92 protein-coding genes, 2 tRNA genes, 3 rRNA genes, 5 pseudogenes and 3 riboswitches (1 of these 105 cut by a window edge) are annotated in these 115,343 nt (G+C 65.9%); of the genes and pseudogenes, 65 read left to right on the top strand and 37 right to left on the bottom strand.

Annotated features, from left to right (window positions below; genetic code table 11):
* Window positions 1–464 precede the first annotated feature (464 nt).
* From B1A87_RS14795 to B1A87_RS14785, 3 genes are all read left to right on the top strand, one after another.
* The gene (locus B1A87_RS14795; protein WP_078029951.1) at window positions 465–728 is read left to right on the top strand and encodes a GlsB/YeaQ/YmgE family stress response membrane protein; all 264 of its coding nucleotides are present in this window, start codon (window positions 465–467) and stop codon (window positions 726–728) included.
* Window positions 729–897: 169 nt separating this feature from the next.
* Window positions 898–1,143, top strand: a complete 246-nt coding sequence (locus B1A87_RS14790; RefSeq protein ID WP_139362943.1) for a hypothetical protein — start codon at window positions 898–900, stop codon at window positions 1,141–1,143.
* Between the two features lie 312 nt (window positions 1,144–1,455).
* Window positions 1,456–1,839 carry a hypothetical protein gene (locus B1A87_RS14785; protein WP_078029953.1) on the top strand — a complete coding sequence of 128 codons (384 nt, stop codon included), beginning with the start codon at window positions 1,456–1,458 and terminating at the stop codon, window positions 1,837–1,839.
* Window positions 1,840–1,856: 17 nt separating this feature from the next.
* Here the strand turns inward: B1A87_RS14785 and B1A87_RS14780 are convergent, their stop codons facing one another.
* Window positions 1,857–2,501: a PAS and ANTAR domain-containing protein gene (locus B1A87_RS14780; protein ID WP_078029954.1), complete on the bottom strand. Its 645-nt coding sequence runs from the start codon at window positions 2,499–2,501 to the stop codon at window positions 1,857–1,859.
* A 181-nt stretch (window positions 2,502–2,682) separates the two neighbouring features.
* Here B1A87_RS14780 and B1A87_RS14775 point away from each other — a divergent pair, with 181 nt between their 5' ends.
* Window positions 2,683–3,237, top strand: coding sequence for a cysteine hydrolase family protein (locus B1A87_RS14775; RefSeq protein WP_078029955.1), 555 nt, complete (start codon window positions 2,683–2,685; stop codon window positions 3,235–3,237).
* A gap of 41 nt (window positions 3,238–3,278) precedes the next feature.
* Here B1A87_RS14775 and ftsW read toward each other — a convergent pair whose 3' ends face one another.
* Entirely contained in the window at window positions 3,279–4,502 is a 1,224-nt protein-coding gene (ftsW, locus tag B1A87_RS14770) for a putative lipid II flippase FtsW (RefSeq protein WP_078029956.1), read from the bottom strand.
* Window positions 4,503–4,749: 247 nt separating this feature from the next.
* Between ftsW and B1A87_RS14765 the strand changes: the two genes are divergently transcribed.
* From B1A87_RS14765 to B1A87_RS14750, 4 genes are all read left to right on the top strand, one after another.
* Window positions 4,750–4,941: a hypothetical protein gene (locus B1A87_RS14765; protein ID WP_078029957.1), complete on the top strand. Its 192-nt coding sequence runs from the start codon at window positions 4,750–4,752 to the stop codon at window positions 4,939–4,941.
* Entirely contained in the window at window positions 4,899–5,117 is a 219-nt protein-coding gene (locus B1A87_RS14760) for a hypothetical protein (RefSeq protein WP_139362944.1), read from the top strand. The genes B1A87_RS14765 and B1A87_RS14760 overlap by 43 nt, the downstream gene beginning before the upstream one ends.
* A gap of 137 nt (window positions 5,118–5,254) precedes the next feature.
* Complete coding sequence (locus B1A87_RS14755) at window positions 5,255–6,013, top strand: VOC family protein (RefSeq protein ID WP_078029959.1); 759 nt, start codon at window positions 5,255–5,257, stop codon at window positions 6,011–6,013.
* Between the two features lie 310 nt (window positions 6,014–6,323).
* Complete coding sequence (locus B1A87_RS14750) at window positions 6,324–7,343, top strand: EAL domain-containing protein (RefSeq protein WP_260680858.1); 1,020 nt, start codon at window positions 6,324–6,326, stop codon at window positions 7,341–7,343.
* A 498-nt stretch (window positions 7,344–7,841) separates the two neighbouring features.
* On the opposite strand, the gene B1A87_RS14745 is transcribed toward B1A87_RS14750, so the two are convergent.
* A tRNA-Thr gene (locus tag B1A87_RS14745) sits at window positions 7,842–7,914 on the bottom strand.
* A gap of 286 nt (window positions 7,915–8,200) precedes the next feature.
* On the opposite strand from B1A87_RS14745, the gene B1A87_RS14740 reads away from it, so the two are divergent.
* Window positions 8,201–8,938 (top strand): HAD family hydrolase, encoded by a 738-nt coding sequence (locus B1A87_RS14740; protein ID WP_078030002.1) that lies wholly within the window; start codon window positions 8,201–8,203, stop codon window positions 8,936–8,938.
* A gap of 12 nt (window positions 8,939–8,950) precedes the next feature.
* On the opposite strand, the gene B1A87_RS14735 is transcribed toward B1A87_RS14740, so the two are convergent.
* The 3 genes and pseudogenes from B1A87_RS14735 to tmk all read right to left on the bottom strand — a co-directional run bounded on the left by B1A87_RS14735 (window position 8,951) and on the right by tmk (window position 12,388).
* A complete protein-coding gene (locus B1A87_RS14735) occupies window positions 8,951–10,525 on the bottom strand; it encodes an alpha/beta hydrolase (RefSeq protein WP_139362947.1) in 1,575 nt (524 codons plus the stop codon).
* 59 nt (window positions 10,526–10,584) lie between these two features.
* Window positions 10,585–11,735, bottom strand: a pseudogene (locus tag B1A87_RS14730) (DNA polymerase III subunit delta').
* Window positions 11,732–12,388: a dTMP kinase gene (tmk, locus tag B1A87_RS14725; protein ID WP_078029963.1), complete on the bottom strand. Its 657-nt coding sequence runs from the start codon at window positions 12,386–12,388 to the stop codon at window positions 11,732–11,734. Before tmk ends, B1A87_RS14730 begins: the two are co-directional and overlap by 4 nt.
* An 86-nt stretch (window positions 12,389–12,474) precedes the next feature.
* Here tmk and B1A87_RS14720 point away from each other — a divergent pair.
* Together B1A87_RS14720 and B1A87_RS14715 are read left to right on the top strand one after the other, a co-directional pair.
* A pseudogene (locus B1A87_RS14720) lies at window positions 12,475–13,647 on the top strand (trans-sulfuration enzyme family protein).
* 9 nt (window positions 13,648–13,656) lie between these two features.
* Entirely contained in the window at window positions 13,657–14,013 is a 357-nt protein-coding gene (locus tag B1A87_RS14715; protein ID WP_078029964.1) for a DUF2516 family protein, read from the top strand.
* Between the two features lie 34 nt (window positions 14,014–14,047).
* Here the strand turns inward: B1A87_RS14715 and B1A87_RS14710 are convergent, their stop codons facing one another.
* The gene (locus B1A87_RS14710) at window positions 14,048–14,869 is read right to left on the bottom strand and encodes a class I SAM-dependent methyltransferase (RefSeq protein ID WP_185982340.1); all 822 of its coding nucleotides are present in this window, start codon (window positions 14,867–14,869) and stop codon (window positions 14,048–14,050) included.
* Window positions 14,870–14,991: 122 nt separating this feature from the next.
* On the opposite strand from B1A87_RS14710, the gene B1A87_RS14705 reads away from it, so the two are divergent.
* Entirely contained in the window at window positions 14,992–15,738 is a 747-nt protein-coding gene (locus tag B1A87_RS14705; protein ID WP_078029965.1) for a phosphoglyceromutase, read from the top strand.
* Between the two features lie 125 nt (window positions 15,739–15,863).
* Here B1A87_RS14705 and phoU read toward each other — a convergent pair whose 3' ends face one another.
* On the bottom strand, window positions 15,864–16,526 hold the full coding sequence (gene phoU / locus B1A87_RS14700) for a phosphate signaling complex protein PhoU (RefSeq protein WP_078029966.1): 663 nt from the start codon (window positions 16,524–16,526) through the stop codon (window positions 15,864–15,866).
* Window positions 16,527–16,729: 203 nt separating this feature from the next.
* Between phoU and B1A87_RS14695 the strand changes: the two genes are divergently transcribed.
* Both B1A87_RS14695 and B1A87_RS14690 read left to right on the top strand, forming a co-directional pair.
* Window positions 16,730–18,019: a cell wall metabolism sensor histidine kinase WalK gene (locus B1A87_RS14695; protein WP_078029967.1), complete on the top strand. Its 1,290-nt coding sequence runs from the start codon at window positions 16,730–16,732 to the stop codon at window positions 18,017–18,019.
* Window positions 18,016–18,696, top strand: coding sequence for a response regulator transcription factor (locus B1A87_RS14690; protein ID WP_078029968.1), 681 nt, complete (start codon window positions 18,016–18,018; stop codon window positions 18,694–18,696). Before B1A87_RS14695 ends, B1A87_RS14690 begins: the two co-directional genes overlap by 4 nt.
* Window positions 18,697–18,771: 75 nt before the next feature.
* Here B1A87_RS14690 and B1A87_RS14685 read toward each other — a convergent pair whose 3' ends face one another.
* The gene (locus B1A87_RS14685; RefSeq protein WP_078029969.1) at window positions 18,772–19,329 is read right to left on the bottom strand and encodes a hypothetical protein; all 558 of its coding nucleotides are present in this window, start codon (window positions 19,327–19,329) and stop codon (window positions 18,772–18,774) included.
* 328 nt (window positions 19,330–19,657) lie between these two features.
* Here B1A87_RS14685 and B1A87_RS14680 point away from each other — a divergent pair, with 328 nt between their 5' ends.
* The 6 genes from B1A87_RS14680 to rlmB all read left to right on the top strand — a co-directional run bounded on the left by B1A87_RS14680 (window position 19,658) and on the right by rlmB (window position 24,584).
* The gene (locus B1A87_RS14680) at window positions 19,658–20,140 is read left to right on the top strand and encodes a CarD family transcriptional regulator (protein ID WP_026266570.1); all 483 of its coding nucleotides are present in this window, start codon (window positions 19,658–19,660) and stop codon (window positions 20,138–20,140) included.
* A gap of 172 nt (window positions 20,141–20,312) precedes the next feature.
* Window positions 20,313–21,095: a 2-C-methyl-D-erythritol 4-phosphate cytidylyltransferase gene (gene ispD / locus B1A87_RS14675; RefSeq protein ID WP_078029970.1), complete on the top strand. Its 783-nt coding sequence runs from the start codon at window positions 20,313–20,315 to the stop codon at window positions 21,093–21,095.
* A 52-nt stretch (window positions 21,096–21,147) separates the two neighbouring features.
* On the top strand, window positions 21,148–21,633 hold the full coding sequence (ispF, locus tag B1A87_RS14670; protein ID WP_078029971.1) for a 2-C-methyl-D-erythritol 2,4-cyclodiphosphate synthase: 486 nt from the start codon (window positions 21,148–21,150) through the stop codon (window positions 21,631–21,633).
* A gap of 54 nt (window positions 21,634–21,687) precedes the next feature.
* Window positions 21,688–22,014 carry a hypothetical protein gene (locus B1A87_RS14665; RefSeq protein ID WP_078029972.1) on the top strand — a complete coding sequence of 109 codons (327 nt, stop codon included), beginning with the start codon at window positions 21,688–21,690 and terminating at the stop codon, window positions 22,012–22,014.
* Window positions 22,015–22,044: 30 nt separating this feature from the next.
* A complete protein-coding gene (cysS, locus tag B1A87_RS14660) occupies window positions 22,045–23,499 on the top strand; it encodes a cysteine--tRNA ligase (RefSeq protein WP_078029973.1) in 1,455 nt (484 codons plus the stop codon).
* 92 nt (window positions 23,500–23,591) lie between these two features.
* Window positions 23,592–24,584 (top strand): 23S rRNA (guanosine(2251)-2'-O)-methyltransferase RlmB, encoded by a 993-nt coding sequence (rlmB, locus tag B1A87_RS14655; protein WP_078030005.1) that lies wholly within the window; start codon window positions 23,592–23,594, stop codon window positions 24,582–24,584.
* Window positions 24,585–24,741: 157 nt separating this feature from the next.
* Here rlmB and B1A87_RS14650 read toward each other — a convergent pair whose 3' ends face one another.
* The gene (locus B1A87_RS14650) at window positions 24,742–25,551 is read right to left on the bottom strand and encodes a carbon-nitrogen hydrolase family protein (RefSeq protein ID WP_078029974.1); all 810 of its coding nucleotides are present in this window, start codon (window positions 25,549–25,551) and stop codon (window positions 24,742–24,744) included.
* A gap of 116 nt (window positions 25,552–25,667) precedes the next feature.
* On the opposite strand from B1A87_RS14650, the gene glgX reads away from it, so the two are divergent.
* Genes glgX through B1A87_RS14635 form a run of 3 tightly spaced genes read left to right on the top strand, consistent with a single transcriptional unit; the run spans window position 25,668 to window position 28,602 of the window.
* Window positions 25,668–27,788, top strand: a complete 2,121-nt coding sequence (gene glgX, locus B1A87_RS14645) for a glycogen debranching protein GlgX (RefSeq protein ID WP_078029975.1) — start codon at window positions 25,668–25,670, stop codon at window positions 27,786–27,788.
* Window positions 27,789–27,820: 32 nt separating this feature from the next.
* A complete protein-coding gene (locus B1A87_RS14640) occupies window positions 27,821–28,240 on the top strand; it encodes a ribonuclease domain-containing protein (RefSeq protein ID WP_078029976.1) in 420 nt (139 codons plus the stop codon).
* Window positions 28,241–28,245: 5 nt separating this feature from the next.
* Complete coding sequence (locus B1A87_RS14635; RefSeq protein WP_078029977.1) at window positions 28,246–28,602, top strand: barstar family protein; 357 nt, start codon at window positions 28,246–28,248, stop codon at window positions 28,600–28,602.
* A gap of 31 nt (window positions 28,603–28,633) precedes the next feature.
* Here B1A87_RS14635 and glgP read toward each other — a convergent pair whose 3' ends face one another.
* Window positions 28,634–31,252, bottom strand: coding sequence for an alpha-glucan family phosphorylase (gene glgP / locus B1A87_RS14630; RefSeq protein ID WP_185982339.1), 2,619 nt, complete (start codon window positions 31,250–31,252; stop codon window positions 28,634–28,636).
* A gap of 188 nt (window positions 31,253–31,440) precedes the next feature.
* Between glgP and B1A87_RS14625 the strand changes: the two genes are divergently transcribed.
* The 7 genes from B1A87_RS14625 (at window position 31,441) to B1A87_RS14595 (ending at window position 45,646) form a co-directional block, all read left to right on the top strand.
* On the top strand, window positions 31,441–33,456 hold the full coding sequence (locus tag B1A87_RS14625) for an alpha-1,4-glucan--maltose-1-phosphate maltosyltransferase (RefSeq protein ID WP_078029978.1): 2,016 nt from the start codon (window positions 31,441–31,443) through the stop codon (window positions 33,454–33,456).
* Window positions 33,457–33,462: 6 nt separating this feature from the next.
* Window positions 33,463–35,259 carry a maltose alpha-D-glucosyltransferase gene (treS, locus tag B1A87_RS14620; protein WP_078029979.1) on the top strand — a complete coding sequence of 599 codons (1,797 nt, stop codon included), beginning with the start codon at window positions 33,463–33,465 and terminating at the stop codon, window positions 35,257–35,259.
* Between the two features lies 1 nt (window position 35,260).
* A complete protein-coding gene (locus tag B1A87_RS14615) occupies window positions 35,261–38,986 on the top strand; it encodes a 1,4-alpha-glucan branching enzyme (protein WP_078029980.1) in 3,726 nt (1,241 codons plus the stop codon).
* Window positions 38,987–39,481: 495 nt separating this feature from the next.
* A 16S ribosomal RNA gene (locus tag B1A87_RS14610) occupies window positions 39,482–41,008 on the top strand.
* Between the two features lie 552 nt (window positions 41,009–41,560).
* Window positions 41,561–44,698, top strand: a 23S ribosomal RNA gene (locus tag B1A87_RS14605).
* A 223-nt stretch (window positions 44,699–44,921) separates the two neighbouring features.
* A 5S ribosomal RNA gene (gene rrf / locus B1A87_RS14600) occupies window positions 44,922–45,038 on the top strand.
* Together the 16S, 23S and 5S rRNA genes form the textbook arrangement of a ribosomal RNA operon.
* A gap of 113 nt (window positions 45,039–45,151) precedes the next feature.
* Window positions 45,152–45,646 (top strand): SRPBCC domain-containing protein, encoded by a 495-nt coding sequence (locus B1A87_RS14595; RefSeq protein ID WP_078029706.1) that lies wholly within the window; start codon window positions 45,152–45,154, stop codon window positions 45,644–45,646.
* On the opposite strand, the gene B1A87_RS14590 is transcribed toward B1A87_RS14595, so the two are convergent.
* Together B1A87_RS14590 and B1A87_RS14585 are read right to left on the bottom strand one after the other, a co-directional pair.
* On the bottom strand, window positions 45,643–46,671 hold the full coding sequence (locus B1A87_RS14590) for a LacI family DNA-binding transcriptional regulator (RefSeq protein ID WP_078029705.1): 1,029 nt from the start codon (window positions 46,669–46,671) through the stop codon (window positions 45,643–45,645). The genes B1A87_RS14595 and B1A87_RS14590 overlap by 4 nt on opposite strands.
* 4 nt (window positions 46,672–46,675) lie before the next feature.
* Window positions 46,676–48,424: a glycoside hydrolase family 13 protein gene (locus B1A87_RS14585; RefSeq protein ID WP_078029704.1), complete on the bottom strand. Its 1,749-nt coding sequence runs from the start codon at window positions 48,422–48,424 to the stop codon at window positions 46,676–46,678.
* Window positions 48,425–48,640: 216 nt separating this feature from the next.
* On the opposite strand from B1A87_RS14585, the gene B1A87_RS14580 reads away from it, so the two are divergent.
* Complete coding sequence (locus B1A87_RS14580; RefSeq protein ID WP_078029703.1) at window positions 48,641–50,011, top strand: FAD-binding oxidoreductase; 1,371 nt, start codon at window positions 48,641–48,643, stop codon at window positions 50,009–50,011.
* A 14-nt stretch (window positions 50,012–50,025) separates the two neighbouring features.
* Here the strand turns inward: B1A87_RS14580 and B1A87_RS14575 are convergent, their stop codons facing one another.
* From B1A87_RS14575 to B1A87_RS14560, 4 genes and pseudogenes are all read right to left on the bottom strand, one after another.
* The gene (locus B1A87_RS14575; RefSeq protein ID WP_078029702.1) at window positions 50,026–51,444 is read right to left on the bottom strand and encodes a DUF4032 domain-containing protein; all 1,419 of its coding nucleotides are present in this window, start codon (window positions 51,442–51,444) and stop codon (window positions 50,026–50,028) included.
* 165 nt (window positions 51,445–51,609) lie between these two features.
* Window positions 51,610–52,692 (bottom strand): ABC transporter ATP-binding protein, encoded by a 1,083-nt coding sequence (locus tag B1A87_RS14570; protein WP_078029701.1) that lies wholly within the window; start codon window positions 52,690–52,692, stop codon window positions 51,610–51,612.
* Between the two features lie 249 nt (window positions 52,693–52,941).
* Entirely contained in the window at window positions 52,942–53,769 is an 828-nt protein-coding gene (gene otsB, locus B1A87_RS14565; RefSeq protein ID WP_078029700.1) for a trehalose-phosphatase, read from the bottom strand.
* Window positions 53,759–55,262 (bottom strand): annotated as a pseudogene (locus tag B1A87_RS14560) (trehalose-6-phosphate synthase). Before B1A87_RS14560 ends, otsB begins: the two are co-directional and overlap by 11 nt.
* Before the next feature lie 180 nt (window positions 55,263–55,442).
* Here B1A87_RS14560 and B1A87_RS14555 point away from each other — a divergent pair.
* Together B1A87_RS14555 and B1A87_RS14550 are read left to right on the top strand one after the other, a co-directional pair.
* On the top strand, window positions 55,443–56,333 hold the full coding sequence (locus B1A87_RS14555) for a DsbA family protein (RefSeq protein WP_078029698.1): 891 nt from the start codon (window positions 55,443–55,445) through the stop codon (window positions 56,331–56,333).
* Between the two features lie 137 nt (window positions 56,334–56,470).
* Window positions 56,471–56,547 (top strand) — tRNA-Thr (locus B1A87_RS14550).
* A gap of 26 nt (window positions 56,548–56,573) precedes the next feature.
* On the opposite strand, the gene B1A87_RS14545 is transcribed toward B1A87_RS14550, so the two are convergent.
* Complete coding sequence (locus tag B1A87_RS14545) at window positions 56,574–56,921, bottom strand: hypothetical protein (protein WP_078029697.1); 348 nt, start codon at window positions 56,919–56,921, stop codon at window positions 56,574–56,576.
* 100 nt (window positions 56,922–57,021) lie between these two features.
* On the opposite strand from B1A87_RS14545, the gene B1A87_RS14540 reads away from it, so the two are divergent.
* The 3 genes from B1A87_RS14540 (at window position 57,022) to B1A87_RS14530 (ending at window position 58,604) form a co-directional block, all read left to right on the top strand.
* Window positions 57,022–57,246 carry a hypothetical protein gene (locus B1A87_RS14540; protein WP_078029696.1) on the top strand — a complete coding sequence of 75 codons (225 nt, stop codon included), beginning with the start codon at window positions 57,022–57,024 and terminating at the stop codon, window positions 57,244–57,246.
* 122 nt (window positions 57,247–57,368) lie between these two features.
* Entirely contained in the window at window positions 57,369–57,671 is a 303-nt protein-coding gene (locus tag B1A87_RS14535) for a DUF4193 domain-containing protein (protein WP_056627517.1), read from the top strand.
* A gap of 384 nt (window positions 57,672–58,055) precedes the next feature.
* Window positions 58,056–58,604: a hypothetical protein gene (locus B1A87_RS14530; RefSeq protein WP_078029695.1), complete on the top strand. Its 549-nt coding sequence runs from the start codon at window positions 58,056–58,058 to the stop codon at window positions 58,602–58,604.
* Between the two features lie 139 nt (window positions 58,605–58,743).
* Here B1A87_RS14530 and B1A87_RS14525 read toward each other — a convergent pair whose 3' ends face one another.
* Genes B1A87_RS14525 through B1A87_RS14515 form a run of 3 tightly spaced genes read right to left on the bottom strand, consistent with a single transcriptional unit; the run spans window position 58,744 to window position 62,419 of the window.
* Window positions 58,744–60,318 carry an APC family permease gene (locus B1A87_RS14525; protein WP_078029694.1) on the bottom strand — a complete coding sequence of 525 codons (1,575 nt, stop codon included), beginning with the start codon at window positions 60,316–60,318 and terminating at the stop codon, window positions 58,744–58,746.
* 29 nt (window positions 60,319–60,347) lie between these two features.
* Window positions 60,348–61,373: an agmatine/peptidylarginine deiminase gene (locus B1A87_RS14520; RefSeq protein ID WP_078029693.1), complete on the bottom strand. Its 1,026-nt coding sequence runs from the start codon at window positions 61,371–61,373 to the stop codon at window positions 60,348–60,350.
* On the bottom strand, window positions 61,370–62,419 hold the full coding sequence (locus tag B1A87_RS14515; RefSeq protein WP_078029692.1) for a nitrilase-related carbon-nitrogen hydrolase: 1,050 nt from the start codon (window positions 62,417–62,419) through the stop codon (window positions 61,370–61,372). The genes B1A87_RS14520 and B1A87_RS14515 overlap by 4 nt, the downstream gene beginning before the upstream one ends.
* 207 nt (window positions 62,420–62,626) lie before the next feature.
* Here B1A87_RS14515 and B1A87_RS14510 point away from each other — a divergent pair, with 207 nt between their 5' ends.
* The gene (locus tag B1A87_RS14510) at window positions 62,627–63,106 is read left to right on the top strand and encodes a Dps family protein (protein ID WP_078029691.1); all 480 of its coding nucleotides are present in this window, start codon (window positions 62,627–62,629) and stop codon (window positions 63,104–63,106) included.
* A gap of 148 nt (window positions 63,107–63,254) precedes the next feature.
* On the opposite strand, the gene B1A87_RS14505 is transcribed toward B1A87_RS14510, so the two are convergent.
* Entirely contained in the window at window positions 63,255–64,832 is a 1,578-nt protein-coding gene (locus tag B1A87_RS14505; protein ID WP_078029690.1) for an MFS transporter, read from the bottom strand.
* A 67-nt stretch (window positions 64,833–64,899) separates the two neighbouring features.
* Here B1A87_RS14505 and B1A87_RS14500 point away from each other — a divergent pair, with 67 nt between their 5' ends.
* The 5 genes from B1A87_RS14500 (at window position 64,900) to B1A87_RS14480 (ending at window position 72,374) form a co-directional block, all read left to right on the top strand.
* Window positions 64,900–65,439 carry a TetR/AcrR family transcriptional regulator gene (locus B1A87_RS14500; RefSeq protein ID WP_078029707.1) on the top strand — a complete coding sequence of 180 codons (540 nt, stop codon included), beginning with the start codon at window positions 64,900–64,902 and terminating at the stop codon, window positions 65,437–65,439.
* Window positions 65,440–65,542: 103 nt separating this feature from the next.
* A riboswitch (glycine riboswitch) is annotated at window positions 65,543–65,641 on the top strand.
* 191 nt (window positions 65,642–65,832) lie between these two features.
* Entirely contained in the window at window positions 65,833–68,694 is a 2,862-nt protein-coding gene (gene gcvP / locus B1A87_RS14495) for an aminomethyl-transferring glycine dehydrogenase (protein ID WP_395940251.1), read from the top strand.
* A 12-nt stretch (window positions 68,695–68,706) separates the two neighbouring features.
* A complete protein-coding gene (gene gcvT, locus B1A87_RS14490; RefSeq protein WP_078026895.1) occupies window positions 68,707–69,855 on the top strand; it encodes a glycine cleavage system aminomethyltransferase GcvT in 1,149 nt (382 codons plus the stop codon).
* A 515-nt stretch (window positions 69,856–70,370) separates the two neighbouring features.
* Window positions 70,371–70,754 carry a glycine cleavage system protein GcvH gene (gcvH, locus tag B1A87_RS14485; RefSeq protein WP_078026894.1) on the top strand — a complete coding sequence of 128 codons (384 nt, stop codon included), beginning with the start codon at window positions 70,371–70,373 and terminating at the stop codon, window positions 70,752–70,754.
* A 207-nt stretch (window positions 70,755–70,961) separates the two neighbouring features.
* A complete protein-coding gene (locus B1A87_RS14480) occupies window positions 70,962–72,374 on the top strand; it encodes an L-serine ammonia-lyase (protein ID WP_144275826.1) in 1,413 nt (470 codons plus the stop codon).
* Between the two features lie 30 nt (window positions 72,375–72,404).
* Here the strand turns inward: B1A87_RS14480 and B1A87_RS14475 are convergent, their stop codons facing one another.
* Window positions 72,405–72,920: a TspO/MBR family protein gene (locus B1A87_RS14475; protein ID WP_078028502.1), complete on the bottom strand. Its 516-nt coding sequence runs from the start codon at window positions 72,918–72,920 to the stop codon at window positions 72,405–72,407.
* Window positions 72,921–72,975: 55 nt separating this feature from the next.
* Between B1A87_RS14475 and B1A87_RS14470 the strand changes: the two genes are divergently transcribed.
* The 3 genes from B1A87_RS14470 to B1A87_RS14460 are packed head-to-tail and all read left to right on the top strand — an operon-like array spanning window position 72,976 to window position 76,284.
* On the top strand, window positions 72,976–73,650 hold the full coding sequence (locus B1A87_RS14470) for a DNA/RNA non-specific endonuclease (protein ID WP_078028503.1): 675 nt from the start codon (window positions 72,976–72,978) through the stop codon (window positions 73,648–73,650).
* 32 nt (window positions 73,651–73,682) lie between these two features.
* Entirely contained in the window at window positions 73,683–74,756 is a 1,074-nt protein-coding gene (locus B1A87_RS14465; RefSeq protein ID WP_078028504.1) for a peptidoglycan bridge formation glycyltransferase FemA/FemB family protein, read from the top strand.
* A 31-nt stretch (window positions 74,757–74,787) separates the two neighbouring features.
* The gene (locus tag B1A87_RS14460; protein ID WP_078028505.1) at window positions 74,788–76,284 is read left to right on the top strand and encodes a threonine/serine exporter ThrE family protein; all 1,497 of its coding nucleotides are present in this window, start codon (window positions 74,788–74,790) and stop codon (window positions 76,282–76,284) included.
* On the opposite strand, the gene B1A87_RS14455 is transcribed toward B1A87_RS14460, so the two are convergent.
* On the bottom strand, window positions 76,281–77,120 hold the full coding sequence (locus tag B1A87_RS14455; protein ID WP_078028506.1) for a siderophore-interacting protein: 840 nt from the start codon (window positions 77,118–77,120) through the stop codon (window positions 76,281–76,283). The two genes, B1A87_RS14460 and B1A87_RS14455, sit on opposite strands and share 4 nt — an antisense overlap.
* Before the next feature lie 160 nt (window positions 77,121–77,280).
* Between B1A87_RS14455 and B1A87_RS14450 the strand changes: the two genes are divergently transcribed.
* Window positions 77,281–83,286 (top strand): Ig-like domain-containing protein, encoded by a 6,006-nt coding sequence (locus B1A87_RS14450; protein WP_078028507.1) that lies wholly within the window; start codon window positions 77,281–77,283, stop codon window positions 83,284–83,286.
* Here the strand turns inward: B1A87_RS14450 and B1A87_RS14445 are convergent.
* Window positions 83,274–83,993, bottom strand: a complete 720-nt coding sequence (locus B1A87_RS14445; protein WP_078028597.1) for a uracil-DNA glycosylase — start codon at window positions 83,991–83,993, stop codon at window positions 83,274–83,276. The genes B1A87_RS14450 and B1A87_RS14445 overlap by 13 nt on opposite strands.
* 188 nt (window positions 83,994–84,181) lie before the next feature.
* On the opposite strand from B1A87_RS14445, the gene B1A87_RS14440 reads away from it, so the two are divergent.
* The 7 genes from B1A87_RS14440 to B1A87_RS14415 all read left to right on the top strand — a co-directional run bounded on the left by B1A87_RS14440 (window position 84,182) and on the right by B1A87_RS14415 (window position 90,118).
* The gene (locus B1A87_RS14440) at window positions 84,182–84,544 is read left to right on the top strand and encodes a DUF3263 domain-containing protein (RefSeq protein WP_347033923.1); all 363 of its coding nucleotides are present in this window, start codon (window positions 84,182–84,184) and stop codon (window positions 84,542–84,544) included.
* Window positions 84,545–84,595: 51 nt separating this feature from the next.
* Window positions 84,596–84,991 (top strand): hypothetical protein, encoded by a 396-nt coding sequence (locus B1A87_RS24020; protein WP_260680855.1) that lies wholly within the window; start codon window positions 84,596–84,598, stop codon window positions 84,989–84,991.
* Complete coding sequence (locus B1A87_RS24015) at window positions 84,876–85,292, top strand: LytR C-terminal domain-containing protein (protein WP_260680854.1); 417 nt, start codon at window positions 84,876–84,878, stop codon at window positions 85,290–85,292. The genes B1A87_RS24020 and B1A87_RS24015 overlap by 116 nt, the downstream gene beginning before the upstream one ends.
* A 156-nt stretch (window positions 85,293–85,448) precedes the next feature.
* Complete coding sequence (locus B1A87_RS14430) at window positions 85,449–85,652, top strand: cold-shock protein (protein ID WP_139362837.1); 204 nt, start codon at window positions 85,449–85,451, stop codon at window positions 85,650–85,652.
* A gap of 32 nt (window positions 85,653–85,684) precedes the next feature.
* A complete protein-coding gene (locus tag B1A87_RS14425) occupies window positions 85,685–86,977 on the top strand; it encodes an ABC transporter substrate-binding protein (protein WP_078028599.1) in 1,293 nt (430 codons plus the stop codon).
* 289 nt (window positions 86,978–87,266) lie between these two features.
* The gene (gene groL, locus B1A87_RS14420; protein WP_078028510.1) at window positions 87,267–88,895 is read left to right on the top strand and encodes a chaperonin GroEL; all 1,629 of its coding nucleotides are present in this window, start codon (window positions 87,267–87,269) and stop codon (window positions 88,893–88,895) included.
* Window positions 88,896–89,053: 158 nt separating this feature from the next.
* On the top strand, window positions 89,054–90,118 hold the full coding sequence (locus B1A87_RS14415; RefSeq protein ID WP_078028511.1) for a ribonuclease HI family protein: 1,065 nt from the start codon (window positions 89,054–89,056) through the stop codon (window positions 90,116–90,118).
* Between the two features lie 25 nt (window positions 90,119–90,143).
* Here B1A87_RS14415 and B1A87_RS14410 read toward each other — a convergent pair whose 3' ends face one another.
* The 6 genes and pseudogenes from B1A87_RS14410 to B1A87_RS14385 all read right to left on the bottom strand — a co-directional run bounded on the left by B1A87_RS14410 (window position 90,144) and on the right by B1A87_RS14385 (window position 97,373).
* On the bottom strand, window positions 90,144–90,431 hold the full coding sequence (locus tag B1A87_RS14410; protein ID WP_078028512.1) for a WXG100 family type VII secretion target: 288 nt from the start codon (window positions 90,429–90,431) through the stop codon (window positions 90,144–90,146).
* A 167-nt stretch (window positions 90,432–90,598) separates the two neighbouring features.
* Entirely contained in the window at window positions 90,599–92,185 is a 1,587-nt protein-coding gene (locus B1A87_RS14405) for a cell wall metabolism sensor histidine kinase WalK (protein ID WP_185982338.1), read from the bottom strand.
* A gap of 2 nt (window positions 92,186–92,187) precedes the next feature.
* The gene (locus B1A87_RS14400) at window positions 92,188–92,901 is read right to left on the bottom strand and encodes a response regulator transcription factor (RefSeq protein ID WP_078028513.1); all 714 of its coding nucleotides are present in this window, start codon (window positions 92,899–92,901) and stop codon (window positions 92,188–92,190) included.
* Between the two features lie 61 nt (window positions 92,902–92,962).
* Window positions 92,963–94,609 carry a DNA repair helicase XPB gene (locus B1A87_RS14395; protein WP_078028514.1) on the bottom strand — a complete coding sequence of 549 codons (1,647 nt, stop codon included), beginning with the start codon at window positions 94,607–94,609 and terminating at the stop codon, window positions 92,963–92,965.
* 16 nt (window positions 94,610–94,625) lie between these two features.
* A pseudogene (locus B1A87_RS14390) lies at window positions 94,626–97,129 on the bottom strand (helicase-associated domain-containing protein).
* Between the two features lie 10 nt (window positions 97,130–97,139).
* A complete protein-coding gene (locus B1A87_RS14385; RefSeq protein ID WP_078028516.1) occupies window positions 97,140–97,373 on the bottom strand; it encodes a hypothetical protein in 234 nt (77 codons plus the stop codon).
* Window positions 97,374–97,555: 182 nt separating this feature from the next.
* On the opposite strand from B1A87_RS14385, the gene B1A87_RS14380 reads away from it, so the two are divergent.
* Both B1A87_RS14380 and B1A87_RS14375 read left to right on the top strand, forming a co-directional pair.
* On the top strand, window positions 97,556–97,939 hold the full coding sequence (locus B1A87_RS14380) for a cold-shock protein (RefSeq protein WP_078028601.1): 384 nt from the start codon (window positions 97,556–97,558) through the stop codon (window positions 97,937–97,939).
* Window positions 97,940–97,946: 7 nt separating this feature from the next.
* Complete coding sequence (locus B1A87_RS14375) at window positions 97,947–98,513, top strand: DUF3027 domain-containing protein (RefSeq protein ID WP_078028517.1); 567 nt, start codon at window positions 97,947–97,949, stop codon at window positions 98,511–98,513.
* A 317-nt stretch (window positions 98,514–98,830) separates the two neighbouring features.
* Here the strand turns inward: B1A87_RS14375 and serC are convergent, their stop codons facing one another.
* Window positions 98,831–99,961, bottom strand: a complete 1,131-nt coding sequence (gene serC / locus B1A87_RS14370; protein ID WP_078028518.1) for a phosphoserine transaminase — start codon at window positions 99,959–99,961, stop codon at window positions 98,831–98,833.
* Between the two features lie 342 nt (window positions 99,962–100,303).
* Here serC and B1A87_RS14365 point away from each other — a divergent pair, with 342 nt between their 5' ends.
* The 10 genes and pseudogenes from B1A87_RS14365 (at window position 100,304) to B1A87_RS14325 (ending at window position 111,441) form a co-directional block, all read left to right on the top strand.
* Entirely contained in the window at window positions 100,304–100,999 is a 696-nt protein-coding gene (locus tag B1A87_RS14365; protein ID WP_078028519.1) for a metal-dependent transcriptional regulator, read from the top strand.
* A 135-nt stretch (window positions 101,000–101,134) separates the two neighbouring features.
* A riboswitch (cyclic di-AMP (ydaO/yuaA leader) is annotated at window positions 101,135–101,378 on the top strand.
* Window positions 101,379–101,382: 4 nt separating this feature from the next.
* A complete protein-coding gene (locus B1A87_RS14360; RefSeq protein WP_078028520.1) occupies window positions 101,383–102,204 on the top strand; it encodes a M23 family metallopeptidase in 822 nt (273 codons plus the stop codon).
* A gap of 115 nt (window positions 102,205–102,319) precedes the next feature.
* Window positions 102,320–102,513, top strand: a riboswitch (cyclic di-AMP (ydaO/yuaA leader).
* Between the two features lie 52 nt (window positions 102,514–102,565).
* Complete coding sequence (locus B1A87_RS14355; RefSeq protein ID WP_078028521.1) at window positions 102,566–103,246, top strand: C40 family peptidase; 681 nt, start codon at window positions 102,566–102,568, stop codon at window positions 103,244–103,246.
* A gap of 99 nt (window positions 103,247–103,345) precedes the next feature.
* Complete coding sequence (locus tag B1A87_RS14350) at window positions 103,346–104,113, top strand: NlpC/P60 family protein (RefSeq protein ID WP_078028522.1); 768 nt, start codon at window positions 103,346–103,348, stop codon at window positions 104,111–104,113.
* A 223-nt stretch (window positions 104,114–104,336) separates the two neighbouring features.
* Complete coding sequence (locus tag B1A87_RS14345) at window positions 104,337–104,837, top strand: HNH endonuclease (protein ID WP_078028602.1); 501 nt, start codon at window positions 104,337–104,339, stop codon at window positions 104,835–104,837.
* 24 nt (window positions 104,838–104,861) lie between these two features.
* Window positions 104,862–105,368, top strand: a complete 507-nt coding sequence (locus B1A87_RS23315) for an NTP transferase domain-containing protein (RefSeq protein WP_313902478.1) — start codon at window positions 104,862–104,864, stop codon at window positions 105,366–105,368.
* Window positions 105,369–105,514: 146 nt separating this feature from the next.
* A complete protein-coding gene (locus B1A87_RS23310) occupies window positions 105,515–105,865 on the top strand; it encodes a DUF6457 domain-containing protein (protein WP_221937585.1) in 351 nt (116 codons plus the stop codon).
* A complete protein-coding gene (locus tag B1A87_RS14335) occupies window positions 105,862–107,280 on the top strand; it encodes a molybdopterin molybdotransferase MoeA (RefSeq protein WP_078028523.1) in 1,419 nt (472 codons plus the stop codon). The genes B1A87_RS23310 and B1A87_RS14335 overlap by 4 nt, the downstream gene beginning before the upstream one ends.
* A 76-nt stretch (window positions 107,281–107,356) precedes the next feature.
* Complete coding sequence (gene fdhD, locus B1A87_RS14330; RefSeq protein ID WP_078028524.1) at window positions 107,357–108,229, top strand: formate dehydrogenase accessory sulfurtransferase FdhD; 873 nt, start codon at window positions 107,357–107,359, stop codon at window positions 108,227–108,229.
* A 177-nt stretch (window positions 108,230–108,406) separates the two neighbouring features.
* Window positions 108,407–111,441 (top strand): annotated as a pseudogene (locus tag B1A87_RS14325) (alpha-mannosidase).
* A gap of 45 nt (window positions 111,442–111,486) precedes the next feature.
* Here B1A87_RS14325 and B1A87_RS14320 read toward each other — a convergent pair.
* The 5 genes from B1A87_RS14320 to B1A87_RS14300 all read right to left on the bottom strand — a co-directional run.
* Window positions 111,487–112,311, bottom strand: coding sequence for an amino acid ABC transporter ATP-binding protein (locus B1A87_RS14320; protein WP_078028526.1), 825 nt, complete (start codon window positions 112,309–112,311; stop codon window positions 111,487–111,489).
* Window positions 112,298–112,963, bottom strand: a complete 666-nt coding sequence (locus B1A87_RS14315; RefSeq protein ID WP_078028527.1) for an amino acid ABC transporter permease — start codon at window positions 112,961–112,963, stop codon at window positions 112,298–112,300. Before B1A87_RS14315 ends, B1A87_RS14320 begins: the two co-directional genes overlap by 14 nt.
* The gene (locus B1A87_RS14310) at window positions 112,964–113,779 is read right to left on the bottom strand and encodes an amino acid ABC transporter substrate-binding protein (protein WP_078028528.1); all 816 of its coding nucleotides are present in this window, start codon (window positions 113,777–113,779) and stop codon (window positions 112,964–112,966) included. It lies immediately after the preceding gene.
* Between the two features lie 308 nt (window positions 113,780–114,087).
* Window positions 114,088–114,825, bottom strand: a complete 738-nt coding sequence (locus tag B1A87_RS14305) for a hypothetical protein (protein WP_078028529.1) — start codon at window positions 114,823–114,825, stop codon at window positions 114,088–114,090.
* A protein-coding gene (locus B1A87_RS14300; RefSeq protein WP_144275825.1) for a hypothetical protein crosses the window boundary here: on the bottom strand, window positions 114,822–115,343 show its 3' portion. Its footprint extends 228 nt past the window's final position; the window shows 522 of its 750 coding nt (coding positions 229–750); its start codon lies beyond the right edge, outside the window; it ends in the stop codon at window positions 114,822–114,824. The genes B1A87_RS14305 and B1A87_RS14300 overlap by 4 nt, the downstream gene beginning before the upstream one ends.

Raw genomic sequence — 115,343 nt, 5'->3', positions numbered from 1 at the left:
TCCGCGCACTCATGGTGCTCCACAAGCGCGACTCTGCGCTGTGGCGTTCTCTATAAGCTCTTCACCCGAAGGGTTACCACGGCGGGTTCCGGCGTCCCGTCCCGGTCCATTCGGCGCTGATCCGCTGTCACCGACCCCCTGGTCTTACGCTTGGTCCTGCATGGCTCTTACCGGCTTTTGACGGCTGATACCGAGTTTTATAGCACCGCCACACTGGTCTGACAAGAGAATTCCGGGGCTATTCCTTGACGGCGTCCTTGATGTTTTCGCCAGCCTGTTTTCGGGTCTGGTTTGTCCCTGCCCGCCGGGGCTTCGGGCCTCAGACTCCCCATCGCCCGGAGCTTCGCCGGCGGCAAGCCGCTGCATCCACACCAAATACTTGCCAGATACTAAGCATGCTGATTAACTCGTAATACGGCTGGCGCCATGCCAGCGGTACGTGTGTGTTGGGAAGGAAGTGCATCATGGGATTTCTCGGTTTTCTCCTGCTCGGCCTGATTGCAGGGGCCATAGCCAAAGCCATTCTTCCGGGACGGCAGGGCGGCGGGTGGCTGCTGACCCTTGTCCTGGGCGTTGTCGGGGCGATACTCGGCGGCTGGATCGGCTCCCTGATCTTCGGCGGGGGTCTTGGCGAATTCTTTGACCTCAGGACTTGGCTGCTTTCCATCCTTGGCGCCGTCATCGTGCTGCTGGTCTTCGGTGCAGTCACCCGCAGGAGCCGGGTCTGACCGGCGCCGCCGTCCAAACGGGCGGTTGAAACAGGTTTCACACGGTTCAAGGTGCCTTGTGTCTGACGGCTGGAACCTAGGACTTCCGTTGGGTGCTGGGGATCCGGGATCCGGGCCCGACAATGCTGGTACACGGCCGCCCGGACAAATGACCGAGGAGGAGGTCCTCATGACGCAGAGTCCGGACGATTCCATCCTCCGGCGACAGGTCCTCGACGTCATAGTCGATGTCCTGTCGGCCACCGCCACGGATCCGGATGCCCGCGTCAGCCTGCTGCAGCACCTGGCAGGCAACCCGGGCAGTCCGGAAATGGCGCTTCTTGCCCATCTCAGCGGCCGGTATGACGCGGATGACGCAGACTCCCCCCTGAATGAGTGGCGGCAACAGGAGGGCGACCAGGCAGCCGCCTTCTAGGTTGGCACGGGGATTCGCGCCCTTTTTGGCCGGGTTGCGCACCGGGAAGCGCGCCCTTCCGTGCTGCCTTTCCGGGCCGCAGTTTCCGAATTCGTTCCGGACTTCGCGCTGCCGTGTGCGCTGGCCCCCTTGATTAGGGCGCCCACATCACGAGGGGTGTCATGGTTCCTCCGGGATTTTCCCAAGGCGCACAAACGAGAGTGATGACTTCCGGGGGTGCACGTGACCGCCCACCGAATCCTGGAGTTGAACGGTCGTGAGGCGCCCGGCACGGACGCGGCTCAGGCAGTTTCACGCCAGAAAGGAGCAGCGATGGCTGGATGCCAGGTACTGCGATGCCCCAACCCCTCGGCCGCCCGGTTCGTTTCGGCCCACTCGAAGGTCACAGCGCTAGTGTGCGGGGAGCATAAGCTGGCGCTGGACGCAGGCGAACGCTGGGATTGCACGGGCCGCGACGGGAGCATTCTCATGGGACCGGACCTGGCGCCTGCCTTGGCGGACTACCTCGTCGGCGGGCGCGGCAATGGAGTTACCTTGACCATCGAGAGGATGGGCGACGACCATCCGTTCTCCGTATGGCTCTCGCATGCTGAAGCAGCCAGGCTCGGTGAGCTGCTCCTTGCCCCGGACGGCCCGCCACCTTCAGGGGACCAGACAGACCCCGGGCCGGAGCGCCGGCGGAGGGACAATCGCTGACTGCAGCCGGCCCCGGTTCAGCGGCCATATGGACGCGAACCCACGAGTTCCCCCCAGCATTGCAGTGTCTGGCGGAGCTTGCCCTGACCAGCGGCATCGACAAGCTCAGCAGCGACAGCGGCGAGTTTCTTGTTGGTGTGCTGGCTCCGGGCCGCAAGGATGCTGAAGGCCTCGTTGGCCTGGACGTCCAGGCGTCCCATGATGATTCCCTTGGCCTGCTCGATGGTCGCCTTGTTGGCGTAAGCGCCGGCCACCGCCGCCGCCGCCTCACGGCTGACTTCCGCTGCCACTGTCTGGGTAAAGTCCATCACCACGCCGCGGATCGCCGTAACCGGTCCTTGGCCTTCTACGGCCTCGGCCAGGGTCAGCACGCGATGCTTGCGCCCCTGGCTGTCGATGATGCGGTGGAAGAGTGCCCCCTGCCCGCCGCTCGAATGGATTTCATCAAGCAGCTCCAGAATGGGTCCGCGGTCCTCCGGATGCTTGTGGGCCATGATCAGTTCCGGCGTGGGGACAATTTCCCCGCGGGTATAGCCGTGGATGGCGAACAGGCCGTCGGACCAGTCACAGCGGCCCGACGCCAGGTCCAGGTGGAACGTGCCCGAGGGGCATTGCTCTCCAGCGCCGAGCGGAAACGAATAGGTCTTCAGATTGTGCAGCATGGGGTGCCCGTTTCGTCGAGATACTCAAGTTTTGCGGGACCACCCTAGGGAAAGCCGGAGGCCCTGGACCTATGGCGGGGGCGGTACCCCCACCTGCGGTGCCCACCCGGAGCCACCGTCGTCGGACCGGTTTATCATGATCGAGTGACAGGGCCCGCCCCAACCAGCAGAGGAGATCGTCATGACCACGCTGCCAGATCGACCCAACACCGCCTTGATGGTCATCGACGTCCAGAGGGGCGTCGTGTCCGATGTTCACGAGCGCGACTCGGTCATCGCCAACATCGGCATGCTCGTCGACAAGGCGCGGGAGGCAGGCGCCCCGATCGTCTGGATCCAGCACTCCGACGAGCAGTTGGAGCGGGGGAACGACGCCTGGGAATATGTCCCGGAGCTGTCACGCCAGGATCCGGAACCGTTGGTGCACAAGACGTTTGCGGACTCCTTCGAAGACACCGATCTGGAGGACGTCCTGGCCAATGCCGGAGTCGGGCGCCTGGTCGTCGCTGGCGCCCAGACGGATGAATGCATCCGGTCCACGATCCACGGGGCCTTCGTTCGCGGCTACGACGTCACGCTCGTCGGCGATGCCCACACGACCGAGGATCAGACGGCGTGGGGCGCCCCGACGCCGGACAAAGTCATTGCACACACGAACCTGTACTGGAAGTACCACACGGCTCCGGGCCGCACCGCCCAGGTCACGGACGCTAAAGACGTGACGTTCACCGCCTGAGCCGCCTTGTCGCGCCGCGCTGCCCGTTGTAGCCGCCGTGGCTACAGCGGAACCAGCCTGGGCTTCTTCGGCCGGGGGCGGCGCACGGCCACCGGCTCTTTGCGGGTGACGCCGAGGATCACGCCGATCCCTGCGAGGGAGGAGACCATGGCGGAGCCGCCATAGGAGATGAACGGCAACGGCACGCCGATGACCGGAAGCAACCCGCTGACCATGGCGATGTTCACGATGGCCTGGCCGATGATCCACGTAATCACGCTCGACGACACGATGCGGCCGAACGTGTCCTGGGTCCGGGCGATGACCTTGAAAACGGCTATGGCGAGCACTGTAAACAGCCCCAGGACCAAGAGAGTGCCGGCCAACCCGAGTTCCTCGCCGAGGATCGTGAAGATGAAGTCGTTATGGGCTTCGGGGATCCAGTTCCACTTCTGCCGGCTCTGGCCCAGGCCGACCCCGAACCAGCCGCCGGAGGCCAGCGCGTATTGGCCGTTCAGCGCCTGGTAGCCGACGCCCTGGGCGTCGTCCGCGGCGCCCATGCCGAGCCAGGAGGAAATCCGGCCGACACGGTTACCGCTGGTGGCGGCCAGGACGACGACGACCACGGCACCGATGGCCCCGGCAGCGCCGAAGACTTTCATCCGCACACCGCCGTAGAACATGGCAGCCGCGAGGATCATCATGATAATCATGGTGGTGCCCAGGTCGTGGCCGACCGCGACAAGCCCGGCGATCAGGGCCCCGCCGGGGAAGACCAACGGAACGACGGCGTGCTTCCACTGCTTGAGGAGGGGCTGCTTGCGCGTGAGGACGGCCGCAGACCAGAGGATCAGCGCGAGTTTGGCGAACTCGGACGGCTGGACGGTGAAACCGCCGAAGCTCAGCCAGTTGCGGTTGCCGTTCACGGTCATGCCCAACGGAGTGAACACCAGTCCGAGTGCCACAATCGCGGCCGCGAGCAGCGGCCAGGCAAGTTTCCGGATGTGCCGGGACCGAAGGCGCGCCAGCCCGAACATCGCCGCTACGCCGGCCACAGTCCACATACCCTGCTTCAGCGGCAGGTCGTACGGGTTCAGCCCGTTCGCAACCGACTCGACCGATGATGAGGACGCAACCTCGATCAGTCCGATGGCGGCCAGGGTCAGGACCACGGCCAGGATGACGGGCCTGGTACGGTCCCCGGATTCGTCCCCCAGCCAGCGCCCGACCCGGACGAAGACGTCCCTGCTGTCGGTTGCACGCGTCGACGGCTGCTTCGTGGTCACTTGCCTGTCACCGTTTCCTTCCTCGGGCTCCCTTGCACCGGGTTGGTCCGGGAAGGAAAAACCCACTGGGAAACCATATCGCTCGGTGGGACAGCAAGATGCGCAGGAACACTTGTCTCGGCCCAAGGAGCCGCCCGAGGTGATAAGCCGGCCCACTGATGGCACCTGCCTGTCTTCCAGACTAGGCGCCGGGACGAAGCGAGTGCCGTGCCTTGGCGGACAGGGTGGGGCGTGTCAGGATGTGCCGATGGGGCACAAGGAGGACTCAGGACTTCCTCAGGCAGGGACCTGGCTGGCCGCCCGCCAGGCTGTCTCCCGGCAGCACAGCGAGCCCCACGACATCCTGGAAACCGCGATCGAAACCAGCAGTGTTCTGTCAGTCTTCATGGAGGAGAAGTGGCCCAAACCCTTCTTCGTGGGCGTCCCGCGAAGCTGGTGACCATTGACGTCAAGGCCACATGGGAAGACGGGACCTTCACGGTCAAGTTCAAAGACCTGACCCAAATCAGCTTCGGCGGCGACTACGAAAAGGCCCTGTGGGCCACCGTCGGAGGGTTGCCCGCGGAGGCGCCCCGTGATCGGCCCCCAGGACCCCGCCAGGGAGGCCAGCCCTAGCCGAAAATCAGCGCGCAGCGCGGCTCCGTTTCGGAGCCAGGGAACGCTTCAGCCGCGCGTGAAGTAGGTTGTTTGTGACGAACAGCTTTGCCGCAGCGACGGACGAGACGTCGCACGAAGTACAGAAGGGCACCTCAATGACAACCCGAGAGACCCACTCCGTCGGCGCTCCCTGCAGGGTCGACACGTTCCAGCCGGACCCCCGGGCCGCCATGGACTTCTATGGCCCGCTCTTCGGCTGGAGCTTCGATGATCCGACCCCGATGCCGGCCGGCCTCGAGGGCGACTATTTCACTGCACGCGTCCGCGGGCGGCGGGTGGCCGGGATCGGCCAGGCGCCGCCGTTATCACTGCCGACGTGGAACACCTACGTGCGCGTCGACGACGTCGCGGAAACTCTCGCTCGTGCCGAGCAAGCGGGAGGGGCGCGCATGGCTGGACCGTTTGGTGTTGGCTCGGGTGGCGTCCTTGCGGTGGTCGCAGACGCCACCGGCGTCCCGTTCTGCCTGTGGCGCCCCGGTGAGAGCGACGGCGACGAGCTGGCCAATGAGCCGAACTCCTGGGCGATGAGCTCGCTGCACACCACAGACGTCGAACGGGCGCAGGCGTTCTACGGCTCCATCTTCGATTGGCAGCTCGAGTCGGTGCCGAATGCTCCCTTCTCAATGTGGCGACGCTCAGGCCGGGTCGTGGCCGTTGTGACGGCGACGGACGGTGTCGCCGTCCCGCCCCATTGGAGTGTCAATTTCGCCGTCCGGGACGCGGACTCCATCGCCCGGCACGCCGTCGAGCTGGGCGGCACCGTCTTGATGGCGCCGACCAACACTCCGGGATTTCGCAGCGCGGTGATCGGCGACCCCCAGGGCGGCTTCATTGCGGTCAGCGCAGCCAGCTGACCCCATCGACGCAGGTCCTGGTCGGGTGTCCGCCAGCCTTCCGGCGACACCGCCCTCAGCGGAACAATAATCCCGTGCGCGCGGAACTGGAGACAATTAGTCCCGACGCTTGTAGTCTTCAACCAGGCTCGGTCCGCGTTTCCCACAGGGATGCAGGGACCGGGTTCCGTGCCGGGCTCAGCCGGTGCGCGCACACACAAAGGAATAGCCGATGTCGGGGGACAGGTTTTCTTTTCTAGCGGAGTTCGGAGAGTCATTCAGGCCCGGTCCGGACGGACAGGCCTCGCCTCCTCCGCAAGACGAAGACGGCGTGACGCTGCGCGGGCAGGTCACACAGATTATTGCTGAAGTCCTGGCGGATTCTGATCCGCAGGGCGAATGGGCCCGGTCGCAGCTCCGCGACCTCTTGGCTTCCCATCCGGACGAACCGGAACGGGCGCTTCTGGAGCATCTGGTTGCCACCCGGGCGGCGACTGACGCCGATGAGTCTTTCGCAGAGTCCCTGCAGGACCAGCTGGCGCCGGCACAGCCGCGGTACCTGTCGGTGCTCTTTGCCCAGGAAAGCAGGGACAGGATCCGGACTGTCCTCCGCAACAGGATGCTGCTCACGGCCTTTCAGCCCATCAGGGAACTGCCGTCCGGCACCGTGACCGGGTTCGAAGCACTTACCCGGTTCGTCAGTGACGACGGTGCCAGCGCCGACGTCTGGTTCCGCGATGCCGCCGCCGTGGGGCTTGGCCCGGACCTGGAAATTGCCGCTCTGCAGTGCGCCCTCGAAGCAGCCCGTGACGTGCCGGGGCATCTGTTCGTCACGTTCAACCTCAGTTCAGCGATCTGCCGGGACACCCGCGTTCCCTGGATGCTGGAGGGTTCCGGCCTCGGCCTGGACAGGATCATCATCGACCTCGCCGGGCGTATCGGCAGTGACGAGATCCCCACACTGAACCGTTCCCTGGCACCGCTGCGCCGCGCCGGCCTGCGCGTGGCGGTCGACGGCTCCGGCCACTACGGTGTCGCCTCGGACCTGATCCGGAGGATTCACCCGGACGTCGTCAAACTTGACCGCGGTTTCCTTGAAGGACTGCAAAGTCCTCACGGGCATCCGGATGCCTCCACCATGGTCGAACTGGCGATGGAGACCGGCGCGGTCCTGGCCGCCGAAGGAATCGAGACCGAAGAAGAGCTCGCGCTCGTCAAGAGCTTCGGGATGGAAACCGGTCAGGGCTATCTTCTCGGACGCCCCTCCGCCAGTCCTCTGGACTGGTCAGCGTGGACCATTCAGGCGGAGGACATCTCCGCGCAGGGCACTTCTGCGATCACCGGACTGTGACCTGGCAACATAGCAGGGACAGCGGCATGATGCGGCGGGTGACGCGGGGGCGTCCACCCAACGATTCGTTATGACCGGAGCCGGCCAAGGCCTGGAAATTAGCGGCGGACTCCCGCCCGGATCAGGTTTCCACCGAACCGGGCGGGACTACGTGCCCGTCCTAGCCACCCAGCCTGGCGCGGGCTTGCGATGCCGGGGGCGGTGCTACTGGGAGAGCGCCGGCCCCGGCTGTCCTGTGTTCTCGGGTTCGCGGTCACCCTTAATTGCCGGACACCCACAGTCTCCCCTCCGCATCTTGGAATAAGAGCGGCGTTCGGCGCCGGTGGTGGTCTCAGCGCCGCCCAGAATTGAGGGAACGGCGCCAAGGTTTACCTAAGGAATGTCCCGCATTCAGGCCGCCCTGCCGGCCCGCACTCGGGACGAAAACCCAAAAGGTCGGCGGCAAAGCAAGAAACCCCGCATTCCCGCTGGATCAGCGGGAACACGGGGTTCGTCTCGAGCTTCCTATCAGAATCGAACTGATGACCTTTTCATTACGAGTGAAACGCTCTACCGACTGAGCTAAGGAAGCACCGCACCAAACAACCGGTAAACCGGCTGGTTCATGCAAGAGTCAACTGTAATAGAGTCCCTGCGTCCGGGTCAAAATGACGGCTTCTCCAGCCCGCGATTGACGTTGGCAGGATGTTCATTCGACGGTCGGATCGGGTTCAGGCCACCACCAGACAGAGCAGCGATGCTGGCGGAAACAGAGTGGTGCAGCATGCGGGCCACGTCGGCAAAGGAGCTTGACCATGACTTTAGACAGCGCAACGGCCATGAACAGCGCAGCGGTCTTCAACGGGGGAGGGGCAGGAATGATCTTGGGCAGCGAACGGTCCGCTGGCCTGGTTGCCGTGCCTGAAGGCCAGGAGGTCCGCCTGGCCGTGCTGGCCATGGTGGGAACAACAGTGTTCGACGGCGGCCTGATGGAACGGGCGATGTCCCGCACACTGGTGGAACAGGGGGTCCCGGAAGGCTCCGCTGAATTTGAGCGCATGCAGGGCTACGCGCGCGACCATTCCGGAATCTCCCGGATGACCGTCTTCAGCGAATTGTTCAGTGATCCGAAGACTGCCGTCAGCGCCAACAGGATGTTTGAGCTGAATTGCGACGAGCTGATAGCCGCTGGCGGAATCCGCCCTGTTCCCGGTGCCGAGGAATCCATCGGCTGGCTGCGCGATGCCGGGATCAAGGTCTGCCTGGCCACCGGCTTCGGGCGGCACACGCAGAACATGGTGCTTGAGTCGCTCGGCTGGATGGGGCTTGCCGACCTGAGCCTGTGCCCGGCCGACGCAGGCCGCGGCCGGCCCTTCCCGGACATGGTGCTGACAGCTGTCCTCGCGCTCGACATCGACGACGTCCGCAAGGTTGCCGTCGTGGGGGACACGAGCGCGGACATCCATACCGGCCTGCGTGCGGGAGCCACGGTGGCGGCAGGTGTCCTCACCGGGGCGCATACGGAGGCGACATTGCGGGGAGCCGGGGCCACCGCCGTCGTTCCTTCCGTCAAGGACTTTCCTGCGCTGCTCGAGGGCCGCGCAGCGGGCCTCTGACAACAGTCCGCGTCAGCAGACGGTGTTATCCGCCGGTTCCTTGCCGTCCACGAAGTACTTGTCCACGGCATCGCCGATGCAGCTGTTGGACCGGCCGTACGCGGTGTGGCCCTCACCCTTCCACGTCAGCAGCGAGGCGTTGCCCAGCTGCTTCCGCAGGGCGCTGGCCCATTCCACGGGGGTGGCGGGGTCACCTGTCGTGCCCACCACGACGATCGGCGCGGAGCCGGTGTACTCGACGGCGGCAGGCGTGCGGGTGCTCTTGTACGGCCAGTCCGCGCAGTTCGCGCCGCCGTAGGCAAAGAAGTAACCCAGGGTGGGGGAGACTCCGACCAGCTGCTGCTCCTCGGCGCGCATGGCCGCCGTATCGCTGCTGCTGGGGTAGTCCAGGCAGTTGATCGCGCCGAAGGCGAAGGCGGTGTTTGACGTGTATTTGCCGTTGGGAGCGCGGTCCGCGCCAAGATCGGCCAGCCGCAGCATGGGGCTCACGTCGCCCTTCATGGCTGCGTCCAGCGCCTGGGTCAGGGCCGGCCAGCTTTCATTGCCGTACATCGGAACAATGAGGCCGCTGACAAAGGTGTTGGCACCCACAACCCGGCCGTCCTTGGCGGTGCGCGGAGTCTGTTTCACGGACTCGATGAGGTCGCGGATCTGCTGGATCCCGTCCTCGACAGTGCCGCTCAGCGGGCAGCCGTTCTCCCCGAGGCAGTGTGCGACGTAGGCGTGGAGCGCCTTGTCGAACGCCTTCGCTTGGCCGCTGGTGAGTTCCTCGGCGGTGAGCGAGGGGTCCAGCGCGCCGTCGAGGACCATGCGGCCCACGTTGTTCGGGAACAGCGAAGCGTAGGTGGAACCGAGGAACGTTCCGTAGGAGAACCCCATGTAGTTCAGCTTGGAGTCGTTGAGCACGGCGCGCAGGACGTCAAGGTCCTTGGCCGAGCTGACGGTGTCGATGTGCGCCAACACCGGTCCGGTGCCCTCGGCACACTTGGCCGCCACAGCCTTGTTGTCGGCGCGGAGGATGGCCAGTCCGGCGTCGGTCTCGGGCGTGTAGATCTTGGCGCGGGCTTCGTCGCGTTCCTTGTCCGTCAGGCACGTGACAGGAGACGAGCGCTTGACGCCGCGGGGGTCGAAGCCGACGAGGTCGTAGTTGGATCGCAGCTTGTCGGAGAAGTGGCTCGCGCCGGCGTCCCGGACGAAGTCGTAGCCGGAAGCTCCCGGGCCGCCGGGGTTGACGAGCAGGCTGCCCTGCTTCTTGCCCCCCGTGCTGGACATTTTCAGGGCGGCGATTTCGATGGTCTTGCCGTCCGGCTTGGCGTAGTCGAGGGGGACCTTGATCTTGGCGCACTGGAGCTTGTCCTCGCAGGGCTCCCAGACCACTTTCTGGGAGTAAATGTCCTTCAGTCCGTCCGGGGCCGCAGCCGCGATGGACGGGTCCGCCTGGCCGGTGGAGTTGCCCTGCGACGAACTGCCCTTGGACTGGCCCAGGAAACTGCACGATGCCAGCAGCATGACCAGCGCCATGGCGCCGACGGCCCGCAGCCCGGTCGCAAGGGATCGGGATCGCGCGGACAGGGGCGGTGCAGACATCATGCGGTTCTCCTTGTGGGCAACGGCGTCAGGCGTCACGGGGCGGGGCGGGCATGGGGCTAGATCAGGCTGGCCGCCATTGACTCTATGGTCAGCAGCGGAGCGACGTTCGTGGTGGTGATGCGCTTGCGGGCCTTGTTGATGGCGTCCATCCTTGCGAGGGTCACCTCGGGGCCCGACCTGCCTGCAAATTCCTCCAGCTCGCCTCTCAGCTCAACGTTCACCAAATCCACGGCGTTCCCGAGCTGGATGATCAGGACGTCCCGGTAGAACGACAAAAGGTCCGTCAGCGTCCGGTCCAGGGAGTCCGTCACCGAGCGTTTCGCACGCCGCTTCTGATCGTCCTCCAGCTGTTTGACCTGGCTGCGCATGGCTGGCGGCAGCGTTCCGGTCTCGGGGGCGCCCAGTGTGGCAAGCAGGGCGGCCCTCTCGGCGGCGTCACGCTCCTCATTGGAGCTGTTGGCCTCCTCGGTGGCGATCTTCACGAGTTTATCAGCCATCATCACGGCAGCCGTAATGCCCCGCAAGCCGAGCGGGAACCGGACGGTCTCCAGCCGCCGTTCACGGGCCTCGGCGTCGCGGGCCAGGCGGCGGGCGATTCCGACGTGGCTTTAGATGTGTATAAGAGACGGGCCGCGCGTTCGGCCAGCGCCGGATCCACGCCGTCGCGCTTGACCAGGAGGGCCGCGACATCCGCGGCGGGCGGGAGCCGCAGCGCCACCGCCCGGCACCGCGAGCGGATGGTCACGAGGACGTCCGCCGGGGAGGGGGCGCACAACATCCAGATGGTGCGCGGCGTGGGTTCCTCGATTGCCTTCAGCAGCACGTTGGTGGTGCGCTCGGCCATGCGGTCGGCGTCTTCCACCACGATGATCCGCCAGCGCCCCGACGATGGCCGGTTGCCGGCCGTGGAAACGAGTTCCCGTGCTTCCTCGATGGTGATGGTCACCTTTTCGGTGCGCACGAACGCGACGTCGGCATGGGTCTCGCCGAGGATGGTCAGGCACGCCGCGCACTCGCCACAGCCGCGGAGCGAGACGTCGTCCTGGTCGCAGTTCAACGCTGCGGCGAAGGCCTTGGCGGCATTCGACCGGCCCGAGCCGGGCGGCCCGGTGAACAGCCATGCGTGGGTAGGTCCCTCTCCCGTGGCAGCCTGACGCAGCTGCGCGACGACGGCGGGCTGGCCCTGGAGGTCATCCCAGACTGTCATCCCATCCTCCTGCCGGAGGAGGCCAGGAGTTTCCCGACGCGGTCCAGGATGGTGGTGGCAAGCTCATCGACGGGGAGCCGCGCTTCAAGGACAAGGTAGCTGTCCGGCCGGGCGGCGGCGAGATCCAGGAAGGCCTGCCGGATGCGGGCATGGAACTCGTCCGCTTCCGATTCCATGCGGTCCTCGGCGGCGTCCGCGGCCGTGCGGCGGCTGCGGCCGTCTGCCGGGTGGACGTCCAGCAGCACCGTGAGATCGGGCTGCAGCCCGGACGTGGCCCACTCGTTGATGCACCGCACGGCGTCCGTGCCGAGGTCCCGCCCTGCGCCCTGGTAGGCCACGGAGGAGTCGATGTAGCGGTCCGTCAGCACCACGTCACCGCGTTCCAGGGCCGGCCGGATGACCTGGCTGGCGTGGGCCGCCCGGGAGGCGGCGAAGATGAGCGCTTCCGTGTGGGCGTCGATGTGGCCGTGGCCGTGGTCCAGCACGAGGGACCGCAGCTTCTCGCCGATCGGGGTCCCGCCCGGTTCCCTGGTCCGGAGCACGGTCAGGCCCAGCGATTCGAGTGATCCGGCCAGCCGGGCGGCCTGCGTTGACTTGCCGGCGCCGTCACCGCCTTCGAAGGCGATGAAAAGTCCGGGACTGTGCGTGTTCACTGGTCCAGCCTACCGACAATCACTGACAGGAAATGGCCGCCGTAACCGCTTTTTCACCGGGCGGGCGGCCAACGTACGCTTTGACCATGAGTCTTTCCGAACAGCACGCGGCGTCCCTTTCGGCGGAAACGGTGGTTGTGGCCGCAGGCCGTCCTCCCCGTGAGCACGATGCGCCCGTCAACCCGCCGATCGTGCTGTCCTCCACCTACTTCGGCACCGGCGCCCTTGACGACGGCGACCGCGGCTACGGCCGCTACGCGAACCCCACCTGGGACCCGTTCGAGGAGGCCCTGGGCCAGCTCGAAGGCGCCTCGCTGCCTGGCCTTCTCTACGCATCCGGACTGGCGGCGGTCAGTTCCGCGCTTTCACTCGTTCCCGCCGGCGGCGTCTTAGTGATGCCGTCCCACAGCTACGCCGGTTCGCTGGTGATGGCAGCTGAACTGTCCGACAAGGGCTTGCTCGAGCTCCGCACCGTGGATATCGCGGACACGGACGCCGTCCGGGCACAGCTGGCGCCGGCGGACGGAAAGCCCGCCCACATGCTGTGGCTGGAGAGCCCCACGAACCCCATGCTCGGAATCGCCGACATCAGGGCGCTCACCCAGGCGGCCCACGACGCCGGCGCGATCGTCGTCACGGACAACACCTTTTCCACGCCGCTGGTGCAGCAGCCGCTCAAGCTGGGCTCCGACGTCGTCCTTCACTCGGTCACCAAATACCTGGCCGGCCACTCCGACGTCGTGCTGGGCGCCCTGGTGACCTCGAACGCCGAACTGCGGGCGGCCCTGCTTCACCACCGCATCATCCACGGCGGCATCGCCGGCCCGTTCGAAGCCTGGCTGGCCCCTGTCTCTTATACACATCTAGATGTGTATAAGAGACAGGCCTCCGCCGCGGTGTCTCTTATACACATCTAGATGTGTATAAGAGACAGCCGGTATCCGGGCCTGATCTCGGACCCGGGTCACGACCGCGCCAAGTCGCAGATGACGGGCTTCGGCTCCATCCTTTGCATCCAGATTGCCCCGGCAGGAGGCCTTAGCGGCGCCGACGCCGCGGACAAGCTGGTCCGGGCCCTGCAGCTGTGGCTGCCCGCCACCTCGCTCGGCGGCGTGGAATCACTGATTGAACGACGACGCCGGCACGTTGCCGAGCCGGTCAGTGTCCCGGAGAATCTGGTCCGGTTGAGCGTCGGCATCGAGAACGTCGAGGACCTTTGGGCCGATTTGCAGCAGGCTTTGGACGCCTTGGGCGGATAGGCTGGGCGGGTGGACGGAAAAGTACTGATCATTCTGGTCGAGAACGCGGTGTACTACATCCTGGGGCTCGCGGCATTGGTCCTGGAGGTGTGGGCCTTCTTCGACTGCGTCCGCCACAGGGCCAACGCATTCGAGGCCGTGGGCAAGCGGACCAAGACGTTCTGGCTGGCATTGACCGGCGGCAGCATGGCTGTCGGCGCGCTGTCCGTGCTGGGCGGCGGGGGAGGCGGCCTGATCGGGCCCCTCGGCCTGTTTGGCCTGGCCGCTGTGGTGGCGGCCTCCGTCTACCTGGCGGACGTCCGGCCCGCAGTGAAGGACGCCGGCCGCGGCGGCAGCCGCAACACGGGCCCCTACGGCCCCTGGTAGTTCACTCGCTGGTTGGGCCCGTCGAAACCCGGAGCTACTCCGGCGCCACGGCTTCCCAGCCCACGGTGAGTTCCCCGAGGCGCCACCGCGCCGGTCCGTCGTGGACCGGCCACCCGCCGTCGAGCAGTGCCCGGCACATGGCCGTCCACCGCTGCCGGTTTCCGTAGGATGCCAACGGGGCTGATTCCAGCCACGCCCGGTCCATGGCCTGCAGCAGACCGTGCACCCGTTCGCCGGGGACGTTCCGGTGGATGAGTGCCTTGGGCAGGCGTTCGGCGATGTCGGACGGCAGGTTGAAACTCCCGAAGCGTACGGACATGCTCAGGCTGAGCGGGCGCTGGGCATCAAGCGCAATCCACGTGACCCGGCGGCCGATCTCGTCGCATGTGCCGTCGATGAGCAGCCCGCCGGGCGCCAGCCGGCCCTGCACCAGTCCCCAGATGCCGCGGACGTCCGCTTCCTCGTACTGCCGCAGCACGTTGAACGCGCGGACCAGCACGGGCTGCCCCGGCACCGGGAGTTCGAACCCTCCGGTATGGAAGCTCAGCCCGGGACGCTCGAGCGCCTTGGCCGCGCGCACGCGGTCCGGCTCGATCTCGATCCCGCAGACGTGCACATCGGCCCGGACAGCCCCGAGCCGCTCAAAGAGCTCGACGGCGGTGGCCGGGGAGGCGCCGTAGCCGAGGTCGACGACCAGGGGGTGGGCAGCTGCCCGCAGCCGCCAGGCCTGCGGTCCGGCCAGCCAGCGGTCCAGCCGGCGCATGCGGTTGGGGTTCGTGGTGCCGCGGGTCACGTTGCCTACGGGCTTTCCCCGGTTGCTCCGGCTCGCCGCCACCCGCTCTGCTTTTTGCACCACCGCCCCAGCCTACCCAACGCGGGCCCGCATTCCGGCCGTTCCACAGCCGCGCAGCAGCGGCCACAGGGTGGCACAATGTAACGCTCGGCGCCGGCGGGTCCTGCTCGGCTAGGATGAAAATCATGACTTACAAGCTGATTCTGCTGCGCCACGGCCACAGCGACTGGAACGCCAAAAACCTCTTCACCGGCTGGGTGGACGTTGACCTGAACGACCAGGGCCGCCAGGAGGCGCTCCGCGGCGGCGAGCTTCTGGTCGAGCACGACGTGCTCCCGGATATCCTCTACACCTCGGTCCTGAAGCGGGCCATCAACACGGCCAACATTGCCCTGGACAAGGCCGACCGCGGCTGGATCCCCGTCAAGCGCGACTGGCGCCTGAACGAACGCCACTACGGCGCCCTGCAGGGCAAGGACAAGGCACAGACCCTTGCCGAATTCGGCGAAGAGCAGTTCATGCTGTGGCGCCGTTCCTACGACACCCCGCCGCCGCCCCTGGACGACAACAGCGAATTTTCCCAGGCGCACGATCCCCGTTACGCGGACCTGGGCGACGCCCTCCCGCGCACCGAGTGCCTGAAGGACGTCCTTGTCCGCCTGATGCCCTACTGGGAATCGGACATCAAGGAAGACCTCAAGGCCGGCAAGACCGTCCTGGTCACCGCCCACGGCAACTCCCTGCGCGCCCTGGTCAAGCACCTGGACGGCATCAGCGACGAAGCGATCGCCGGCCTGAACATCCCCACGGGCATCCCGCTCGTGTACGACCTCGACGAGGACTTCCAGCCCATCAACCCGGGCGGAACCTACCTTGATCCCGAGGCCGCTGCGGAGGCTATCCAGGCCGTGGCCAACCAAGGCAAAAAGTAAGGCTACGCGAATGTGCGCTAGTTGAGCCGCTTTCGCAAGAGCTCAACCAGCGAGACGACGACGGCGGCTGGTCACCTGAGGTGACCACCCGCCGTCGTTCGCTGCTTTAAGAGGAGCGAAGGCCCTTAGCCGTGCTCGATGCTGTTCGGGTGCCAGGCGCCCGTCACAAGGTACGTGACCTTCTGGGCGACGGAGACGCCGTGGTCAGCGAAGCGCTCGAAATAACGGCTGGCGAGGGCCACGTCCACGGTGGTGGCCGGTGATTCCTGCCAGTCGCTGCGGGCGATCGCCTTGAACACGCTGAGGTGGAGATCATTCACCGTGGTGTTGGCCTTCATGATGTCGCGGGCAACTTCGAGGTCGCGGGTCTCGAGCAGTTCCGTGAGCTTGTTGGCAATCTGGATGTCCTGCTCGGCGAAGCTCTTGAACGTGTCCGTGAGCGGTGCCGGGATGACGGTCGACGGGAACCGGAGCCGCGCCAGCTGGGCGATGTGGCGGGCAAGGTCGCCCATGCGCTCAAGTGATGCGCTCATGCGCAGCGATCCCACGATCATGCGCAGGTCGCTGGCGACGGGGCCCTGGAGGGCAAGGATGTCGATGGCCCGCTCGTCCAGGCTGTTCTGCAGGAAGTCAATGCGTGCGTCGGCCGCGATGACATCCTGCGCCAGATCGACGTCGGCGACCTCGAAGGAATCCGTTGCCTTCACGATCGCTTCGCTGACCAGCTTTGAAATTTCGATGAGGTCTTCGCCCACCTGGGCAAGCTCCTCCTGAAAAACCTTACGCACGTAGGCGTCCTTTCCTTGGAAACTCCGCCCCGCCGCGGCGGTCAGAATTTCGTGTCACCGTTCCGGCAGTCCAACTGGCCACTATTCCAGTGTCCGGTGAACTGTTACGCACCTCTAGATGAACGTTAGCTGAATCCGCACCGTCTTGGCCCCGGATCGGCTATTCGGCCTTCACGAAAGCATAAGCTGGAGCCGTGGATCCAATGCTCATAGGTGTCATCGCCGGCCTGATCGGCCTGTCGTTCGGCGTCTTTGGCGTGCTCGCATTCAGGGTCAGCGAGCAGCAGCGGAAACTCGTGGACGTCGAATACGACGAGCCTGCGCTGCCGGCGGGATCCGCCGAGGTGCTCGCCGTCGTCGGGCAGGCGTTTGTTGTGGTGGACGCCATCGACGGCGTCGTCCGTGCCAGCCCCGCCGCCTATGCCTACGGCCTGGTGCGCGGCCATACGGTTGTACACCGCGAGCTTCTGGACATGACGGCCAACGTGCGCCGCGACGGCGTCATCCTGGAGAAGCAGCTCGAGCTCCCGCGGGGGCCGCTGGGTCAGGGAACCATCATCGTGCAGGTGCGGGCGGCCATGCTGGGTGAAGAATATATCCTGCTGCTGGCCGATGACCGGACCGAGATCACGCGTACCGAAGAGATCCGCAACGACTTCGTGGCCAACGTCTCCCATGAGTTGAAGACGCCCGTGGGGGCCATTTCGCTCCTGGCCGAGGCACTCGAATCCTCAGCGGACGACGAAGAGGCCGTCCGCCGTTTTGCCAAGCGCATGCACAAGGAGTCCGCCCGGCTGGCGGCGCTCGTGCAGGACATCATTGAGCTGTCCCGCCTGCAGGGCGCGAACGTGGCGCAGCGCGGCCACGCCGTGGACATCAACGACGTCATCTCCGAAGCCGTGGACCGCTCGCAGCTCCCGGCCGAGAGCAAGAATATCAAGATCGTCATCGGCGGCCGCGTGGAGGCCAAGGTCTACGGCGATCAGGACCTCCTCGTCACAGCCCTGCGCAACCTGATCGACAACGCCATCCGCTATTCGCCGGAGAACACGCGCGTGGGCATCGGAGTCCGCTCCAGGGAGGGCCTGATCTCGGTCTCCGTCACCGACCAGGGCGAGGGCCTTTCGCCGGAGGACCAGGAACGGGTGTTCGAACGGTTCTACCGCGTGGATGCGGCGCGGTCCCGGCACACCGGCGGAACCGGGCTGGGGCTGAGCATCGTCAAGCACGTCATTTCCAACCATGGCGGCGAAGTCACCCTGTGGTCACAGCCCGGCCAGGGCTCCACGTTCACGCTCCGGCTTCCCGAGATTGAGGGGCAGGACGAGGACTCCGCCTCCGAGGTCCGTCCACCACGGATGCGCACCGCCGCGGGTGAGGCGCGCGACGCCAAGGCGTCCGGCCGTGCCAAGCTGCCGGAGGGCAGCCAACCGCACAACGTCAAGGAACCACGCGACGCCGCCGGCGTCCACGAACGAGGAGCTAACGCTTGAGCCGGATTCTTATTGTTGAGGATGAGGAATCGTTCAGCGATCCGCTGTCCTATCTGCTGGGCAAGGAGGGGTTCGAGGTCGAGGTTGTGGATAACGGCCTGGACGCCATCACGGAATTCGACCGCAACGGGGCCGACCTCGTGCTCCTGGACCTGCAACTGCCGGGACTGTCCGGCACGGAAGTCTGCCGGCAGCTCCGGCAGCGTTCCAGCGTCCCGGTGATCATGCTGACTGCCAAGGACTCTGAGATCGACAAGGTGGTGGGGCTCGAACTGGGTGCCGACGACTACGTCACCAAGCCCTACTCCTCCCGCGAACTCGTGGCCCGGGTCCGTGCGGTGCTCCGGCGCCAGGGCGAGCCGGAAGAACTCGTTTCCTCCACCGTCCACGCCGGGCCGGTGCGGATGGACATTGAACGCCACGTCGTGAGCGTCGACGGCGAGCAGGTGTCCCTGCCGCTGAAGGAATTCGAACTGCTGGAGATGCTCCTGCGGAATTCGGGCAGGGTGCTGACCCGGGGCCAGCTGATTGACCGCGTGTGGGGGTCCGATTACGTGGGCGACACCAAAACCCTGGATGTGCACGTCAAGCGGCTCCGCAGCAAGATTGAACCCGATCCGTCGCTGCCGCGGTTCCTGGTCACCGTCCGCGGACTTGGCTACAAGTTCGAACCCTAAGCCCAGACATAACAGAGAAGGAGGGGCTCCCGGCCGGGAGCCCCTCCTTCTCTGTAGTCAGCTATGCGTCAGCCGTCAGTGGCTTGCGGTGGGGGACGGCGTGCTTTCGCCCGGCGTTGCGGTCTCGCTCGGCGTCGCAGTTCCGGTGGGCGTGCTGCCGGCGGGAAGGTACTGCTGGTATTCCTTCAGGGTTCCGTCAACCACGGGAATCTTGACGGGCTTGTTGACGTTCGTCCCGTCTTCGGTGACCTGGACGTCCACGAGGGTTCCGGCCTTTCCGCCCGTCGTGCTCAGCGTTGCCGGGTCCGTCGAGTCGTTCAGCAGCGTGTAGGAGTTCTTCTTCACCGAGACTTCGGTCTGGGAACCCTCCGCACCCTTGAGCGTGAGCTTGACGTCCTTGGAGGACGAGTTGTACACGGCGCCGATCACGCGGCCGGGTTCGTTTTCACCCGACGACACGATGAGCATGTTACGCAGCTGCAGCGGGCCGACGTCGGCGCGGATGCCGTCGGAGGCGGCGTACTGGTGGGAGGTCTGCTGGGCGTTGACGTAGCCGCAGCCGGTCAGGGCCAGCAGGCCGACGCTCAGGGCGGCAGCCGCCATTGCCAACTTGCCGCGCTGGCCCCGGTTCATCGCAGTGAAACGCACGTCACGCACTCCTTGAAAAGTCTTGAAACAGTTTTCAGCCATAGCCTATCGGCAAACGGACCCAAACAAGGATTCGGCCGGTACACATACGGGCGAGGTTCGGCCGCCGCCAGGGCATCGCCGGGAGGCGCTGACTACCCGCGCGTAACGCTTGTCGGCGGGTCGCGAATACACTATTATCCGTGTTCGTCAAGGGGTTTGGCCGGCTGATTCGGCCCATTTTCCGCGGATTTACGCGGTTCCTGACCCTTATCCGTGCCAGTCATATGCCTTAATCGTGATAAACTGGTCTGCGGGAAAGGGGAAAGTCCACATGGTTTTTGAGGTCGGCGAGACAGTAGTTTACCCTCACCACGGTGCAGCAAAAATTGAAGAAATCAAGATGCGCACTGTCAAGGGCGAAGAGAAGATGTATCTCAAGCTCAAGGTGGCTCAGGGTGATCTGACCATTGAAGTTCCAGCAGAGAACGTTGACCTTGTTGGGGTACGCGACGTAGTGGGCAAAGAAGGCTTGGAGCACGTATTTGACGTGCTTCGTGCCGAGTTCACTGAGGAGCCCACCAACTGGTCGCGTCGTTACAAGGCAAATCTGGAGAAGCTTGCTTCCGGTGACGTCATCAAGGTTGCAGAGGTCGTCCGCGACCTGTGGCGCCGGGATCACGATCGGGGCCTTTCCGCAGGCGAGAAGCGAATGCTGGCCAAGGCACGGCAGATTCTGATCTCAGAATTGGCTTTGGCTGAAAAGACCGACGAAGAGAAGGCGGCAAGCGTTCTCGACGAGGTCCTGGCTTCCTAAGAATTGAACCCCGGTGGCAAAGCGCCACCGGGGTTTCTTTTTGCCCAAAATCCCCAACTTGGTAGCAGCAGGCGCCGTTTTGCGCGCTCAAAACGGCGCCTGCTGCTACCCAGTTGGGCCCGTGGACGCGAAATCGGCCGGGGCCGAGCGGCCGGGACGTAGGCTAGACCGCATGAACAATGCACCCACCCGCCCCGTCACCGCCGTGATCCTGGTGGCGGCAGGATCCGGGCAGCGGCTCGGCTACGGCTTGCCCAAAGCGGCTGTTCCGCTAGGCGGCGAACCCATCCTCCTGCATGCGCTCCGCGGAATTGTGGCCTCCGGGGTCGCGCGCCAGGTATGCGTTGCCCTGCCTGCCGGCGATGACGGGCTGCGTCAGCTGTGCGAAGACTTCCGTGTGGAGCTCGTCGATGGCGGCCCGCTCCTGACCATGGTCGACGGCGGACCCACCAGGGCGGATTCCGTCCGGTCCGCGCTGGCCGCCCTTGAGGACGGGACCGAAGCCGTGCTCGTCCACGATGCCGCCCGCGCACTCACGCCCGAGTCCGTCTTCCACCGGGTGGCCCAGGCCCTGGCCGCCGGGGCATCGGCCGTCATCCCGGTCATTCCCGTCGTTGACACGGTCAAGACAGTTGCCGCCACCCAGGGCCGCGACCTGGACATCGCGCCTGAACTCGTGACCGGAACGGCTCCCCGTGAAGAGCTGCGGTCGGTCCAGACACCGCAGGGCTTTAACCTTGAGACCCTGAGGCAGGCGCACCAGGCCGCACTCCGGTTCGACGAACGCCAGGCCGCCGCCGTGACCGACGACGCCATGCTGGTGGAGCTCCTGGGTGTACCGGTGCATGCCGTCCGGGGCGCCAGCCAATCCCTGAAAATCACCACGCCGCTGGACCTGATCATCGCCGAAGGCCTCCTCGAGGGACCCCTGGGCGTCCGCTGGGTCGAGGGCTGAGTCCATGAGCGCAGAGAAGCCGGCTGAGACATTGAGCCCGGCCGAAGTGAAAATGATCCTGCCCCGCACCGGAATCGGCATTGATGTCCATGCCTTCGCCCCGGAAAGTGCATCGCAGCCGCTCTGGCTGGGCGGCCTGTTCTGGGAAGGGGAGCGGGGGCTGGCCGGCCATTCCGACGGCGACCCGGTCGCCCACGCAGCCGCTGACGCCCTGTTCTCCGCCTGCGGCATCGGAGACCTCGGCACGCACTTCGGCACTGACCGCCCGGAACTTGCGGGCGCCTCGGGAGTCACCCTCCTGGCGGAAGCGGCCCGGATCGTCCGGGCCGCCGGCTTCGAAATCGGCAACATCGCTGTGCAGTTCGTGGCCAACCGGCCCAAGTTCGGTCCCCGGCGCGAAGAGTCGCAGTTCGTGCTGAGCGAAGCCGCCGGCGCCCCCGTGAGCGTCACCGCCACCACCAGCGACGGCCTCGGATTCACAGGCCGCGGCGAGGGAATTTCGGCGGTGGCCACGGCCCTCGTGTACCCGGCCCCCTGACCGGATCGCCTAGGCTGGAAGCAGCACCAGTACCGCAATATCAGGAGACCTGTCGTGAAAAAGCTGCTTCCCGCCGTCGTGATCGCAGGGCTGCTCCTCGCAGGCTGCGCCGGAAGCCCCAAGATGAGCGTGGACGAGAGCTGCAAGTTCCTCCAGGGGGACACCTTCAAACCGACCGGCAGCCAAGTCCAGCAGGCAGACCAGATCGCCAAGCACTACCAGGAGGTTGCCGACAAGGTAGCCCCGGAGCTTGCCGACCCGATCCAGAAGATGGCTGACGTCATGAAGAAGGTGGCCGGCACCTCGCTCGGGGACAAGAGCGCAGAGCAGCTCACCGAGCTCAAGAACCAGAACAACAGGATCGGCGAGGTCTGCAAGTAAGCGGTCAATGCCATCGGCTAATCTGGAGCGGTGACCCTCCGCTTTTACGACACCGCATCCGCCGAAGTCCGCGACTTCGTTCCCCTCGTACCGGGCAAGGCAAGCCTGTACTACTGCGGGGCGACGGTGCAGGGGATGCCACACGTGGGGCACATCCGCTCCGCCATCGCCTTCGACCAGCTCACGCGCTGGCTTGAGTACCGGGGGTTCCGGGTCACGGTGGTCCGCAACGTGACCGACATCGACGACAAGATCCTCGCCAAGTCCGAGGCGTCGTTCCACCCGGATTTCGAGCAGGAGCCCGGAGCCGTTCCTGAAGAGGAATGGTGGGCGCTGGCGTACCGGTACGAGCAGGAATTCCTCAAGGCCTACGACACCCTCGGCGTCTCCCGCCCCACCTACGAGCCGCGCGCCACCGGCCACATCCCGGAGATGTTCGCCCTCATCCAGCAGCTGATCGACCGCGGCCATGCCTACCCGGCCCTCGACGGCTCGGGTGACGTCTACTTCGACGTCCGCTCATGGAACAAGTACGGGTCGCTGACGCGGCAGAAGCTCGATGACATGCAGGGGGCCACTGACGCCGACCCCCGCGGCAAGAAGGACCCGCGCGACTTCGCGCTCTGGAAGGGCCACAAGGAAGGCGAGCCGACGACGGCAAGCTGGGTTTCGCCGTGGGGCGCCGGCCGCCCCGGCTGGCACCTCGAATGCTCCGCCATGGTCACCAAGTACCTCGGCCCCGAATTCGACATCCACGGCGGCGGCCTGGACCTGCGCTTCCCGCACCACGAGAACGAGATGGCCCAGTCGCAGGCTGCCGGCCACGCCTTTGCCAACTTCTGGATGCACAACGGCATGGTCACATACCAGGGCGAAAAAATGTCCAAGTCCGTGGGCAACACCGTCAGCCCGGCTGAAATGCTGGAACTCGCCCCGCCCCGCGTGGTCCGCTACTACCTCGGCCAGGCCCAGTACCGCTCGGTGTTGGACTACCAGCCGACATCCCTGCAGGAAGCCACCGCCGCCGTCGACCGCATCGACGGTTTCATCGCGCGGGCGGTCCGCGCCCTGTCGGCGGACGGCTCCCTGTTGTTCGGCAGCCACGGCACGGTGCCGGACGCCTTCGCCGCCGCCATGGACGACGACCTCAACGTGCCGCAGGCCCTGGGAGTCCTGCATGACACGGTCCGCGCAGGGAACACCGCGCTCACCGGCGGTGACTTCGCGGCAGCACGGCAGGCGCTGACCAGCGTGACTGACATGCTCCGTGTGCTGGGAATCAGCGACGCCGCGCAGCCGGCCGTCGACGATCAGGCCACCGCGGCCCTCGGAACACTTGTGGAGGCCCAGCTTGCCGCCCGCGCGGACGCCCGGGCGCGGAAGGACTGGGCCGCATCGGACGCCATCAGGGACGTCTTGTCCGCCGCCGGCGTGGTGGTTGAAGACAGCGCGGACGGCGCCACCTGGAGCCTCCAGCGCGGCTAGATTCCGCGGCAGCGATCCGCCCCGGTCAACGATTTAACTTGAGTCAGTAGACTGGAGTTCAGACGTACTCAATACAACCAAGGGTGGAACTCATGGCCAACAACGGTCGCCCGGGCGCAATCCGCAAGCTCAAGAAGGGCCCCACCACCGGAACCGGTGGCCACGGCCGCAAGGCACTCGAAGGCAAGGGGCCAACCCCCAAAGCCGAGGATCGCCCGTATCACAAGGCATACAAGAACAAGCAGCTCTCTGAGCGCTCAGAGGCCAAGCGCTCCGGAGGTAGCCGCAACCCCGGCGCACGTTCGGGCCCTAAGGGACGCGCCACCGAGGAAGTGGTCACCGGCCGCAACTCCGTCGTGGAGGCGCTCCGGGCCGGGATCCCCGCGAAGGCACTGCACGTGGCCATCCGCATCGAGATGGACGACCGCGTCAAGGAATCACTCAAGCTGGCCGCCGAACGCGGCATCCCGCTGCTGGAGACCGGCAAACCGGAACTCGACCGGATGACCGACGACGCCGTGCACCAGGGCCTCGTGCTGCAGATCCCGCCGTACGAATACCAGGACGCCTACGACCTGGCCGAGCAGACCGTCGAGCGGTGGAAGAAGGGGCACGTCTCGAACGCGCCCATCTTCGTTGCCCTCGACGGCATCACGGACCCCCGCAACCTCGGCGCCATCATCCGCTCCGTCTCGGCCTTCAGCGGCCACGGCGTGATCGTCCCGGAACGCCGTTCCGTGGGTGTCACGGCCTCCGCCTGGAAGACCAGCGCCGGTGCCGCCGTCCGCGTGCCCGTCGCCCGCGCGTCCAACCTGAACAACGCCCTGAAGCAGTTCAAGTCCATGGGCATCTTCGTCCTCGGACTCGACGGCGACGGCGACGTCTCGCTGCCGGACCTCACCCTGGCCACCGAGCCCGTCTGCATTGTCGTGGGCTCCGAAGGCAAGGGTCTCAGCCGCCTCGTCCGGGAGAACTGCGACCAGATCGTCTCCATCCCGATCGACTCCGCCATGGAATCGCTCAACGCCTCCATGGCCGTCGGCATCTCCCTCTACGAGGTGTCCCGCCAGCGCGCCGTCAAGTAGTTCCCCGCCGGTCGAGTCCCCGCTGGTCGAGCCTGTCGAGACCGGCTCGGGCCGGCATGCGAATTTGGCAACTCTTGTCAGAAAATGCGAAACGCTTCCGCACTTAACGTGCGGGAGCGTTTCCCGTTAACGGTGACAGCGGCACTCGGAGCAGAGCCTAGAACTGCCGGCGGTTGGCCAGGACCGGGAGCCTGGTTTGGGCGTCCTTGACCACGGCGGGATCCAGGTCGGCGAACAGCAGGCCGGGGGCGCCGTCGAGCTCTTCGAGGACTTCGCCGAAAGGCGATACGACGGCGGTGTGTCCCACTCCGGTCGGGGCAGCGCCCCGCGGTTCAACACCCTGGGTAGCCGGATCGCCCTGTCCACAGGCAAGCACGTAGGTGGTGGTGTCCACGGCGCGTGCGCGGGCCAGGAGCTGCCACTGCTCCACTTTGCCGGGCCCCGCACCCCACGAGGCGCAGACGATGTTCGCCACGGCTCCCCGGTCGGCGTTGGCCGTGAAAAGTGCAGGGAAACGGATGTCGTAACAGGTGGCCAGGCCAAAGGTGACGCCGCCGGCGTCGAACGTTACAGGTCCTGTCCCGGCGTCCACGGTGTCCGATTCGAGGAAGCCGAAGGCATCAAAGAGGTGAACCTTGTCGTAGCTGGCTTCCACGCCGGGACCGGTGACCAGCAGGGTATTGCGGACCTTCGCCTGCCCTCCGGAAGAGGACGCTCCCGGAGTGAACATTCCGGCCACGGTCACGATGCCAAGACCGGCGGCAATGGAGCGGACCCGGTTGGCCCACGGGCCATCCAGCGGTTCTGCGATGTCGATCAGCGAATTTCCGAAGGCGCGCATGGAGGCCTCAGGGAACACGACCAGCTCGGCGCCCCCGTCCTTGGCGCGGCGGGCGTACTCCTCGACCAGCTCGAGGTTGGCGGCCAGGTCCCGGCCGGTGATGATCTGGGCAAGTGCAACCCTCACGAGTGCCTCCATGTCGGTGCGTACTACCAGTATGCCGCTGCCCGGACGCCGTCCGCCCGTGTGCAACATCCCGGAATAGATCAGCTTATTTGTCAGTGCCAGCTAAGCTTTAACCGATGGTAATGCCCCTCTTAGACACAGCCTCGACCGTGGACGCCTCCCAGGCCTTCCCCCTCGGCGTCAGTTCGCCGCGCCCCAGGCCTGCAGGGGACGGCTCGCACGGCACGCGCGCCAACGTGGCTGTCTATGCGCCTGGCGTCCTCACCCTGGAGGTCGCGTACCAGGCGCCGGGAGGCAGCTGGCGGCTCCAGCCGCTGCCGAACGTCACGAATGGCGTCCATCACGGCATTGTTGAAGGTTTCCCGGTCGGCTCGCGCTACGGCTTCCGCGCGGCTCCCGACGCCCAAGTCCTGCCGCTTTCCGTTCCCACCCTGAATTTTGACGACGACCACGGCGACGACCGGCAGCCGCTGCTGCTCGATCCCTACGGCCGCGCCGTGGACCAGCGCAACGGTTTCCTGACGAACGTCAGGATGGCCAGCGACTTCGACTGGGGCGCCGACGACCGCCCCCACACGCCGTGGCGCAACACCATCATTTACGAGGCCCATGTCCGCGGGCAGAGCAAGCTGCACCCGGACATCCCTGAGACCCTGCGCGGAACCTACGCTGGCATGGCCCATCCGGCCATGATCGAGCACCTGACCGGCCTCGGCATCACGGCCGTACAGCTGCTGCCGGTGCATTTCCACCTGGACGAGCCGCACCTTCAGAACCTCGGCCTGACCAACTACTGGGGCTACAACACGGCGGCATTCTTCGCCCCGCACCCCGCCTACGCCACGCAGGCTGCGCAGGACTCCGGGCCGCAGGCCGTGCAGGACGAGTTCAAGGGCATGGTCAAGCTGCTCCACGCTGCGGGCATCGAAGTCATCCTGGACGTCGTCTACAACCACACCGCAGAGGGCGGGCCCGACGGCCACACCTTCGGCTTCCGCGGACTGGGCGAGCAGAAGTATTACCGCACCGACGGCCACGGCAAGTACATCGACACCACAGGCTGCGGGAACACGCTCAATTTCGGCGAGCCCCGCGTGGTCCAGCTGGTGCTGGATTCGCTCCGCTACTGGGTCGATGAATTCCACGTCGACGGCTTCCGTTTCGACCTGGCCGTCACGCTGTGCCGCAATGCCGCCAACGAGTTCGATCCGAACCATCCGTTCCTGGTGGCCGTCGCGGCGGACCCGGTTTTGTCCCGGGTCAAGCTGATCGCCGAGCCCTGGGATGTGGGGTACGGCGGCTGGCAGACCGGACGCTTCCCGGGCGGCTGGGTGGACTGGAACGACCACTACCGGGACGCCCTGCGCTCGTTCTGGCTCGCGGACCGTGCGGCCATCGACGCCGGCGGCCAAGGCGGTTCCGTGGCCCGGCTGGCCGACGCCATGTCCGGCTCGGCGAGCCTCTTTGAGCCGTCAGGACGTTCCCGGCTGGCGTCGCTGAACTTCATCACCGCCCACGACGGCTTCACCATGACCGATCTGGTGTCCTACGACCGCAAGCACAATGAGGCCAACGGTGAGCAGAACCGGGACGGCCACGGCGATAACCGCAGCTACAACCACGGTTTTGAAGGGCGGACCGAGGACGAAAGCATCCTGGCCCGGCGCGCCCAGACCCGGCGCAACCTGATGGCCTCGCTCATGATCTCCCTCGGTGTTCCCATGATCACGGCCGGCGACGAACTTGGCCGCACCCAGCAGGGCAACAACAACGCCTACTGCCAGGACAACCCCCTCGCCTGGCTCGACTGGACCAGCACGCCGGAGTCGCACGCCATGCTCCGCAGCGCCAAGCGCGTCATCCGCCTCCGCAAGGAATTCCTGGCCGGCCAGCCCCACGATTATCCGGTCCGCGACGCCCAGTCCTACCTGTACTGGTATGACGAGGACGGCCAGCCGATGTCCATGGAACGGTGGAACGATCCCCGGCACAGGGTGGTGCAATTGCTGCTGGGTTCCGACGACGGCCAGGTGGCAGGACTCGTTGTGGTCAACGGCGGCCGCGAGGATGCCAATGTCACCCTTCCCCAGGTCACCAACGACGACGGCACCGGCAAGCGGATCTTCGAACTGCGCCTCACCACGTCCGAGCTCCACGACCGCCGCCAAGGCAGCCTGGTTGCCTCCGGTGAGCGGGACAGCGTTCTGGCGAACACCATCAGCATCTACCGCACCTAGGCCACGTGTACCCCACCAACAAGCGGAGGACAATGGCCGTAGGGTCTCTGCTGATAGGGCTCGCCTTGGCGGCCCTCGTGGCGTGCGGGCCCGTTGCGTCGCCCACCGCGCAGGCGCCCGCGGCCACTTCTCCGTCCGCAAGCGTGACGGCTGTTCCCAACCCTTCCGGGCTGGCCACCATCCGGGAGTCCCAGCTGCCGGCCGAGGGCCGCCGCACCCTTGTCCTGATCCGGCAGGGCGGCCCCTTTCCGTACAGCCGCGACGGCGTGACGTTCAGCAATTTCGAGCGCGTCCTGCCGCGCAAGTCGGGCGGGTACTACAAGGAATACACGGTCCCCACCCCCGGCGAGTCAGACAGGGGCGCCCGCAGGATCGTGGCGGGCAAGGACGGCGAGAAATACTACACCCCGGACCACTACGCGTCATTCAAATTCATAGCAGAAGGCAAATAGTACCCATGAAGATCTATTCCGGGGACACCTGGACCGTTGACGAGCTGCGCGACCAGATTGCGGACGCAGGCCGCCGCAGCCTGGTGATCCCGGCCGCGGAGTCCAAGAAAGCAGTGCTGGCCACCTTCGGCGAGGCACTGAACTTCCCGGACCACTACGGCGTGAACCTCGACGCCCTCAACGACTCGCTGCACGACTTCGCCGACGCCATCTCCGACAACGGCCAGGAACCCCTGACCCTCATCTGGCAGGTGCCCGCCGCCTTTCGCAGCGGACGCTCCTTCGGCGTCGTCTGCGAGATCCTGCAGGACGCCGAAAGCTACGCCGGCCACGACCTGTCAGTCATCGCCGTCTTCCTCTAAGCGGCCACGTCAGGAAGCGCGAGGAGGCTGACTAGGCGTTGACAATCAGCCCCAGTTCGGCCTTGGATGCCAGCGCCTCGTGCTTGGGCAGCACACGGACGGTGTATCCGAAGGACCCGGAGCGGTCGATGACGATGGACCCGGTGAAGAGGTGGCGGCCGCTGCCGAGTTCCTCCTTCGGCTCCAGTTCCACAAAGGTCACGTTGGCGAGTTCGTCGTTTTCCTCCGCCTGGCCGTAGGCCACCTCCACGGACACATCGTTGGGCGACAGGTTGTGCAGCCCCACGTAGGCGTTGACCTGGAGCGAGTCACCGATCTGCGGCTCCTCGGACACTCCCATGGAGTCCACGTGCTCCACGTGGAGGTGCGGCCATGCCGCACGGACCTTGGAGACCCAGGCTGCGAGTGCCTTGGCCTGGGCGTAGGAACCGGCCACCGCGTGCCGGCCCGAGATTGCGGCGGGCCTGTACAGGATGTTGACGTAGTCCTGCAGCATCCGTTCCGCCGAGACGGCAGGGCCCAGGTGGGCCAGCGTGTGCTTGATCATCGACACCCAGTGCGTGGGAATCTTCTCCTGGCCGGAGTCGGAGGGCCCGGCAGCGCCGGCCGATTCGGAGACGGTGTTGCCGTAGAAGCGCGGCGCCACCTGCGACTCGAGCAGCTCATAAAGCGCGGCTGCCTCGATGTCGTCCCGTTCCTCGGCGGAAGCGCCGTTGTTGGCGGTCGGGATCGCCCAGCCGTTCTCGCCGTCGTACATCTCATCCCACCAGCCGTCGAGCACGGACAGGTTGAGGGACCCGTTGATGGCCGCCTTCATACCGGACGTGCCGCAGGCTTCCAGCGGACGCAGCGGGTTGTTGAGCCAGACGTCGCAGCCCGGGAACAGTGTCCTGGCCATGGCGATGTCGTAGTTCGGCAGGAACACGATGCGGTGGCGGACCTTCGGGTCATCCGTGAAGCGGACCAGGTCCTGGATCATCTTCTTGCCGGCGTCGTCCGCCGGGTGCGACTTCCCCGCGATGACCAGCTGGATGGGGTGCTCCTTGTGCAGCAGGAGGGCCTTCAGCCTCTCCGGCTCGCGCAGCATGAGGGTCAGCCGCTTGTACGTGGGCACGCGCCGGGCGAAGCCGATGGTGAGGACATCCGGGTCCAGCACCGAGTCGGTCCAGCCCAGCTCGGCGTCGGCGGCGCCGCGCTTCTTCCAGGCCGCACGCAGCCGGCGCCGGACATCCTCGACGAGCGAGACCCGCATCTCGCGCCGGAGCGCCCAGACCTCGGCGTCGCTGACGTTGTAGGCGAGGTCCCAGCGGCCCATGACTTCGGCTTCAACGCCGAATCGTTCACGGGCGAGTTTGGAAATCCTGGAGTCCACCCAGGTGGGAACGTGCACGCCGTTGGTCACGGAGGTAATGGGCACCTCGGAGTGGTCGAATCCCGGCCAGAGCGCGGAGAACATGCCCCGCGACACCTCACCGTGGAGCTTGGCCACGCCGTTGGCCCGCTGCGCAAGCCGGAGTCCCATGACGGCCATGTTGAAGAGGAAGGGGTTTCCGTCAGCAAAGTCTTCCCGGCCGAGGTCCAGGATCCGCGACATGGGAACGTCCGGAGCAAGGCCTGCTTCGAAGAAATGCTGTATCTGCGCCGTTTCGAAGCGGTCGATTCCGGCCGGAACGGGAGTGTGCGTGGTGAACACGGTGGACGCGCGTCCCGCGGCGAGGGCCTCGTCGAACGTGAGGGCCTCTTCCCCGGCCATCAGCTCCTGGATCCGCTCGATGCCCAGGAACCCGGCGTGGCCCTCATTGGTGTGGAAGACCTCCGGCGCGGTGGTCCCGGTCAGCCGCTGGTAGACCCGCAGCGCCTTCACGCCGCCCATGCCCAGCAGGAGTTCCTGCTGCAGCCGGTGGTCGCCTCCGCCGCCGTAGAGGCGGTCGGTGATGCCGCGGGCGGCGTCGTCGTTGCCCGGAACGTTGGAGTCGAGCAACAGAAGGGGGACACGGCCGACGTCGGCACGCCAGATGTGTGCCAACAGGCGCCGTTCGTTGGGCAGCGGCAGGGCAATCTGGATGGGCTTGCCGTTGCCGTCCGCGGAGGGCTCGCGCAGCAGCGTCAGCGGCAGGCCGTCCGGGTCAATCACCGGATAGGTTTCCTGCTGCCAGGCGTCGCGGGACAGGGACTGCTTGAAGTAACCGGCCTGATAAAGGAGTCCCACGCCGATCAGCGGCACGCCCAGGTCGGAGGCCGCCTTCAGGTGGTCACCGGCGAGGATGCCGAGGCCGCCCGAGTACTGGGGCAGGACTTCGGTGATGCCGAATTCGGGGGAGAAGTACGCAATGGAGGCAGGGGCGTCATTGCCCAGGCTCTGGTACCAGCGGGGCTCCTGGAGGTACCGGTCGAGGTCCTCGGCCGCCGCCTGCACACGGGCCACCACATTCGGGTCAGTGGCCAGCCGGTGCATTTCCTCGCGGCCCACAAGTCCCAGGAAGCTCACCGGATCGTTGCCGCTTTCAGCCCACACTTTGGGGTTGAGACCCTCGAAGAGTTCCCTCGTGGGCCGGTGCCACGACCAGCGAAGGTTTGTGGCCAGACGGGCAAGCGGCCGGATCGGTTCGGGAAGAACGGTACGGACGGTAAATCTGCGGATTGCCTTCACCTGCGCCACACTAACCGACAAGATGAACGGCAGGAACCGCATTCGATTACTTTCCGGTAAATGACGAGTCACTTCACAAATTAAGATCGCACGCTTAGCAATTCGCCCGGATTCTCGCTAACGTCGAGCCTGTGACGACAAACACGCGAACCAGCGCCCCATCAAAGCAAACGCCGAAAGTTTCGATCATGGATGGCCTCCGGTTTGGCCGTTTCCCCATCACGGACGTTCAGCCTGTTGTCGAAGGGGGGAAGTTCCCGGCGAAGGCCCTCCCGGGCGAGGGAATCGTGGTTAGCGCCCGGTCCTTCCGCGAAGGCCATGACCAGCTTGGCGTGAGCGCGGTCCTCCTGGATCCGAAAGGCAAGGAACGCCAGCGGGTGCGCCTGCAGCCCCCGGCCGGGGATCGCGGCAAAGGCACGGACCTCTGGGAGGGCATGCTGACGCCGTCGTCAACCGGCAACTGGTCCTTCGTCATCGAATCCTGGCACGACCGCTACGGCACGTGGCACCACAATGCCGAGGTCAAGGTCGAAGCGGGCATCGACGTCGAACTGATGCTGGACGAAGGGGCCGCGTTGCTGTCCCAGGCCGCCGAAGATACTTCGCGCAACTCCGACGACAGGCGAACGCTCCGCACCGCCGCCTCCGTGCTGTCCGACACGGCCCTGTCCGCCGAGGAGCGCCTGGCTGCGGGTTTCGGCGAGGACGTGGCCGCCGTCGTCGGCCGCGAGCCCATCCGCGATCTGGTCACTGTCTCCGAAGCTTTTCCGCTCCTGGTTGAGCGGGATCTCGCCGGCCGCGGTGCCTGGTATGAGTTCTTCCCCCGGTCGGAAGGCGCCGTGCGGGACCACTCGACGGGGGAGTGGACGTCCGGGAACTTCCGGACCGCGGCCAACAGGCTGGATGCCGTCGCCGGCATGGGCTTCGACGTCATCTACATGCCGCCCATTCACCCGATCGGCGTGCAGCACCGCAAGGGCCCGAACAACACCCTGATCGCCGGTCCCCAGGATCCTGGTTCGCCCTGGGCCATCGGTTCAAAAGACGGCGGTCACGACGCCATCCACCCGGAGCTCGGAACCTTTGACGACTTCGATGCCTTTGTGGCGCGCGCCAACGAACTCGGCCTGGAAGTGGCGCTGGACCTTGCACTGCAGGCGGCGCCGGACCACCCCTGGGTGCAGTCGAATCCCGAATGGTTCACCACCCGGGTCGACGGCAGCATCGCCTACGCGGAGAACCCGCCGAAGAAGTACCAGGACATCTACCCCCTCAACTTCGACAACGATCCCGAGGGCCTGTCCAAGGAAATCCTGCGCATCGTCCAGCTCTGGGTCAGCCACGGCGTGAAGATCTTCCGCGTGGACAACCCGCACACCAAGCCCGTGTGGTTCTGGGAATGGCTCATTGCGAAGGTCAACAAGAAGAACCCGGAAGTCGTGTTCCTGGCCGAGGCGTTCACGCGGCCCGCCATGATGCATGCGCTGGGCAGGGCCGGTTTCCAGCAGTCCTACACGTACTTCACCTGGCGCAACACCAAGAAGGAGCTCGAGGAGTACTTCCAGGAGGTCAGCCATGTGTCGCCGGCCTACTTCCGGCCGAACTTCTTCGTTAACACCCCGGACATCCTGACCGAGTACCTGCAGTACGGCGGGCCAGCTGCGTTCAAGATCCGGGCTGCCCTCGCTGCCACCGCCAGCCCGCTGTGGGGCGTGTACGCCGGCTACGAGCTGTACGAGCATGTGGCCAGGCCAGGGGCGGAGGAGTACATCGACAACGAGAAGTTCGAGTACAAGGCCCGCGACTGGGACGCGGCCAACGCGTCCGGCAGGACACTCGCGCCCTACTTGACCCGGCTCAACGAAATCCGGAAGGCGCACCCTGCGCTGGGTGACCTGCAGAACCTGACGCTGCACCACAGCACCGACGAAGCCACCATCGTGTACTCCAAGCACAAGACGCTTCCGGACGGCACCAAGGACACCGTCATCGTGGTGATCAACGTGGACCCGCACAGCACGCGGGAAAGCACGGTGTCCTTGGATCTCGCGGCCCTGCACCTGGACCCCGACGACCTCTCCGCGAACGGCGGATTCCGCGTCGATGACCTGATCTCGGGCGAGACGTGGGAGTGGGGCGAATACAACTACGTAAGACTCGATGCCCACGTTGAACCTGCACACATTCTGAACATCCGGAGGTAGCCTCAAGTGAGTTTCAGCCCGCAGAACCCGAGTCATCACTTCACACCCAAGAGCTCGTTCGAGCTCAATGCACCCGGATTGCAGCACGATCCCCTGTGGTACCGGAAGGCGGTGTTCTATGAAGTGCTGGTCCGGGGTTTTGCGGACGCCAACGGCGACGGCTCAGGCGACTTCCATGGCCTGATCGAGAAACTCGACTACCTGCAGTGGCTTGGGGTGGACTGCCTCTGGCTTCCGCCGTTCTTCCAGTCGCCGCTGCGCGACGGCGGTTACGACATCTCGGACTACAACTCCGTACTGGACGAGTTCGGCACCATCAGCGATTTCAAGCGGCTTGTTGCCGAGGCGCACGCCCGCGGCGTCCGGGTCATCATTGACCTGCCGCTGAACCACACCTCGGACCAGCACCCATGGTTCCAGGAGTCGCGGAAGGACCCGGACGGTCCGTTCGGGGACTTCTACGTGTGGAGCGACACCGACGAGAAGTACCAGGACGCCCGCATCATCTTCGTGGACACGGAGGAGTCCAACTGGACCTTCGACCCCATCCGGCGCCAGTTTTTCTGGCACCGTTTTTTCAGCCACCAGCCGGACCTGAATTTCGAGAACCCGAAGGTCATCGACGCTCTGTTCGACGTCGTGCGGTTCTGGCTGGACCAGGGGATCGACGGCTTCCGCGCAGACGCCATCCCGTACCTGTTTGAGGAAGAGGGCACCAACTGCGAAAACCTGCCCGCCACCCATGACTTCCTGCGCAAGCTGCGGAAAATGGTGGATGACAGCTACCCGGGCAGGGTGATCATCGCCGAGGCCAACCAGCCGCCCAACGAGGTGGTGGAGTACTTCGGCACCGAGGAAGAGCCCGAATGCCACATGGCCTTCCACTTTCCCATCATGCCGCGGCTGTACTACGCGCTGCGTGATCAGAAGGCCGCCCCGATCATCGAGACCATGCACGACACGCCCGAGATTCCGGAGGGCGCCCAGTGGGGCACGTTCCTGCGGAACCACGACGAACTGACGCTCGAAATGGTCACCGCGGATGAACGCGCGGCCATGCTCGGCTGGTACGCCCCGGACCCCCGCATGCGGGCCAACATCGGCATCAGGCGCAGGCTCGCGCCGCTGCTGGATAACTCCCGGGCGGAAATCGAGCTCATCAATGCCCTGCTGCTGTCCCTGCCGGGCAGCCCGTTTCTGTACTACGGGGACGAAATCGGCATGGGCGACAACATCTGGCTCGAAGACCGCGACGCCGTCCGCACCCCCATGCAGTGGAACCCGGACCGCAATGCGGGATTCTCCAATGCCGACCCCGGCAAGCTGTACCTGCCGGTCATCCAGTCGCTGGTCTACAACTACAGCATGGCCAATGTGGAGGCTGAAGCGGCACACTCCGGATCCCTGTTGCGCTGGACCCGCCAGATCCTGAGCGTCCGGCGCAACCACGCGGCGTTCGGCCTCGGCGGGTTCAAGCACGTCGAAGCCGACCACGACGTCGTCCTGGCCTACCTGCGCGAATTGCCGGAGGGCAACTCAGCCGGCGAGCCGGCCGAGTCCATCCTCTGCGCCTTCAACCTCTCGCAGCATCCGGTGGCGACAACGCTGAAGGTCCCGCAATTTGCCGGCCGCGGGCTCCGGGACGTTTTTGGCGGCCAGCCCTTTCCGGGCATTGGTGAGGACGGGAACCTGACACTGACCCTGGGCAGCCACGACTTCTTCTGGCTCCGGATCCGCTCGGCGTCCTCCAACCCGTCGTCCCCGTTCACCCAGGCGATGCCGATCCTGTCCATTGAGGGCTGACATGAGCCAATCCACCCTGACACCCACACTCGAAGAACTCCTCCGCAGCTGGCTGCCGCGCCAGCGCTGGTTCCCGGTTAAGTCTGCCGACTTTTCGCTGGATCCGGTGGGCGGACTCATCCTCACCGATGCCGCGGGCCAGGTGGGCCTTGAGGTGTTCCTCGCCGCCGTGGTTTCTGACACGGCCGACGGCGGCCGCCGCACCGATGTGGTGCAAGTGCCGCTGAGCTACCGCAGCGACCCCCTGCCCGGCGCGGAAGGCGCGCTGATCGGCGAAAGCGACCACCCCGAATTGGGTCACCGCTGGATCTACGACGCCGTTCACGACCGCGCGTTCATTGCGGCGTGGCTGGAACTCATGCGAACGGAAGGAGCCGCCGCCGCGGGCACGGCCAGCGGCCACCTGTCGGGCGCCGGCCAGCCCCTGCCGCGCGCTTCCGGGACGGTCAAGGTCCTCTCCGGTGAACAGTCGAACAGCTCGGTGATAGTGGACGACGGCGTCTCCGCGGCCATCGTGAAGTTCTTCCGCGTGCTTTCCCCGGGCCGGAATCCCGAAGTGGAAGTCGGGGCCGCACTTTCTGCCGCCCGGACGTCCGAGGTGCCGGCCACCCTGGGCTGGGTCACCGGCGAATGGGATGCCCCGGCGGGCCGTGCCGACGGTGAACTGGCAGTTGCCCATGAGTTCCTGGCCGGCGGCCGGGACGCCTGGCGGCTCGCCGTCGAAGCAGCCGGCGCGGGAGTTGACTTCACCGCCGAGGCCCACGCCCTGGGCCACGCAACAGCCATGGTCCACCGCCGGCTCGCGGAAACGCTTGGCGTATCTGCCGAGGCCGTCCCCGGCGGTGTCATCGCCCCCGGAGTAGCGCAGCGCATCCGCGAGGCATGGACGGAGGCGCGGGCCGCCGTCGGGCCTCATGAAGAGGGGCTGGAAAGCCTGCTCGCCACCCTCGACGGTGTCCCGGCCGGTGCCCTGCAGCGCATTCACGGCGACCTCCATCTGGGCCAGATCCTTCAGGTTCCCGGCAGCGGCGGAGCGGAGGACCGCTGGGCAATCCTCGATTTCGAGGGTGAGCCCCTGCGGCCCATCTCCGAACGCAACTTTCCCGACGTGCCGCTGCGGGACGTGGTGGGCATGCTGCGCTCCTTCGACTACGCGGCCGGTGCCGCCGAGCGGGAGCGAACCGATGCCCGCGTGCCGGAATCCTGGGTCGACGACTGCGCCGAGGCCTTCCTCGCGGGATATTCCGAGGTCACGCCTGGCACGATCGACCGGAACTCGCCGCTCTTTGTGGCATTGTGGCTGGACAAGGCGTTGTACGAAGTCGTTTATGAATTGCGGAACAGGCCCGGCTGGCTGGCCATTCCGGTCAATGCGTCCAGACGACTCCTCAGCAGTAAAGGCCCCGGCGAACCGGCCGGCGCCGCAGCGGAAGGTAAGAAGATGACAGGCTCTGCACATACCGACAGCCACCACGCGCCGTTACCCGTGGATGCGCAAACGCTCTCGCAGGTGGCGGCCGGCGAACACCATGCGCCACACTCGGTGCTCGGCGCCCACCTCGATGACTACGGCCACGTAACCATCCGCACCGTAAAGCACCTGGCCGAAGCGGTTAACGTGGTTACCGCCGCGGGCGCCCTGCCCATGGCCCATGAGGCCGACGGCGTGTGGGTTGCCGTCGTCGAGCCCCTCCAGGCCGGCCACGTGCCGGACTACCGCCTTGAGGTGACGTACGAGGGCGCGGGACCGGTGACCGTGGACGATCCGTACCGCTACCTGCCCACGGTCGGCGAAGTGGACCTGCACCTGATCGGTGAAGGCCGCCACGAGAAGCTCTGGGAGGTGCTGGGCGCGCATGTGCAGCACTACAAGTCCTCACTGGGCGACGTCGACGGCGTGTCCTTCGCCGTGTGGGCCCCCAATGCCGAAGCTGTCCGGGTCAAGGGCGACTTCAACGCTTGGGACGGCCGCGAAAATTCCCTGCGGTCCCTCGGTTCCTCCGGGGTGTGGGAACTGTTCGTCCCCGGCGTTTTAGCAGGGGCGTGCTACAAATTCGAAATCAAGGCCAAGGGCGGCTACTGGGTGGAGAAGGCCGACCCCCTGGCCTTCGGCACCGAGGTACCGCCGCTGACCGCGTCCCGAGTGGTCGAGTCCCACTACCGGTTCGAGGACGAGGACTGGATGCAGGCGCGCGCCGCCCGGGACCCCCACAACTCGCCCATGAGCGTTTACGAGGTGCACCTCGGATCCTGGCGCCTCGGCCTGAGCTACCGCGAGCTGGCCAAGGAGCTCGTGGAGTATGTGAAATGGCTGGGCTTCAGCCACGTTGAGTTCATGCCGGTGGCCGAGCACCCCTTCGGCGGCTCCTGGGGCTACCAGGTCACGTCCTACTTTGCTCCGACCTCCCGCTTCGGCCACCCGGACGAGTTCCGCTACCTGGTGGACGCCCTCCATCAGGCCGGCATCGGCGTCATCCTGGACTGGGTGCCAGCGCACTTCCCGAAGGACAACTGGGCCCTGGCGCAGTTTGACGGGCAGCCCCTGTACGAGCACGCCGATCCCAACCTGGGGGAGCACCCGGACTGGGGCACGCTGATCTTCGATTTCGGGCGCACCGAGGTCCGCAACTTCCTGGTCGCCAATGCGCTCTACTGGCTGGACGAGTTCCACATCGACGGCCTGCGCGTGGATGCCGTCGCGTCCATGCTGTACCTGGACTACTCCCGCGAGGAAGGCCAGTGGCAGCCGAACAGGTTCGGCGGGCGGGAAAACCTCGAAGCCATTTCCTTCCTGCAGGAAACCAACGCCACGGTGTACAAGACTCATCCCGGAGCGGTCATGATCGCGGAGGAGTCAACTGCATTCCCCGGCGTGACGGCACCGACCAGCCACGGCGGCCTCGGCTTCGGACTCAAATGGAACATGGGCTGGATGCACGATTCGCTCAAGTATTCCTCCGAGGATCCCGTCAACCGGAAGTGGCACCACGGCACCGTCACTTTCTCGATGGTCTATGCGTTCACCGAGAACTTCCTCCTGCCCATCAGCCACGACGAGGTTGTCCACGGCAAGGGGTCCATGCTCCGCAAGATGCCCGGCGACCGCTGGCAGCAATTGGCCAACCTCCGCGCCTTCCTCGGTTACCAGTGGGCGCATCCGGGCAAGCAGCTCATCTTCATGGGCACGGAATTCGGGCAGGAAGCGGAATGGTCCGAACAGCACGGTCTCGATTGGTGGCTGGCGGACATCCCCGCGCACCGCGGGCTTCAGCTGCTGACGAAGGACCTGAACGAACTGTACAAGTCCACTCCCGCGCTTTATGCGCGGGACAACGAGCCCGGCGGATTCCAGTGGATCAACGGAGCCGACGCGGACCGCAACGTCCTGACCTTCGTGCGCTGGGACACCGAGGGAAACCCGCTGGTCTGCGCAGTCAACTTCTCGGGCGGCCCGCACAAGGACTACGCATTGGGAGTACCCTCCACCGGTGCATGGACCGAAGTGCTTAACACCGACGCCGCCGCATACGGGGGATCGGGAGTCCTCAACGGCGGCACCTTGACGGCGGAGGACGAGGGCATCGACGGTCAGCCCGCAACCCTGACGGTCACTTTGCCGCCGCTGGGTGTTGCCTACTTCAAGCCGGCCGGTCCTGGTACAACTGCAGTCGGCTCAGCCGCTGCCGCGGACGGTGCCACCGCACTGCCGGGCGGACCGCTGACGTAAGCACCATGATGCGGGCAGCCAGCGGTGTCTAAGACGCCGCCGAAGGACCCCGCAAACAGGGCGACGAGAAGGCCCGGAATCCCCGTGATTCCGGGCCTTTTCGGCCCCTTCTGTGGCCGGGTTGGCCCCAGCGCAAAGTAGTGGTAAAGTTTATTTCCGCGCCGCTCCCCGGAGTTGGTCGGTACAGCAGCTAAGATGCCCAAGGCATCGACGAGCCGCAGACGCCGATTTGACACGGAGGAAGCGAGCGGGTAACTTTGAAAAGTTGCTCCGGAGCGATCCACGGCTGTTTGGTTGTGGTCGTGCCGGGTGTGTCTGTTGTTTGAGAACTCAATAGTGTGCCAAGTTTGTTGATACCGGTTTATTTTATATGAATTGGTTGAATTTGCCGGGCCCGCCACCCCGTGGTGTGGTCTGGTTTTGACAGCTGGTTTCAAATTTTGTGCAGGGTGCGTGTCCCGTTTTCCCGGGGGCGCATGTTGTGTCTGTTTTACTTCAACGGAGAGTTTGATCCTGGCTCAGGATGAACGCTGGCGGCGTGCTTAACACATGCAAGTCGAACGATGACCCGGTGCTTGCACCGGTGATTAGTGGCGAACGGGTGAGTAACACGTGAGTAACCTGCCCTTAACTCTGGGATAAGCCTGGGAAACTGGGTCTAATACCGGATATGACTCCTCATCGCATGGTGGGGGGTGGAAAGCTTTATTGTGGTTTTGGATGGACTCGCGGCCTATCAGCTTGTTGGTGAGGTAATGGCTCACCAAGGCGACGACGGGTAGCCGGCCTGAGAGGGTGACCGGCCACACTGGGACTGAGACACGGCCCAGACTCCTACGGGAGGCAGCAGTGGGGAATATTGCACAATGGGCGCAAGCCTGATGCAGCGACGCCGCGTGAGGGATGACGGCCTTCGGGTTGTAAACCTCTTTCAGTAGGGAAGAAGCGAAAGTGACGGTACCTGCAGAAGAAGCGCCGGCTAACTACGTGCCAGCAGCCGCGGTAATACGTAGGGCGCAAGCGTTATCCGGAATTATTGGGCGTAAAGAGCTCGTAGGCGGTTTGTCGCGTCTGCCGTGAAAGTCCGGGGCTCAACTCCGGATCTGCGGTGGGTACGGGCAGACTAGAGTGATGTAGGGGAGACTGGAATTCCTGGTGTAGCGGTGAAATGCGCAGATATCAGGAGGAACACCGATGGCGAAGGCAGGTCTCTGGGCATTAACTGACGCTGAGGAGCGAAAGCATGGGGAGCGAACAGGATTAGATACCCTGGTAGTCCATGCCGTAAACGTTGGGCACTAGGTGTGGGGGACATTCCACGTTTTCCGCGCCGTAGCTAACGCATTAAGTGCCCCGCCTGGGGAGTACGGCCGCAAGGCTAAAACTCAAAGGAATTGACGGGGGCCCGCACAAGCGGCGGAGCATGCGGATTAATTCGATGCAACGCGAAGAACCTTACCAAGGCTTGACATGGACCGGACCGCCGCAGAAATGTGGTTTCCCCTTTGGGGCCGGTTCACAGGTGGTGCATGGTTGTCGTCAGCTCGTGTCGTGAGATGTTGGGTTAAGTCCCGCAACGAGCGCAACCCTCGTTCCATGTTGCCAGCGCGTAATGGCGGGGACTCATGGGAGACTGCCGGGGTCAACTCGGAGGAAGGTGGGGACGACGTCAAATCATCATGCCCCTTATGTCTTGGGCTTCACGCATGCTACAATGGCCGGTACAAAGGGTTGCGATACTGTGAGGTGGAGCTAATCCCAAAAAGCCGGTCTCAGTTCGGATTGGGGTCTGCAACTCGACCCCATGAAGTCGGAGTCGCTAGTAATCGCAGATCAGCAACGCTGCGGTGAATACGTTCCCGGGCCTTGTACACACCGCCCGTCAAGTCACGAAAGTTGGTAACACCCGAAGCCGGTGGCCTAACCCCTTGTGGGAGGGAGCCGTCGAAGGTGGGACTGGCGATTGGGACTAAGTCGTAACAAGGTAGCCGTACCGGAAGGTGCGGCTGGATCACCTCCTTTCTAAGGAGCACCTACAGTCGCCTTGCCTCATGTATGTGAGTGTGGAGGGGTTGTCAGGAGTAAAGCCCGTTGCGCAGGCGATTGTTCTGCGGCGGGTGCTCATGGGTGGAATATCAACGGATAGCGGCCGCAGGTTCTTTTCCTTGCCCAGTACGGTTCCTCTCTTGAGGGGTGCCTGGAACGGTGGGGGCGGGTGCGTGCGGTTTAGTGTTTGGCACACTGTTGGGTCCTGAGGCAACAGGACCATGGCCCGCGGGCCGTCCCTTACGGGGGATGGTGCGGGGTGTGGGACTTGTGTTTCTGGTTTCCTGGCTGCACCGATCATGCATGGTGGTTTCTTCTTTTGGGAGGGGCTGGTGTGTGGGGTGTGTGGTACGGGGTTGTTGTTTGAGAACTACATAGTGGACGCGAGCATCTTTTATAAGAAGCAATTTCCAAGAATATGAACCTGGATCTGGCTGCGCGTGATGATGGCGCCCTTTTTGGGGTGTGGTTGTTGGGTGTGGTTGGTTTCTGTGGTTCTCTCGTAAATTAGCGTTTTTGATCTTTTGTGGTCAAGTTTTTAAGAGCACACGGTGGATGCCTTGGCATTAGGAGCCGAAGAAGGACGTAGGAATCTGCGATAAGCCTGGGGGAGTCGATAACCGGACTGTGATCCCAGGGTGTCCGAATGGGGAAACCCCGCCAGGGGCGCGAGCCACCTGGTGACCCGCATCTGAACACATAGGGTGCGTGGAGGGAACGCGGGGAAGTGAAACATCTCAGTACCCGCAGGAAGAGAAAACAATAGTGATTCCGTTAGTAGTGGCGAGCGAACGCGGATCAGGCTAAACCGTTCCATGTGTGATAGCCGGCGGGCGTTGCATGGGCGGGGTTGTGGGACTTTCCGTTCTGTCTCTGCCGGGACAGTGGGGTGAGGGTGCAGGTATAGGTGAACGGTCTTGAAAGGCCGGCCGTAGAGGGTGTGAGCCCCGTAACCGTAATGCTGTGCACCGCCTGGAGAGTATCCCAAGTAGCACGGGGCCCGAGAAATCCCGTGTGAATCTGTCAGGACCACCTGATAAGCCTAAATACTCCCTAATGACCGATAGCGGACCAGTACCGTGAGGGAAAGGTGAAAAGTACCCCGGGAGGGGAGTGAAACAGTACCTGAAACCGTGTGCTTACAATCCGTCGGAGCAACCGCGAGTGATCGCATAGTAGTTGTGACGGCGTGCCTTTTGAAGAATGAGCCTGCGAGTTAGTGTTACGTCGCGAGGTTAACCCGTGTGGGGAAGCCGTAGCGAAAGCGAGTCTGAATAGGGCGTTGCAGTGGCGTGATCTAGACCCGAAGCGAAGTGATCTACCCATGGCCAGGTTGAAGCGACGGTAAGACGTCGTGGAGGACCGAACCCACTTCAGTTGAAAATGGAGGGGATGAGCTGTGGGTAGGGGTGAAAGGCCAATCAAACTTCGTGATAGCTGGTTCTCCCCGAAATGCATTTAGGTGCAGCGTTGCGTGTTTCTTGCTGGAGGTAGAGCTACTGGATGGCTAATGGGCCCTACAAGGTTACTGACGTCAGCCAAACTCCGAATGCCGGTAAGTGAGAGCGCAGCAGTGAGACTGTGGGGGATAAGCTTCATAGTCGAGAGGGAAACAGCCCAGACCACCAACTAAGGCCCCTAAGCGTGTGCTAAGTGGGAAAGGATGTGGAGTTGCGAAGACAACCAGGAGGTTGGCTTAGAAGCAGCCATCCTTAAAAGAGTGCGTAATAGCTCACTGGTCAAGTGATTCCGCGCCGACAATGTAGCGGGGCTCAAGTACACCGCCGAAGTTGTGGCATTCACATATTTTCCAAGCCTTCGTGGTTCAGGAGTGTGGATGGGTAGGGGAGCGTCGTGTGGGCAGTGAAGTCGCGGTGTAAACCAGCGGTGGAGCCTACACGAGTGAGAATGCAGGCATGAGTAGCGAAAGACGGGTGAGAAACCCGTCCGCCGAATGATCAAGGGTTCCAGGGTCAAGCTAATCTGCCCTGGGTAAGTCGGGACCTAAGGCGAGGCCGACAGGCGTAGTCGATGGACAACGGGTTGATATTCCCGTACCGGCGAAAAACCGTCCATGTTGAACAGGGGATACTAACTGCCCGAAGCCTGCCCTATCACCCTTGTGGTGTGCGGGTTTTGGTGGAGCGCGGGACCTGATCCTGGGAGGCAAGCGTATTAACAGGTGTGACGCAGGAAGGTAGCCGAGCCGGGCGATGGTTGTCCCGGTCCAAGGATGTAGGGCGAACGGTAGGCAAATCCGCCGTTCATGATGCCTGAGATCTGACGGGACTCCCGTAAAGGGGGGATTCGGTGATCCTATGCTGCCTAGAAAAGCATCGGCGCGAGGTTTTAGCCGCCCGTACCCCAAACCGACACAGGTGATCAGGTAGAGAATACTAAGGCGATCGAGAGAATTATGGTTAAGGAACTCGGCAAAATGCCCCCGTAACTTCGGGAGAAGGGGGGCCCCAACCTTGAACACCACTTGCTGGTGGGAGGGGATCGGGGCCGCAGAGACCAGGGGGAAGCGACTGTTTACTAAAAACACAGGTCCGTGCGAAGTCGCAAGACGATGTATACGGACTGACTCCTGCCCGGTGCTGGAAGGTTAAGAGGACCGGTTAGCCGCAAGGCGAAGCTGAGAATTCAAGCCCCAGTAAACGGCGGTGGTAACTATAACCATCCTAAGGTAGCGAAATTCCTTGTCGGGTAAGTTCCGACCTGCACGAATGGAGTAACGACTTCCCCGCTGTCTCAACCATAAACTCGGCGAAATTGCAGTACGAGTAAAGATGCTCGTTACGCGCAGCAGGACGGAAAGACCCCGAGACCTTTACTATAGTTTGGTATTGGTGTTCGGAGTGGCTTGTGTAGGATAGGTGGGAGACGTTGAAGCCCGGACGCCAGTTCGGGTGGAGTCATCGTTGAAATACCACTCTGGTCACTTTGGACATCTAACTTCGGCCCGTAATCCGGGTCAGGGACAGTGCCTGATGGGTAGTTTAACTGGGGCGGTTGCCTCCTAAAAAGTAACGGAGGCGCCCAAAGGTTCCCTCAGCCTGGTTGGCAATCAGGTGTCGAGTGTAAGTGCACAAGGGAGCTTGACTGTGAGAGAGACATCTCGAGCAGGGACGAAAGTCGGGACTAGTGATCCGGCGGTACATTGTGGAATGGCCGTCGCTCAACGGATAAAAGGTACCTCGGGGATAACAGGCTGATCTTGCCCAAGAGTCCATATCGACGGCATGGTTTGGCACCTCGATGTCGGCTCGTCGCATCCTGGGGCTGGAGTAGGTCCCAAGGGTTGGGCTGTTCGCCCATTAAAGCGGTACGCGAGCTGGGTTTAGAACGTCGTGAGACAGTTCGGTCCCTATCCGCTGCGCGCGCAGGAAATTTGAGAAGGGCTGTCCTTAGTACGAGAGGACCGGGACGGACGAACCTCTGGTGTGTCAGTTGTACTGCCAAGTGCACCGCTGATTAGCTACGTTCGGATGGGATAACCGCTGAAAGCATCTAAGCGGGAAGCTCGCTTCGAGATGAGATTTCCATACACCTTGTGTGTGAGAGGCCCCCAGCCAGACCACTGGGTTGATAGGCCGGATGTGGAAGCGAGGACTAACGACTCGTGAAGCTGACCGGTACTAATAGGCCGATAACTTACACCACACACCACCCCGCAAACGGATTCAAAAGCGTTTGCACCCAGGGGCGGTAAGAAGAAACAAGACTGCTTGCGTCCACTATGTGGTTCCCAACCAACAAACCCGCACCACCGGTTTGTTGCACAGGAACCAACAACTACATAACAACACCACACCTGCCCCTTCACCGGGCAGGGATGTTGTAACCACAAATTTCCCAACCCCCAAAAGGGTTGCGGAGCAAGGGTTACGGCGGTCATAGCGTGGGGGAAACGCCCGGTCCCATTCCGAACCCGGAAGCTAAGACCCACAGCGCCGATGGTACTGCACCCGGGAGGGTGTGGGAGAGTAGGTCACCGCCGGACACTATTTATGGCTCAGGCCCCGACATCGTATGTCGGGGCCTGATCCTTTTAAGCCGCCAGTCCAGCGTGAAGCTGTCAGGCACCAAACGGGTATGGCGGTAGAGTTGGTGCCCATGGAAAACCTCTTCAGCCACGCCGCCGGCCCCGGCTCCAACGAGCCTGTTCCCGCCGAGGGCCTGGAGCCGGTGGTCTGCACCGCAGTAGTGCCCGGACCTGTGTCGCGGGCCTTCATAGGCTTCACCGACCACACGCACCTGTGGTGGCCGATGGAGACCAACAGCGTGTACGGCCCCGGCTCCTACGTCGAGTTCGAGGAGAACCTGATCCTCGAGACCGCGGACGACGGCAGGAGCGCGGCCTGGGGAACCATCGATGACTGGCAGCCTCCGCTGTCCTTCCACGCCTCCTGGTACCCCGGCACCACGGCACTATGGTCGACAGAGCTCAGGATTGCGTTCCGGGCTGTCGATGGCGGCACGGAGGTCCGCGTAGTGCACGACGGCTGGGAAGGCGCCGAGGACCCGGCCGGCACTCGTGCCAGCTACGAGAAGGGCTGGCCCGACGTCCTGGAACGGTTCGTACGGTTCATGGGCGGCGCCGAAGCCTAGGCCAGCGGCACAGCAGTACTGGACCTGATGATAAACCGGGTCGGATACTCGATGTCCTGCACCGCCTGGTCCGTTCCGCCGTCGAGCCCGTCCAGCAACAGGCGGACTGCCAGTGCACCCTGGCCGCGCGGATCCTGGTCAATGGTGGTGAGGCCGAAGAGCTCGCCGAGTTCGTGCCCGTCCATGCCGATGACGGACAGGTCATCCGGAACCCGAAGCCCGAAATCGCGGGCGGCGAGGATGGTGCCGATTGCCATCTCGTCGGAAGCGGCGAACACGGCGGTTGGCCGCTCGGAATTGCCGCCCAACGGAATGCCACCCAGCAGCGTGCGGGCGGCCGCGTAGGCACCCTGGACGGTGAAGTCCGCGGTTACGGTCCACTCCGGCCGCACACTGATCCCGGCGGCCAGCATGGCCGTGTCATAGCCGGCAAGGCGGGTACGGGGGATCTTAAAGTCCTGCTCGTACGCCGAACCCCCGGTCATATGAGCGATCCTGCTGTGGCCCAGGCCTATCAGGTGGTTCACCGCCGCCTCCGCGAGGCCGTGATCGTCGATGCGGATGGTGGAAGCCCCCGGCAGCGGGCCGCCGATTCCCACGATGGGGCGGTGGATCGCCAGCATCTGCGCGATCTCGGACTCGGTGAGCGCGAGCGAAACTGCTATGACCGCGTCTACCCGTTTGCGCAGCAGGAAGTCGTTGAGAACGCTCTGGCGGCGCGATGAGCCTTCAGTGATGTTGTACAGGGTCAGGTCGTAGCCGGCATCCAGCAGCGCAGCCGAGACCCCCTCCACCACCGAAGAGAAGTACCAGCGGTGGACGGATGGCACTACAAGGCCGATGTTGCTGTTTCGGCCGGAGGCGAGGCTTGAGGCCTGGTAGGACGGTACGAAGCCAAGGTCCGCGGCGGCCGCCCGGGCACGTTCCCGGCTCTTAGGCGACACGTGGCCCCTGCCGCTCAAGGCGCGCGAAACCGTAGCTATGGAGAGCCCGGCACGCTCCGCGACTTCCTTGATGCCGGTCATGTACCTAGCTTTCCGAGTCCTCTGCTGAAATCCGCAACCAAACGGTCTCTCCAGAGCTTATTCCATGCCAGCCGTCCGCCAATTCGTGGTCCGCGGAGGAGCTGCGGAGCAACACTTCGCCGGCCGGCAGTTCGAGGGACTCATTGCCCATATTCATGACCACCAGGACGTCGCCGTTCAGGAACGCCAGCGAAGAGCCCGTGCACCATTCCTCGGCCCAGGACAGGGAACCGCGCCCGAGGCCGAGTTCGCGGCGGGTCGCCAGCATGCGCCGGTAGAGGTTCAGGTGCGACGCCGGGTCCGCGGCCTGGGCGTCCCGGGCCAGTTCCGTAAAGCTCGCCGGTTGCGGGAGCCAGGGCTGCCCGCCGTCGCCGAAACCGTTGTGCAACTCCGAGGCGCGCCACGGCAGCGGGACGCGGCAACCGTCCCGTCCCAGCCGGGCGCCGCCGGTCCGAGCAAACGTGGGATCCTGCCGCTGGTGCTCCGGGATGTCGATGCCGTCAGGGAGTCCGAGTTCTTCCCCCTGGTAGAGGTAGGCGCCGCCCGGCAGGCCGAGCATGAACAAGGACGCGGCCGCGGCCCGGGACCGGCCCAGCGCGTGGTCCGGCTGGGGGTCCGACGGCCCGATCCCGTCGCCTTCGCGCGGTCCTGACCACTCGTAACCGAAGCGGGTGGCATGCCGGACGACGTCGTGGTTGGAGAGCACCCAGGTGCTCGGGGCACCCACGGCATCCAGCGACGTCAACGACTCCGTGACAATGGTGCGCAGGCGCTGGAGGTCCAGTCCGGCATGCAGGTACGGGAAATTGAACGCCTGGTGCATTTCGTCGGGCCGGACCCACTCGGCCAGCCGGGGAAGCGGGTCCACATTGGCCTCGGCGCAAAGGATCCGATCGGGTCCGTACTCCTCAAGAATCCGCCGCCAGTCCCGATAGATGTCGTGCAGGGCAGGCTGGCCGAACATCGGCGCCTCGTGGCCGGGAAATCCGTCTGAGCTGCTGCCGTCCGCGCGTCCGCCCCACTCCGGCAGTCCCGGCGCTTTGACCAGCGCGTGGGCGACGTCCACCCGGAAGCCGGAAACTCCCCGGTCCAGCCAGAAACGCAGGACTCGCTCAAACTCGTCATGGACAGCCCGGTTGTCCCAGTTGAAGTCCGGCTGCGAGGAATCGAACAGGTGCAGGTACCACTGTCCCGGCTCGCCGTCGGGCTCGGTGATGCGGGTCCAGGCTGAGCCGCCGAAGTGTGATTGCCAGTTGTTGGGCGGTTCCTCGCCGGTGGAGCCGGTGCCATCGCGGAAGATGAACATGTCCCGTTCCGGGCTGCCTGCGCCTGCGGCGAGGGCAGCCTGGAAATCGCGGTGCTGGTCGGAGCAGTGGTTGGGAACGAGGTCCACGATCACCCTCAGGTTCAGCCGGTTGGCCTCCGCGATCATTCCGTCGAAATCGCCCAGTGAGCCGAACAGCGGGTCTACGTCGCAGTAGTCGCTGACGTCGTACCCGGCGTCGCGCTGTGGCGAACGGTAGAAGGGGGAGAGCCACACGGCGTCTATGTCGAGTTCTGCCAGCTGTGGCAGCTCCGCCGTGACGCCGGCGAGGTCGCCGATACCGTCACCGTTCAGGTCGCGGAAGGACCGGGGGTACACCTGGTAGATGACGGCTGAACGCCACCATCCGTGGGCGTGGTCGGCAGCATGAACCGGTGTCAGGGAACCGGCAAAGGGGCTGGCGGTGTGCAGCAATGAGTCAACAGACATTGGGCCAGCTTAGAGGGGCTCAGTGCCAAAATGAAAGCGTTTCCAGTCAACAGCACCATGACAGTTTCCGTAAAGAGACCTACAGTATGCCACTTTCGCCAACACGAAACTGGAAGCGTTTGCAGACGAGGCGGGAGAACGGCGCGCAGGGATGCCCGCGGACCGCTGTATCCCACATCTAGACTGGGATCCACATGTGATCGAACGGGAGAGCCAATGGGCAGCATTGCTGAGGAACTCATTTCAGTCCTGGGGCCAGGGAAAGTACTCCGGGACGAGTCTGCCCTGGCCGCCTACGCGGTGGACCAGGCGCCGGTCTTGGATTACCAGCTGCCGCTTGCCGTGGTCTTGGCCGGGTCGGTGCCGGACGTCCAGGCGGCCGTCAGAACGTGCGCGGCCCACAACGCGCCGATCGTGGCACGCGGGGCCGGCACGGGTGTATCGGGCGGCGCGCACGCCAGTGAGGGATCCGTTGTCCTCAGCCTGGAAAGGATGAACCGGATCCTGGACCTGAATCCGGACGATGAGACCGCCGTGGTGGAACCGGGAGTGGTCAACGCCGACCTTAACGACGCCGCGGCACAGCACGGGCTGATGTTTGCCCCGGACCCGGCCAGTTTCCGGATGTCCACGATCGGCGGGAACGTTGCCACCAATGCCGGCGGTCTGCGGTGCGCGAAGTACGGCGTCACCCGGGATTCGGTGCTGGCGCTGGACGTGGTGCTCGCCGACGGCACCCTGATCCACACCGGCCACCAGACCTTTAAGGGCGTGGCAGGCTACGACCTCACCGGACTGTTCGTCGGTTCCGAGGGGACGCTGGGGATTGTGGTGGGTGTGACGGTCCGGCTCAAGTACCTGCCGCGCGAGGTGCACACCATCGCCGCGTTCTACCCCGACTTCCGGCAGGCCGCCGCGGGCGTGCTCGCCGTGGGCAAGTCCCGCGTGCAGCCCGCCATCATGGAACTGCTCGACGGCGGGTCCCTCACCCAGCTGGACGAGATCCACGGCTCGGACCTGGCCTCCCGCGGCGCCTCACTGCTCCTGATCCAGACCGACGGCTTCGGCGCGGCGGCCGAGGCCGACGTCGTGCGTGAAGTCCTTGCCGCGGGCGGTGCCGTCGTCACCACCGAAGCCAGTGAGGAAGCCGAGCAGCTGGTGGAGCTGCGGCGCAACAGCAGGGGCGTCGAAGTGGATGACCAGTACCGGGTGGGCGAGGACGTCGCGGTTCCGCGCTCTCGGCTCGTGGACTACGTGGCTGCCCTGGAATCACTCGCGGAGGTCCACGGCGTGAAGCTGAAGGTGGTGGCGCATGCGGGCGACGGGAACCTTCACCCCACCTTCTGGGTGGACCGTGTGGACGACCAGGTGGACGCGGACGCCATGCGGCGACTGAACAAGACCCTCGACGCGTCAATCGCGGTGGCGCTGGACATGGGCGGCACCATTACGGGCGAGCACGGCGTGGGGCAGTACAAGCTGCGCTGGCTCGGCCTGGAGCAGCCCGAGCCCATCCGCCAGCTGCAGCACCGGATCAAGGAACTCTTCGACCCCGCCGGACTCCTGAACCCGGGCAAGGCCATCTAGCCCCGCCGCAGCGTTCAGTCGTCGGCGTCGGGGTACTCGTCGATGGACTCTTCGTCGCCGTACCGGGATTCCTCGGTTTCCACTTCCAGGATCTTTAGCAGCCCGGTGTCCGGATTCAGCATGATGGCGGCCTCGTCGCGGCGGTGGCGCAGGATGGAATCGATGTAGGACTGGACGGCTTCCGCCAGCGGGATGTGGCGTTCCTGCTTCTCGGACATGTACCAGCGGTGTTCGAGCACCTCATGCACGGCCTCGGCGGGTTCGAGCTTGCCGGACAGGTCGCGGGGGATCGAACGGACGATCGGCTCGAAGATCTGGCTCACCCAGAGGTGCGCGCTGTACTCCTCGTCCATCTCCGGGTTGTTGTCCGCACGGAACGAGTCCATGTCGTTGAGCAGGCGGCGGGCCTGGTTCTCCTGGGCATCCAGCCCGGTCAGGCGCAGCAGGCGCCGCATGTGGTGGCCGGCGTCCACGACCTTCGGCTGGAGCTGGATGGTGGAACCGTTCTGGGTGGTCTTGATCGCGTATTCCTCGACGTCGAAGCCCAGTTCGTTGAGGCGCCGGATGCGGGCACCCACCCGCCAGCGTTCGCCGAGCTCGAAGGATTCCTTCTCGGTCAGCTCCGTCCAGAGGCGGCGGTAGCTTTCCATAATGAGCTCGCTGGTGGCCACCGGATCCACCTTCTCCTCGATCAGGCCGCCGTCGAGGAGGTCCATGAGCTCGCCGGCGATGTTGACGCGGGCGATCTCGAGGTCGTATTCGCGCTGGCCCGTGGACAGGTCTGGATAGAGTTCGCCGGTTTCCGCGTCCACGAGGTAGGCGGCGAAGGCGCCGGCATCGCGGCGGAACAGGGTGTTGGACAGCGAGACGTCGCCCCAGTAGAAGCCGATCAGGTGCAGGCGCACCATCAGCAGCGCCTGGGCGTCGATGAGCCTGGTCAGGGTGTCCTTGCGCAGCATCTGCGAGAAGAGGGCGCGGTAGGGCATGGAGAACTTCAGGTGGCGCGTGACGAGCACCGGGTTCAGCGGCCTGCCGTCGGGCGTGGTGCGCCCGGTGATAACGGCCACGGGCTCCACGCAGGGGACGTCCAGCCGGGCCAGCTTGCGGAGCATGTGGTATTCGTGGCGGGCTACGTGCTCTGACGTTTCCTTGATGGCGATGACGGAGCCGCCGAGGTGCGCGAACCGGACGATGTGCCGGGAGATGCCGCGGGGGAGCGCTGCGAGGTTCTCCGCCGGCCAGTCTTCGAGCGCGATGTGCCACGGAAGATCGAGCAGTTCCGGGTCAGCGGCGGCCGCCGTGATGTTCAGTGAACTGGCGACCGAGGACGCTTTCTCGTCATTGGCGCTGGCGGGCTCGAACCGCGGCAGTTTGCCGATCTGCCCGTAATCGGTGGGTTCGTCGTGCCACTGGGCGCTGTATTCCTCGGTCATGGGTCAATTCTTCCGTACGTTGGGGCGGCGTGCCTAAAGGCGTGCCAAAAAGACCGCAGGCAGCCGGTGCTTAACGGCCGACGGCGGCCCTTCCGGTTGGGAGGGCCGCCGTCGGTTGTTCCGGAGGTGCTCAGGCGGTTTCGACAGGCTCCACCGCCACGTGGACTAGTCGCCCAGGCGTTCGCCGGTCTTGGTGTCGAACAGGTGTACGTGGCCGGACTGCGGACGCACCCAGAGGGACTCGCCCTTCATCGGGGGGCGGCGGCCGTCGACACGGGCCACGATGTCGTGGGTCTTGCCGTCCAGCGTGGTGTGGCCGTAGACGTAGGCGTCGGCGCCGAGCTCTTCGACGACGTCGACCTCAACCTGCAGGCCTTCGCCCTGGGGAGCGGTCTCGAGGTCTTCGGGCCGGCTGCCCAGCGTGACGGTCTGGCCGTGCGCCTCTTCCAGGACATCGCGGGGCACGGGGTAGACGGTGCCGCCGAACTGGACACCACCGTCGACGACCGGAAGTTCGAGCAGGTTCATGGCGGGGGAGCCGATGAAACCGGCGACGAAGACGTTCTTCGGGCGGTCGTACAGGTTGCGGGGGGTGTCCACCTGCATCAGGAGGCCGTCCTTGAGCACTGCGACGCGGTCGCCCATGGTCATAGCCTCGACCTGGTCGTGGGTCACGTAGACGGTGGTGACGCCCAGGCGGCGGGTGAGGGAGGCAATCTGGGTGCGGGTCTGGACGCGGAGCTTGGCGTCCAGGTTGGAGAGCGGCTCGTCCATGAGGAAGACCTGCGGGTTACGCACGATTGCACGGCCCATGGCAACACGCTGGCGCTGACCGCCGGAGAGTGCCTTCGGCTTGCGGTCCAGGTACGGCTCGAGGTCCAGCAGCTTGGCGGCTTCACGGACGCGCTCGGCGCGCTCTTCCTTGCTGACGCCCGCGATCTTCAGGGCGAAGCCCATGTTGTCCGCAACGGTCATGTGCGGGTAGAGGGCGTAGTTCTGGAAGACCATGGCGATGTCGCGGTCCTTCGGCGGAACGTCGGTGACATCGCGGTCGCCAATGAGGATTCGGCCGGCGTTCACATCTTCGAGGCCTGCGAGCATGCGCAGGGAAGTGGACTTACCGCAACCGGAGGGTCCAACGAGGACCAAGAATTCGCCGTCGGCGATTTCGATGTTGAGCTTGTCAACAGCGGGCTTTTCTGTGCCCGGGTACAGACGCGTAGCGTTATCAAAAGTAACTGTTGCCACAGTTATCAATCCCTTCACCGGCAGGTACGTGCCGGACGATCCGTTGTGAATGGTTCATGTAATTCAGTTATGTACTGCTTGATGTACTCCCCGGCCGAAGCCGAGGAGTATCGCGTGACGCCGCACGGTTCCTGTGCGCCACATCACACCTAGAGTATGTCAGATTTATCTTTAATAGGTGCAAATGTTACGGGAGTCACATATGAGATTCCGCACAGCCCCGGCCGGCGGGGGCTGTGCGGGGGCGCGTCAGGACGCCGGTTCCACGGCCTTCCGGCGTTCCCGCAGCAGCGTTTCCAGCAGCTCGGCGACGTGCACCGGTGCCTCCACCCGGAACTCCGCCTGGGTGAAGTCCAGCCCCACTTTGACCCCGACGTCGTGCCGGCCCAGCCGGGCCAGGGCGTCCTCGTCAGTGGTGTCGTCGCCGGCGAAGAGCACGCCCGTGGCCCCGGTAGCCTGCCGGAGGAAGTCCACGCCCTCGCCCTTGGACGCGTGGACCACGGAGGTTTCAAGGACTCTCTTGCCGTTCTTGAGGAAGACGCCCTTGCGGTCCTGCAGCGCGGCCCGCGCCGCCGACACGGCGTCCTCTGCCACGTCGTCCTGCGCGAGCCGCGTGTGGAGGACGACGCCCGCGGGCTTGTCTTCCAGGACGGTTCCCGGTGCGAGGTCCACAATTTCCTCCAGGACGCTGCGCACCTCGGCCAGGAGTTCCCGCTGACCGGGGTCGAGCGTCAGCGGGGCCGAGCCGGGGCCCAGCCAGGCTTCGGCCCCGTGGCTGCCGATGAGCAGGGTCTCGTCCGGCGGCGAGGCGACAGCGCGCAGGCTATCCAGCGCCCTGCCGGAGATGAGGGCCGTCGTCGTCCTCGGAAGGGCCGCTAGCTCCGCAAAAGCAGCCGTGGACCGCGGAAGGGGGCGTGCGTCCCCGGCGTGGTCCACGAGCGGCGAGATGGTGCCGTCGAAGTCCATCGCGACCAGCAGGTGCTCGGTGCCCGCGATGCGCCGTATGGCGTCCAACAGCTCGGGTGGAAGCGAAAGCCGGGCTTCGCCCGTGCCGGGGCGGTCTGCCTCAGGAGTCATCGCGGATCACCTTTTCATTGAGGGCGTGCAGGAACTCGGCCGACCAGTAGTCGACATCGTGGTCCAGGATCTGCTTGCGCATGGAACGCATGCGGCGTGCCGACTCCTTGGGGGACATTCTGACGGCCCGCATGACCGTGTCCTTGAGGCCGTCGATGTCGTGCGGGTTCATCAGCAGCGCCTGCTTGAGCTGATCCGCCGCGCCGGCGAATTCGCTGAGGACCAGGGCGCCGTCGTTGTTGGTCCGGGCGGTGACGTATTCCTTTGCCACGAGGTTCATGCCGTCGCGGAGGGCGGTGACCAGCATGACGTCCGCGGCCAGGTACAGCGCCACCATTTCTTCGATGGGGTAGCTGTGGTGGAGGTAGCGGACCGCGGTGTTCTGAATGGTGTCGTACGTACCGTTGATGTGGCCTACGGTGCCTTCCACTTCCTCGCGCAGTAGGCGGTACTGCTCGACGCGCTCGCGGCTGGGGCTGGCCACCTGTATCAGCGTGGTGTCTCCTACCGTGAGTTTGCCCTCGTTGAGGAGCTCTTCGTAGGCCTTGAGGCGGTGGCGGATCCCCTTGGTGTAGTCGAGTCGGTCCACGCCCAGCAGGATGGTCTTGGGGTTGCCGAGGTCCTGCCGGATCTGGCGTGACCGTTCGATGATCTCCGGTTTCCGGGCCAGTTCGCTGATCTGCTGGACGTCGATGGAGATGGGGAAGGCCTGTGCGCGGGCGATATGCGTGACGCCGCCGTCGGCGCCCTTGACGTGGACCTGCTGCTGCTTGACGCTGGCGCCGAGGAAGCGCCTGGCCGAACGCATGAAGTTGCCGGCGTCGCTGCTGCGCTGGAAGCCCACGAGGTCCGCCCCCAGCAGGCCGTCGATAATGGCGTGGCGCCAGGGGAGCTGGGCGAAGATCTCCGGCGGCGGGAAGGGGATGTGGTTGAAGAAACCGATTCGCAGGTCCGGACGCGCTTCCCGAAGCATCCGGGGCACCAGCTGGAGCTGGTAGTCCTGGACCCAGACGGTGGCGCCGTGCCCGGCGTGGCGGACGACGGCCTCGGCGAACCTTTTGTTGACGCTGCGGTAGGCCTCCCACCAGGTTCGGTGAAACTCCGGCGGCGCAATGACATCGTGGTACAGCGGCCAGAGGGTGGCGTTGGAGAACCCCTCGTAATACAGCTCAACGTCGTCGGTGCTCAGCTGCACGGGGACAAGGTCCATGCCCTGTCTCTTATACACATCTAGATGTGTATAAGAGACAGCCGTGCCAGCCGACCCAGGCGCCGTCGGTCTTGGTCATCATCGGCGCGAGGGCGGTCACCAGGCCGCCCGGCGAGCGGCGCCAGCCGGACCCGTCGTCGCCCGGTTCGCCGGCTGCGCAGCGGTCCACGGGCAGGCGGTTGGACACCACCATGAAGTCGTATGTTGCAGCGTCGGAGTGTTCGCCCGACGCCGCCCCGGTTTCCGTTTTAGTATCGGATTTATCGTGGTCAGGTCGTTGCATTGCGGCCCCCTGGGGTTGCTTGTGACTCTGAGTCAACCCTAACGGGCCGGAATCTTCCGTGCTATTCGTCCGTTGGGCACGCTGAAGGAATACTTGAAAGCGCAAGCTCTGGGGTTTCCCCCTAAAATGGGAGAGTTGCCCCCGGGTGGTCCGCACCTGTCCGATCGACACGAGGAACTAATGAGCCCCGCAAACGAAGCACGCAAGTCCAAAGCAGACCGCACGGCAGAGGCCCGCGAGAAAGCCCGCCAGATCCGCGAGGAACAGCTGAAAAAGGACAAGCGGAACAAGCTGCTGATCGGATGGGGCATCGTCGTAGCAGTGGTTGCCATCCTCGCTGTCGTGGCCCTCGTGGTCAGCACCAGCCTCAAGAACAACGCTCCCGTGGCGGACCAGGGCCCGACTCCCGCCAACGGCAACGTCCACGGCGGCGTCACCCTGCTGAAGGGCTCAGAGGTAGCAAAGTCGGAGGCCGGCACGGTGAACATCGCCGATCTTCCGTCGGCGCCCGCCACCCCTCCCGCCACGGTGAAGGCCCCCGGTGCGGATGCTGAGGCCGGCAAGCCGGTGAAGGTGGTGCTGTACATCGACTTCATCTGCCCCGTGTGCAAGAACTTCGAGGCCCAGTACAACGAGACCCTGACCAAGCTCCGCGACGAAGGCAAGATCACCGTGGAATACCGTCCCCTGGGCTTCCTCGACAGCCGCTCCACCACCAACTACTCCTCCCGCGCAGCCAACGCCGCGGCGTGTGTGGTGAACGAATCCCCGGAGAAGTACTCGGATTTCGTCAACGCACTGTTTGACAAACAGCCGGCCGAAGGAAGCGCCGGCCTGTCCGACGACGACCTGAAGAAGATGGCCACGGAAGTCGGCGCCAAGAACATCGACTCGTGCATCGATCAGAAGACCTACCGTCCCTGGGTGAAGTACACCACCCAGGAAGCGGCGGCCATTGGCGTCTCGGGCACACCGACCGTCATCGTGGACGGCAAGCAGTGGGGCAAGGGCGACAGCGCGCAGACCGACTTCCCGGCCTTCGTCGACGCGGCCATCAAGGCCAAGGCCTAACCGCGGCCAGCCAGCCCGAATGAGCTGACGGCCCGGTTCCCGGATTTCCGGGAACCGGGCCATCGCCGTTTTTACCAGCAGGCCGTCCTTGGGCTAACCTTATCTAGCGCCTTCGCGGCGCCAGCCCTGACGGGCGCGCCTCCTTAGCTCAGTTGGCCAGAGCACCGCTCTTGTAAAGCGGGGGTCGTCGGTTCGAATCCGACAGGGGGCTCCAAAAGCGGCCGGGACCGGCCGGCGGCATCAGTCCGCGTCAATCTCGTCCAGCAAATCCTTGGCCGCCTTGCGGATGTCGTCGTGATCGTGCTGCGCGGCCCTGCTCTCCAATGAGATGACGGCGCAGCGGTGGACTTTCCTGAAGTCGCCGAACGGGAAACTCACGCTCCCCTTGGTGCCGTCCGACTGCTCACGGTCGATCCCGAGGTGCCACTTCGAAAACTCGGCAAACCCGTGCTGGTCGATGAACGCGTTTTCATCCTCGGTCGAGGGGGCGTGCTCGCTCCAGTCATCACGGACATCCCGCTCGACCTTGCCTTTCTTCACAAGCTCGCGGGCGTGTTCCAATGCCTTGCGGTTCAGCTTCGTGGCCATCAGGTGCCTCCGCACTGGTCGAAGTGGTAGTACGAGTAGATTTACCCCGCGGAGACGCTGCCGAAACGTGGCCACAACACGGGGCGCCTACCTTTGCACCATGACCACCACATTGACCCCGGCCAGAGCACTGCTGACGAGGCTGCGCGACACCGTCGCAGACGCATGGTTCCTGGCCCGTCTTCCCACCACCGAGGAGCAGGCCGCGGACGCCCTCTCGGAGGTCACTCGCTGGGCCTGGCTGCCTGCCCTGAGCGGCATTGCCGTCGCGGGAGACCACGCGCGAAAGGCTCACCAGGATGCCGCCGGCAGGAGAGCGGAATAGCCCCGCCACGCCGGTAAATGTCGCGTTGCGCACACTATTCCTCAACCTGCTGCTTAATGACCTAAACTGCTTCACTGAGGTGCCTGAAATGGCGCTGCGCAGCAACGAAAGTGAACAACGCTATGGCTACCGATTACGACGCCCCACGCAAGACAGAAGAAGAGTCTCCCTCCGAATCTCTGGAGGCCCTGCAGGCGTCCCGTGGCGGCGGCGCCCAGACCGCAGTCATCGACGTCGATGAGAACGACACCGCCGAGGGCATCGACCTTCCGGGCGCTGATCTTTCCGGCGAAGAACTGACGGTCATTGTTGTTCCCGAGCAGTCCGATGAGTTCACCTGCTCCTCCTGCTTCCTGGTCCGTCACCGGTCCCAGGTGGCACGCGAAAAGAACGGCATGAAGTACTGCCGCGACTGCGAAGGCTAATACCGCCCCAGGCGTTTCGCCCTTTCCGCAGCAAGCCACGCGAGACGCCGGCGGCCCCTCAGGGGTGGCCGGCGCCTCGCTTTTTTGTGTCCATTTCTTTGTCGCCTTTTGGCATTCCCAAAGGCTGCTGCGACGCCGGCGGCGCCCCGCTCCGCCATTACGGCGCTGGCGCGCCGGATAACGGCCGTTATGAGCGATAACGGCCAAATGGAGGAACGGCCACAAACGCCTTTCGATGCCCCTAAAAATGCCCCCGGAATCACGGCCCTGTAATCGGTTTGCGGCGAGATTAACGGTTGTGCCCCGAAGCGGATACATCCCTCGTTTAAGGGTTTCCGCGCTCCTACGCTTGATCTATCCAATCACTCGAGGGGGTGGCCAAAAATGAAAAAAATTCACGCTTGGCTGACAGCTATCCTTATGGCTGTCGGACTAGGCCTTCTGGCTCCGGGGCCCGCCTCCGCAGCCACTTACTGTGGACTCGCCTGGGGCTCGCTAGCGGAGTCCAACCGGACCATGAGCACCGCATCGGTAACCAATGTACGGACGGGGCAGCACTACTGCTTCGACCGCCTGGTCATTGATCTCAAGGGCAAAGCCCAGGGATACAACGTCCGCTACGTCTCCAAGGTGGTCCAGGACGGCTCCGGCCTGCCCATCACCATGAGGGGTGGCGCGTTCCTGCAGATCACTGCCAACTCGCCCGCCTATGACAACGCCACTGGCAAGGCAACCTTCATTCCGGCCAACCGGTCCGAGGTGACCAACGTTTCCGGTTACCAGACCTTCCGGCAGGTTGCCTGGGCAGGAAGCTTTGAGGGCTACACCAGCCTGGGTCTCGGTGTCCGCGCGCGGCTTCCGTTCCAGGTATTCACACTGGCCGGACCGGGCTCAGGCTCGCGCCTGGTCATCGACGTCGCCCACTACTGGTGACATCCCGGCGTCGCGAGACGACGGCGTCCCTGGACCGGCGACGCACTGATTAGCACAGCAAATGCCCCGCCCCCGGCAAACCGGGAAGCGGGGCATAGCTGTGCTGCTTTCTGAGCGGCCGGCCGTGCCAGCCCTGCTGCTATTCCGGAACCACCAGCGCCGGAGTGTCCTTGCGGATGGTGTCTCCGCGGAAGAACCCGGGCTGCAGCCGTGCCATGATCAGCATGAACACGATTCCCAGGGCGAGGATTCCGACGCCGAGCACGAACACCAGCCCCACGCCGAAGATCTCCGAGCCGCTCCCGAATTCCGGGGCCCAGCTGTCCGCGGCGGTCTGCAGGAAGACGACGAGCAGGCCGATGCCGCCGAGCAGCGGGCACAGCAGGCGCAGCAGGAAGTTGCGGGCGCTGCTGAAGACGCTGTTGCGGAAGTACCAGGCGCAGGCGAACGCCGTCAGCCCGTAGTAGAAGCAGATCATCAGGCCCAGGGCGAGGATGGTGTCATTGAGGACGTTCTCGCTGATCACATGCATGACGGCATAGAACCCGGCGGACAGGACGCCCGCCGCGACGGTGGCGAATCCCGGCGTCGAAAACTTCTTGCTCATGTGGCTGAACGGCGCCGGCAGGGCGCCGTAGTGGGCCATGGCGAGCAGGCTCCGCGACGGCGAGGTGAACGTGGACTGGAGCGATGCCGCCGAGCTGGAGAGCACGGCCAGCGACATCAGGATGGCGAAGGGGCCCATGACCGGGGACGCCAGGGCGGTGAAGACGTTGGCGTGGTTTTCCTCGTTGTTCAGGCCGATCCCCGTGTCCCCGACGCCGGCGAACATCATGGTGGCGATGGTCACCAGCAGATAAATGCCGAGGACGACGACGGCGGTCAGTGTGCCTGCCAGGCCTGCGGTTTTCTTGCCGTTTGCGGTTTCCTCGTTGACGGTCAGGCACACGTCCCAGCCCCAGTAGACGAAGATGGACAGCGAGATCCCGGCCGCGATCTGGCCGAAGGTCTCGATCTTGGTGACGTCGAACCACTCCCAGCTGAAGGGGATTGCGGTTTCTGACGTGGACCAGTTGGCGAAGGCCAGTCCTACGAACAGGCCAAGGACCAGCAGCTGGAAGCCCACCAGCCCGTACTGCACCACCTTGGTGGTGTGCAGCCCCCGGTAGCTGACCCATACGGCCAGGGCGACGAAGACGATGCATGTGAGCACATTCAGCGGCTTGTTCGCAGCGAGGTCCGCCAGTTCCGGAGACCCGGTCAGCTGCGCCAGGAACAGGTAGAAGAAGTCCACGGCCACGCCCGCAAGGTTGGAGAGCACAATGATGTTGGCCGCCAGCAGTCCCCAGCCGCCCATCCAGCCGACCCACGGACCGAACGCCTTGGTGACCCACGTGAACGTGGTGCCGCTGTCCGGGGAGTCCGCGTTCAGCTCGCGGTAGGCCAGGGAAACCAGGATCATGGGGATGAAGCCGATGAGGAAAATGACGGGCAGCTGAAGCCCGGCCTCGTTGACGGTGGGGCCCAGGGCGCTGGTCAGCGTGTAGGCCGGCGCAATGGTCGAAATGCCCAGGACGACGACGGCGAGGAGGCCCAGCTGCCCGCCCTTCAGTCCCTTTCCGGTAATGCCGTGCGAACGGCCGGCGGCCGGGCCGGCGGCACCGGTGGCGGTGACTCCGCCGACGGCGGAAGTGTCGCGGGTGGTTTGGCTCATGACTGACCCTTTCTGGGAAACAGCTGGTTCTAGTTGGCAGCGGGCTGCTGCTGGGTGATGCAGTGGATGCCGCCGCCGCGGGCGAAGAGCTCGCGTGCATCGATTCCCACGACGCGGCGCCCGGGATAGGCATCGGAGAGGATGCGGAGGGCTTTCTCGTCGTTGGGGTCGCCGAAGGTGCAGGCTATGACCCCGCCGTTGACCACGACATGGTTGATGTAGCTGTAGTCCACGAACCCTTCCGGGTCCGTGAGCGTTTCCGGGGCCGGAACTTCGATGATGTTCCACTCTCGGCCGGCGGCGTCCCTGGTGGTGGACAGGAAACTGATGATGTCGCGGCTGACGCCGAAGTCGGGATGTGCCGGATTCTGCTGCGAATGGACCAGCAGGGTGCCGGGTGACGGGATGGCGGCCACAATGTCCACGTGGCCCCGCGTGCCGAAACGCTCCGAGTCGCGGGTGAGGCCGCGGGGAACCCAGATCACGTGCGTGGCGCCGATGGTCCTGGCCAGCTCGGCCTCGATCTCTGCCTTGCCGAGGCCGGGGTTGCGGCCCGGATCCAGCTGCACCGTCTCGGTGACCAGCACGGTTCCCTCGCCGTCCACCTGGATCCCGCCGCCTTCGTTGACCAGCCTGGACACGAGATGCCGGGCCCCGGACCTGCCGGCCACCTCGGCGGCGATGAGCGCGTCCTTGTCCCACCGGGCCCAGTCCTGCGCGCCCCAGCCGTTGAAGACCCAGTCCACGGCGCCGAGCCGGCCGCTGCCGTCCAGGACAAAGGTGGGGCCGATGTCGCGCATCCAGGCGTCGTTCAGTTCGGCGGTGAGCACCTCAACGGCAGGATCCAGGTAGCGGGCGGCGGTCCCGACGTCGGCCGGGTCAACCACCACGGTGACCGGCTCGAATTCGACGGCGGCGTTGGCGACGGCGGCCCAGACTGAACGCGCTGCGTGGGCGTCTTCCGCTGTGTCGCCCAGTGTGTAGCCGCCGGTGGGGAACGCCATCCAGAGCCGTTCCTGGCGTGCCGTCTCGGCGGGCATGCGCCAGTGGCTCATGCGGTCACCTCGGCAGGCACGGAGCCGCTGATTGAGCTCGTCGAGATCCCGAACGGCGCGTCGTGGCGAACCGGTTCGGTGAGCCGGGCGTAGGTGTCGGGGCGCCGGGTGGTGAGGAACGGGAACAGGGTGAGCCAGTCACGGCGCTGGTCCAGGTCAAGGTCCGCGACAAGCACTGCCGATTCGTCGCGCGGCGCCTGGACCAAAATCCGCCCGTAGGGATCGGAGATGAAGGAGGACCCGTAGAAGTTCAGGCTGTCCTCCTGGCCCCAGCGGTTGGGGACCACCATGAACAGACCGTTTGCGATGCCGTTGCCCACGATGACCTGCTGCCACAGGGACTGCGTGTCGAAGGCCGGGAAGAGCGGCTCGGAGCCGATCGCCGTCGGATACACCAGCAGTTCGGCGCCGCCCAGTGAGTACATCCTTGCCAGCTCCGGGAACCATTCATCCCAGCAGGTGGGCATGCCGAGCTGCGCGCCGCCGAGTTCGGCGGGGGAGTAGACCTGGTACGCGTCCTCGGCTGGCGGGCCTTGGCGGAAGAACCTGTCTTCGTAGTAGCCGTCAGTCACGGGGATGTGGAGCTTATGCGTCCTGGCCAGGAGCTCGCCGGCCGGGGAGACCAGGATGGACGTGTTCAGGCCCAGGCCGTCGTCCTTGCCGTCCGGGTTCCCGGCCCGCTGATAGAGGGAAGCGTGGACGCTGATGCCGTTCCGCCGGGCGGCTTCGGCGGCGAAGCGGAAGGTGGGGCCGGTGAGCAGGTCTTCGGCATCGTCCGAGGGACGCGGCCGGGTTTGTCCGGCCCTGCTCAGGTCATTGACCGGAACCTGGTCCGCCGGGTAGCGGGACAGGGTGAGCTCCGGCAGGAAGACCACAGTAGCGCCGAGGCGGGCCGCACGGTCGATGCCGTCGTTGAGTTCGGCGCGCACGGCAGCGGCGCTGCTGTGCCAGCGGTGCTGAACGACGCCTACCCGCAGAGGAGGGCGCGAGGACGGCGCTGTCCGGGCTAGCGATGCGGGCGAGTCGAGGCAGGTGATTTCAATCATGTTGACTACTCCAGTGAGACGACCGTCACTAAATGAATGACGTTCATTTAGTATGCACAGTGAGGAGGCGCCTGGCAAGGGTTATGTGAATACCGTTCATTTATGACCGGATAGTAAGTAAGCTGATGGTGAAATTTGCAGTGCATCCTCCCGCCCGCGAGGCCCCTGCGGTAGCGTCGAAACCACTGGACCAATCGAGGAGGATTCATGAAAGCTTCACCGACACTGACCAACAACTTGCAGGCCGTGCTGGCCGACCTGATCGAACTGCACATCCAGGGCAAACAGGCGCACTGGAACATCGTGGGCACCAACTTCAGGGACCTCCACCTTCAGCTTGATGAGATCGTCGACGCGGCGAGGGCGTTCGCGGACGACATGGCGGAGCGCATGCGGGCGCTGCACGCCCTTCCCGACGGCAGGAGCGAGACCGTGGCAAAGTCCACGAGCCTGGCCCAGTTCCCCCAGGGGCTCATCAATACCAAGGATGCGATCGACCGCATCGTGGCAGCACTTGAAGCGGCCGTCGGCACCATGCGCAAGGTGCATGACGAAGTGGACGAGGAAGACCCCACGACGGCGGACCTGCTCCACGCCTTCATCGAGAAGCTCGAGCAGTACGCCTGGATGGTTGGCGCCGAGAACATGAAGGCTTCGGCGAGCGTCACGCAGCCTGACGGCAAGTAGGCGGCGGCAGGCAGGCAGCGGCGGGCTGAGCTGCCGCCCGCCAGGCGTAAGGCCCCGGAGCATCTCCGGGGCCTTAAGCATGCACCCGGCGGATTGCGGCGGCCGACACCGCAGCCGCGGTGACGGCCCGCCGTCGGCCAGCGCACGCCTACTTGGCCTTGGGGACTTTCCGCAGCACGACGGCGGCAAGGGCCGCCGCTCCCGCCATCAGTACCAGCGCAATGGCCGCAGTGACGTGGACGCCGGAGTCGAACGCTGCACGGGCCGCTGCGGCGAGGGACTCGGACAGCGGCGCGGGCAGCGTTCCCGCCAGTTCCATCGCACCGGCGAGCGTTTCCCGGGCCCGGTCCGCCGAATCGGCCGGGGAGGCGTGCGTAACGGCGTCGGGCAGCATGAGGTGCCGCTGGTACGACGCCGTCAGGATCGATCCCAGAACCGCTGTCCCCAGGAGGGACCCCACTTCATAGCCGGTCTCGGAAATCGCCGCGGCCGCCCCGGACTTCTCCGGCGGGACGGCGCCCAGGATCAGGTCGTTCGAGATGGTTTCAGCGGCGCCCACGCCCAGGGCCAGGAGCAGCAGGGCCCCCAGCAGCAGCGCCGGTCCGGCCGAATGGTCGCCGAACGCCACAACGCTGTAGCCGGCCGCGCTCAGCGAGAGGCCGCCGGCCACCACGAACCCGGGCCGCACCTTCCGCACCAGCGGCACCACGAGCAGGCCCGCCGTCACTGTGGCGGTCAGCGCGGGGATCATCGCGGTCCCGGATGCCGACGGCGACATGCCCTCCAGCAGCTGCAGGTGCTGGGCGAGGAAAAGGATGAATCCGTTGAAGGAGAACAGCGCCAGTACATTCGCCGTGATGGCTGTGCTGAACACCCGGTTCCGGAACAGCGACATGTCCAAAAGCGGCGATTCCAGCCGCTGCTGGCGCCGGACAAAGAGGAAGCCCATGGCAGCGCCGAATGCGATGATGGCCAGCGGCTGCACGCCCGTACCCTCCGTGGCAAGTTCCTTGATGCCGTAAACCACCGGCACCATCGTCAGCAGGGACAGCAGGATGCTGGGCGGGTCCACGCGGCCGGGGCGGGGGTCCCTGGACTCCGGAATGAAGGAGGGGCCGAAGGCAAGCAGCGGCAGCATGATGGGCATCGCCACCAGCAGTATGGCGCCCCACCAGAACTCCTCCACGAGCCAGCCGCCGAATATCGGGCCCAGGGCGGCGCCGCCGGAGAAGCCGGCAGCCCACACCGCCACCGCCAGCCGGCGCCTGCCCGGATTCGGAAAAATGTTGCGGATCAGGGACAGCGTGGACGGCATGAGCATCGCGCCGAAGAGGCCCAGCGCAGCGCGGCCGGCAATCAGCCATTCCGCGCTCGGAGCAAATGCGGTGGCGGCCGAAACCGCGGCAAAGCCCGTGGTGCCGATGAGGAGCAGCCGGCGGCGTCCGATCCTGTCGCCCAGGCTGCCCATGGCCACCAGCAGGCCGGCCAGGACCAGGGCGTACGAGTCCACGATCCACAGCAGCTGCACGCCTGAGGGGTCCAGGCTGCGGGCGATGGCCGGCAGCGCAAACGTCAGCGCGGTGTTGTCCACGGCCACCAGGAGGACCGGGAACATGAGGAGCCCAAGGGCAATCCAGTCGCGCACACCGCCGTTGACGGGTATGGGCTGCCCGATGTCCTCGGAGGTGGTCCGGCTGTGCTTCTGGGTGGTTGAGGCGGTGGTCATGCAGTAACTATACCGTCTGGACGGTATAGTTATAAAATCGGCTGCCTGAGCAGGCATGATGGGAGCCATGGCCAGAAAACCAGTCGCGCGCGGCGCCGTCCTCGATGCCTTTGAATCGCTCCTCATTGAGGTGGGGGAGAGGGCTGCCACCCTCGACGCCGTCGCCGGCCGCGCGGGCGTCTCCAAGGGCGGGCTGCTCTATCACTTCCCGAACAAGGAAGCCCTGATCGGCGTCCTGCTGGACCGTCTGGACGAGCACGCTGAGGCGGATGCCCAGGCCATGGCAAAGGCGCCGGAAGGTGCTGCCGCCTACTTCATCAAGTCGTCAGTCTGGGCGGACACGCCGCTGGACCGGGTCATCGTGGCCGCCACGCGCCTCGCCGAGGTTGCCCACGAGGAGACCCGGCGCCGTTTCGCCCACATCCAGCAGCGCTGGCTCGCTGAGATCGCCAAAGACGTGGGTCCCGGACTCGCGAAGGCGGTGCTCTACATGGGGGACGGCCTGTATTTCAATGCCATGCTGTCGATCGGGCCGGCGGCCACTCCCGCCGAGACAGCCGCCGACGTCGAGAGCCTGCTCGGCGCGCTGGAACGGCTCCGCGGCTAGCCCCCGCCACGCCGTCCGGCCCCCGCGAGACAGTTTGCGGCCGCCTTCCGGACGTAGGAGAATAGCCCCTGTGACTGTTGTCATCGCTAATTGAATATGCCTTTGATCTGCGGCGGGAGAGTTCTGCAAGTAGGTACAAGCAGGCGCCGTAGGAGCAAATCCTCCCCAGGAATCTCTCAGGCCCATGTACCGCCGCGGCAAGGCAACTCTGGAAAGCAGCAGGCTGCCCATCTGGAATGTTCCGTAACTACCCGGAGTGTTCAGGGCATGCTGTGCTCACCGACGGTGCAAGCGGGGCTGTGCAAAAGCACGGCCGCGCGGAAACTCTCAGGTCCAATATACAGAGCGGGGAGGAACCCGAATCGATGTGGCGTACCCTGCGCCGCCTGAGTTATGGAGTTCCTTTTGACTGTCAATTCAGCCTCCACTTCCTTCGTTGACCGCCATATCGGCGCGCGCCGCGAAGCCGACGTCGACGCCATGCTCAAGGCTGTCGGCTACGACACCGTTGATGCGCTGGTTGACACGGCAGTACCCAAGGACATCCGCCAGGACTCCCCGCTGCAGCTCGCCCCGGCACTCAGCGAAGTCGAAACCCTCGCCGAGCTGCGCAAGATCGCCGCGAAGAACAAGACGGCCGTGCAGATGATCGGCCAGGGCTACTACGACACCGTCACGCCGCCGGTGATCCGCCGCAACATCCTCGAAGCCCCGGCCTGGTACACGGCGTACACCCCCTACCAGCCGGAGATCTCCCAGGGCCGGCTCGAGGCGCTGCTGAACTTCCAGACCATGGTGCAGGACCTCGTGGGACTGCCCATCGCCAACGCGTCGCTGCTGGACGAAGCGACCGCCGTGGCCGAGGCCGTGCTGATGATGCGCCGCGCCAACAAGAACAAGGAAGCCCACGACGGCAAGACCGTCCTGGACGCCGACTGCCTGCCGCAGACCATTGCGATCGTCAAGGGCCGCGCCGAAGCGCTGGGCTTCGAAGTCGAGGTTGCGGACCTCTCCAAAGGACTGCCCGACGGCGTCATCAACGGCGTGGTCCTGCAGCAGCCTGGCGTTTCCGGCCGCGTCTTCGACCACTCCGAGGTCATCGCCGCCGCCAAGGACCGCGGTGCGCTCGTGACGGTGGCTGCGGACCTCCTGTCCCTCACACTCATCACGCCTCCGGGCGAACAGGGCGCGGACATCGCCGTCGGCTCGGCGCAGCGCCTGGGCGTTCCGCTCTTCTACGGCGGCCCGCACGCTGCCTACATGGCCGTCCAGAAGGGGCTTGAGCGCTCCATGCCGGGCCGTCTGGTCGGCGTCTCCAAGGACTCGGCCGGCGTCCCCGCCTACCGCCTTGCCCTGCAGACCCGCGAGCAGCACATCCGCCGTGAAAAGGCTACGTCCAACATCTGCACCGCCCAGGCGCTGCTGGCCATCGTCGCCTCGATGTACGCCGTCTACCACGGCCCGGAAGGCCTGAAGGCGATCGCCGAAACCGCCCACGGCCACGCCAAGACCATTGCCGCCTCGTTGAAGGCCGCCGGGCTGGACGTCCTGCACACGAGCTTCTTCGACACCGTGACCGTGTCCGTTCCGGGCAAGGCCACCGGCATCATCGCCGAGGCCGAGGCACGGGGGATCAACCTCCGCAGCATCGACGCCGACACGGTGGGCATCTCCACCGATGAAACGACGACGGCGGCAATCGTCGCGGACGTTCTCGGCGCCTTCGGTGCCAAGGCCGTTGACGCGACGGACGCATTCTCCCTCGACACCGCCGTCGAACGCTCTTCCGCGTACCTGCAGCACCCGGTGTTCAACACGCACCGCTCCGAGACCCAGCTGCTCCGCTACGTGCGCCGGCTCTCCGACCGCGACCTCGCGCTGGACCGCACCATGATCCCGCTGGGCTCGTGCACCATGAAGCTGAACGCGACCGCCGAGATGGAAGCCATCTCCTGGCCGGAGTTCGCCTCGATCCACCCGTTCGCGCCGGATTCGCAGACCGAGGGCTGGCGGGAACTGATCGCCGACCTCGAGGCGCAGCTGACCGAGATCACCGGCTACGACCAGGTGTCCATCCAGCCGAACGCCGGCTCCCAGGGCGAGCTCGCGGGCCTGCTGGCCATCCGCGGCTACCACCTGTCCCGCGGCGATGCCCAGCGCAACATCTGCCTCATCCCGGCCTCGGCGCACGGCACCAACGCGGCCTCCGCGGTGCTGGCGGGCATGAAGGTTGTTGTGGTGGCCACGGCCGCCGACGGCACGATCGACCACGCGGACCTGAATGCCAAGATCGAGCTGCACAAGGACGCGCTGTCCGCCATCATGATCACCTACCCGTCCACGCACGGGGTGTACGACGCCGACGTCCGCGAGGTCTGCGACGCCATCCACGCAGCCGGCGGACAGGTCTACATCGACGGCGCCAACCTCAACGCCCTCGTGGGCCTGGCCCAGCCGGGCAAGTTCGGTGGCGACGTGTCCCACCTGAACCTGCACAAGACCTTCTGCATCCCGCACGGCGGCGGCGGACCGGGCGTGGGCCCGGTCGCGGCCAAGGCGCACCTGGCACCCTTCATGCCGGGCAACGCGGCTGATCCGGCCAACGGCGCGGACGGCACCCCCATCTCCGCCTCCAAGTACGGCTCCGCCGGCGTCCTGCCGATCTCGTGGGCCTACGTCAAGCTCATGGGCGGTGCTGGCCTGACCGACGCCACCAAGTCCGCGCTGCTCGCCGCCAACTACGTCGCGGCCAGCTTGAACGACTTCTTCCCGGTCCTGTACACCGGCGAGGGCGGGCTCGTGGCGCACGAGTGCATCCTTGACCTGCGCGCACTCACTGCCAAAACCGGCGTCACCGCCGAGGACGTTGCCAAGCGCCTGATCGACTATGGCTTCCACGCACCCACGCTGGCGTTCCCGGTGGCCGGCACGCTCATGGTTGAACCCACGGAATCCGAAGACCTGGGCGAAATCGACCGCTTCATCAAGGCCATGATTGCCATCCGGGCCGAAATCGACCAGGTGGCAAACGGTGACTTCACCGTTGAAAACAGCCCGCTGCGCAACGCGCCGCACACCGCGGCGGCGGTCATCAGCTCGGACTGGGCCCGCGAATACCCGCGCGAGCAGGCAGTCTTCCCCGTCCACTCCCTCAAGCAGGACAAGTACTTCCCGCCCGTGGGCCGTATCGACGGTGCCGCAGGGGACCGGAACCTGATCTGCTCCTGCCCGCCCATCGAAGCCTTCGAAAGCTGAGGATCCGCTCCCATGCCTGAGAACTACACAGCCCTCTACGAAGAGCACAAGAAGCTGGGTGCGTCCTTCACCGACTTCGGCGGCTGGCAAATGCCGCTCAAGTACAGCTCCGAACTGGCCGAACACCACGCGGTCCGCAAGGCCGCGGGCATCTTCGACCTCTCCCACATGGGCGAAGTCTGGGTGACCGGCCCCGGCGCGGCAGCATTCCTGGACTATGCCCTGGTGGGCAAGATTTCCGCGATGTCCGTCGGCAAGGCCAAGTACTCGCTGATCTGCAACGAGGACGGCGGCATCATTGACGACCTCATCGTGTACCGCCGGCCGGCTGCTCAGGACGGAACGGACACGTTCCTCGTGGTGCCCAATGCCGGCAACGCCAAGGTGGTGGCCGAGGCCCTCGCCCAGCGCTCCGCCGGGTTCGATGCCGTGGTCGAGGACGTCTCCGCGGCCACATCGCTGATCGCCGTCCAGGGCCCCAAGGCCGAGGAAATCCTCCTCCGCCTGGTTCCTGCCGCGCAGCACGAGCTCGTCACCGGCCTGAAGTATTACGCCGCGGTCGAGGTTCCCTTCCTTGTGGCTGGCACCGGCCAGGAGCTGCTGCTGGCCCGGACCGGGTACACCGGCGAGGACGGCTTCGAGATCTTCGTGGACAACGACGACGCCGCCGCCCTCTGGCAGGCCATCATCGCCATTGCGGATGAAGGGGAGCTGACGCCCGCCGGCCTCGCCTCGCGCGATTCGCTCCGCCTCGAAGCCGGCATGCCGCTCTACGGCAACGAACTGTCACTCGAAGGTGACCCGTTCGCCGCCGGTCTCGGTCCCGTCGTCGCGCTTTCCAAGGAAGGCGACTTCGTGGGCAAGGCAGCATTGGCCGCCAAGAAGGAAGCAGGGGCCGGCGCCACGTCGGGCCGCAAGCTCGTGGGCCTCAAGGGCCTGGGCCGCCGCGCAGGCCGCGGGCACTACCCGGTGCTCAAGGACGGCAACGTTGTTGGCGAAGTGACCTCCGGACAGCCCAGCCCCACGCTCGGGTACCCGGTGGCCATGGCCTATGTCGACGCCGAGTTCACCGAACCCGGCACCGCCCTGGACATCGACCTCCGCGGCAAGGCGGAGCCGTTCGAAGTCGTCGCACTGCCTTTCTACAAGCGCCAAAAGTAGGTCCCGTCCGCCCGGGTACCTATCGGTACCCGGGCGCCTCAGCGGTCCCGGCTCCGGGGCCGGCAGGCCCCAGTTTTCACGCGTGCTGCTCCTTCGTCGCTTTGACGCACGCTTTCGAAAACCGCGGCCAGCCAGCTCCTCGAGGGCAGGTCACCTTTTGAAAAACCGCTATGACAGGATTGCCGCCGGTTCCGGCGCCTTTGAAAGCCAAAGGTGCTGGGGATGAGCCGCCTACCGAGGGTCGGCTTCTCCTGAACCCAAAGCCACACTTTCTTCCGAGGAACCGTTGGCTTCTCGGAAAACTGTTGGCGGCCAGAACTGAAGCAGGGGATCGGCGGGTGAGGGGATTCCGGAAGCGTGCGTCTAAGGGAGCGTCGCGTCCGCTCAGCGGGCGCCGTCGCGACCGAGCACGCGGAGGAATTGCCTCATCCGCCACCCAACGGCACCGCGGTCGCCGACTAACCCAGCCACAATTGATTCAGCCCACGACTTTTCAAACGTAAAGGAAGAAACACATGGCAAAAGTTGCCCCTGAACTGCAGTACTCCGACGAACACGAGTGGGTTGCCCGCGGCGCTGGGAACGTTTTGTCCATCGGCATCTCGGCCGTGGCCACGGACGCCCTGGGCGACATTGTCTATGTTGACCTGCCCGCGGTCGGCGACACGGTCACCGCGGGGGAGACCTGCGGCGAAGTGGAGTCCACGAAGTCCGTCTCCGATCTTTATGCCCCGGTGACGGGCGAGGTCACGGAAATCAACCCGTCCGTCGTCGAGGACCCCGCGCTGATCAACAGCGATCCGTACGGTGCCGGCTGGCTGTTCAAGGTGGCAGCCGAGTCCGAGGGCCCGCTGCTCTCCGCGCAGGACTACGCCTCCAAGAACGGCGGCGAGCTGTGAGCGCAGCCCACCACCGCTACCCGGCCGCGGCCGGGCTCGCCGCGGCATAAACCGCGTAGCGTTGCTTAAGACAGGACGACGGCGCGCGGCCGCCACAAGCTGCCGCCGCCGACCGTACTGACCGATTGCGAGCCGCGACCCGCGGCGCCGCAGTCATCCGGCAGGACCATCTGCCGGACCACAGTTAGACCTAGTTAGGAACCGACAATGGCTGTTGGAGTCTTTGACCTCTTCTCGATCGGGATCGGCCCGTCCAGTTCGCACACGGTGGGTCCGATGCGGGCTGCCGCGGTGTTCGCGGGGGAGCTTACGGCGTCCGGGGTTCTGGACCGGGTGGCGTCGTTGCGGGTGGATCTGTATGGGTCGCTGGCCGCGACCGGGCATGGGCATGGCACCATGACGGCGATCCTGCTGGGGCTGGAAGGTTTCCATCCGGAGCTGATCCTGCCTGATGAGGTGGAGCAGCGGCTGGCGGCGATCTCGGAGACCGGGACGCTGCGGCTGGCCGGTGCGGTTTCGTTGCCGTACGGGGTGAAGGACATGGTCCTGCGTCCGCTGACCGTCCTGCCGCGGCATACGAACGGCATGACGTTCACGGTCTCGGACGCGGGCGGGGAGGTGCTGCGCAGTGCCACGTTCTTCTCGGTGGGCGGGGGTTTCATCGTCCGGGAGGGCGAGGAGGACGCGGCGCAGCAGGAACTGGACGAGTCCAAGAAGGAATTGCCGCTGCCGTTCCGCACCGCAGCCGAGTTGCTGGGCCGCTGCCAGTCCAAGGGTCTGTCCATCGGCGAGGTCATGTTCGTCAATGAACGTGCTTCCCGCACCGAGGAGGAGATCCGGGAGGGGCTGCTGCATATTTATTCGGTGATGGAGGGCTGTGTGGAAACCAGCCTCCGGCGTGAGGGGCTGCTGCCGGGCGGGCTGAAGGTCCGCCGTCGTGCGCCGGACTGGCACGAGCGGCTGCTGAAGGAGAGCCGGGACCAGGATCCCGATTACCGGGACCCGAAGTACTGGCAGGAGTGGGTGAACCTGATTGCCCTGGCGGTGAACGAGGAGAACGCCTCCGGCGGCAGGGTGGTCACCGCGCCGACCAACGGCGCCGCGGGCATCATCCCGGCGGTGCTGTACTACGCGCTGCACTTCGCCCCGGGCATGGATCAGGCGACCCAGCAGGATCGTGACGATGTGGTGGTGAAGTTCCTGCTCACGGCGGGTGCGATCGGGGTGTTGTACAAGGAGCAGGCGTCGATTTCCGGGGCCGAGGTGGGCTGCCAGGGCGAGGTGGGCTCGGCGTCGTCGATGGCCGCCGCGGGGCTGGCCGAGGTGATGGGCGGCACGCCGGCGCAGGTGGAGAACGCGGCCGAGATCGCGATGGAGCACAACCTGGGCCTGACCTGCGATCCGATCGGCGGGCTGGTGCAGGTGCCGTGCATTGAGCGGAACGCAATCGCGGCGGCGAAGGCGATCAACGCGGCCAAGATGGCGCTCTGGGGCGACGGTTCGCACCGGGTTTCGCTCGACGAGGTTATCGTGACCATGCGCGAGACCGGCAGGGACATGAGCTCCAAATACAAGGAAACGGCGATGGGCGGCCTCGCCGTGAACGTGGTGGAGTGCTGATTCGGCAGCGGTGACCGGGGCGGCGGCGGCCTAATTGTGGGCGGCCGCCCACACATTCAGGCTCACGGCAAAGACCACCCAGGACAGGTAGGGCAGCATCAACAGCCCGGCTGTCCGGCTGATCGGCCCAAAGCAGAGCACCGCCGCGGCGACCGCCAGGGCAAGGGCCACGATGATGGCAAGCCCCAGCCAGAGGGCGGCGGACCCCAGCGCCGGATACAGCCCAAAGAACACGGGCGTCCAGGCCAGATTCAGGGCCAGCTGCAGGCAATACACCGTGAGCGCTGTCCTGCGTCCGGGGTCATCGCTCCGCCAAACGAGCCAGGCGGCCACAGCCATGGCCGTGTACAGCACTGTCCACACAGCGCCGAACACCCAGCCAGGCGGAGACCAGGGCGCTATGTCCGCCGTTGCATACCAGCCGTCGACGTTCCCCACGGTGACCTGGGAGCCCAGGTAAGCGACCACGGCAGACGCAGCCAGAAACGCGAGGAGGGCTGCCGCCTGAACGGCCTTTCCGCCGCGGCTATCGTCTGTGGGCTCCATGGTTCAACAGTCGCCACGGGAGGACAGAGAGTCAAGCCGGTGCAACGATGGACCCATGGGCACAGGATACGATCCCGGCTTCCTGCGGGCGGCCGTCGAACTGCCCTGTCCGGACCGCCCCACCATCCTCCTCGACTACACCCACTTTTCCGTCCGGCTCGTGCCAGCGCGCAAGCTAGCTGCCGTGGTCGGCGTCAACATCAACGGCCGTGAGCTGGTGCCGCTTGACCGGATTGGAGTCTGGCATTTCGACCCCAGGGTGCCCCGGAGTGTGCAGGCCGGGCCGGAGGTCTACCGCGACAACGGCCTGGACCGCGGCCATCTGGTCCGCCGCCTTGACCCCGTGTGGGGCGATGACGCCACGGCACGCACCGCCAACCAGGACACCTTCTCCTACCCCAACGCCGCCCCGCAGGCTGCCGACTTCAACCAGGGCAAGGAATTGTGGCTCGGGCTCGAAGACCACGTGCTGAACCACGCCGCCGGGCACGATGCAAGGATCAGCGTCTTCACCGGCCCGGTCCTGGCCGACGACGACGTGCCGTACCGAGGAGTCCAGATACCGCGCAAATTCTGGAAAATAGCGGCCTGGACCATGGAAGGGAGGCTGGGGCAAGTCGACGGTCCTCACCGACCTCAGCCAGATACGACTGTGAGCAGCATGACTACGTCCAGCCACCGGCAAGGCTGGCCAGATAGACTTGAGGCTGCCTCTCCGGGCACCTGCTGACGAAACGTACGCGAAGATTGGACACGGCACACTTGCGAGAATTCACTGCCCGCTTTGCCTCCGCCGAGGAGGTCGCCAACTGGGACTCCCACGTCACCGCGAATCCGAACGGCGGTAACCTGCTTCAGTCTGAGGCGTTCGCCGACGTCAAACAGCACTTCGGCTGGAAGACACTCCACCTCGTCTACGAGACGGCTGACTACACGAGCTACAACCTGGTGCTGGAGAAGAGCTTTCCGGTGCTGGGGAAGCTGTGGTACCTGATCAAGGGGCCCGATGTTGCCGGCGTCGAAGACATTCCGGGCATTGCCGCGGCCAACGCGGACTTCGTAAAGAGGGCTCGGCTGGGCGTCTTCGCCATCAAGATCGAACCTGACATCGTGCAAAGCGACGCGGCCCGGGAGGTCATCGAAAAGGCCGGGCTGGTCAAGACGCACAACCTGCAGCCCAACGATTCCACGGCCCTCCTGGACATTTCCCCGGACGAGAACCAGCTGCTCCGGAACCTGCATTCGCGGGGCAGGAATGCCGTCCGGCGCGCCATCCGCGAGGGGGTCGACGTGCTCAACGTGGAGCCCACCGAGGAAAACTTCACGGCCATGTATGCGCTCATGACCAACACCGTGGAGGCAAAGTCCCAAGTCCGGGTCCGCGAGTATGAGTACTACCGCCAGTTCTGGACCAATTTCATCAAGCGGGGCCAGGGACGGCTTCTGTTCGTCTACGAAAACGGCGTACCGTCAGTAGGGGCGTTCGTCATCAACTACGGGCACAAGGGCACGTACAAGGACGGCGGATCCCTGCAGAAACGCGGCCAGTACGGCGACTCGCACCTGGTGCAGTGGACGGCGATCAACCAGCTCAAGGAGCTGGGCTGCACCGAATACGATTTCTGCGGAACCCCGCCCAGCGACAAACTCAAGGACACATCCAACCCGTTCCACGGACTGGGGCTTTTCAAGACCAGCTTCAGCAAAACAGTCACCGACTTCGTTGGCTGTTACGACCAGGTCATCAGCCCGCTGAAGTACAAGGCGTGGATGGCAGCTGGCGAGCGTGTAGCCCGTCAGGTGTACACGCGGCGGACGGGACAGCAGTTCTACTAAGACCACAGGCATGGCACGGAGGTAGGCCCGAATGACCAAACAGCCCCGCGGCGCCAACAGGCCGCACACGGACGGGCTGCCCAAAACTGAGCCGCTTACTCCCTCCCAGCTGCACCAGAACGCGGCGGCCAAGCGCATGCTGCGCCGCCTGGTCCAGGGGGAGAACCCGCCGACGGCGCCGCTGAGCATCGTGGACAGGCTCACCGGCAGCCCCTACGCCAACCCCATGATCCAGGTGGGCGGCATCGACACGTCCGCGCGCAAGACCATGGACTTTGCGCTTCGCCTCGCCGAATCGATGTTCCGGTACGGCGCCGGTGCCCTCGAGGTGGAAACCAGCATCATCGCGGTCACGGCCGCGCTTGGCCTGAGCAACATCGAGGTCGACATCACCAACCAGTCGGTGGCGATCAACTATGCGCCGCAGGACCAGACCCCCATTTCGCTGCTGCGCGTGGTGCGCTCCTGGACGAACAACTACGCCGGCCTGGCCAAAGTCCACCAGCTGGTCACGGACATCGTGGCCGGAGGCGTCGGCCGGGACGAGGCCATCCGGCGGCTGGACGAGATTGTCCGCAGCCCCAAGCCGTTCCCGCGGTGGATGGTCACCGTGGCGTTCGGAGTCTTTTCGGCCGTGTTCGTGGGGGTCCTGGGCGGCGGACCGGGGGCGTCCGGCATCGCGTTCGCCTCCAACCTCCTGATCAGCCTGCTCGCCCGGCAACTGGGCCGCTGGCGCACGCCGGACTTCTTCAACACGGCGGCCTGTTCCTTTGTGGTAACGCTGATCGCGCTGCTCATGTGGAGATTCGGCAGCCCCCTAGGGATCCAGATTGCTCCGGCCATCGTCGTGGTGGGCGGGATCCTGCTGCTGCTTCCCACGGGGCGCCTGGTCTCCTCGGTCCAGGATGCCATCAACGGCTTCCCCGTCACGGCGGCCGGCCGGTTCCTGTCCACGGTGCTGACGTTCGGGGCGCTCGTCGCAGGTATTGCCGTGGCGTTCGTGGTGGGTGACATGACGGGCATGGAACCGATCAACGTCACCGAGACCTTCCCGCCGGCTTATCCATGGTGGGCGCTGGTCATCATGGTCGCGGTCGCCGTCGTGGCCATCGGCATCACCGAGCAGACGGACTGGAAGCTGCTTCTTCCCACGGCGGCCGTGGGCGTGATCGGCCACCTGGTCCTGATCGGCGGAGAAATGCTCGGCGTCGGCCAGCGCTTTTCCCCCGCGGTGGCCGCCGTCGTGATTGGCCTTTTGGCCCGGGTGGTGGCGCTGCGGATGGGCGCCCCGCAGCTCGTGGTCGCTGTGCCGGCGGCGCTCATCCTCCTGCCCGGCCTCACCATCTTCCGCTCGATGTACGTCCTGACGATCGAGGAATCCGAAATCCTGCTCGGCGCCGGCGGGATGCTGAGTGCCGGGGCGATTGTGTTCGGCGTCGCCGGCGGGATTGTGCTGGGCGACACGCTTGCGCGGCCGCTCACCCGGAGCCTTGCGAGCAATGAACGACGGCGGGCCCGCCGCCGCTAGATCTTACCGATCGGCAGCTTCTTCTCGGCCTGGAAGTCATCCTCGACCCGTCCCGTGGCCCAGTAGCCGGACAGCGACACCTGGCCGCGCTCCAGTCCGCGCTGCCGGAACAGCACCTCCCGCAGGCCCTTCATGTAGCCGCGTTCCCCGTGGGCAAAGACATCAACCCTGCCGTCGGGCCACACGGCATCGCGGACCGCGTTGACCAGCAGGTCGCTGCCGCCTGCGGGGGCGCCTTCGCGTTTGAGCCAGACCAACTCGAGCCCCGCCGGTGCGGCGATCGGCTGGATATCGGCGTCGGTGTCCACTTCCACGAATGCCAGGCCCCGGGCGCCGGACGGCAGGGACTCGATGACGGCGGCGATCGCAGGCAGGGCGGCTTCGTCTCCGGCCAGGAGGTACCAGTCGGCCGCGGGATCCGGGTTGTAGCCCCCGCCCGGTCCGGTGAAGATGAGGGTGTCGCCGGGCTGGGCCGCGGCCGCCCAGGGCCCCGCCAGGCCTTCGTCCCCGTGGATCACGAAGTCGATGGCAAGTTCGCCGGCTGCCGCGTCCACCCAGCGCACGGTGTAGGTCCGGGTGTGCGGCCACAGCTCCCGCGGCATCGATTCGCGGACGGCCCAGAGATCCAGCGGCTCCGGGTAGTCCACACCCTGCTGCGGAAAGGCGATCTTGACGTATCTGTCCACAAAGTCGTTATTGACGTACTCCGTGAAGCCTTCACCTCCCGCGACAATGCGAACCATGTGGTCCGAAAGCTGCTCCCGGCGCAGGACAGTCAGGTTGGTCTGGGGACGGGAATTCCGTGTGGCGGACGTGGCGGCAGGAACAGAAGTCATGAAAGTAAGCCTAGGCTAAGTCCGGTGCCGGATCTCCTCCCGTTCCCCCCGGGTTCGCTAGATTACTGCACTTGTTGGTCTAATTGGTGGGGACTTCATTGCAGCTGACCGGGGGACAGCCATGCCAACGCCAAGAAACTTCCTTGCAAAGCACAGGCGGTTGCTTCAGGCGACGGGCTTTTCGGCGGTGACCGCACTGGTGGCGGCGGCAGCCTTTCTCTACCCGGGCGTCAAATCAGCCGACGTCGACCTCAACGACGGCGGCGTCTGGGTGACGAACAAGAGCGTCGGAATGACCGCGCGGCTCAACTATCCCTCCAGGACCCTGGACGGCGGCGTGACCCCGCCGGGGGCCGGCTTCGATATCCTCCAGCACGAGGGCGAAGTGTTGGTGGATGCCGGCTCGTCCCTGACGGCCGTGGACCCGGCAGCCATGAGGCTCGGCGAACCCGTCATGCTGCCCGGTGGCGTGACCGCCGCCGCGGGGCAGGGTGCCTACGTATTCAGCGATCCGGGCACGGGGGAGGCCTGGCTGGCTTCCACCGACTCCGTCCGTGGTTTTGACCGCCAATCCTCGGAGCCGGTGATTTCCGGGGCACCTAACCTCCAGGCAGTCATCGGAGCGGACGGAGCCGCCTACATCGCCAACCCCGGGGCACACGAGGTCAGCCGGATGACCGTCGAGGACAACGGAACCGCCGGGGACAAGGCCACGGGGTCCTACGCCGATTTCTCGGCTGTGAAGAGCCTTCAGCTCACGACGGTGGGAGCCGACGCGGTGCTGCTGGACTCCGATTCCGGCCGGCTGTACCTGCCCGGGGGCCGGACGGTCGACCTGCCCGACGCCGGCGGGTCACGGCTCCAGCAGGCCGGCCCGGCCAGCAGCTTCGTCGCCGTGGCCACGCCGAAGGGCCTGGTCGAACAGCCGCTGGACGGTTCCGCGGCCACCACAAAACCCTCCGGCGCCAACGGAAATCCGGTCCGTCCGGTGCAGCTGGACGGCTGCGTGCATGCGGCCTGGAACCAGAGCAACCGGTACCTTCGGGACTGCGCCGATGATGCCCACGACAAACTGACGGATGTCCCGGACGCCAACGACAAGTCCGACTTGGTCTTCCGGGTGAACCGCAGCGTTGTGGTGCTCAACGACACCAACGGCGGCAACGTGTGGCTCGTCCAGCAGGCGATGCAGCTGGTCAACAACTGGCAGGATCTCCAGACGCCGCCGAACCGGTCCGAGGAGGAGAAGGAAGACGCCGCCGACCAGAATCCGCTCAACCAGCTCCCGGACCGCACCAAGGCCAACCGTCCGCCCAACGCCCAGGACGACGTCTTCGGCGTCAGGCCGGGCAGGACCACGCTGCTGACTCCGCTGGACAACGACTCCGACCCGGACGGCGACCTGCTTACCCTGAACGTCCTCGGCTCGGGGCGGGCCAACGGCACGGCGCAGCCCATCTACAACGGCTCCGCCCTGCAGATCGCCGTCCCCGAGAAGGCCTCGGGAACGTCCGACTTCGGCTACCAGGTGGACGACGGCCGGGGCAAGAGCGCGCAGGCCAAGATCAGGGTGGCCGTGCGGAAGGACTCGGAGAACGGTCCGCCCGCCCAGAAACGAAAAACCGTCATCCTCCTCGAACAGGGAAAGTCCGTCAGCCAGAATGTCCTGGCGGACTGGACCGACCCTGACGGCGACGATCTCTTCCTCAAAGCCGCAACGGCGGACAACGGCAACGACCAGGTCCAGGTGCGCCCGGACGGCCTCCTGCAGTTCCAGGATGTGGGCACAACCCTGGGCCGCAAGGAGGTCACCCTCCGGGTGTCCGATGGCCGGACCGAGATCGAGGGCAAGATTACCGTGGAGGTGCGCCCCCGCGGGAGCCTGCCGCCGGTGGCAAACCCCGATCACCTGAGCGTTGTGGCGGGCCGGGACGTCGTGGTTTCCCCACTGGAAAACGACTTCGACCCCGCCGGTGCCACGTTGCGGCTGGCCCGGGTGGAAGGTCCTCCGGCCGCCAAGGTAGCCCCCCATTTTGACTCCGGCACCTTCGTTTTCAATGCTCCGGCCGCCGGCACCTATTACGTGACCTACCAGGTGACCAACGGGCCGGCCAGCCAGCTGGGCCTGGTCAGGATCGATGTCACCAACGGCGGGAGCAACGGCGCCCCGGTGGCCGTCCGGGATGTGGCGCGGCTGCCGCAGGGCGGGCACACCCTGGTGGATGCGCTGGCCAACGACATCGACCCCGCCGGCGGGGTGCTGGTCATCCAATCGGTCAACGTTCCTTCCGGGTCGCCGCTTTCCGTGGCCGTCCTCGACCACAGCGTTCTCAAGATCACTGACGCCAACGGTCTTGCCGCCCTGGCAACGTTCACCTACACGGTGTCCAACGGCCTCGAGAGCTCGGTCGGTGAAGTGACCGTCCAGCCGGTGCCCGCACCGGCCCGGCTGCGGCCGCCCCGCGCGGTGCCGGACGAAATCACGGTGCGTGCCAACGACGTTGCCACCGTGAATGTGCTGGCCAACGACAGCCACCCGGACGGGGCGACACTGGCGCTGAAGCCTCAGCTCGCCCAGACCGTTGAACCCGCCGATGGGCTACTGGGCATTTCCGGCGACGTCCTGCGGTTCAAGGCCGGCCCGACGGCGAAGACGGTGCACGCCATCTACGTGGTCAAGGGACCGGACGGCCAGGAATCCTCCGCGCAGGTCACCATCCGCATCAAGGGCGGCGGCGCGGACCAGAATTCCCGGCCTGAACCGACGGACCTGACCGCCCGGACCATCGCCGGCCGCGCCACCCGCATCCAGGTACCGCTGGACGGGATAGACCCCGACGGCGACTCCGTGTCGCTGGTCGGCCTGGACAAGGCTCCGGCCCAGGGGACCGTCACCGTCGGCGCAACCTACCTGGAATACACGGCGTCGTCGAAGGCCGCCGGGCAGGATGCCTTCAGCTACGTTGTGCAGGACACGTTCGGCGTCCGCAGCACAGCCACCGTGGCGGTGGGCATCGGGGCCGCACCCGCGGCCAATCAGCAGCCGGTGCCGGGCGACGATGCGGTCACCGCCCAGCCCAACAGAAAGATCGCCGTGGACGTGCTGCGCAACGACGCGGACCCCGACGGCGACGCCTTGGCACTCGTACGCGGCGGCGTTGAAGCGGATGCCGCGCTGAACGCGTCGATAGAAGACGGGAAAGTCCGGTTTACGACGCCGGACGCCACGGCCGCCGTCGTCATCCGTTACCGGATTTCGGACGGAAGGGGAGGCCAGGCAAAGGGCACGCTGAAAGTGGACGTCACGCCGTCCGCCCCGCGGAAGGCGCCGACCACCCGGGACGACCGCGTCTCCTTCGCGGAAACGCTGGGCAAGTCCGCCGTGGACGTTCCCGTGCTCAAGAACGACGAAGACCCCGACGGCGTGACCTCCGACCTGACGGTCACTCTGGCCGCCGGAACAACCGACGCGGCAGTCCGGGGCGTTGGCAGCGTCAACGTCACCCTGTTGCCCGCTCCCCGCATCATCCCGTACACGGTCACGGACCTGGACGGCCTGACCTCCACCGCGTTCATCCACGTGCCAGGAACATCCGAGCAGCGCCCGGCGCTCAAGAGCCCTGCCCCCTTGGAAGTGGTCAGCGGCCAGGAACTGGCCCTCAACCTGAACGATGCCGTGGTGGTCCGCCAAGGCCGCAGCCCGCGGCTCACCGTTGACTCGCGTGTGTCGGCGGTGGCGGCCAGCGGCAGGCCGCTCGTCAAGGGCGCAGCCTCCCTGGTGTTCACCTCCGCCGACGATTATTCCGGGCCGGCGTCCCTGACCTTCGAAGTGGCCGACGGCCCATTGGACGCGCCGGACACGCTCACATCCGTGCTGACCATCAGCATCAACGTGCTGCCAGATCCGAACCGGAACCACCCGCCCGTCATGTCCTCCACCCGCGCTAGCGTGGTCAAGGGCGAGGCAGCGGAGGTGGATCTGGACACCCTGATATCGGATCCGGACCAGGCTGACAGCGGCAAACTCACGGTGACCCTGGGCGGCCAGCTTCCTCCCGGCATCAGCGCCAGCGTGGACGGGACAACCCTGAAGATCAGGGCCGCAGCCGATGCGCCGGAGCCGGGAGGCATCCTCCCGCTGACTGTCACGGACCCGCGTGGACTCTCGGCCCAGGGCACCGTGGACGTGCAGCTGACGCTTTCACTTCGTCCGCTGCCATTGGCCAATGAAGACGAGGTGGGGGAGGCCAAGGCCGGCGAAAACCGGCGGGTCCAGGTGCTGGCCAACGACGTCAACCCGTTTGCCGACACCCCGCTGAAGGTTGTCAGTGCCGTGGTGGAAACAGGCAACGGCACCGCAACCGTCTCAGGGGACGCAGTGGACGTCCGCCCCGCGGAATCGTTCGTGGGCACCATGGTGGTGCGGTACCGGATCCAGGACAAGACCGGGGATCCGCGGCGCGAGGCAGACGGGCGCATCAGGCTGACGGTCAAGGCGAAACCGGACAAGCCCGGCACTCCCGTGGCCAACGAGGTGCGCGACAGCACCGTGGTGCTGAACTGGACGCCTCCGGCTGCCAACGGCTCGGCCATCACCGGCTACAGGGTCACGGGGACCAACGGCGTGTCGCAGCTGTGCCCCGCCAACACGTGCACCATCGGGTCGCTCACCAACGATGTCGAGTACACCTTCAGCGTTGTTGCGGTGAACAGCATCGGTGAATCCGCGGCCTCGGAACGTTCCGCTCCGGCCCGCCCGGACCAGCGCCCGGAGGTGCCGCAGGCGCCGTCGCTGTCGTTCGGCGACAAGCAGTTGGCGGTCAGCTGGCCCACGGCCAGGACCACCGGATCCGCCGTCACCGACTACGAGCTCCAGCTCTCGCCGGCGCCTCCTGCAGGCTCCGGGGTGCGGTCGGCCGGTCCCGGGCTTAGCTACACGTGGACCGGGCTGGCGAACGGCACGTCGTACCGGATCCAGGTCCGGGCCAAGAACAAGGCGCCCACGCCCTCAGAGTGGAGCCCCTTCTCGGCCGCGGAAATCCCGGCCGGGGTGCCCGCAGTCCCTGCCAAGCCGAGCACCACGCTCGCAACGTCGGGGGCCAACAGCTCGGTCATCCAGGTCAGCTGGACGGCACCCGACGCCAACGGCGACGCCGTAGCCGAATACACCGTGGTGTCCTCGCACCCCGGCTCGCCCGACGCCTCGCAGGTGGTGTCCGGCGGGCGGACCAGCGCGGTCTTCACCGTGGGCAATTCGGATGCCGGCTACACCTTCACTGTTGCAGCGCGGAACAAGGCCGGATACTCGGCCGACAGCGCCGCATCCGACCCGCGCCGGGCTGTCGGGGCCCCCGGCCCCGTCAACGGACTCCGGGCGGATCCGCTGGACAACAGCGCCCAGCTGACGTTCACCGCGCCGTCCTCCAGGGGTGGGGCGGCGGCCGGAGAAACTGTGTATGAATATCGGGTGAACGGCGGCCAGGTCGCGGCCGTGCCCGCCAACAAGGTCATTCCGGGGCTGGCGAACAACGGCACGTACACGATCGGCGTCCGTGCCACGAACGTGGTGGACGGACAGTCCTACCCGGGCCCCTTCACGGACGCCAACCCGGTGCAGCCGTACGGAAAGCCGGGGGCTCCCACGGCCACCGGATTCAACGAGGGGCACTCGATCCACTTCATTATCAGGGCACCCCAGCCCAACGGGCGTCCGATTGCGGAGCTTCGGTGGATCACCTCGGACGGGCAGCGGGGATCAACGTCGGCGTCCTTCGCGGATGTGAACGTGGGCAACGGCCCCAACCAGAAGGTCTGGGTGGACGTTACTGCAGTAGACACCATGGGACAGACGTCCCAGGCGCGCGGCGAGGGCACCACAACGGTCAGCTCCGCGTTCATCTCCCGGGGTGCCGCCGCCGGCCCGCCCGGTGAATACCAGATTCGGCTGAGGCCCGTCGATTTCCCGCCCGGTACGCATACGGTCCTGTGCTACAGCAGTTACACCAACGATGGTTCGGCTCCGTTCTGGACGGGTGCCGTGAACTTCCCGTCGGCCAGCGGTACCGTGGAGCTGCCCTGCGCCGGGCACATCGACCCCGCCAAGGGAGAATGGCTCTCGGCCGAAGTCAGGGGAGTGGCCAGCGCGCCGAGGCTCTACAGATGGTAGGCGGCGGGAATGGCCGGAAGCTCCCAGTCCACCCCGCTGGCGCCCTGCTCCTGGAGCAGGGCGTTGGCGCGGCTGAACGGCCGGGAGCCGAAGAATCCTCGCGCGGCGGACAACGGGCTCGGGTGGACGCTGGCAACGACGGGCGTGTCGCCCAGCAGCGGCCGCATTCCCTCCGCGTCTTTTCCCCACAGGACGGCGACGAGGGGGAGCCTTCCGCCCTCGGCGGAACGGCGGCCTGCGACGGCGGCAACGGCCGCCGTCGTGATGGCTTCCCAGCCCTTTCCGCGGTGGGAGCCGGCGGCACCCTCCCGGACGCTGAGGACCCTGTTGAGCAGCAGGACGCCCTGCCCGGCCCAGGCGCCCAGGTCGCCGTGGATGCGTGCCGGGAGCCCGAGATCGGCCTCAAGCTCCCTGTAAATGTTGACCAGACTGCGCGGAATGGGGCGCGTGCTGCCGTCCACCGAGAACGCCAGCCCGACGGCATGCCCCGGCGTGGGGTACGGATCCTGGCCCACGATCAGCACCCGCACGCCCGCCAGCGGCTGGCGGAACGCACGGAGGACGTTCGACGGCGATGGCAGCACCCTGTGCCCCTCCGCCACTTCTCCGGCCAGGAAGGACAGCACCGACCTCAGCTCAGCCTCCACACCGGCCAGCGCCGCGGCCCAGTCAGGGGCCAGCAGCTCATCGAGGGGCATCCCCGCCATCTCGGCAAAGCCGGGGGCCTCCGGCCCGGACGGCTCCAGGTCAAACAGCGGTTCAGGTTCAATCACCCCCTTATTCTCCCCTAGCGCTGTCAGGCGGGCCGCGGCGTAACCTGGCGTAAATGACAATGCTGTTATTCGTCCGTAACATGGGGGTTGGGCTTTTACCGGATTCAGCGAAGGAGGGTGCAGTGGCAGAGCCATTGCAGGACCAACTCGCCGGCCAGCCGGCGGCGGCTGTCGCAGGGCAGGACACCGGGTCGCAGCGCGGCTCGCTGCTGAACGACTTCCAGTTGCGGGACTCGCCGTTGAGCGAGCGGGAGCAGCAGATGCTGGCCCTGGAACGGCAGTGGTGGAAGTACGCGGGAGCCAAGGAACAGGCCATTCGCGAGCTGTTCGACCTCTCGGCCACGCACTACTACCAGATCCTTAACGCGCTGATCGATACCGAGGCTGCACTGGCCCACGACCCCATGCTGGTGAAGAGATTGCGTAGACTACGTACGTCACGCCAGCGGGCCCGCACTGCACGCCGCCTGGGATCTGACGCGTAAACGCCAGTGCCGGACTGCCGGCAAGAAATCCACCAAGGACGTCACTTCACCATGACCAACTATGCTCGGGACGAATTCGACAGGGTCCCTGAGGCCTCTGCCCGTCAGGGCGTACACCGTGCCGCGTCGGCGCCGGCCCGCGCCAGGCTCTGGCCGATTCTGACCGTGGGAATCGGGTCCCTTGCCGTCGGCGTGGTCGCGTTCCTGTTCTTGCCGCAGCTTGGTTTTCAGGCAGCCGCGAGCCCGCTGTCCGCCATGACCGCCGAAGCGCCGCCCAGTTCGCAGCTCAGCGCGTCGGCCAGCGGCACGGCTGTCTCTTATACACATCTAGATGTGTATAAGAGACAGCCACGGCTGCCTCGCCCGGCGCCACCGCCTCCGGCACGCCGTCGGCTTCCGCATCCGGGTCTGCCCCGGCCGCGGACTCGGCAGGGACGGAGGCGCTGAGCTCGTCCCTGCTCGACAAGTCGCAGCCGGTATCCGTCTACAACGCGACGCTCACCTCGGGCCTGTCTCTTATACACATCTAGATGTGTATAAGAGACAGGTCCAGAAGGACGGCTGGACCTTGGGCCAGGTGTCCAACTGGCAGGGAGCACCCCAGCAGGAGTCGGTGGTTTTCTACTCCGACGCCGCGCAGAAGGCCAACGCCGAGGCACTCGGTGCGCTCCTGAACATCACCAAGCTCGTTGAAACTGCGGACCTGCAGGCCCCGGTTGCCGTGGTGCTGGGCCCCGAATTCCAGTGACCGTTTGGGTTACGCCTCAATAACTATTGGGCACGGTCTTAGCTGCCTGACTGCGCCCGGACGGGCCCGTCGATAGAGTGATTCCAGACTTCAACGCGTAATTCACGGCACACACTGAAGTGGGCCTTACGGAAGCAATCTGAAAGTGTGGAGATCATGGCATTGGGAACCGTGAAGTGGTTCAACGCGGAAAAGGGCTACGGCTTTATTACGGTTGACGGCTCGGGCGACGACGTCTTTGTGCACTGGTCCGCCATCCAGGGTGACGGTTACCGCGCTCTTGACGAGGGCCAGCGCGTGGAGCTGGAAGTCGGCGAAGGCGAAAAGGGCCCGCAGGCCGAAAACGTGCGGCCCGCCTAGTGACGCCCCGCGCCGCCCGCAGGTCCTCCCCGGTGACTGCCCGACGTCGGACCGGAACCTTGACGTCCGCCCGCACCGCCGCCTGGGGTGCTGCCGCCGTATTGGCGCTGGGCGGGTGCTCCGGTTCTGCGGGCAACGCGAGGACGGCCTCGGTGGAGGCCAGCGGTGACGGCACCCTGCGGATCGGCCTGATCCTTGACAACACCGGCCCGCAGGCGTTCCTCAACGCTGCCCAGCTGGCGGCCGCGAAACTGGCCGTCCAGGAAATCAATGCGGCCGGCGGCCACAAAGGCCGGCCGGTGGAACTGCTGCCGGCGAACACCGACGCCGACACCGCCGCGCAGGCGGGGGAGCTTGTGGACGCGAAGGCCGACGTCGTGATTGGCCCCACGGATTCGAGCCGGGCGCCGGGCGCCATTGACGTTTTGTCCAAGGCCAAGGTCACGCTCATTTCTCCGGCGAATACTTCGGCGGAGCTGAGCAAGTACAACAGCGGCGGATATTACTTCCGCACAGCCGCGGCCGACGTCGCCCAGGCGGCCATCCTGGTGAAACTGGCCAGGGACGGCGGGGCCAAGAGCCTCGCCGTGGTTTACGAGGACGGCGGATACGGCAAGGACGTGTCAGCGGCTGTGTCCGCTTCAGCGAAGGGGGCCGGGCTGGAAGCGGTGACGCTTTCCGCCTTCAAACCGGGGGAGGCGCAGAAAGCCGCGGCGGCCGCCCGGGAGGCCGCGCCGGACGCTGTCGTCGTCATTGCCCGCGACGGGGCGCAGGGGGCCGTCGCCGAACTCACCAACGCCGGCATGCCGGGCAGCAAGCTCATCCTGAGCGACGGCGCCTTCAGGCAGTACGGCTCGGGGCTCGGCGCCAAGGCGCTGGACGGCGCGCGCGCCGTCGTCCCCGGGGTCTTCCCATCCGCGCACCTGCAGGGTGAACTCGTGGCAGTGGACGCGGGCCTCAAGGACATGACCTTTGCGCCGGAAACCTACGACGCCGTTAATCTTGCCGCCGTGGCGGCCGCCGTGGCGGATGACGACGCCGGCGCCTCGATCGCCGCGAAACTGATCTCCGTCTCGGGCGGCTCTGCAGGCCAGGGCCAAAGCGCCGCCCAGCCCGCCGGGAAGCCCCCCGTCTGCAAGACGTACAAGGAATGCCTCCCTGCCATTAAGGCCGGAACCGCCGTGGACTATGACGGTGAATCAGGCCCTGTCCGGTTCGATGTGAACGGCGATGTCACCGCTGCCAACTACATGGTGTTCACCTATGGCGCGGACAACAACGCCAAACTTACCGGCACCGAGGCGGCCGGCCGGGCCGCCGGCTGATCGCTGGGAGCGAAGCGCCTGCCGCCGTTCCACGGTTTTCGGCCGCATCTGCTTGCACTCTCCCCGGGGGAGTGCTAATTATTGATTAGCACTCCTACGTATCGACTGCTAAAGCATCGCCCGGTTCAGGCCGTCAGCGAGGTCAGTCGCCTACGTGGAGCGGAAGAAACACCTGGTTGGGGTGAGATCCGGACTGCCGGCATACAGAGGCCTGCAGGAAGGATCGTCCGTCGCGGGCACCGCAGCGAGGTTCATTCTTAACGACCGTCCCGAAAGGACCACTGCCGTTATGGCCAAGATCATTGCATTTGATGAAGAGGCACGCCGCGGCCTTGAGCGGGGCCTGAACATCCTCGCCGACGCCGTTAAGGTCACCCTCGGCCCGCGTGGACGCAACGTCGTCCTCGAAAAGAAGTGGGGCGCCCCCACGATCACCAACGATGGTGTTTCCATCGCCAAGGAGATCGAGCTGGACGATCCTTACGAGAAGATCGGCGCCGAGCTGGTCAAGGAAGTTGCCAAGAAGACGGATGACGTCGCAGGCGACGGCACCACCACGGCTACCGTGCTGGCACAGGCCCTGGTCAAGGAAGGCCTGCGCAACGTCGCGGCCGGAGCTGACCCCCTGTCCCTCAAGCGCGGCATCGAGAAGGCAGTTGAAGCGGTAACCCGCGAACTGCTGGACTCCGCCAAGGAAATTGAAACCAAGGAAGAGATCGCCGCCACGGCCTCGATCTCCGCTGGCGACAACGAAATCGGCGCGCTCATAGCCGAGGCCCTGGACAAGGTCGGCAAGGAAGGTGTCATCACCGTCGAGGAGTCCAACACCTTTGGCCTGGAGCTTGAGCTCACCGAAGGCATGCGCTTCGACAAGGGTTACATCTCCGCGTACTTCGTCACGGACACCGAGCGCCAGGAAACGGTCCTTGAGGACCCGTACATCCTGATCGTCAACTCGAAGATCTCCAACGTCAAGGAACTGGTTGCTGTCCTCGAAAAGGTCATGCAGTCCTCCAAGCCACTGCTGATCATTGCCGAAGACATCGAGGGCGAGGCCCTGGCCACGCTGATCGTCAACAAGATCCGCGGCACCTTCAAGTCCGTCGCCGTCAAGGCTCCGGGCTTCGGTGACCGCCGCAAGGCGCAGCTCGCCGACATCGCCATCCTCACCGGTGGCCAGGTCATCGCCGAGGAAGTCGGCCTCAAGCTGGAGACTGCCGGCCTCGAACTCCTGGGCCGCGCCCGCAAGGTCGTAGTCACCAAGGACGAGACCACCATCGTCGAAGGTGCAGGCGACGCTGACCAGATTGCCGGCCGCGTTTCCCAGATCCGCGCCGAGATCGAAAACTCCGATTCCGACTACGACCGCGAGAAGCTGCAGGAGCGCCTGGCCAAGCTGGCCGGCGGCGTTGCAGTCATCAAGGCCGGTGCCGCAACCGAAGTTGAGCTCAAGGAACGCAAGCACCGCATTGAGGACGCTGTCCGCAACGCGAAGGCTGCCGTTGAGGAAGGCATCGTCGCCGGTGGTGGCGTTGCCCTGATCCAGGCCGGCGCGAAGGCATTCGCCAACCTGCAGCTTGAAGGCGACGAGGCAACGGGTGCGAACATCGTCCGCGTTGCCATCGACGCCCCGCTCAAGCAGATCGCCTACAACGCAGGCCTCGAGCCCGGCGTTGTGGTGGACAAGGTCAGGGGCCTGCCCGCAGGCCACGGCCTGAACGCAGCAACCGGCGAGTACGTCGACCTGCTGGCCGCCGGCATCAACGACCCCGTCAAGGTAACCCGCTCTGCCCTGCAGAACGCAGCTTCCATTGCCGGACTGTTCCTCACCACCGAGGCTGTTGTGGCCGACAAGCCGGAGAAGAACGCTCCGGCCATGGGCGGCGGCGACGACATGGGCGGCATGGGCGGTTTCTAACCCCCTGCCTTCCGGCTAGCGCACAACGCTTAAAGATCGGCGGCGGTCCCACCTTCGGGTGGGGCCGCCGCAGGCCTTTAACGGCAATGATGCGTGTCCCGCATGGCCGCGGGGTGCCCGCGGACGGCAGTGTCGGTGGTGTCTGGCAGGATGGATCCGTGACGATTACTGCAGCGGCCGACGGTTCGGCTTTAGGAAATCCCGGCCCGGCCGGATGGGCCTGGTACGTAAACGATGATTGCTGGCGCGCCGGAGGATGGCCGCACGGCACGAACAACCAGGGTGAGCTGATGGCTGTGTTGGACCTTTTCCGCGCTACCGCCCACATCCCGCAGGAGGATCTGCGTATTCTCTGCGACAGCCAGTATGTGATCAATTCAGTGACCAAGTGGATGCCCGGCTGGAAGCGCAAAGGGTGGCGCAAGGCTGACGGCAAGCCGGTCCTCAACGTTGACATCCTGAAGGACATTGACCGGGAACTGGTCGGCCGGAAATACACCTTCGAGTGGGTCAAGGGCCACGCGGGCCATGACCTGAACGAAGCGGCCGACGAGCGCGCCCGTGCCGTCGCCGTGGCCTACCAACAGGGTGTGGCCGCCCGGTCGGGGCCGGGCTTCCCCGGGGCTGCCGCCGCGGCCGAGGAACCGGAGGCGCGGCAGACCGTGGCCGTCCGTCAGGCATCGTCTTTCTCCGAACCCAACGGAGTGGACGAGCTGGACCTGTTTGGCGGCCTGGACAGCGAGGGCCCGGGCAGCGCGGGGGAGGATAGCGCGGGGGAGGACAGCGCCGGAGCGGGCAGCAACGGATCAGGACCGTTTAGCGAGCCGGACCTGTTCAGTGAACTGGGCACGGACGTTTTCGCCGCGACGCGCGGCCGCGGTCCCAGCGCGGAGGAAACCGTGGAAGCGCTGGAGCGCGAGCTCCTGCGCCCGGACGTGCGCAGCGACATCGGGCGGACCGGCGTGCTACTGCATCCGGATTTCGTGGAAATCGGCAGCGCCGGAAGGATCTGGACCCGGGACGCGATGATGATGTCCCTCGAGGAAAGCCCGGCAGGCCCGGTCGACCTGGACGTTCTCGGTGCCGACCGCATCGGATCGGACACGATCCTGCTGACCTACCGGAGCTACTCACGCTCCGGCACCGCCCTCCGGAGCTCCTTGTGGGTCCTGGACGGCGGACAATGGCGCCTCCGCTTCCACCAGAGCACGCCGGAGGCCTGACAGGGCGCGCCGCCCTTCGCGTCCGCTAGCTGAAGCGCTGGGCGTTGCCCTGTTCAGCCTGGGCATAGGTGGCCGCAGCGGAGGACAGCGCGAGGTTGATGGACGCCAGCGACGCCTCCACCTTGCTTTGCGTCAGCGTCCATTCGGTGACGAGTGCCTGGAAGTTGGTGGCGGCTGACCCGCGCCATGTTCCTTGGAGTTCGTCCAGGCCATGCTTCATGGCCTGGACGTCGGCGCTGATGCGGTCGACCGTTGCCTTCACGTTGGCTGACTTCATCTGGAGGAGCTCGGTATCGACGGAAATGATGCTCATGGCTGTGGCCTCTCGATATAGTGCGGGGACTGCGGTGTACAGTACTGCGGTGCGCAGTACTGTGGCGCACGGCACCGCGGTGTGCGGGACAGTCGGTTGCGGAATGGGGCCGGTTTTCCGGTCCGCTATGCCGAGCCTATGAAATCAGCCGCGGCGGGCGCGACAGGTCAGTTCCTGTATGTGGACAACCCGGCCTGGCTGCTGTCGCTGCCTCGACCGTCGCCGCCCTGGCTGGAGGCTCGGCTGCCGCCGTCGCCGGTTCCGTCGCCGTGGGGAGTGCCGTCCAGGCTTTCGCTCCGGGCGTCTTCATGGTGCTCTTCCCGTGCATCATCGCGGACGGGCAGACTCACCGTCAGTGTTGCGCCGCCGCCCTTGGTGGTGTCCACGCGTACGGACCCGCCGTGCGAGCCCACGATGGCCGCCACGATGGCCAGGCCGAGCCCGCTGCCGCCGGTATCCCTGGTGCGCGAGGTGTCGGCCCGATAGAAGCGTTCGAAGACTTTGGGCGCTTCGCTGTCCGGAATTCCGGGCCCGTGGTCCCGGACTTCCAAGACGGCCCGCTGCGAACCGTCGGCGCCTGACCGCACGCCTACTGCGAGTTCGATCGGCGTGCGTTCGGGTGTGTACCGCAAAGCGTTGCCTACGAGGTTGCCCACCACCTGGCGGAGCTTCGCTTCGTCGCCGAGCGCAGGTGCCGGCTCGGCGCGGCTTCCGTCGAGGCCCGTCAGGGTGATCACGCGCTTCTGGTCGCTGGCCTGGGTATCCACCACGGCGTCGTGGGCGAGCAGCTGGAGGTCGACGGGTTTTTCCTGGAGGGGCCGCTGCTCATCGAGCCGTGCCAGCAGGAGCAGGTCCTCTACCATGGAGCCCATGCGCTTGGCTTCGCTCTCGATCCGGCCCATGGCGCTGGCGACGTCCTCAGGGGACTCCAGTGCGCCGTGCCGGTAGAGCTCCGAATATCCCCTGATTGTCACGAGCGGAGTGCGCAATTCGTGCGATGCGTCGGCGGCGAAACGCCGCATGCGGTCCTCGGAGGCCATCCGTGCTGCGAAGGCGGCCTCGATATGGGCGAGCATGGCGTTCAACGACCGTCCGAGGCGTCCCACCTCCGTGTCCGGATTCTCCACTGCGACGCGGCGTGACAGGTCGCCGGCCGCGATGGCGGCCGCCGTCTTCTCGACCCGGGCCAGCGGGCGGAAGGATCTGGTGACTGTCCAGGAGGCGATGAAGAAGGCGAGGATCAGCGTCAGCATCCCGACACCCACCACCACCAGCGTGGCGTGGCGCAGGACTTCATCCACCGTCGAGAGCGGCAGCCCGATGACCACCACGGCCCGCTGCTGGTTGCTGTCGACGATGCTGACAGCAACCACCCGCCAGTTGGCGTTGTCGGTGCCGCGGACCTGGTAGGGCTCAAAGCCGCGCTGCCGGGCCTCCTCCACGGTGATCGCGTCGATGTCCGGGCGGGGGTCCTTGCTGTCGCCGAGAACCCGTCCCGGGGCTCCCGGGTAGTAGACGACCACCGAGTAATCGGTGGGGACACTCGTGTTGGGCATGGCGATCTGGCTAAAGGACCGCTCCTGCTCGGCAGATTCGACGGCGGCCTTGAGTTTGTCGTCCACCTGGCCTTCGAGGTAGCTGCGCAGCAGTGTCAGGGTGCCCGCCCCGGTCACAGCCAAGGCCACCAGCATGAGGGCCATCATGATGGCCACCAGCTGGGACCGGAGGGTGGCGGACTTCCAGCGTTCCAGCAAGGTCAGCGCTTTTCTGCTGTCCGCAGCACGTAGCCGACGCCGCGTTTGGTCTGGATCAGGGCCGGGGCGTCGGGATCGATGTCCACCTTGCGCCGCAGGTAGGAAATGTAGGACTCCACGATCGAGGCGTCACCGTTGAAGTCGTACTCCCAGACGTGGTCCAGGATCTGGGCCTTGGAGAGCACGCGGTTGGGATTGAGCATCAGGTACCGCAGGAGCTTGAACTCGGTGGGCGAGAGCTCAATGACCGTTCCGCCGCGGCGCACCTCGTGGGCGTCGTCGTCGAGTTCGAGGTCGTCAACGCGGATCACTGCCTCGTCGTCGTCCAGCAGCGGCTGGGTGCGGCGCAGCACCGCGCGGATCCGCGCCACCACTTCGTCGAGGCTGAACGGCTTGGTGACGTAGTCGTCGCCGCCCACGGTGAGTCCGGTGACCTTGTCTTCGGTGTCGTCCTTGGCGGTGAGGAACAGGACCGGGAAATGCTTGCCGGCGGCGCGGAGCCGCCGCGTCACCGTGAAGCCGTCCATGTCCGGAAGCATGACGTCGAGCACGGCGAGGTCCGGAGTGTGGGCTTCCGCGGCGGCGAGGGCCTCGCGCCCGTTGCCGGCGGACACGACCTCGAACCCGGCGAAGCGCAGCGACGTGGACAGCAGCTCGCGGATGTTGGGCTCGTCATCGACCACGAGGAGCTTTGCCTCGGCACCGTTCTTTTTCATATCTCCCATGATGCTCCCAGAGTCTGGGAGTTTTCTGGATGAAAGTTGTGTGTTGCGTGGGCTAGCTGGCCTTGTCCACGTCCTTGGCGTCCATGATCCGGTATGCGTAGCCCTGCTCGGCCAGAAACCGCTGCCGCTTGGCAGCGAAGTCCTGGTCCAGCGTGTCCCGGGCCACGAGCGAATAGAAGCGCGCCGCGCGGCCGTCCTGCTTGGGACGCAGCAGCCGGCCGAGCCGCTGGGCTTCTTCCTGCCGCGACCCGAAGGAACCCGACACCTGGATGGCAACGGATGCTTCCGGGAGATCAATGGAGAAGTTGGCCACCTTGGACACGACGAGCGTCTGGATTTCACCTGCGCGGAATGCATTGTAGAGCCTCTGGCGCTCCTTCACGGAGGTTTCACCCTTGATGACCGGCGCGCCCAGGCGCTCGCCCAGCTCATCGAGTTGGTCGATGTACTGCCCGATCACGAGCAGCTGCTCGCCGCGGTGCCGTTCCATCAGCTGCTCCACGACGAGGGTCTTGGTCTCGGAGGTGGCGCAGAGCCGGTACTTGTCGGCGTCCTCCGCCATGGCGTAGGCGACGCGCTCGTCCCGGGGAAGGTCCACGCGCACCTCCACACAGTCCGCGGGCGCGATGTAGCCCTGGGCCTCGATGTCCTTCCAGGGCGCGTCGTACCGTTTGGGTCCGATCAGGCTGAAGACCTCGCCCTCCCTGCCGTCCTCGCGTACCAGCGTGGCTGTCAGGCCCAGCCGGCGGCGGGCCTGGAGGTCCGCGGTCATCCGGAAGATCGGTGCGGGGAGCAGGTGAACCTCGTCGTAGATGATCAGCCCCCAGTCGTTGCCGTCCACCAGCTCAAGGTGCGGATACAGGCCGCCCCGCTTCGTGGTGAGGACCTGGTACGTGGCGATCGTCACCGGCCGGACTTCCTTGACGGCCCCGGAATATTCGCCAATTTCGGCCTCGGTCAGCGAGGTCCGCTTGAGCAGTTCGTCTTTCCACTGCCGTGCCGAGACGGTGTTGGTCACGAGGATCAGCGTGGTGGTGGAGCTCGTGGCCATCGCCGCGGCGCCCACCAGGGTCTTGCCCGCGCCGCAGGGCAGCACCACCACGCCGCTGCCGCCGGCCCAGAAGTTCTCGGTGGCCAGCCGCTGGTAGGGCCGCAGCTTCCAGCCCGACTCGTTCAGCATGATGGGGTGGGGCGTGCCGTCGACATAGCCGGCAAGGTCCTCTGCAGGCCAGCCGATCTTCAGCAGCAGCTGCTTGAGCTGACCGCGCTGGGAGGAGTGGACCACCACGGTCTCGCCGTCGATGCGCGGCCCCAGCAGCGGCTGGATTTTCTTGGCCCGGCTGACCTCCTCAAGTACGGGGTAGTCAGTGGTGCGCATGACCAGCCCGTGCTGCGGATCCTTTTCGAGCCTGAGCCGCCCGTAGCGGGACATGGTTTCCTCGATGTCGATCAGCAGCGAATGCGGCACCGGGAAACGGGAGTACTTGAGCAGGGTGTCGAGCACTTTCTCCGCATCCAGCCCGGCCGCCCTGGCATTCCAGAGCCCCAGCGGCGTGAGCCGGTAGCTGTGCATGTGTTCGGGCGCACGTTCCAGCTCCGCGAAGGCAGCGATGGCGTGCCGGGCCTCGGTGGCTTGTTCGTGGTCGACTTCCAGAAGGATGGTTTTGTCGCTCTGGACGATCAGCGGGCCGTCGTTCACGCTGCGAAAACCTTCACTAATGCGATTCCTCTGCTGTTTCGATGTCGATGATCCGGTGGATGGAGAGCACCCTTTCAGTGTCCTTGGCGGGGTCGAAGACCCGGACGCGTCCACCGGTTACAGAGACCGGAACAACGGTTTCCAGCCTCGCATTCCCCAGGCTGTCCACCACCTGTCTCTTATACACATCTAGATGTGTATAAGAGACAGGATAGCCCTCCTGAGCGTCTCGAGCCCCAGCTGCGTGGCTTCTTCGGCGCCGCCGGCGAAGGCCGGATGCGCGCCGTTGGCTCCCGTGCCGGCGTCCGCGGCGTGGCTGCGGAGCACCGCGAGCTGGGCGTCCACGTCCGCGTCCGCCGGGGCCGTGCGGGGCGCGCTGTACACGGGGCGGGTGCTGCCTTGAAGCGGCGCAGTACGGTTCAGGTGGACGACGGCGGATCCCGGGTCATCGACGGCGGGCGAAAGTCCCAGCCCCCGCAGCACCAACGCCGTCTGCCGGGGCGATGCCGTGGAAACCAGGACGGTGGGGGCGATCCGGACCAGGCCCAGTGACGACGCGGCGGCCTCGCCGGCCAGTTCGCTGAGGGCGGCCTCGTCGTCGCTCTGGATGAAGCTGGTTGCCGCGCCGACGCGCAGCTTGCCGTGCCGGGCGGCGGTGTCCTCCACGAGATACTGCAGCGGCTGCGGAACTGCGGTGGCCGAGTGCTGGCGGAGGAAGCCGAGGATGGCGGCGGCGTCCAGTCCCGAGTCCAGCGCACGCCGGATGGACGCCGCCGAGAACCGGTAGATGGTGGCTGGGCCCTGCCCTTCGGCGTCCGACATCCGCAGCAGTTGTTCGCTCAGCTCCGGGGCGAGGTAGCCCGGCGCCACGGCCGTGAGATCAGCCTGCAGGAGCACGTGGCTAAGCGCCGCGGGCAGGTGCTCGCCGAGGATGTTCATGGCGTCCTGCGGCGACTCCGCGGCGATGGCCGCGCCCAGCTGGCTGAGCGCGCCGGAGCCGATCAGTCCGAGCATTTCTGCCTCCGCAAGCACTCCCCGGATCAGCGAGCTGAACCGGCGGGCCATGCGCGGCTGGGACCACTCGGCGCGCTGCAGCACGGCCTCGGCGTTGAGGACCGGGGCTGTCCCGTCGGACGCTTCCGCTTCAAGGGTCAGCTCCTGCAGGATTTCCAGGATCCTCCTCCGGACGACGGGCGCATCGGTTCGCTGGGCCTCCGCGGAGAGCGCGTTGACCGTGGTGCCGGCGGCGGCCCGGTGGCCGGGCTGCCCGCCGGGCTGGCCGTTGATGGGCTGGCCCACCAGTGAGGGGGCGCGTTCGCTGGCCAGCCAGGCGTTGACCAGCCACAGCCACTGTTCCTGCCGTGGCAGTCCCAGCCACTCCAGGTGAGGGGCTGCACCCAGCAGGAGCTGTCCACATCCAGCCGGACCAGTCCGGACAGTGCACAGAACTCCAGCAGCACCGCGGCCAGCTGCTGATCGACCCGCAGGGAATCGGCAAGCCGCCGCATTTCGCGGATACCCACGCCGCCGCTCCGCAGCGTGGCCAGCGGCTGCATGCGGACGGCATGGAGCAGTTCGCCGGTGAGCCGCAGGGTCTCGGCGATGGCGCCGAGGGCGGCGTTGCGGCGCAGCGCGGCGGTGGTGGTGCCGAGCGTCGGCACCGGCGGAGTCAGTGAGAAATTGTCGATGACGGCGCCGCCCCGGAGCGACATGCCCACGCTGTGCGGCAGCTCCACGTGCGCGGCGTCCAGCGGCACCAGGAGGCCGCGCGCCAAAAGCCAGTCCACCGGCCCGACGTCGGACCCCTCGGCGGTCACGGACGCTTTCCGTTGCGCCTGGGGGACGGCACCCATGGCCCAGTTGCTGAACCTGGCGAGCAGCGCCGTCGTGCGCTCCGGAGCCGTGGCGAGGGCTGCCCGCAAGGATTCGGGGAGGACGTCCAGTGCTGCAGGGCCAGCGCTGCCTCCATGGGAGTGGTGGCCGCCTGGATGTCGGCCCTGCTGCGGTGCAGCTCGTTGACGAGCTGGACGACGCGCTGGGCGAAGGCCGCTGCAGCCGCACGAGTTCGGTATAGCTGCGACCCAGCCCGGCCGGATATATTCCGACGACGTCCTTGAGGCTGCCCACCGGGAGGTAGAACCGCTGCCTGTGCGCCGCCGGCCCGGCGCTGTGCGGCGGCTCGGCCCGGTGCACCAACGCCAGTTCCTGCAGCGACAGCAGTATCCGTTCAACGGCGGCCACGGTTGAACCGGCGATCAGCTTCTTGAGGACCGTGGCCGATGCGCTGTGGCCGGTGTCCGTGTTCGTGCACAGGTGGAGGGTCTCGAGGACCTGCATTTGGGGCCGGTTCAGCCGTTCCAGTGCGCGCTGCACGCTCACCCGCGCGCTGGCCCGGGCAGCCAGTGCCGCAAAGTCCGGAACGCCGGGGGACATCAGGTCCGGCCGCGCAGCGAACAGGGCCCGCAACGACTCATCGCTGCGTGCCTCCAGTTCCTTGCTCAGCGCACGAATGAGGGACATCAGTCCAACGTTACCGCCCGCCGGGGTTTCCCGCCCGGCGGCGGGCTGCGACGCCGTCGATTATCAGGATGAGCATCAGCAGGAAAGCCGCCGGAAGCCCGTAGAGCGCGGTGGAGGTGATCCACTGCGGCGCGGCCTGGCCGCTGAAGGCCATGGCCATCACCGTTCCGACGGCCACGAGGGAAAGCACTGCCAGGAGCGCTGCGGCGATCATCAGCGGACGCCGGAAACGCGTGGATATCATGCCGTAACGCTAACAGTCCGGCCGCAGCCGCGCCGCAAAGCAGGATAACGGGGCCAGTCAGGATAACCTTGAAGGAACAGACCAACATGGACCAGGACGTCATGCCCTGAACCCGCACATCAGTGTGGATGCGGTGATGACCGGACATGTCTCAGAACGTCAGAACGAAGAAGGTTGATTACGTGCCTACCGGCAAGGTCAAGTGGTATGACAAGGACAAGGGTTTCGGATTCCTCGCAGGCGAGGACGGGCAGGAAGTATTCCTCCCCAAGTCTGCCCTCCCCGAAGGCATCACGGAACTGAAGGCCGGCACCCGCGTTGAGTTCGGCGTCGCAGACGGCCGTAAGGGCGCCCAGGCACTGGGGCTGCGTGTCCTCGACAAGACACCGTCCATCGCCAAGGCAAAGCGTCCCAGCGCCAGGGACCTCGCTCCGCTGGTCCAGGACCTCGTAAGCGTCCTGGATAACCTGTCGGGAACACTGTCGGCGGGCAAGTACCCGGAGGGCAACAAGGGCAAGGCCATCGCCGCCGCCCTGCGTAAGGTTGCCGACGAGCTGGACGCTTAGGCCCCTGATGAACCCGGAACTTGAACAGGCCGAAGCCAAGGCGGAGTCCAAGGCGGAGTCCAAGGCGCCCAAACGGCGTGCCGGCGTCCCTGTGTGGCGCACGGGCAAGCCGGACGCCGTGCTGGCGGCGGCCGTGGACGTCGCCAGGGCCGCCGTCGAAGGCATCGCAAAGGCCTCCGAAATCGGCGACCACCTTGCCGCCCGCACTGAGGGTGACCGTGTGGTGACGCACCTCTTCGAATCGCGGCTGCCCGGCTACATCGGCTGGCAGTGGTACGCCGTCCTGACCCGCAACTCGCGGTCCAAGGTGATCACTGTGAACGAACTTGGCTTGCTCCCGTCCGAGGATTCAATCCTCGCGCCGGAGTGGGTGCCCTGGGCCGAGCGGGTCCGCCCCGAGGACGCCCGCGACGAGGACAGTTCTCCAGAGGAGGACGCTCCCGCGGACAGTGCTCCGGCGGAAAATGCTGGCGAGGAGGATGCTCCCGAGGACAGCGCTCCTGCGGAAAACGCTGCCGAGGAGAACGCGGCTGACGGCTCCGGCATCGTCCCGGAGAGTTCCGGGCAGGGCTGATCCCACCGTTGGGATCATCCGGGATTGAGTTCCACGAAGGCCGGCCATGATGTCCACCTTCAGATCCCTGCATATCCTCAACTACCGCATCTGGTTCGTCGGCGCGCTCATCTCCAACATCGGGACGTGGTCAGGGACGACCTCCTGCCCAACGCCGTGGTGCCCAACAGCGCATCCTTAAACGCCAACGGCGTCGCTCAGGTCGCTGCGCTGGTGCCCGCGCCGGAACGGCGGACGGCGCCGGCCGGGACGCAAGCCCGGACGGCGCCGTCGGACGCTGACGCCCAAAAGGCGCCACCGCATAGCTGGGGGAAGGGCTACTTCTTCAGCTCGCCCACCACAAAGTCGATGCATTCGAGCAGGGCGGTGACGTCCGAAGGCTCGATCGCCACGAAGGTGGCAATGCGCAGCTGGTTGCGTCCCAGTTTCCGGTACGGTTCAGTGTCCACGACGCCGTTTGCGCGGAGCACCTTGGCAATGGCGGCCGCATCGATGGAGTCATCGAAATCGATCGTGGCGATGACGTTGGAGCGTTCCGCGGCGTTGGCCACGAACGGCGTGGCGAACTCGGAGGCTTCTGCCCACTTGTAGATGCGGCCCGCGGAGTCGGCGGTGCGGCCGGCAGCGAAGTCGAGGCCGCCGTTGGCATTGAGCCACTGCACCTGGGCATCGAGGGTGACCAGCGTTGCCAGGGCCGGCGTGTTGTACGTCTGGTTCAGCTTGGAGTTATCGATGGCGGTCTGGAGGTCCAGGAAGTCCGGAATCCAGCGGCCGCTCGCCTTGATCCGGGCGGCGCGCTCCAGCGCGGCGGGGGAGAACAGGCCAAGCCACAGGCCGCCGTCGGAGGCGAAGTTCTTCTGCGGCGCGAAGTAGTAGACGTCCGTCTCGGCAACGTCGACGTCCAGGCCGCCGGCAGCGGACGTGGCGTCCACGAGCACCAGGGAACCGGTGTCCGCGCCGTTCACGCGCTTCACGGGGGCGGCGACGCCGGTGGAGGTCTCGTTCTGCGGCCAGGCGTAGACGTCCACTCCGGCCTCGGCCCGCGGTGCCGGGCATGTTCCCGGTTCGGACTTGATGATGGAGGATTCCGCCAGGAACGGGGCCTTGTTGGTGGCTGCGGCGAACTTGGAGCCGAACTCGCCGAAGGACAGGTGCTGCGCCTTCTCCTCCACCAGGCCGAAGCTGGCCACATCCCAGAACGCGGTCGATCCGCCCACACCGAGGACTACTTCGTAGCCATCGGGAGCGCGGAAGAAGGTGCTGAGGCCCTCACGGACCGATCCGACGAGGTTCTTGACCGGGGCCTGGCGGTGCGACGTTCCCAGGAGTGTTGTGGCGGCTGCGGACAGTGCCTCGATCTGCTCGGGCCTGACTTTGGAGGGTCCGGCGCCGAACCGTCCGTCCTTGGGCAGGAGGTTTGCTGGGATAGTGATGCTGGTGTCGCTCACAGTGGCTCCAATTTTCGGCATGGACATGCGGTTGGGCGGGGTCAATAGATGACCGGCGGGAGGCGTGGCTGCCCGCGAAGGCCCCTTTTATTCTGCCTGAGACCCGGAAATCCCGGGAAACGCACCCGTCACAGTCCAGTCATTGAGACAGGTCCGGGCACGACGGGGGATTATCCGGAGTAATTCAAAATAGGCTAAGCTTTGAATGGACGTACGGGTGGTCATGCCGGTGTTGCTCCGCCGTCGAACTGCGACCGCGGAGCAGGTTGCCGGAGCCCGCTACGGTGGGCCCGCGGTACGGTGGGACGGACACAAAGTACTGTGCTCGAGGAGCTGAGCTGAATGACGGATCTGATCGACACCACGGAGATGTATCTTCGGACCATTTTGGAGCTTGAAGAAGAGAACATCGTGGCGCTCCGGGCCCGAATCGCCGAACGGCTTCGCCACTCCGGCCCCACGGTGTCCCAGACTATCGGCAGGATGGAACGCGACGGGCTCGTGGTTGTTTCCGGCGACCGACACCTCGAACTGACCGAAACCGGCCGCAAGCGCGCCACCGAAGTCATGCGCAAGCACCGCCTTGCCGAGCGGCTCCTCGCCGATGTTATCGGCTTGGACTGGGCGTACGTCCACGACGAGGCCTGCCGCTGGGAGCACGTCATGAGCGAGCGTGTGGAGCGCAGGATCTTCGAACTGCTCAACCATCCGACGGAGTCGCCGTACGGCAATCCGATTCCCGGGCTGGCGGCGCTCGGCGGGCAGCCGTCGAACGCATTCTCGGACGGGGTCCTGAACCTCCTCGACGCCATGGCCGGCTACGGCCCGGACTCCCGCGTGACCGTCAGCAGGCTGGCGGAACCAATCCAGGTTGAACCGGAGCTGCTGGTCCAGTTGGACGAAGGTGGGATCCGTCCTGGCGCCGCGGTGTCCCTCGAGCGTGTGGGGGAGTACATCTCCGTGCGTGTCCCCGGGTTCGAAGGCGCACTGGAGCTGCCGCCCGAAGTGGCCGCCCACGTCTTCGTCCGCGTAGGCTAAACCCGCACCATGCGCGGGTTGTCTGACATCTGTTGGCAGGACGCCCTACAACTTTTGCACAGGCAAGATAACGGAATTATTACCGTGCAGCTTAATCACCTATAGTTAAAAGGCAGCGCCGATACTAAAGCGTTACCTGATCTGGAGCCGAACTCTGCCAGCGGATCAGTAGCACGAAGCACCTACTGGCAGAGGCGGGGGAACCACAAGCGGCTGTTGAAACAGCCTTGGGGTGAAGTCCGCAGCAGCAAGCCACTTTCCGCAGAAGGAATCTCCCGGGATACCCCTGCGCCGAAAAGGCTTGTCACGGCGGACCGGGTCGATGAACTCTCTGACCCGAATCCGACAGCTAACTTCGCAGGCTATCCAGAGAGGAAACGTTCTTGACCATGCAGCATGCCCGGGGCCGCCGCCGCGCGACCGGTCCCGCTTCGGAGCCGCGCCTCCCTGAAGCCTTCTCCGCGGAACGCCCCCGGGATGCGCAGCGCGAGGCTCGTCGGCGCCGGGGCCCGTTCCGCCAGGTCACGGACTTTGCCGCAGCCAGCGGGGTGGGCCAGAAAGCCGGAGTCGCCCTCGCTGCCACCGGTCTCCTGCTGACCGTCACGGTTCCCGCCACCAGCCCCGTCATGGCCCTGGGGGAGAGTTCCTCGCCCGCCTCTTTTGCCTCGCCTGCCCAGCCGGAAGTCTCCGCTGAGGCCGCGGCCAAGGTGGACTTCAGCCGCACTGCCGTGTCCACCCAGGGTGACCCCGACGGCAAACTCAAGCAGCTCCTGAGCGCTCAGTCCGCCGGCAGCATTTCCCGCGCCGCGTCCGCAGGAACCCTCGGATCACCCCTCGAAACCCTGGTCAAGTCCTCGCCCTTTGGCTACCGCGTGAGCCCCATTACGGGCGGCGTGGGAGAGTTCCACCGCGGCCAGGACTTTGCGGCCCAGTGCGGCACGTCTGTGTTCGCGGCCGCCAGCGGCACTGTCACCTTCGCGGGCTGGCACCCTTACGGTGGCGGCAACCGCGTTGTCATCAACCACGGCAACGGCCTGGAGACGACGTATAACCATCTGTCGTCATTCAGTGTCGAGGTCGGCCAGAAGGTCTCCAGGGGCGACGTCGTGGCCCTTAGCGGGACCACCGGCGCCTCCACCGGCTGCCACCTCCACTTCGAGGTGATGGTCAACGGAGACGTCGTTGACCCCACCGGCTGGCTCTGAGCCAAAGCCGATGGAGTGCTCTCTCATTCTTGTGACATGCCGTGACCTGAATGTGACATTCGCTCCGAAGTCCTGTACCGTCTAAACCGCGTCAACTTTTCCGAAGTTGACGCTCTTGAGTGGATTGCCTAACTCTGCCACCGCTCAAGGTCCGTTCGCATTACATCGTCTGGCAGAGGCGGGGGAACCAATTTTGGTCTTCGCAAGAAGACCTTGGGGTTAAGTCGCAAAGCTTCCCAGGAAGCAGAGCGGCCGGGTGACTCCCATCCGAATCCGACAGCTCACCTCGTAGGCATTGGGAGAGGCTACCTTCGTGTCTTCACGCCACAATCTTGCGCGCCACCGTGCGCAAACGGTTCGTATGAACCCGTTGGACTCCGTGTCCAAGGCAGTAAGCGTCAATGCTGGCACAGTAGGTCGCCAGGCAGCTGTCATCGCAGCTGCTTCAGGGCTCATCCTGAGCATTGGCATGCCGGCTAACGCCGCCGACGCCAACATCGGTGTCTCCGCCTCCGCGGAGTCCGGTTCCCAGACCACGCAGCTTGCCGTGACCGCCGCGCCCACCGCCACTGTCTCCTTCGAGCGTCCTGCCGTCACCACCGAGGCAGCCCCCGTCACCGAAACCCTCGCCGCGCAGTCCAGCGACGAGACCGCGGCTGCGGGGTCCATCACCGCGAAGGCTGACAAGCTGACCGACGCCGCGAAGTCCGCTGCGGCTTCGGGGCTGGCAGCCATCGCGTACACCGGGATCGGCCACCCGTACGTCTGGGGCGGCACCACTCCCAGCGGCTGGGACTGCTCCGGCTTCACCCAGTGGGTCTACGCGCAGGCCGGCATCAGCATTCCCCGCGTCAACGCGTGGAACGCCATGACGCCCACCTCAACGCCGGCTCCCGGCGACCTGGTCATGCAGAACGGCGGCGCCCACGTGGGCATCTACGTCGGCAACGGCATGATGATCAGCGCGCTGAACCCCTCGGACGGCACCATCCTGCACGCAGTGTCCGCCACGGGCACGTCCTCGTTTTACACCCTTCGCTAAGAACCCCATTCGAGACGATCCGGCATACCCCCAAGATGCCGGCGCGTCGCTAAACCACGGCCTGCTACCGCGGTCCGTGGAACACGAAAGAGAGAAATCATGACTACACGTGCGACCATTGCACGCCACCGCGCCGAGGTCACCAAGACCAACTCGCTGGCCGTCATTGCCAAGGCTGTCGGCGACAACGCCGGTGGAGTAGGCCGCCAGGCCGCAGTTATCGCTGCTGCTTCCGGACTCGTTCTGACCAGCGGCATCGCCGCCAATGCCGCGGAGACCAACGTTCAGCGGGAGTCCGCTCCGACGTCGGCCCTTGAAGTTCAGTCCGCAGCGCCGGCAACCATTTCCGCCGCTTCGAGCATCGCTATCTCCTACGAGAAGCCTGCTGTTTCCACGACGCCGGCTCCCGTCGAGGCTCCCAAGCCTGTCGTCCAGGTCCAGGAAGCGGCACCCGCGGCCGACGCGACTCCGGCAGTGGATGCCAACGCCGCCGTCACCGCCTCCACTCCGGCGGCGCCGAAGACCAAGGCCGGAAGCGGCATGGGCGCTTCGATCGCCGCTGCTGCCTACGCGCAGCTGGGTGTTTCGCAGGACTGCACCGCGCTGGCGACCAACTCCCTCGCAGCCGTGGGCATCAACTACCACGGCTGGCCGGCAGGTTACCTGTCCCTCGGCCGTACGGTCAGCGCTGCTGAAGCCCAGCCGGGCGACCTCGCATACTACGAAAACGGCGGCATGGGCATGGCCCACATCGCAGTTTACGTCGGCAACGGCCAGGCGGTGCACGGCGGCTGGAACGGCGGAACCACCGCACTGTTCAGCGTCAACGTCGGCTCCGGCCCGGTCTTCATCCGCGTCGGCGGCTAAGGCTAAAGCCCAAGGCTTCCAAAGGACCCCTGCCACTGCGGCGGGGGTCCTTTTGCGTTCCCGCCTGCCCCGTACGCTCCGACACGGGACGTCCGTCCGCGTCCCCGATTCGCTCATCTGCCCTGTCAGTGTTTACTCTTGTGGTGTCGATCCATAGCCCGGACAAGCAGAGGGCAGCCGGCCCTCGCGCCTCTGCCGGGTGCGGCCGTGAAGAGGTATGTGCATGCGCACTCTCGTTCTGAATGCTGGATATGAACCGCTGGCGGTAGTCACCTTCCGCCGGGCGCTGGTCCTTGTGCTCACCGGAAAAGCAAGCGTGGTGGCCGAAGGCGAGGATCCTGTCGTCGGGCCGCAGGACATCATGGGCCGTCCGTCCGTGATTCTCCTCAACCGCTATATCCGGCCCCGGTACAACATGATCACCGCCGTGAGCCGCCGCGGCGTCCTCCGCCGGGACGGCCACCGGTGCGCGTACTGCGGCAAGGCAGCACACACCATAGACCATGTCCACCCGAAGTCCCGGGGCGGTGCCGACTCCTGGGAAAACCTCGTCGCGGCCTGCCTCCGCTGTAACAACGTCAAGGGTGATCACACCCCCGGCGAAATGGGCTGGAAGCTCCGGTTCGTGCCGGCGCCTCCCGTGGGCACCATCTGGCAGATCAAGGAACTGGAGAAGCCCACGCCGGCGTGGGATCCGTTCCTGCTTCCGGAGACTGCCGCCTGACCTGCTCCGCATTACGCTGGGTACGTGGACTTTGATGCGATAGTTCTGGCAGGCGGCCGCTCCTCACGGCTGGGCGGCACGCCCAAGTCCGCGTTGATGTACGACGGCGCCACCCTCCTTGAGCGGTCAATCGCCGCTGCAGGCGGCGCGAGGCGCATCGTGGTGGTGGGCCCGGAACCGGCCGACCTCCCGGCCGGCATACTGAGCTGCCGCGAGGATCCGCCGTTCGCCGGACCGGCGGCAGCCATCGCCGCCGGCCTGGCCGGCCTTCGGCGCGCCCGGGCGGCCGACGAGGACGATGCCGCGCTGGTCCTTGTCCTGGCATGCGATATGCCGCGGGCGGCCGACGCCGTCGGCGCGCTTCGGGGCCGCTGCTGCCGCCGCGGCCGGCAGCGTCTTGGCATCGTCCCCGGACGGCCGTCTGCAGCCGCTGGCCGGTTTTTACCGCACAGCTGCGCTACAACGCGCCGTCGACGACGCCGAGGCCGCCGGGAGTCTGACGCACGGGTCAGTTTTCGCTCTCCTTGCTAGGCTTGACGTGCAGGCTGTCATGGTCCCTGCCGGCTCCACGGATGACGTGGATACCTGGGACGATGCGGCCGCACTAGGAGTGGCTGCACGGGGGCAATGATCCGCCTCCGCAGCGCCGCAGCGGCAGTCGAGTTTTGGAGGCAGGCATGAAAAGCCAGGACGAAACCCTTGAGGAGTGGTGCCGGCTGCTGCTTCGTGCCTTCGAGCTGGAGGACGTTGACGTGGACATCAACGAGGTCCTGTCCCTCGCCGGGGTTGCCGCGCATTCGGTTGTCCGGCCGGCCGCCCCGCTGACCACCTTCATTGCCGGCTTTGCTGCCGGCCTGGCGTCAGGTTCGGACCGCGCCACTGATTCCACGTCGATGAAGGCCGCCATGGATGTGGCCCGTACCCTGTCCCAGGCATACGCGGCGGACGAGTCGCTGGGCACCGCCGTTCCGCCCGCAGCCGGCGGGACAGCCGGCGTTGCGGCTCCCAGCGGGACACCGGGGGAATGACAGCCCCTCCCGAACCGCCTTCCGCCGACGCCGCCCCGGAGGCTGACGAGCCCGCCAGGCACCTGGCACATACCTGGGAAGAAGCCCGGCAGGCAGCCTTTGACTGTGCTTCCCCCATCCCACCGGGTCCAGTTCCGCTGCGCTCGGCCTTGGGACGGACTTTGGCCGCCGACGTCACCGCGCTGCAGGACATACCCCACTACGCGTCCTCCGCGATGGACGGATGGGCCGTCAACGGCACAGGGCCGTGGATCCTGGCCGACCCGGGTCAACGGCTGGCTCCGCACCAGGCAAGCGTCATCGTGACAGGCGGGCTCATTCCCCCCGGCGCCAAGGCCGTGCTCCGCAGCGAAAGCGGCGTCATGTCCACAGACGACGAGGGCCTGCCCGTGCTGGCTCTGGGCGGCACGGCCCGGCCAGGCGAACCCCGCAACGGCCAGCACGTCCGCAAAGCCGGGGAGGAAGCCGCCGAAGGCGATGTCCTGGTCAAGGCCGGCACCACGCTGAATCCCGCACAGCTGGCCCTGGCCGCCCTCGCGGGTTACGACGACGTTGTGGTGCTCGGCAAGCCGGTGGTGAAGCTCGTACTGACGGGCTCCGAGGTGGTGGACCACGGCCTGCCGGTCCCGGGACAGGTGCGGGACACCTTTGGCCCGCAGCTGGCCTCGGTGGTGGAAATGCTGGGCGGGCTCTACGCCGAGCAGGTCCGGATCGGCGACAGCTACGGCGAGTGGCTTGAAGCGCTCGAGGACGTCGGAACCGGGGGCGTCGGAACCGGGGCACCCGTCCCGGGTGACGCCGCGGCACCGGGCCTGCCACCCGACGTCGTGATCACCACCGGAGGCACCGGACGGTCCGGGACCGACCATTTCAGGCGTGCCGTGGCGGAACTTGGCGGACGGCTGGTGATCGACGGCGTGGCCATGCGGCCGGGACACCCGGCCGTCCTTGCCGAGCTCCCGGACGGCCGATTCGTGCTGGGACTGCCAGGCAACCCGCTGGCGGCCATGATGGCCCTGTCCACGGTGGGCGCACCGCTACTTGCCGCACTGGGTCACGGGGCCATGCCGCCCGTGCGGGACGTTCCCTGCGGAACCATGATCGACCCCGACCCCGGAAGGACCCGGCTCATGCCGTTCCGGCTCCTGTACGGCATGGCCTCTCCTGCCCAGCACACGGGCCCGGGCATGATGCGGGGCTTGGCCTCCGCCGACGGCGTGATGGTGGTCCCGCCGCACGGTGTGCAGCTGGGCGAAATGGTCCCCGCCTTTGCCCTGCCCTGGGGACCCGCCATCCCCGAACCGAAGACGGCTGAACCCAAGCCCAAGGCGCCCGCACGGAAAGCGGGGAGCAGGTCCGCCGGCAAACCGGCGGCGCAGGACGGCCCCGTGGACTGGAGCGCGCTGCTGGACTGAGCCCGTGAACGTTGGTGTATGGCCGCCGCGCTTGCAATGATGGACGCATGAACAGCCAAACAGCAGGGGTGGTCCGATGGGGCGCGTGACGCAACGACGCAAGGTGCACCGCTACGTCATGGACGGCTCGCCGGCGGCACGTGAATTTCCCGTACGGCACCGGGAAGACGTGCTGGCCGTGGAGGAGCCCCTGGAGATCCGGCTGGGCGGTCTGTCCTTCTCCGTAACCATGCGCACGCCCGGGGACGACTTCGATCTCGTGGCGGGCTTCCTGGTATCCGAGGGAGTCATCTGGGACCCGGACCAGCTGATCTCGCTGAGGTTCTGCGCGGGGGAGGACGAAGACGGCGTCCAGACATTCAACGTAGTGGAAGCACAGCTCCGGCCGGACGTCGCGCTGCCGGACACGGGGCGGCATGTGTACACGTCCAGTTCCTGCGGCATCTGCGGCACGGACTCGATCGACGCCGTCCGGAAGTCCTCGCATTTCACCCCGGCAGAGGACACACTGACGGTGCCCCTCGGGACGCTCGCCTCCCTGCCGGACCTGCTCCGTGAGGCCCAGACCGTCTTCGAAGCCACCGGCGGAGTGCACGCCGCCGGCCTGTTCAGCATTGACGACGACGGCGGTGCCCGGCTTCTGTGCCTGCGGGAGGACGTGGGCCGGCACAACGCGGTGGACAAGGTGGTGGGCTGGGCCCTGCGGGAGCGGCGGCTGCCGCTCAGCGGAACGGTGCTCCAGGTGTCCGGTCGGGCGTCCTTCGAACTCGTGCAAAAAGCGGCGCTCGCGGGGATTCCCGTGCTTGCCGCCGTGAGTGCCCCGTCCAGCCTGGCCGTTGAGCTCGCCGAGTCCACCGGCATCACCCTGGCGGGCTTCAGCCGGGGGACCAGCCTGAACGTTTACGCGGGTTCCGGGCGCATCGCCATGCCCGCGCCAATGCCCCGGTAGCGGCCCGGGACCCTTGGCTATTGCACCGAGACGCAGTAGATTTTATCCATCGAATGGACACGTTGATCCGCTTTCCAAGGCAGTTTGCCTGCCCGGATTCCAGCTGACCGCGACGCCCATGCCCGCAACGTAAGCCAGCACTGCGCGCTCCAGCTTCAAGCATTAAAGAGGAACACATTGCACGACGACCGCCGGATCACGGAAGTCCGTCTCGACCGCTTTCTCCGCGAGCGGATCACTCCAGCGATCTACACGCGAAGCACACCGCTCAGCCTCACCAGCTGGGACGTCCCGGACGAACCGGTCCCCGTGATGGAGGCGCTGCGGCAGGAGTTCGGGCCCCAGGAACACGGCGCCCCCTGGGGCCGTCCGTGGGGCACCAAATGGCTTCGGCTCCAGGGCGAGGTGCCGGATTCCTGGGGTATTGCGCCGGACACCGAGGTGGAGATCGTGGTGGACCTGGGGTTCACCACGGAGATCCCCGGATTCCAGTGCGAGGGGATTGCCTGGCGGCCGGACGGCAGCATCATCAAGGCCATATCCCCGCGCAACCAGCACATTCCGCTGAAGCTCCTGGGCAGCGGCATGGCAGTGGACTTCTATGTGGAAGCGGCAGCCAACCCCGACGTCGCCCAGGGCTGGAGCTTCGCCGCAACCCCCTACGGGGACAAAGCAACGGCGGGGACCCAGCCGCAGTACCGCCTGGGCAGCATTGCCGTTGCCGAGCTGAACCGGGCCGTGTGGGAACTCCAGCAGCTGTCTCTTATACACATCTAGATGTGTATAAGAGACACGAGCTGCCCACGGAGCTGCCGCGGCGCCATGAGATTCTCCGCGCCCTGGAACGGATGATGGACGTCATGGACCCGGACGACGTCGCGGGCACGGCCGCGGCCGGCCGGGCAGCCCTGGCCGAGGTGCTGGCGAGGCCCGCCTATGCCTCGGCCCACCAGCTGCTCGCCACCGGCCATGCGCACATAGATTCCGCCTGGCTGTGGCCCGTCCGGGAGACCATCCGGAAATGCGCCCGGACCTTTTCGAACGTGGTTGCCCTCATGGATGAGGATCCCGACTTCGTGTTCTCCTGTTCCTCGGCCCAGCAGCTGGCCTGGATCAAGGAGTTCTACCCGGAACTGTTCGCGCGCATCCGCGAGAAGGTCAGCTCCGGCCAGTTCGTCCCCGTGGGCGGCATGTGGGTGGAATCGGACACCAACATGCCCGGCGGGGAGGCCATGGCCCGGCAGTTCCTCGAAGGCAAGAGCTTCTTCCTTGACGAGTTCGGCGTCGAATGCAGGGAAGCCTGGCTGCCGGATTCCTTCGGCTACTCCGCCGCCCTGCCGCAGATCGTCAAGGCCGCCGGCAGCGAGTGGTTCCTCACCCAGAAGATCTCCTGGAACCAGATCAACCGGATGCCGCACCACACCTTCAACTGGGAGGGGATCGACGGCACGCGGCTGTTCACCCATTTCCCGCCCGTTGACACCTACAACTCCGAGCTGAGCGGCAGGGAGCTCGCCCACGCCGAGCGCAACTACCGCGACCACGGGCACGGCACCATCTCCCTCGTCCCCTTCGGCTACGGCGACGGCGGCGGCGGACCCACCCGCGAAATGCTAGCCGCCGCCCACCGGACGGCCGATCTGGAGGGCTCGCCCAAGGTCCGGCTCGGGAGCGCCGGCAGCTTCTTTGAGCAGGCCCAGGCCGAGTACACCTCCCTGCCCGTCTGGGTGGGGGAGATGTACCTGGAACTGCACCGCGGCACGTACACCAGCCAGGCCCGCACCAAGCAGGGCAACCGGCGCAGCGAGCACCTGCTGCGGGAGGCCGAACTGTGGTGTGCCACTGCGGCCGTCCGCTCAGGCGGCCGGTTCGCCTACCCGGCGGCCGAACTGAAGCGGCTGTGGCGGCTGGTGCTCCTGCAGCAGTTCCATGACATCCTGCCCGGCAGCGCCATCGCCTGGGTGCACCAGGATGCCGAACGGAATTACGCCGCCGTGGCCAAGGGCCTCGAAGCGGTCATCGGCCAGGCAGCCGCGGCCGCCCTCGGCGAGGGCAGCGACGAGTTCCTGCTCAACGCCTGTCTCTTATACACATCTGGCGTTCCCGCGCTCGCGGCCGCGCCGGCCGTCCGGCCCGTCCAATCCGTCCGGGTTGCCTCGCAGGACGGCGGCTTCGTGCTGGACAACGGCATCATCCGCGCCGTGCTGGATGACAACGGACTGCTGATCTCGCTGCGGGACCACGCCAGGGGCCGCGAGGCCATCGCCCCGGGACAGTTCGGAAACCACCTGGAACTGCACCGCGACACGCCCAACGAATGGGACGCCTGGGACATCGACGAGTTCTACCGGCGCAACGTCACCTCCCTGACCGACGCCGCCTCGGTGCGGCTGGAGCAGCCCGGCACGGACGCCGTCGTCGTGGTGGAGCGGCTCTTCGGTGCCTCCCGGATCACGCAGCGCATCACGCTCGCCGCCGGCAGCGCCGCCCTGGGGATCTCCATGGAGGTGGACTGGCAGGAGCGTGAGAAGCTGCTCAAGCTGGGCTTCCCGCTGGACCTCCGGGCGGACCGCTCAGCCTCGGAGACGCAATTCGGCCACGTCTTCCGGCCCACCCACGTCAACACCTCGTGGGAGGCTGCGAAGTTCGAGATCTGCGCGCACCGCTGGATCCACGTGGCCGAGCCCGGCTACGGTGTGGCCATCGCCAATTCCTCCACCTACGGTCACGATGTCGCCCGGAACATCAGGGACGACGGCGGCACCACCACAACCGTCCGGCTCTCCCTGCTGCGCGCGGCGAAGTTCCCGGACCCCGAGGCCGACCGCGGCCGGCATGTGCTGGACGTATGGATCCGCCCGGGCGCCGGCATCGCCGATGCCGTTGAGGAGGGTTACCGTGCCAACCTTGCGCCGCGGACCGTCAAGGGCGGGCACCCCGTTGAGCCGCTCTTCTCGGTGGACAACAGAGCCCTGGTGATCGAAGCCGTGAAGCTGGCCGAGGACGGGTCCGGTGACGTGATTGTGCGCCTGTACGAATCGCTCGGCGAACGCTCCGCCGGGCGGCTCACCGCGAACTTCCCCGCGGCCGGAGTGCGGGCGGTGGATGTGCTCGAGCGGCCGGTCGACGCGCCCGGCGTTGTGGCCGGCCAGGACTCGGCGGAACTCACGCTGCGCCCGTTCCAGCTGGTTACGCTACGGTTCGCACGCTAAGCGCGCGGCCGGAAGGCTCTGCCCGGACTCGGCCGGAAGTAGCGGTCAGAATTCGTGCAGCAAGCGCCGGACGAACTGCCTGGTGCGCTCCTGGCGCGGCGCCCGCAGCACTTCGGCTGCGGGTCCGCGCTCCACCACCAAGCCGCCGTCCATGAAGATGACTTCGTCGGCCACCTGGCGGGCGAAGGCGAGCTCGTGGGTGACGATCACCATGGTCCAGCCTTCCTCGGCGAGTTCCTGGATGACGCCCAGCACCTCGCCCACCAGCTCCGGGTCCAGGGCCGAGGTAGGTTCGTCGAACAGCAGGAGCTGCGGCTTCAGGGCGAGGGCGCGCACGATGCCGACGCGCTGCTGCTGGCCGCCGGACAGCTCGAACGGGTAGGCGTCGCGCTTGTCCGACAATCCCACCCGGGCCAGCAGCTTCTCCGCGTCAGCGACGGCGTCGGCGCGCTTGCGCTTCTGCACCTGCACGGGGCCCTCGATGACGTTCTGCAGGACGGTCATGTGGGGAAACAGATTGTAGTGCTGGAACACCATGGCGCTGCGGTCCCTGAGGTCCGAGACGTCCTTCTTGGACACCTTGGCGGAGAAATCCAGCGCCAGGTCCGTGCCGGTGGACGTGTCCGCGAAGGTGACCGTCCCGGCGTCCGGCGTTTCCAGCCCGTTCAGCGAGCGGAGCACGGTGGTCTTTCCGGAACCGGACGGCCCGATCAGGGCCACCACGTTCCCGCGGCGCACGTCAAGGTCGATGTCCCGGAGGACCACGTTGCTGCCGAAGGCCTTGGCCAGATTGCGGACGGACAACACCGGCTTGGCCTTCGGGGCGGTGCCGCTGGCCGGCGTGTCCCCGGGCTGGCTAGTGGGCGACATAGCGGTCCAATCTCTTTTCGAGGGCGGATTGCCCGGTGGACAGCACGAGGCAGATGACCCAGTACACCAGCGCGGCCTCCAGGTACAGCGCCATGAACTCCTGGCTGAAGGCCGCGATCTGCTGGGCGTTGCGGAAGAGCTCCGTCACCAGGATGAGCGAGGCAAGCGAGGTGTCCTTGACCAGGGAGATGAAGGTGTTGGACAGCGGCGGCACGGAGACCCTGGCGGCCTGCGGCAGGATGATCCGCCGCAGGGCCTGTCCGCTGGACATCCCGATGGTGTGCCCGGCTTCCCACTGGCCCTTGGGCACGGACAGGATGGCGGCCCGGATTACTTCGGCGGCGTAGCCGCCGACGTTCAGGGAGAACGCGATGATGGCACTCGGCCACGGGTCCAGCTTCACCCCCAGGCTCGGCAGGCCGTAGAAGATCACGAAGAGCTGCACCAGGAGCGGCGTGCCGCGGATCACCGAGACGTAGAACCTCGCAGCCCCGGACACGAGGGCGTTCCGGCTCAGCCGCATGAGCGCCACGAGCAGGGCCAGGGCCAGGCCCAGCGCGAACGAGGCCAGGGTCAGGGGAATGGTCCCGGTGACGGCCCCCGTGACGATGGGGCCGAAGGAGCTCCAGACGAGGTCCCAGTTGAACGGCATCTACTTGGTGACGTCCGTGCCGAAGTACGTCTCCGAGATCTTGGCCAGCGTGCCGTCGGCGCGGAGGTCGGTCATGGCCTTGTCCACGGCGGCGGTGAGCTCCGTGGATCCCTTCCGGAAGACGAACGCGCTTTCCGACTTGTCCTTGGTCTCGGCGGCAATCTTCAGGCCGGCGTCCGGATTGGTCTTGGCGTAGTCGAGGTAGGTGAGTTTGTCGTTGACCACGGCGTCTACCCGGCCTTGACGGAGCAGCGCCACAGCCTGGGCCCAGCCCTCCACGGCCTGGACGTTCGCGCCGGCATCCACGGCCAGCTTGTAGAAGTTGCTGGTGAGCGACTGGGCGGTGGTCTTGCCCTTGAGGCCCTCGAAACTGGTGATGGAGCTGTTGTCAGCCTTGGTCACCACCACGCCGTTGGAGACCGTGTACGGTGCGGAGAAATCGTACTTGGCTTTGCGCTCGGCGTTGATGGAGATCTGGTTCGCGATGGTGTCGAAGCGCTTGGCGTCGAGGCCGGCGAAGATGCCGTCGAACTGGGTCTCCTGGAAGGTGGCCTTCACGCCGATCTTGTCCGCGACGGCCTTGGCGATCTCAACGTCGAAGCCGGTGAGCCCGCCGGCACCCTCCGCGTGGAAGCTGAACGGCTTGTACGTGCCCTCGGTGGCGATCACGAGCTCACCCTTGGACTTCACATCGCTCAGCGACGTATCCGAGCTGCTGGCGGCCGGCGCCTGTGAACCGCCGCAGGCCGACAGGGCGAGCGCCAGGCCGGCGAGGGTGGCTGCGATTGCGGTGCGGCGGGAGTGGACGCGGTTCATGGCGGGGACCTTTTTCTTCGGGTGCAGTTGCTTCTTCAGGTGCAGATGCTTTGTCGCGGCGGCTGGAGCCGAATACTCCGCGAGACTACTCCCTGCAACGCATTTGGAAAGACCTTTTATTTCGCCATCTTACGGGGGCGCGACAGGGCTGTTAAACAGGCTGAGTGGGGGCGGTCCCCAACGGCCGCCACCACTCATCCCCCCAATGTGTGATCCGGCAGGCGCCACGGCCGGTGGGCCAGGCAGCAGCTGCTTTCACACATTCATGATTCTCTCACGGTCTAATGATTTTGTGAATCCCAGGGCCCCTACCCTTCAGTAGATGACGTTCCGAGTCCGCCCAGATCCTTGGCCCGGACCCGGGCGAGCCAGACCATTACGAGCCCCGATATGAAAAACAGCACGGCGCCGTTGTTGACCCCCACGCGCTCCAGGGCGAAGGCGGGAGCCGCAAACTCCAGCAGGAATCCGGCAATCGTGGCCACGGCGCCCGCTGCCATGAGGCCCGCGCCCGCGCGGACGAGCGGCGGCAGCCCGCTCCGGAGCGTGCGGACCAGTGACGGCAGAAGGGCGAGCGAAACGTAGGTGGGATAACCGCGGGCTGTCGCCCAGTAATAGGGCAGCAGGGCCGCATTCCGCGGACTCCTGCCGCCGGCCTCCGCCATGCCCGGGGATGACGCTGAAACGTCCATCAGCAGGAACAGTGTTGCCAGGGCCGCGGAAAACAGTCCGAGCACGCAGAGCCCGAGGCGCCCGGAAATCAGCGCGTCAGCGCCTGTGGCGCCAAATGCCCTGCTGACGCGGAAAGCCACCAGGTAAATCGCGGCGAAAACGATGAGCCGCAACAAGAGGCTGGCTACGTTGACGCCGCCCAGGGCCCCGTCGATAGGGAAGTAGAACACGTCCAGGCTGAGGACACCGGCCGCGGTGGCAAGGAGGAATATGAAGAACAAGGACCGGTTGGTGCCGCGCAGGGCGCTGGGAATCCGGGCGAGCGTGGCGGCCGCGCAGACGGCCAGGGTGGTCCACTGCAGGATCTCTTTCATCCGAGGTTCTCCAGGATCAGTTCGGTTTGTTCCTGGTCCTGTTCCTGGCGCCGCAGCGTCTTTCCCATCGCCTGCAGGCGATCTCCGGCCAGTACGGCCAGGTCGCCGTCCGTCAGCATGTCGAGGGCTGCCTGCCGGGACCCCGGTCCCCAGCCCGCTTCGGCTTCCGTGACGAGGCCGGTGGCCACGAGGCCCCCGGTGAGTCCGACGCCGGCAGCGCGGGAGGTGGCGATGGCCACCTCGGGTGCCATCCGGTTTGCGGTCAGCTGGGCCGAGTAGTTCTGCGGGGCGATGCCCGTGGCGGCGGAGACGCGGTGGCGGAGCTCGCCGTCGTCGATTGCGTCCACCCAGTTCTTCACGGACGTGGCGTGCGCGGCGGGACCGAGAGCCAGCAGCCCGGCCTGCCGTGCCCCGGAGGCCTCCGGAGCCGGCTCGTTGCCGGAGCGCGCGATCATCGCGCGCAGGAGGTCCACCGTGGCGATCTGACTGACCAGCTCCCGCGGCGACGGCGGGATCTG

Source organism: Arthrobacter sp. KBS0703 (genome assembly GCF_002008315.2).
Lineage (GTDB): Bacteria > Actinomycetota > Actinomycetes > Actinomycetales > Micrococcaceae > Arthrobacter.
Note: the sequence above shows the minus strand (reverse complement) of the source record. Positions and strands in the feature narration are given on the sequence as shown.

Excerpts from the sequence above, each read along its gene's own strand:
- ispF (WP_078029971.1), top strand. The coding sequence starts at position 21,148 with ATGATCCTGCCCCGCACCGGAATCGGCATTGATGTCCATGCCTTCGCC.
- B1A87_RS14350 (WP_078028522.1), top strand. The coding sequence starts at position 103,346 with ATGACTACACGTGCGACCATTGCACGCCACCGCGCCGAGGTCACCAAG.
- B1A87_RS14540 (WP_078029696.1), top strand. The coding sequence starts at position 57,022 with ATGACCACCACATTGACCCCGGCCAGAGCACTGCTGACGAGGCTGCGC.
- gcvP (WP_395940251.1), top strand. The coding sequence starts at position 65,833 with ATGGAGTTCCTTTTGACTGTCAATTCAGCCTCCACTTCCTTCGTTGAC.
- B1A87_RS14705 (WP_078029965.1), top strand. The coding sequence starts at position 14,992 with ATGACTTACAAGCTGATTCTGCTGCGCCACGGCCACAGCGACTGGAAC.
- B1A87_RS14400 (WP_078028513.1), bottom strand. The coding sequence starts at position 92,901 with ATGAAAAAGAACGGTGCCGAGGCAAAGCTCCTCGTGGTCGATGACGAG.
- B1A87_RS14320 (WP_078028526.1), bottom strand. The coding sequence starts at position 112,311 with ATGTCGCCCACTAGCCAGCCCGGGGACACGCCGGCCAGCGGCACCGCC.
- B1A87_RS23310 (WP_221937585.1), top strand. The coding sequence starts at position 105,515 with ATGAAAAGCCAGGACGAAACCCTTGAGGAGTGGTGCCGGCTGCTGCTT.
- B1A87_RS14480 (WP_144275826.1), top strand. The coding sequence starts at position 70,962 with ATGGCTGTTGGAGTCTTTGACCTCTTCTCGATCGGGATCGGCCCGTCC.
- B1A87_RS14625 (WP_078029978.1), top strand. The coding sequence starts at position 31,441 with ATGGATGGCCTCCGGTTTGGCCGTTTCCCCATCACGGACGTTCAGCCT.
- B1A87_RS14410 (WP_078028512.1), bottom strand. The coding sequence starts at position 90,431 with ATGAGCATCATTTCCGTCGATACCGAGCTCCTCCAGATGAAGTCAGCC.
- B1A87_RS14615 (WP_078029980.1), top strand. The coding sequence starts at position 35,261 with ATGAGCCAATCCACCCTGACACCCACACTCGAAGAACTCCTCCGCAGC.
- B1A87_RS14445 (WP_078028597.1), bottom strand. The coding sequence starts at position 83,993 with ATGGCGGGGATGCCCCTCGATGAGCTGCTGGCCCCTGACTGGGCCGCG.
- groL (WP_078028510.1), top strand. The coding sequence starts at position 87,267 with ATGGCCAAGATCATTGCATTTGATGAAGAGGCACGCCGCGGCCTTGAG.
- B1A87_RS14355 (WP_078028521.1), top strand. The coding sequence starts at position 102,566 with ATGAACCCGTTGGACTCCGTGTCCAAGGCAGTAAGCGTCAATGCTGGC.
- B1A87_RS14510 (WP_078029691.1), top strand. The coding sequence starts at position 62,627 with ATGAAAGCTTCACCGACACTGACCAACAACTTGCAGGCCGTGCTGGCC.
- B1A87_RS14535 (WP_056627517.1), top strand. The coding sequence starts at position 57,369 with ATGGCTACCGATTACGACGCCCCACGCAAGACAGAAGAAGAGTCTCCC.
- B1A87_RS14470 (WP_078028503.1), top strand. The coding sequence starts at position 72,976 with ATGGGCACAGGATACGATCCCGGCTTCCTGCGGGCGGCCGTCGAACTG.
- gcvT (WP_078026895.1), top strand. The coding sequence starts at position 68,707 with ATGCCTGAGAACTACACAGCCCTCTACGAAGAGCACAAGAAGCTGGGT.
- B1A87_RS14555 (WP_078029698.1), top strand. The coding sequence starts at position 55,443 with ATGAGCCCCGCAAACGAAGCACGCAAGTCCAAAGCAGACCGCACGGCA.
- B1A87_RS24020 (WP_260680855.1), top strand. The coding sequence starts at position 84,596 with ATGACCAACTATGCTCGGGACGAATTCGACAGGGTCCCTGAGGCCTCT.
- B1A87_RS14460 (WP_078028505.1), top strand. The coding sequence starts at position 74,788 with ATGACCAAACAGCCCCGCGGCGCCAACAGGCCGCACACGGACGGGCTG.
- B1A87_RS14430 (WP_139362837.1), top strand. The coding sequence starts at position 85,449 with ATGGCATTGGGAACCGTGAAGTGGTTCAACGCGGAAAAGGGCTACGGC.
- B1A87_RS14345 (WP_078028602.1), top strand. The coding sequence starts at position 104,337 with ATGCGCACTCTCGTTCTGAATGCTGGATATGAACCGCTGGCGGTAGTC.
- B1A87_RS14775 (WP_078029955.1), top strand. The coding sequence starts at position 2,683 with ATGACCACGCTGCCAGATCGACCCAACACCGCCTTGATGGTCATCGAC.
- B1A87_RS14580 (WP_078029703.1), top strand. The coding sequence starts at position 48,641 with ATGGGCAGCATTGCTGAGGAACTCATTTCAGTCCTGGGGCCAGGGAAA.
- B1A87_RS14575 (WP_078029702.1), bottom strand. The coding sequence starts at position 51,444 with ATGACCGAGGAATACAGCGCCCAGTGGCACGACGAACCCACCGATTAC.
- B1A87_RS14785 (WP_078029953.1), top strand. The coding sequence starts at position 1,456 with ATGGCTGGATGCCAGGTACTGCGATGCCCCAACCCCTCGGCCGCCCGG.
- B1A87_RS14735 (WP_139362947.1), bottom strand. The coding sequence starts at position 10,525 with ATGTCTGCACCGCCCCTGTCCGCGCGATCCCGATCCCTTGCGACCGGG.
- B1A87_RS14685 (WP_078029969.1), bottom strand. The coding sequence starts at position 19,329 with ATGAACCGGGGCCAGCGCGGCAAGTTGGCAATGGCGGCTGCCGCCCTG.
- B1A87_RS14585 (WP_078029704.1), bottom strand. The coding sequence starts at position 48,424 with ATGTCTGTTGACTCATTGCTGCACACCGCCAGCCCCTTTGCCGGTTCC.
- fdhD (WP_078028524.1), top strand. The coding sequence starts at position 107,357 with ATGGGGCGCGTGACGCAACGACGCAAGGTGCACCGCTACGTCATGGAC.
- B1A87_RS14520 (WP_078029693.1), bottom strand. The coding sequence starts at position 61,373 with ATGAGCCACTGGCGCATGCCCGCCGAGACGGCACGCCAGGAACGGCTC.
- B1A87_RS14680 (WP_026266570.1), top strand. The coding sequence starts at position 19,658 with ATGGTTTTTGAGGTCGGCGAGACAGTAGTTTACCCTCACCACGGTGCA.
- B1A87_RS14310 (WP_078028528.1), bottom strand. The coding sequence starts at position 113,779 with ATGAACCGCGTCCACTCCCGCCGCACCGCAATCGCAGCCACCCTCGCC.
- B1A87_RS14375 (WP_078028517.1), top strand. The coding sequence starts at position 97,947 with ATGAACCCGGAACTTGAACAGGCCGAAGCCAAGGCGGAGTCCAAGGCG.
- B1A87_RS14635 (WP_078029977.1), top strand. The coding sequence starts at position 28,246 with ATGAAGATCTATTCCGGGGACACCTGGACCGTTGACGAGCTGCGCGAC.
- B1A87_RS14780 (WP_078029954.1), bottom strand. The coding sequence starts at position 2,501 with ATGCTGCACAATCTGAAGACCTATTCGTTTCCGCTCGGCGCTGGAGAG.
- rlmB (WP_078030005.1), top strand. The coding sequence starts at position 23,592 with ATGGCCAACAACGGTCGCCCGGGCGCAATCCGCAAGCTCAAGAAGGGC.
- B1A87_RS14530 (WP_078029695.1), top strand. The coding sequence starts at position 58,056 with ATGAAAAAAATTCACGCTTGGCTGACAGCTATCCTTATGGCTGTCGGA.
- B1A87_RS14545 (WP_078029697.1), bottom strand. The coding sequence starts at position 56,921 with ATGGCCACGAAGCTGAACCGCAAGGCATTGGAACACGCCCGCGAGCTT.
- B1A87_RS14505 (WP_078029690.1), bottom strand. The coding sequence starts at position 64,832 with ATGACCACCGCCTCAACCACCCAGAAGCACAGCCGGACCACCTCCGAG.
- B1A87_RS14795 (WP_078029951.1), top strand. The coding sequence starts at position 465 with ATGGGATTTCTCGGTTTTCTCCTGCTCGGCCTGATTGCAGGGGCCATA.
- B1A87_RS14595 (WP_078029706.1), top strand. The coding sequence starts at position 45,152 with ATGGAAAACCTCTTCAGCCACGCCGCCGGCCCCGGCTCCAACGAGCCT.
- B1A87_RS14590 (WP_078029705.1), bottom strand. The coding sequence starts at position 46,671 with ATGACCGGCATCAAGGAAGTCGCGGAGCGTGCCGGGCTCTCCATAGCT.
- B1A87_RS14385 (WP_078028516.1), bottom strand. The coding sequence starts at position 97,373 with ATGATATCCACGCGTTTCCGGCGTCCGCTGATGATCGCCGCAGCGCTC.
- B1A87_RS14475 (WP_078028502.1), bottom strand. The coding sequence starts at position 72,920 with ATGGAGCCCACAGACGATAGCCGCGGCGGAAAGGCCGTTCAGGCGGCA.
- B1A87_RS14640 (WP_078029976.1), top strand. The coding sequence starts at position 27,821 with ATGGCCGTAGGGTCTCTGCTGATAGGGCTCGCCTTGGCGGCCCTCGTG.
- B1A87_RS14755 (WP_078029959.1), top strand. The coding sequence starts at position 5,255 with ATGACAACCCGAGAGACCCACTCCGTCGGCGCTCCCTGCAGGGTCGAC.
- otsB (WP_078029700.1), bottom strand. The coding sequence starts at position 53,769 with ATGACTCCTGAGGCAGACCGCCCCGGCACGGGCGAAGCCCGGCTTTCG.
- B1A87_RS14335 (WP_078028523.1), top strand. The coding sequence starts at position 105,862 with ATGACAGCCCCTCCCGAACCGCCTTCCGCCGACGCCGCCCCGGAGGCT.
- ispD (WP_078029970.1), top strand. The coding sequence starts at position 20,313 with ATGAACAATGCACCCACCCGCCCCGTCACCGCCGTGATCCTGGTGGCG.
- B1A87_RS14695 (WP_078029967.1), top strand. The coding sequence starts at position 16,730 with ATGCTCATAGGTGTCATCGCCGGCCTGATCGGCCTGTCGTTCGGCGTC.
- B1A87_RS14500 (WP_078029707.1), top strand. The coding sequence starts at position 64,900 with ATGGCCAGAAAACCAGTCGCGCGCGGCGCCGTCCTCGATGCCTTTGAA.
- gcvH (WP_078026894.1), top strand. The coding sequence starts at position 70,371 with ATGGCAAAAGTTGCCCCTGAACTGCAGTACTCCGACGAACACGAGTGG.
- B1A87_RS14315 (WP_078028527.1), bottom strand. The coding sequence starts at position 112,963 with ATGCCGTTCAACTGGGACCTCGTCTGGAGCTCCTTCGGCCCCATCGTC.
- B1A87_RS14305 (WP_078028529.1), bottom strand. The coding sequence starts at position 114,825 with ATGAAAGAGATCCTGCAGTGGACCACCCTGGCCGTCTGCGCGGCCGCC.
- B1A87_RS14515 (WP_078029692.1), bottom strand. The coding sequence starts at position 62,419 with ATGATTGAAATCACCTGCCTCGACTCGCCCGCATCGCTAGCCCGGACA.
- B1A87_RS14790 (WP_139362943.1), top strand. The coding sequence starts at position 898 with ATGACGCAGAGTCCGGACGATTCCATCCTCCGGCGACAGGTCCTCGAC.
- B1A87_RS14525 (WP_078029694.1), bottom strand. The coding sequence starts at position 60,318 with ATGAGCCAAACCACCCGCGACACTTCCGCCGTCGGCGGAGTCACCGCC.
- B1A87_RS14455 (WP_078028506.1), bottom strand. The coding sequence starts at position 77,120 with ATGACTTCTGTTCCTGCCGCCACGTCCGCCACACGGAATTCCCGTCCC.
- glgX (WP_078029975.1), top strand. The coding sequence starts at position 25,668 with ATGGTAATGCCCCTCTTAGACACAGCCTCGACCGTGGACGCCTCCCAG.
- B1A87_RS14740 (WP_078030002.1), top strand. The coding sequence starts at position 8,201 with ATGATCTTGGGCAGCGAACGGTCCGCTGGCCTGGTTGCCGTGCCTGAA.
- B1A87_RS14765 (WP_078029957.1), top strand. The coding sequence starts at position 4,750 with ATGGGGCACAAGGAGGACTCAGGACTTCCTCAGGCAGGGACCTGGCTG.
- B1A87_RS24015 (WP_260680854.1), top strand. The coding sequence starts at position 84,876 with ATGTGTATAAGAGACAGCCACGGCTGCCTCGCCCGGCGCCACCGCCTC.
- B1A87_RS14365 (WP_078028519.1), top strand. The coding sequence starts at position 100,304 with ATGACGGATCTGATCGACACCACGGAGATGTATCTTCGGACCATTTTG.